Annotated in this window: 91 protein-coding genes, 6 tRNA genes, 3 rRNA genes and 1 other RNA gene (1 of these 101 running past the window's edge); 88 read left to right on the top strand and 13 right to left on the bottom strand. The window is 51.3% G+C overall.

Features of this window, described 5'->3' with window-relative positions:
• Together BN2373_RS01950 and galE are read left to right on the top strand one after the other, a co-directional pair.
• Nucleotides 1–350, top strand: the final stretch of a protein-coding gene (locus BN2373_RS01950; RefSeq protein WP_162200041.1) for a M15 family metallopeptidase. 703 nt of this gene lie to the left of the window's left edge; the window shows 350 of its 1053 coding nt (coding positions 704–1053); its start codon lies beyond the left edge, outside the window; its stop codon occupies nt 348–350.
• Between the two features lie 151 nt (nt 351–501).
• On the top strand, nt 502–1503 hold the full coding sequence (gene galE / locus BN2373_RS01945) for a UDP-glucose 4-epimerase GalE (RefSeq protein WP_053942513.1): 1002 nt from the start codon (nt 502–504) through the stop codon (nt 1501–1503).
• Between the two features lie 138 nt (nt 1504–1641).
• Here galE and murJ read toward each other — a convergent pair whose 3' ends face one another.
• The gene (murJ, locus tag BN2373_RS01940) at nt 1642–3177 is read right to left on the bottom strand and encodes a murein biosynthesis integral membrane protein MurJ (RefSeq protein WP_053942512.1); all 1536 of its coding nucleotides are present in this window, start codon (nt 3175–3177) and stop codon (nt 1642–1644) included.
• A 152-nt stretch (nt 3178–3329) separates the two neighbouring features.
• Here murJ and tsaE point away from each other — a divergent pair, with 152 nt between their 5' ends.
• The 19 genes from tsaE to BN2373_RS01845 all read left to right on the top strand — a co-directional run bounded on the left by tsaE (nt 3330) and on the right by BN2373_RS01845 (nt 21212).
• A complete protein-coding gene (tsaE, locus tag BN2373_RS01935; protein ID WP_053942511.1) occupies nt 3330–3737 on the top strand; it encodes a tRNA (adenosine(37)-N6)-threonylcarbamoyltransferase complex ATPase subunit type 1 TsaE in 408 nt (135 codons plus the stop codon).
• The gene (gene tsaB / locus BN2373_RS01930; protein ID WP_053942510.1) at nt 3734–4513 is read left to right on the top strand and encodes a tRNA (adenosine(37)-N6)-threonylcarbamoyltransferase complex dimerization subunit type 1 TsaB; all 780 of its coding nucleotides are present in this window, start codon (nt 3734–3736) and stop codon (nt 4511–4513) included. The genes tsaE and tsaB overlap by 4 nt, the downstream gene beginning before the upstream one ends.
• Complete coding sequence (gene rimI, locus BN2373_RS01925; protein ID WP_053942509.1) at nt 4500–4991, top strand: ribosomal protein S18-alanine N-acetyltransferase; 492 nt, start codon at nt 4500–4502, stop codon at nt 4989–4991. The genes tsaB and rimI overlap by 14 nt, the downstream gene beginning before the upstream one ends.
• The gene (gene tsaD / locus BN2373_RS01920; RefSeq protein ID WP_053942508.1) at nt 4988–5992 is read left to right on the top strand and encodes a tRNA (adenosine(37)-N6)-threonylcarbamoyltransferase complex transferase subunit TsaD; all 1005 of its coding nucleotides are present in this window, start codon (nt 4988–4990) and stop codon (nt 5990–5992) included. The genes rimI and tsaD overlap by 4 nt, the downstream gene beginning before the upstream one ends.
• Nucleotides 5993–6003: 11 nt before the next feature.
• Nucleotides 6004–6732 (top strand): phosphatase, encoded by a 729-nt coding sequence (locus BN2373_RS01915; RefSeq protein ID WP_053942507.1) that lies wholly within the window; start codon nt 6004–6006, stop codon nt 6730–6732.
• 6 nt (nt 6733–6738) lie between these two features.
• Nucleotides 6739–8991, top strand: coding sequence for an ATP-dependent helicase (locus tag BN2373_RS01910; RefSeq protein ID WP_053942506.1), 2253 nt, complete (start codon nt 6739–6741; stop codon nt 8989–8991).
• Nucleotides 8992–9021: 30 nt separating this feature from the next.
• Nucleotides 9022–11040 (top strand): NAD-dependent DNA ligase LigA, encoded by a 2019-nt coding sequence (gene ligA / locus BN2373_RS01905; RefSeq protein ID WP_053942505.1) that lies wholly within the window; start codon nt 9022–9024, stop codon nt 11038–11040.
• An 18-nt stretch (nt 11041–11058) separates the two neighbouring features.
• On the top strand, nt 11059–11670 hold the full coding sequence (gene rdgB / locus BN2373_RS01900) for an RdgB/HAM1 family non-canonical purine NTP pyrophosphatase (protein ID WP_053942504.1): 612 nt from the start codon (nt 11059–11061) through the stop codon (nt 11668–11670).
• Complete coding sequence (locus tag BN2373_RS01895; protein ID WP_053942503.1) at nt 11663–12154, top strand: metallophosphoesterase family protein; 492 nt, start codon at nt 11663–11665, stop codon at nt 12152–12154. The genes rdgB and BN2373_RS01895 overlap by 8 nt, the downstream gene beginning before the upstream one ends.
• A 446-nt stretch (nt 12155–12600) precedes the next feature.
• A tRNA-Arg gene (locus tag BN2373_RS01890) sits at nt 12601–12672 on the top strand.
• A 73-nt stretch (nt 12673–12745) separates the two neighbouring features.
• Nucleotides 12746–12820 (top strand) — tRNA-His (locus tag BN2373_RS01885).
• A 10-nt stretch (nt 12821–12830) separates the two neighbouring features.
• A tRNA-Leu gene (locus BN2373_RS01880) sits at nt 12831–12912 on the top strand.
• A gap of 171 nt (nt 12913–13083) precedes the next feature.
• Nucleotides 13084–14973, top strand: coding sequence for an LPXTG cell wall anchor domain-containing protein (locus BN2373_RS01875; RefSeq protein ID WP_053942502.1), 1890 nt, complete (start codon nt 13084–13086; stop codon nt 14971–14973).
• Nucleotides 14974–15090: 117 nt separating this feature from the next.
• Nucleotides 15091–15939, top strand: a complete 849-nt coding sequence (locus BN2373_RS01870; RefSeq protein ID WP_053942501.1) for an aminoglycoside 6-adenylyltransferase — start codon at nt 15091–15093, stop codon at nt 15937–15939.
• Nucleotides 15936–17240 carry a D-alanyl-D-alanine carboxypeptidase family protein gene (locus BN2373_RS01865; protein ID WP_053942500.1) on the top strand — a complete coding sequence of 435 codons (1305 nt, stop codon included), beginning with the start codon at nt 15936–15938 and terminating at the stop codon, nt 17238–17240. The genes BN2373_RS01870 and BN2373_RS01865 overlap by 4 nt, the downstream gene beginning before the upstream one ends.
• A gap of 17 nt (nt 17241–17257) precedes the next feature.
• A complete protein-coding gene (locus tag BN2373_RS01860; protein ID WP_053942499.1) occupies nt 17258–18145 on the top strand; it encodes an N-acetylmuramoyl-L-alanine amidase family protein in 888 nt (295 codons plus the stop codon).
• A gap of 16 nt (nt 18146–18161) precedes the next feature.
• Nucleotides 18162–18809, top strand: coding sequence for a YARHG domain-containing protein (locus BN2373_RS01855; RefSeq protein ID WP_053942498.1), 648 nt, complete (start codon nt 18162–18164; stop codon nt 18807–18809).
• A 13-nt stretch (nt 18810–18822) separates the two neighbouring features.
• Nucleotides 18823–20088, top strand: a complete 1266-nt coding sequence (locus tag BN2373_RS01850) for a zinc-ribbon domain-containing protein (protein ID WP_053942497.1) — start codon at nt 18823–18825, stop codon at nt 20086–20088.
• Nucleotides 20089–20174: 86 nt separating this feature from the next.
• Nucleotides 20175–21212, top strand: coding sequence for a zinc-ribbon domain-containing protein (locus BN2373_RS01845; RefSeq protein ID WP_053942496.1), 1038 nt, complete (start codon nt 20175–20177; stop codon nt 21210–21212).
• Nucleotides 21213–21326: 114 nt separating this feature from the next.
• Here the strand turns inward: BN2373_RS01845 and BN2373_RS01840 are convergent, their stop codons facing one another.
• From BN2373_RS01840 to BN2373_RS01825, 4 genes are all read right to left on the bottom strand, one after another.
• The gene (locus BN2373_RS01840; protein ID WP_053942495.1) at nt 21327–22283 is read right to left on the bottom strand and encodes an acyltransferase family protein; all 957 of its coding nucleotides are present in this window, start codon (nt 22281–22283) and stop codon (nt 21327–21329) included.
• Nucleotides 22284–22308: 25 nt separating this feature from the next.
• Entirely contained in the window at nt 22309–22872 is a 564-nt protein-coding gene (locus BN2373_RS01835; RefSeq protein ID WP_053942494.1) for a hypothetical protein, read from the bottom strand.
• Between the two features lie 133 nt (nt 22873–23005).
• A tRNA-Arg gene (locus BN2373_RS01830) sits at nt 23006–23079 on the bottom strand.
• A gap of 210 nt (nt 23080–23289) precedes the next feature.
• Nucleotides 23290–24534, bottom strand: coding sequence for an aminopeptidase (locus tag BN2373_RS01825; protein ID WP_053942493.1), 1245 nt, complete (start codon nt 24532–24534; stop codon nt 23290–23292).
• 144 nt (nt 24535–24678) lie between these two features.
• Here BN2373_RS01825 and pepF point away from each other — a divergent pair, with 144 nt between their 5' ends.
• A complete protein-coding gene (gene pepF, locus BN2373_RS01820; RefSeq protein WP_053942492.1) occupies nt 24679–26469 on the top strand; it encodes an oligoendopeptidase F in 1791 nt (596 codons plus the stop codon).
• Between the two features lie 69 nt (nt 26470–26538).
• On the opposite strand, the gene BN2373_RS01815 is transcribed toward pepF, so the two are convergent.
• Nucleotides 26539–27705 carry an AI-2E family transporter gene (locus BN2373_RS01815; RefSeq protein WP_053942491.1) on the bottom strand — a complete coding sequence of 389 codons (1167 nt, stop codon included), beginning with the start codon at nt 27703–27705 and terminating at the stop codon, nt 26539–26541.
• A gap of 93 nt (nt 27706–27798) precedes the next feature.
• On the opposite strand from BN2373_RS01815, the gene BN2373_RS01810 reads away from it, so the two are divergent.
• Nucleotides 27799–28722: a nucleotidyltransferase family protein gene (locus BN2373_RS01810; protein ID WP_053942490.1), complete on the top strand. Its 924-nt coding sequence runs from the start codon at nt 27799–27801 to the stop codon at nt 28720–28722.
• Between the two features lie 83 nt (nt 28723–28805).
• Nucleotides 28806–30008 (top strand): acetate kinase, encoded by a 1203-nt coding sequence (locus BN2373_RS01805; protein WP_053942489.1) that lies wholly within the window; start codon nt 28806–28808, stop codon nt 30006–30008.
• Nucleotides 30009–30514: 506 nt separating this feature from the next.
• Here BN2373_RS01805 and BN2373_RS01795 read toward each other — a convergent pair.
• A complete protein-coding gene (locus BN2373_RS01795) occupies nt 30515–31273 on the bottom strand; it encodes an MBL fold metallo-hydrolase (RefSeq protein ID WP_053942487.1) in 759 nt (252 codons plus the stop codon).
• A gap of 143 nt (nt 31274–31416) precedes the next feature.
• Here BN2373_RS01795 and BN2373_RS01790 point away from each other — a divergent pair, with 143 nt between their 5' ends.
• Genes BN2373_RS01790 through BN2373_RS01780 form a run of 3 tightly spaced genes read left to right on the top strand, consistent with a single transcriptional unit; the run spans nt 31417 to nt 35259 of the window.
• Nucleotides 31417–32742 carry a glutamate-cysteine ligase family protein gene (locus BN2373_RS01790; RefSeq protein ID WP_053942486.1) on the top strand — a complete coding sequence of 442 codons (1326 nt, stop codon included), beginning with the start codon at nt 31417–31419 and terminating at the stop codon, nt 32740–32742.
• A gap of 42 nt (nt 32743–32784) precedes the next feature.
• Complete coding sequence (locus BN2373_RS01785; protein WP_053942485.1) at nt 32785–34149, top strand: glutathionylspermidine synthase family protein; 1365 nt, start codon at nt 32785–32787, stop codon at nt 34147–34149.
• An 18-nt stretch (nt 34150–34167) separates the two neighbouring features.
• Nucleotides 34168–35259, top strand: a complete 1092-nt coding sequence (locus BN2373_RS01780; protein WP_053942484.1) for a DUF3825 domain-containing protein — start codon at nt 34168–34170, stop codon at nt 35257–35259.
• Between the two features lie 188 nt (nt 35260–35447).
• Here BN2373_RS01780 and BN2373_RS01775 read toward each other — a convergent pair whose 3' ends face one another.
• Nucleotides 35448–37604 carry an alpha-amylase family glycosyl hydrolase gene (locus BN2373_RS01775; RefSeq protein WP_074017941.1) on the bottom strand — a complete coding sequence of 719 codons (2157 nt, stop codon included), beginning with the start codon at nt 37602–37604 and terminating at the stop codon, nt 35448–35450.
• A gap of 189 nt (nt 37605–37793) precedes the next feature.
• On the opposite strand from BN2373_RS01775, the gene BN2373_RS01770 reads away from it, so the two are divergent.
• The 28 genes from BN2373_RS01770 (at nt 37794) to BN2373_RS01645 (ending at nt 66936) form a co-directional block, all read left to right on the top strand.
• Nucleotides 37794–38399 carry an SH3 domain-containing protein gene (locus tag BN2373_RS01770; protein ID WP_154826106.1) on the top strand — a complete coding sequence of 202 codons (606 nt, stop codon included), beginning with the start codon at nt 37794–37796 and terminating at the stop codon, nt 38397–38399.
• A gap of 46 nt (nt 38400–38445) precedes the next feature.
• On the top strand, nt 38446–40272 hold the full coding sequence (nadE, locus tag BN2373_RS01765) for an NAD(+) synthase (protein ID WP_053942482.1): 1827 nt from the start codon (nt 38446–38448) through the stop codon (nt 40270–40272).
• Between the two features lie 84 nt (nt 40273–40356).
• Nucleotides 40357–40983 (top strand): dTMP kinase, encoded by a 627-nt coding sequence (gene tmk / locus BN2373_RS01760; protein ID WP_082337959.1) that lies wholly within the window; start codon nt 40357–40359, stop codon nt 40981–40983.
• Entirely contained in the window at nt 40980–41306 is a 327-nt protein-coding gene (locus tag BN2373_RS01755; RefSeq protein ID WP_053942480.1) for a cyclic-di-AMP receptor, read from the top strand. The genes tmk and BN2373_RS01755 overlap by 4 nt, the downstream gene beginning before the upstream one ends.
• Nucleotides 41307–41317: 11 nt before the next feature.
• On the top strand, nt 41318–42199 hold the full coding sequence (locus BN2373_RS01750; RefSeq protein ID WP_053942479.1) for a hypothetical protein: 882 nt from the start codon (nt 41318–41320) through the stop codon (nt 42197–42199).
• Between the two features lie 11 nt (nt 42200–42210).
• On the top strand, nt 42211–43419 hold the full coding sequence (locus BN2373_RS01745) for a PSP1 domain-containing protein (protein WP_053942478.1): 1209 nt from the start codon (nt 42211–42213) through the stop codon (nt 43417–43419).
• Between the two features lie 136 nt (nt 43420–43555).
• Nucleotides 43556–43729, top strand: coding sequence for a DUF362 domain-containing protein (locus tag BN2373_RS07620; protein ID WP_019133306.1), 174 nt, complete (start codon nt 43556–43558; stop codon nt 43727–43729).
• A 61-nt stretch (nt 43730–43790) separates the two neighbouring features.
• Nucleotides 43791–44630: a 16S rRNA (cytidine(1402)-2'-O)-methyltransferase gene (gene rsmI, locus BN2373_RS01740; protein ID WP_053942477.1), complete on the top strand. Its 840-nt coding sequence runs from the start codon at nt 43791–43793 to the stop codon at nt 44628–44630.
• Between the two features lie 119 nt (nt 44631–44749).
• On the top strand, nt 44750–45721 hold the full coding sequence (locus BN2373_RS01735; RefSeq protein WP_053942476.1) for a G5 domain-containing protein: 972 nt from the start codon (nt 44750–44752) through the stop codon (nt 45719–45721).
• A gap of 156 nt (nt 45722–45877) precedes the next feature.
• Nucleotides 45878–47239, top strand: coding sequence for a phosphoglucosamine mutase (gene glmM, locus BN2373_RS01730; protein WP_053942475.1), 1362 nt, complete (start codon nt 45878–45880; stop codon nt 47237–47239).
• Nucleotides 47236–48633 (top strand): CCA tRNA nucleotidyltransferase, encoded by a 1398-nt coding sequence (locus BN2373_RS01725; protein ID WP_053942474.1) that lies wholly within the window; start codon nt 47236–47238, stop codon nt 48631–48633. Before glmM ends, BN2373_RS01725 begins: the two co-directional genes overlap by 4 nt.
• A 26-nt stretch (nt 48634–48659) precedes the next feature.
• A complete protein-coding gene (locus BN2373_RS01720) occupies nt 48660–49484 on the top strand; it encodes a DegV family protein (protein WP_053942473.1) in 825 nt (274 codons plus the stop codon).
• A gap of 303 nt (nt 49485–49787) precedes the next feature.
• Nucleotides 49788–49958 carry a hypothetical protein gene (locus BN2373_RS07800; protein WP_156296231.1) on the top strand — a complete coding sequence of 57 codons (171 nt, stop codon included), beginning with the start codon at nt 49788–49790 and terminating at the stop codon, nt 49956–49958.
• Nucleotides 49959–50126: 168 nt separating this feature from the next.
• Entirely contained in the window at nt 50127–50402 is a 276-nt protein-coding gene (locus BN2373_RS01715) for a FeoA family protein (protein WP_053942472.1), read from the top strand.
• On the top strand, nt 50386–50613 hold the full coding sequence (locus BN2373_RS01710) for a FeoA family protein (protein ID WP_053942471.1): 228 nt from the start codon (nt 50386–50388) through the stop codon (nt 50611–50613). Before BN2373_RS01715 ends, BN2373_RS01710 begins: the two co-directional genes overlap by 17 nt.
• Before the next feature lie 101 nt (nt 50614–50714).
• Nucleotides 50715–52901, top strand: a complete 2187-nt coding sequence (gene feoB, locus BN2373_RS01705) for a ferrous iron transport protein B (RefSeq protein WP_053942470.1) — start codon at nt 50715–50717, stop codon at nt 52899–52901.
• Nucleotides 52902–52970: 69 nt separating this feature from the next.
• Nucleotides 52971–53162, top strand: coding sequence for a FeoB-associated Cys-rich membrane protein (locus BN2373_RS01700; protein ID WP_053942469.1), 192 nt, complete (start codon nt 52971–52973; stop codon nt 53160–53162).
• Between the two features lie 226 nt (nt 53163–53388).
• A complete protein-coding gene (locus BN2373_RS01695) occupies nt 53389–53748 on the top strand; it encodes a hypothetical protein (RefSeq protein WP_053942468.1) in 360 nt (119 codons plus the stop codon).
• Nucleotides 53749–54214: 466 nt separating this feature from the next.
• Complete coding sequence (locus tag BN2373_RS01690; RefSeq protein ID WP_053942467.1) at nt 54215–55489, top strand: O-acetylhomoserine aminocarboxypropyltransferase/cysteine synthase family protein; 1275 nt, start codon at nt 54215–54217, stop codon at nt 55487–55489.
• Between the two features lie 26 nt (nt 55490–55515).
• Nucleotides 55516–57312 carry a homoserine O-acetyltransferase/O-succinyltransferase family protein gene (locus BN2373_RS01685; protein ID WP_053942466.1) on the top strand — a complete coding sequence of 599 codons (1797 nt, stop codon included), beginning with the start codon at nt 55516–55518 and terminating at the stop codon, nt 57310–57312.
• A gap of 12 nt (nt 57313–57324) precedes the next feature.
• Entirely contained in the window at nt 57325–58311 is a 987-nt protein-coding gene (locus BN2373_RS01680) for an aspartate-semialdehyde dehydrogenase (protein ID WP_053942465.1), read from the top strand.
• Nucleotides 58312–58391: 80 nt separating this feature from the next.
• Nucleotides 58392–59777 carry a trigger factor gene (gene tig, locus BN2373_RS01675; protein ID WP_053942464.1) on the top strand — a complete coding sequence of 462 codons (1386 nt, stop codon included), beginning with the start codon at nt 58392–58394 and terminating at the stop codon, nt 59775–59777.
• A gap of 31 nt (nt 59778–59808) precedes the next feature.
• Nucleotides 59809–60390 carry an ATP-dependent Clp endopeptidase proteolytic subunit ClpP gene (clpP, locus tag BN2373_RS01670; RefSeq protein WP_053942463.1) on the top strand — a complete coding sequence of 194 codons (582 nt, stop codon included), beginning with the start codon at nt 59809–59811 and terminating at the stop codon, nt 60388–60390.
• Between the two features lie 19 nt (nt 60391–60409).
• Nucleotides 60410–61681, top strand: a complete 1272-nt coding sequence (gene clpX / locus BN2373_RS01665) for an ATP-dependent Clp protease ATP-binding subunit ClpX (RefSeq protein WP_053942462.1) — start codon at nt 60410–60412, stop codon at nt 61679–61681.
• A 104-nt stretch (nt 61682–61785) separates the two neighbouring features.
• On the top strand, nt 61786–64233 hold the full coding sequence (gene lon / locus BN2373_RS01660) for an endopeptidase La (RefSeq protein WP_053942461.1): 2448 nt from the start codon (nt 61786–61788) through the stop codon (nt 64231–64233).
• Nucleotides 64234–64272: 39 nt separating this feature from the next.
• Nucleotides 64273–64881 (top strand): ribosome biogenesis GTP-binding protein YihA/YsxC, encoded by a 609-nt coding sequence (gene yihA, locus BN2373_RS01655; RefSeq protein WP_053942460.1) that lies wholly within the window; start codon nt 64273–64275, stop codon nt 64879–64881.
• 16 nt (nt 64882–64897) lie between these two features.
• Nucleotides 64898–66217, top strand: coding sequence for a glycosyltransferase (locus BN2373_RS01650; RefSeq protein ID WP_053942459.1), 1320 nt, complete (start codon nt 64898–64900; stop codon nt 66215–66217).
• Nucleotides 66214–66936, top strand: a complete 723-nt coding sequence (locus tag BN2373_RS01645; protein ID WP_053942458.1) for a TVP38/TMEM64 family protein — start codon at nt 66214–66216, stop codon at nt 66934–66936. The genes BN2373_RS01650 and BN2373_RS01645 overlap by 4 nt, the downstream gene beginning before the upstream one ends.
• A gap of 75 nt (nt 66937–67011) precedes the next feature.
• On the opposite strand, the gene rd is transcribed toward BN2373_RS01645, so the two are convergent.
• Nucleotides 67012–67173, bottom strand: coding sequence for a rubredoxin (gene rd, locus BN2373_RS07615; RefSeq protein WP_074017939.1), 162 nt, complete (start codon nt 67171–67173; stop codon nt 67012–67014).
• Nucleotides 67174–67469: 296 nt separating this feature from the next.
• Between rd and BN2373_RS01640 the strand changes: the two genes are divergently transcribed.
• The 18 genes from BN2373_RS01640 (at nt 67470) to BN2373_RS01555 (ending at nt 89574) form a co-directional block, all read left to right on the top strand.
• The gene (locus tag BN2373_RS01640) at nt 67470–67865 is read left to right on the top strand and encodes an ATP-binding protein (protein ID WP_053942457.1); all 396 of its coding nucleotides are present in this window, start codon (nt 67470–67472) and stop codon (nt 67863–67865) included.
• A gap of 143 nt (nt 67866–68008) precedes the next feature.
• A complete protein-coding gene (gene typA / locus BN2373_RS01635; protein WP_053942456.1) occupies nt 68009–69832 on the top strand; it encodes a translational GTPase TypA in 1824 nt (607 codons plus the stop codon).
• Between the two features lie 20 nt (nt 69833–69852).
• The gene (gene cls, locus BN2373_RS01630) at nt 69853–71334 is read left to right on the top strand and encodes a cardiolipin synthase (protein ID WP_053942455.1); all 1482 of its coding nucleotides are present in this window, start codon (nt 69853–69855) and stop codon (nt 71332–71334) included.
• A gap of 25 nt (nt 71335–71359) precedes the next feature.
• On the top strand, nt 71360–71827 hold the full coding sequence (locus tag BN2373_RS01625; protein WP_053942454.1) for a hypothetical protein: 468 nt from the start codon (nt 71360–71362) through the stop codon (nt 71825–71827).
• Complete coding sequence (locus tag BN2373_RS01620; RefSeq protein WP_053942453.1) at nt 71824–72462, top strand: redox-sensing transcriptional repressor Rex; 639 nt, start codon at nt 71824–71826, stop codon at nt 72460–72462. The genes BN2373_RS01625 and BN2373_RS01620 overlap by 4 nt, the downstream gene beginning before the upstream one ends.
• A gap of 21 nt (nt 72463–72483) precedes the next feature.
• Nucleotides 72484–74415, top strand: coding sequence for a ribosomal protection-like ABC-F family protein (abc-f, locus tag BN2373_RS01615; RefSeq protein WP_053942452.1), 1932 nt, complete (start codon nt 72484–72486; stop codon nt 74413–74415).
• Nucleotides 74412–75347 (top strand): glycerophosphodiester phosphodiesterase, encoded by a 936-nt coding sequence (locus BN2373_RS01610; RefSeq protein WP_053942451.1) that lies wholly within the window; start codon nt 74412–74414, stop codon nt 75345–75347. The genes abc-f and BN2373_RS01610 overlap by 4 nt, the downstream gene beginning before the upstream one ends.
• Nucleotides 75348–75428: 81 nt before the next feature.
• Nucleotides 75429–79736, top strand: coding sequence for a Cna B-type domain-containing protein (locus BN2373_RS01605; protein WP_053942450.1), 4308 nt, complete (start codon nt 75429–75431; stop codon nt 79734–79736).
• 193 nt (nt 79737–79929) lie between these two features.
• On the top strand, nt 79930–80907 hold the full coding sequence (locus tag BN2373_RS01600) for a DnaJ C-terminal domain-containing protein (protein WP_053942449.1): 978 nt from the start codon (nt 79930–79932) through the stop codon (nt 80905–80907).
• Nucleotides 80908–80916: 9 nt separating this feature from the next.
• A complete protein-coding gene (gene clpB / locus BN2373_RS01595) occupies nt 80917–83499 on the top strand; it encodes an ATP-dependent chaperone ClpB (protein WP_053942448.1) in 2583 nt (860 codons plus the stop codon).
• A 195-nt stretch (nt 83500–83694) separates the two neighbouring features.
• The gene (locus BN2373_RS01590) at nt 83695–84963 is read left to right on the top strand and encodes an MFS transporter (protein WP_053942447.1); all 1269 of its coding nucleotides are present in this window, start codon (nt 83695–83697) and stop codon (nt 84961–84963) included.
• A 45-nt stretch (nt 84964–85008) separates the two neighbouring features.
• Complete coding sequence (gene asnA / locus BN2373_RS01585; RefSeq protein WP_053942446.1) at nt 85009–86016, top strand: aspartate--ammonia ligase; 1008 nt, start codon at nt 85009–85011, stop codon at nt 86014–86016.
• A 12-nt stretch (nt 86017–86028) separates the two neighbouring features.
• Entirely contained in the window at nt 86029–86514 is a 486-nt protein-coding gene (locus BN2373_RS01580) for an LURP-one-related/scramblase family protein (RefSeq protein ID WP_053942445.1), read from the top strand.
• A 4-nt stretch (nt 86515–86518) separates the two neighbouring features.
• Nucleotides 86519–86728, top strand: a complete 210-nt coding sequence (locus BN2373_RS01575; protein WP_154826103.1) for a cell wall-binding repeat-containing protein — start codon at nt 86519–86521, stop codon at nt 86726–86728.
• 184 nt (nt 86729–86912) lie between these two features.
• Nucleotides 86913–86999 (top strand) — tRNA-Ser (locus tag BN2373_RS01570).
• An RNA gene (ffs, locus tag BN2373_RS07610) (signal recognition particle sRNA large type) lies at nt 86997–87264 on the top strand. The genes BN2373_RS01570 and ffs overlap by 3 nt, the downstream gene beginning before the upstream one ends.
• A gap of 169 nt (nt 87265–87433) precedes the next feature.
• A complete protein-coding gene (locus tag BN2373_RS01560; RefSeq protein WP_053942442.1) occupies nt 87434–88885 on the top strand; it encodes an alpha-amylase in 1452 nt (483 codons plus the stop codon).
• A 59-nt stretch (nt 88886–88944) separates the two neighbouring features.
• Complete coding sequence (locus BN2373_RS01555) at nt 88945–89574, top strand: ribonuclease H1 domain-containing protein (protein WP_053942441.1); 630 nt, start codon at nt 88945–88947, stop codon at nt 89572–89574.
• A gap of 37 nt (nt 89575–89611) precedes the next feature.
• On the opposite strand, the gene mscL is transcribed toward BN2373_RS01555, so the two are convergent.
• Nucleotides 89612–90019, bottom strand: a complete 408-nt coding sequence (gene mscL, locus BN2373_RS01550; protein ID WP_053942440.1) for a large conductance mechanosensitive channel protein MscL — start codon at nt 90017–90019, stop codon at nt 89612–89614.
• A gap of 284 nt (nt 90020–90303) precedes the next feature.
• Between mscL and BN2373_RS01545 the strand changes: the two genes are divergently transcribed.
• Nucleotides 90304–92289, top strand: coding sequence for a sodium-translocating pyrophosphatase (locus BN2373_RS01545; protein ID WP_420795653.1), 1986 nt, complete (start codon nt 90304–90306; stop codon nt 92287–92289).
• 88 nt (nt 92290–92377) lie between these two features.
• Here BN2373_RS01545 and ychF read toward each other — a convergent pair whose 3' ends face one another.
• Nucleotides 92378–93472 (bottom strand): redox-regulated ATPase YchF, encoded by a 1095-nt coding sequence (ychF, locus tag BN2373_RS01540; protein WP_053942438.1) that lies wholly within the window; start codon nt 93470–93472, stop codon nt 92378–92380.
• A 222-nt stretch (nt 93473–93694) separates the two neighbouring features.
• Between ychF and mgtE (BN2373_RS01535) the strand changes: the two genes are divergently transcribed.
• The 10 genes from mgtE (BN2373_RS01535) (at nt 93695) to whiA (ending at nt 108181) form a co-directional block, all read left to right on the top strand.
• A complete protein-coding gene (gene mgtE / locus BN2373_RS01535; RefSeq protein ID WP_053942437.1) occupies nt 93695–95023 on the top strand; it encodes a magnesium transporter in 1329 nt (442 codons plus the stop codon).
• An 85-nt stretch (nt 95024–95108) separates the two neighbouring features.
• Nucleotides 95109–96455 carry a magnesium transporter gene (gene mgtE, locus BN2373_RS01530; protein WP_053942436.1) on the top strand — a complete coding sequence of 449 codons (1347 nt, stop codon included), beginning with the start codon at nt 95109–95111 and terminating at the stop codon, nt 96453–96455.
• A 94-nt stretch (nt 96456–96549) separates the two neighbouring features.
• Nucleotides 96550–98340 carry a M24 family metallopeptidase gene (locus BN2373_RS01525; RefSeq protein WP_053943463.1) on the top strand — a complete coding sequence of 597 codons (1791 nt, stop codon included), beginning with the start codon at nt 96550–96552 and terminating at the stop codon, nt 98338–98340.
• Nucleotides 98341–98358: 18 nt separating this feature from the next.
• Nucleotides 98359–100227 carry an excinuclease ABC subunit UvrC gene (gene uvrC, locus BN2373_RS01520; protein ID WP_053942435.1) on the top strand — a complete coding sequence of 623 codons (1869 nt, stop codon included), beginning with the start codon at nt 98359–98361 and terminating at the stop codon, nt 100225–100227.
• Nucleotides 100224–101168: an HPr(Ser) kinase/phosphatase gene (gene hprK / locus BN2373_RS01515; RefSeq protein WP_053942434.1), complete on the top strand. Its 945-nt coding sequence runs from the start codon at nt 100224–100226 to the stop codon at nt 101166–101168. The genes uvrC and hprK overlap by 4 nt, the downstream gene beginning before the upstream one ends.
• Nucleotides 101169–101327: 159 nt before the next feature.
• The gene (gene nifJ, locus BN2373_RS01510; protein ID WP_053942433.1) at nt 101328–104861 is read left to right on the top strand and encodes a pyruvate:ferredoxin (flavodoxin) oxidoreductase; all 3534 of its coding nucleotides are present in this window, start codon (nt 101328–101330) and stop codon (nt 104859–104861) included.
• Between the two features lie 109 nt (nt 104862–104970).
• Nucleotides 104971–105894, top strand: coding sequence for a UDP-N-acetylmuramate dehydrogenase (murB, locus tag BN2373_RS01505; RefSeq protein WP_053942432.1), 924 nt, complete (start codon nt 104971–104973; stop codon nt 105892–105894).
• A gap of 13 nt (nt 105895–105907) precedes the next feature.
• The gene (rapZ, locus tag BN2373_RS01500; protein ID WP_053942431.1) at nt 105908–106777 is read left to right on the top strand and encodes an RNase adapter RapZ; all 870 of its coding nucleotides are present in this window, start codon (nt 105908–105910) and stop codon (nt 106775–106777) included.
• A gap of 60 nt (nt 106778–106837) precedes the next feature.
• A complete protein-coding gene (locus tag BN2373_RS01495; RefSeq protein ID WP_053942430.1) occupies nt 106838–107236 on the top strand; it encodes an NUDIX hydrolase in 399 nt (132 codons plus the stop codon).
• A gap of 6 nt (nt 107237–107242) precedes the next feature.
• Nucleotides 107243–108181 (top strand): DNA-binding protein WhiA, encoded by a 939-nt coding sequence (gene whiA / locus BN2373_RS01490; protein WP_082337957.1) that lies wholly within the window; start codon nt 107243–107245, stop codon nt 108179–108181.
• Between the two features lie 57 nt (nt 108182–108238).
• Here the strand turns inward: whiA and BN2373_RS01485 are convergent, their stop codons facing one another.
• Nucleotides 108239–109282, bottom strand: a complete 1044-nt coding sequence (locus tag BN2373_RS01485) for a hypothetical protein (RefSeq protein ID WP_053942428.1) — start codon at nt 109280–109282, stop codon at nt 108239–108241.
• A 13-nt stretch (nt 109283–109295) separates the two neighbouring features.
• The gene (locus BN2373_RS01480) at nt 109296–109814 is read right to left on the bottom strand and encodes a hypothetical protein (RefSeq protein ID WP_154826102.1); all 519 of its coding nucleotides are present in this window, start codon (nt 109812–109814) and stop codon (nt 109296–109298) included.
• Between the two features lie 380 nt (nt 109815–110194).
• Between BN2373_RS01480 and BN2373_RS01475 the strand changes: the two genes are divergently transcribed.
• The 4 genes from BN2373_RS01475 to rrf all read left to right on the top strand — a co-directional run bounded on the left by BN2373_RS01475 (nt 110195) and on the right by rrf (nt 115306).
• A 16S ribosomal RNA gene (locus BN2373_RS01475) occupies nt 110195–111723 on the top strand.
• Between the two features lie 189 nt (nt 111724–111912).
• Nucleotides 111913–111985, top strand: a tRNA-Ala gene (locus BN2373_RS01470).
• 85 nt (nt 111986–112070) lie between these two features.
• Nucleotides 112071–115132, top strand: a 23S ribosomal RNA gene (locus BN2373_RS01465).
• Nucleotides 115133–115189: 57 nt separating this feature from the next.
• Nucleotides 115190–115306, top strand: a 5S ribosomal RNA gene (gene rrf, locus BN2373_RS01460).
• Together the 16S, 23S and 5S rRNA genes with 1 tRNA gene alongside form the textbook arrangement of a ribosomal RNA operon.
• The last annotated feature ends 37 nt before the right edge of the window (nt 115307–115343 follow it).

Genomic DNA, 115343 nt, shown 5'->3' with positions numbered 1-115343 from the left:
CAACGACTTACCGGTCAGCCGCTGATGAGGCCAAGGAATTGGTCCTTGAAGGCAATCCGGCCCATGCCCCCCAACCCGGACACGCCGTATTTCAAACGGGCGTGGGCGTCAAGTTCTATGTTGAGGGGACGGATCCCCGCATGGACAATGAGTTTGAAAAAACCGAGGCTTTCAAATGGCTCAAGGACCATGCCCATGAATATGGCTATGTCCTCCGCTATCCGGAAGGCTCGGAGACCATCACCGGCTACCGTGCCGATCCGACCATCTTCGTTTACATCGGTATTGAAGATGCCTCGATCATTTCCAACGAAGGCCTCACCCTCGAGGTATTCTATGGTGTCCAATAGGATGCCGGAGTCATCAACTATCGTCGTTGTTATAGGTGTCGGGTAACCGGCACCTATTGGTTTGTTTGGACAAGATAAAATCCATTTTTTCTTTGGGCGGCTTTATTAAAGGATAAGGCGGTCAAGGCTTACAAAGCTAGAAAGGGCAAGGATGAAGGTATTGGTAACAGGGGGCTTGGGCTATATCGGCTCCCACACCTGTGTTGAGCTTCTCCACCATGACCATGATTTGGTGGTTGTCGACAACCTCTATAACGCCAAGGAAGAAGTTAAAGGAAAAATTGAAAAGTTGGGCCACAAGGCCATCGATTTTTACAAGGTGGACTGTCAGGATGAAGAAGCGATGGATCGGATTTTCCGGGACTATGACTTCGACTGCGTCATGCATTTTGCCGGCCTCAAAGCGGTCGGGGAGTCGGTCAGGAAACCCCTGACCTACTATGAGGTTAACCTCAATGCCAGTCTGGTCGTCCTCAAGATGATGGAAAAATACGGGGTCAAGACCATGATTTTCTCCTCCTCCGCCACGGTATATTCGCCGAAGAATGAAAGCCCCATGGTCGAGGGGATGCCGGAAGAGGCAACCAACCCCTATGGACAGACCAAGCGGATGATCGAGCAGATGATCCGGGATCTCTGCGTGGCTGATCCGGATTTCACGGGGATCCTCCTCCGCTATTTCAACCCCATCGGAGCCCACGAATCCGGCCTGATCGGGGAATCTCCGGTAGGGATTCCCAACAACCTCATGCCCTATATTTGCCAGGTGGCAGACGGTCGACTGGACTACCTCCACGTCTTCGGAGACGATTACGATACCGTGGATGGGACCGGGGTCCGGGACTACATCCACGTGGTGGATCTGGCTCAGGGTCATGTCGCCGCTCTGGAAAACACGGTGGGAGAGAAGGGGGTTCTGACCTACAACCTGGGAACTGGGAAGGGGACTTCCGTCCTTGAACTGGTCCATGCCTTTGAGAAGGCCAATGACCTGAAGATTTCCTATGAAATCGAGGGCCGCCGGGCGGGCGATGTCGCCACGACCTATGCGGATTCCTCCAAGGCCCAGAAGGAACTGGACTGGAAGCCGGTTCATTCCATCGAAGAAGCCTGCAAATCCTCCTGGGAATTTCAGCAGCAGTCCCGGGACTAAGAAAAAATAATCCCCTCCCGGGGGAGGGGACGGATGAGGTCGGCTGGATTTTTCCGGCTGACCTCTTTATTTTTTTTGCCGGAAGGTAGGCCGAAGTGGCCTTTTTGGGGCCAAATACCCAACTCTGTTTGATCGAAATTACCGGTCGGGGAAGTGGGCTTCCAGGCGCTCGATAGCCCGGAGGGCCAGGTGTTGGGCTTCCGGGATCCGGAGGGCGATAACGACGACCAGGTAGGTCAGGATGGCGACCAGGAGGGCGAGGACGAAGCGGAGGTTATCCGAAGTCAAGGGGAGGAAGCGATAGACAGCCCAGGAAGCCAGACCCATAGCCAGGGTGGCCATGAAGATCTTGGCCAGGGACTTCCCCATCCGGCTTAGACCCAGGGGGCCGATCTTGATTCGGAGGAAGGTCATAAGAAGGAGGGATCCGGCGATGGCTCCGATGGTGGTGGAGGCGGCCAGACCGCTCAAGCCGAAGAAGTAAGACAGGATGAAGTTCAGAATGATGTCGATAGCCACTTGAATGGCTCCGGCAATCAGGGGGGTTCGGGTATCTTTGAGGGAGTAGAAGGCTCGGGTGTAGACTTGAGAGAAGAGGATGAAGAGGAGGGAGGGGGCATACCAGAAGAGGATGGTGGAGACCATGGCGGTGGACTCGGCGGTGAAGGCCCCGCGTTCGAAGAAGAGACGGGTGATGGGGGTGGCAAAGAGCATGAGGCCGGCCACCGAGGGGACGACCAGGAGGGCGCCGGAGGAGACGGCCTGCTGGGTCAGACGCTTGAAACGGGATCGCATGGTCCGGTCCTGACCCAGGCGGGACATCCGGGGGTAGGAGGCGGTGACAATAGAGACGACCACGATGCCCTGGACAAAGTCGATGAGTTTGGCGGCATAGTCCATGGCGGAGACCCCGCCTTCGGAGACGATGGCGGAGGCGATGGACTTGTCGATGATAACCGAGAGGTCATTGACCAGGATGGAGAAAATGGCCGGGAGGGCAATCAGAAGGGCTTCTCGAATAAAGGGGTCTTTGGGGTCAAGGACTCGGGAGTGGCGGTAGCCGGTTTTCCGCATGGCCCGGGGGAAGAAGGCATATTGGAGGCCCTTAGCGGCCACGGCTCCCACAGCCAGGAGGACCATGGAATCCTGTTTGGCTGCGACGTAGGCAAAGGCCACCAGGATGATGTTCATGAGGATCCCGGTGGTGGCCGGGGTGGCGAAGTTGTCATAGATGTTCAGGTAGGAGATGGGGGCGGCATTGATGGCGGAGAAGAGGATGCCGACCACGACAATCCGGAGGAATTCGGCGGTCCTGGCGATGTTTTCCGGGGAGAAACCGGGGGCAATGATCCGGGCGAGAGGGCCAGCAAAAATCCAGGTTAAGAGGATGACCAGGCCGGCCAGGAGGACCAGGGTGTTGGTCAGGTTGGAAGTGAAGTGGTCGGCGGCCTTCCGGTCCTTCTTGGACAGGACATTGTTATACATGGGGATGAAGGTGGTCTGGGTGGAAACAAAAAGATAGGAAAAGAGGATAGCTGTCAGAGAGTTGGTGATGACGTAGATATCCTTAATGATGGAGGTCCCGAAGACCGCCCCAAAAAACACCTCACGGAAGAGGCCGGTAAACTTGGAAACGATGGTGATGACCATCAATTGAAATGCAATGGAACCCATAGACCCTCCTTTTCTGATTCATTGAGTGTATCACAAGTGGAAGGCTTTAGGAACAAGTCTTGCCCGGTCGGTTATAATAGATAGTGGGTCCTCTTTTTTCAGAATGAAGGGGGAGGAGATCCTGTATTTCTTTAATGAGGAAGCGAGTCATTATGCATATTGAAAATAAAGAAGAGATGAAGGCATGGACCCTGGATTTTTTGAAGGGATTGGAAGCGGGAACGGTGGTTGCCTTGGACGGCGATTTGGGTGCCGGGAAGACCCAGATGGTCCGGTGGATTGCCCGGGCTTTGGGGGTGGAAGGCCAGATTACTTCCCCTACCTTCGACCTTATCCATGCCTATAAGACCGACCGGGGTCCCCTCTACCACATGGATCTTTACCGGTTGGAGGAGCCTGAGGAGATCGAGGACCTCAACTACGAGGAGGCCTTCTATTCGGACCATGGGCTGGCTTTTGTAGAATGGCCCGACCGGGCCGGGGACTATCTTCCCCCCCATACCATTTGGGTTTCCATTACTAAGGGGGAAGGTGAAGAAAGGGAGGTGGACATCCGATGAGACTGCTTGCCATTGATACGACAACTTCATCAACCGGGGCCGCCATTTACACCTGGAAGCCGGACTCTCCCCGGGGATCCCGGGAAGGGACCTTTGAGGCGGTGACCCTTCTTGAGGAGGACCAACGTCAGGCCGAGGCTCTCATCCCGATTTTAGACGACATGGTCAAGGGGGCGGGGCTTTCTCCTGATGACATCGATGCCTTTGCCTGTGCCAAGGGACCGGGCTCCTTTACCGGCCTCCGGATTGGGGTGACCATGGCCAAGACTATGGGCCAGTTTTCCGGCAAGCCCGTAGTGGGGATCTCTTCCCTGGCCGCCCTGGCCATGGAGGCGGATGGGGACAAGGGCTTCCTCCGGGTTCCCGTCATCGACGCCAGGGCCAACCGAATCTTTGCTGCCGCTTATCCGCCTCCAGCGGAGGGATTTGGCAGTCCTAAGGAGACAGACCTCATGTCCGCTCCCCTCATCCCGGAAGCCCTCTACTACCAGGAAGACTTCCTGGAAAAACTGACCCGGCTGGTGGAAGAGGGGGTCCATTCCGGTGTGGTCTTCTCCGGCAAGGGGATGGCCACCCATCCCTATCTGGTGGACCGGGCGGATTTTCCTTCGGTCATCTATCAGGGTCAGGGTCGCCTGTCTCCCATTCGGTCCATCGCCCGGCTGGCCGCCGCCCGTTTGGACCGGGGTCATTCGGATTCTCCCCTGGACCTGACCCCCAACTACCTCCGCAAGTCCCAGGCCGAATTGGATCGGAGTCGGCATGAGAACCGGTGAAACAGCGATCCCCAACCTCGTCTTGAGTCAGAACCGGATCCGCCCCATGGTCAGGGAGGACCTGGACCGGGTGCTTTTCATCGAAAGACAGTCCTTTCCCTTTCCCTGGACCCGGGAGTTTTTTGAAGAGGAACTGGTGGAAAACGGCCGGACGACCTGCCTGGTTTCCGTCTATCAGGGTAAGGTGGTCGGCTACTATACCGCCTGGCACGTGGCGGGCGAATCCTCCCTCAATAAAATCGGGGTGGATCTGGAATTTCGGGGGAAGGGGATCGGGTCCCGCTTGCTGGAGGATTTCCTCGCCTCCTCCTTTGGCAGGGGGTCGGAGGACTGCTTTCTGGAAGTAGCGGTCAACAACCTTCCGGCAATTGCTATGTATGAAAAATTCGGTTTTGAAAAAGTGGCCATCCGCCGAAACTACTATGCCAAGATCGGCGTGGATGCCTATGTGATGAGAAAAAAGAAGGAGAAGGCATGATTTCACTGGCCATAGAATCGTCTTGTGATGAGACTTCCGTAGCCATCCTGGAGGATGGACGGAAGGTTCTCTGCAATTTGGTATCGACACAAATCGCCACCCATGCCCTCTATGGTGGTGTGGTGCCGGAAATTGCCTCCCGGAAGCATTTGGAGGCGGTTAATCGGATCCTGGCCATGGCCTTTGAGGAGACCGGGCTCAAGCCCGGAGACATCGACCTGGTCTCCGTCACCCGGGGACCCGGCCTGATCGGAGCCCTCCTCGTGGGCATTTCCGCTGCCAAGGCCATGTCCTTTGTTTTGGACATTCCCATTGTGGGCGTCAACCACATGGAGGGTCACATCTGTGCCAATTACCTGGTACACCCTGACCTGGAGCCCCCCTTCATTGCCCTGGTGGTTTCCGGCGGCCACACCTACCTTTGTCGGGTGGATGGGTATACAGACTATGTCGTCGTAGGATCCACCCGGGATGATGCCGCCGGGGAAAGCTTTGACAAGGTCTCCCGGGTCCTGGGCATGGGCTATCCCGGCGGTCCTAAGGTTCAACAGCTGGCCATGGAGGGTCGGCCGGGTGCCGTGGACTTTCCCCGGGCCATGATGAAGAAGGAAGACGGCTACGATTTCTCCTTCTCCGGCCTCAAGACGGCAGTCATCAACTACTGTCACCACCAGGATCAAAAGGGTCTCCCCATCAACAAGGCCGATGTGGCCAGGGGATTTCAGGATGCGGTCATCGATGTCCTCACCCAAAAATCCATCCATCTTTTGGAGGATACCGGCTTTAAGACCCTTTGCCTGTCCGGCGGAGTGGCTGCCAACGGTCCTCTTCGGGAGAACCTGGTCAAGGCCTGCCAAAGCAGGGGGGTGGACTTCTATGTGCCTCCCTTGGACCTTTGTACGGACAACGCGGCCATGATCGGTTCGGCCGGTTATTATCACTATATCAACCGAGGCCCCTCGGATCCGGCTTTTACCGCCGATCCCAACCTGGGCCTTTAGAAGGAGATACTATGGCTAGAAATTTCATCATGGACCTCCACACCCATTCCCTGGCTTCCGTCCATGCCTATTCCACCGTCACGGAAAATGCTCGAGCTGCTAAGGCAGCGGGCCTTGAGATCATGGGGATCAGCGACCACGCTTACGGGATGCCCAACACGACCAACCGTGACTATTGGCTCAATATCGATGTCCTCCCCGATTACTTAGAGGGAGTTCGTTTGTTGAAGGGGGTGGAACTCAACATCAAAAACCACCAGGGAGACCTGATCGAACCCGACCTGTTTGACCGGGTGGACTATGCCATCGCCAGCCTCCATGGCCATATTTTCGATAGGGAATCCGGCAGCCGGACGGATTTTACGGATGCCTACATCCACTGTCTGGAAAAATATCCCGAAGTGAAGATCCTGGGTCACGTGGATGACGGTCAATATCCTTCTGACTATGAGGCCTTGGTCGATGCGGTCAAGGACCTGGGCCGGGCCTTGGAAATCAACAACTCCTCCCTGGGCCCTGACAACTACCGGGTGAATTCTCAGGAAAATATCCGGTCCATTTTGAAGATTTGTATGGACAAAGAAGTCCCGGTCATCCTCAACACCGATTCTCACATTGCTCCTGCTGTGGGTGATTTCACCGACACCCGGGCCGTCTTGGAAGAATTGGATTTTCCTGGAGAACTCATCATCAATACTTCCTGGAAAAAGCTGGAAAAACTTTTGGGACGGAGCCTGTAATTGTCTATGGACCTACAAGGATTAAACGACCAACAAAAACAAGCGGTTCTCTCGGAGGATCCCTCCCTCCTGGTTTTGGCGGGGGCAGGATCGGGCAAGACCCGGGTTCTCACCCAGCGGATTGCCTATCTCATTCAGGAAAAAGGGGTGGCCCCCTGGCAGGTTCTGGCCTTTACCTTCACCAACAAGGCCGCCGGGGAAATGAAGGACCGGGTGGCCATGGCCCTGGACAGGCCGGTGGATTCCCTATGGATCGGGACCTTCCACTCCATCTGTTCCCGCCTCCTCCGCCGGGAGATCGTTCACCTGGGCTATGCCTCCAACTTCACCATCTACGACGCCGGAGACCAGGTCACCCTGGTCAAACAGATTCTTAAGGAAGGGCATTATGCGGACCAGGGGATGAGCCCCCGGGCCATCCTTTCGGCCATCTCTCTACTGAAAAACCGGGGGATTCCCGTGGAGGAGGCCCTGGACCGGGCGGATAACCAGGTGGACCTCCTGGTGGCCCGGGTCTACCGGGCCTATGAGGGGGCCAAGAGAAAGAATAATGCCTTGGACTTCGACGACCTGATTTTATTCATGCTGACCCTCATGACCAAGTATCCGGAAGTCCGAGACCGCTACCGGGACCAATTCCGCTATGTCTTCGTGGATGAATACCAGGATACCAACCATGCCCAGTACGACCTCATTCGGTCCTTTGTTGGACAGGACAGCCATGTTTTTCTGGTGGGGGATGCCGACCAGTCCATCTATGGCTGGCGGGGGGCGGACATTTCCAACATCCTCCACTTTGACCGGGACTTCCGGTCCCCCAAGACCCTTCTTTTGGAGCAGAACTACCGGTCAACCAAGCGGATCCTGGAGGCCGCCAATGCCCTGATCCGCCACAATGAGGAAAGAAAAGAGAAGAACCTCTGGACGGAAAACGAAGAGGGAGTTCCCATCCAATACCGGCTCTTCCAGTCGGAATCGGAGGAGGCTGTTGGCCTGGTGGAAAAGATTCAGGAAGAGGCCAAAATCACCCCCTATAAGGGCCAGGCCATCCTCTACCGGACCAACGCTCAGTCCCGGCCCCTGGAAGAGGCCCTGATCCGGGAGGGAATCCCCTACCGGGTGGTGGGTGGACTCAAGTTCTACGACCGGGCGGAAATCAAGGACCTGGTCGCCTACATGACCCTCATCATCAACCCTACGGATGATGTGGCCTTCCTCCGGATCATCAACCAGCCCAAGCGAGGGATCGGTAATCGGAGCCTGGAAGACCTCCGGGATCTGGCGAGGGAAAACGGCCTCTCCCTTATGGACACCCTTTTGGATGGGGACCTTTTCGCCGGCCTGACTCCGTCTCTCCAGAAAAAATTCCGTCCCTTCCTGGACCTTTTTTGCTCCCTGGCCGGTCAGGTTCAAGGCCCCATGACGGACTTCTTCCAGGCTGTTTACCGGGAATCGGGCTATGAGGCTATGTTGGAGAAGTCACAAGCGGTGGAGGACCGGTCCCGGATGGAAAACATCGCCGCCTTCTACGATGCCATCGCCCAATACCAGGATGAGGAAGCCGAAGGGACCATCGTGGATTACCTCCAAAACCTGGCCCTCATGTCCGACCTGGACAAGACCGAGGAAGGGAAGTCGGGGGTCACCCTCATGACCATGCACTCGGCCAAGGGCCTGGAATTTCCCATCGTCTATGTGGCGGGCCTGGAGGACGGCCTGGCTCCCTCCGAGCGGGCCATGGAGGAGGGTCATTTAGAGGAGGAGCGCCGGCTCATGTACGTGGCCATCACCCGAGCGGAGAAGAAGCTCTACCTGTCCGGGGCCCAGGTCCGGCGGGTCTTCGGATCCCCCATGCCCAAACGCCCCTCCCGATTCATCGACGAGCTGGAGGGCCACCTGGAGAAGGTCGGAGAGGATCTTGATGATCTCGCTTCCTATGGTGGAGGCTTTGCTTCCTCACCGGGAAGGCGGACTCCCCATAGCAGCAAGGAGAGCTTCGGGGATGCCCGGATCCGGGGAGCCTACGACCGCCAGAGGGAGCGGATCCGGGAATTGGTCCGCCAGAAGCAGAAGAGGTTGGATGAGACCCTCCACACGCCCTACCGGGTGGGGGATAAGGTCCGCCACCGGAAGTTCGGCCTGGGGACGGTGGTTTCCGTCGTGGCCAAGGAGGACGGGGACGAGCTGACCGTGACCTTCGATAAAAAAGGAATCAAGCGGCTCAATGCCGCCCTGGCCCCCCTGACCAAGGAATCCTAGGGTGGGGCTGAAACAGGATGGGAGGATGACATGGACCCCGTAAAGCGGATGAAGGACTTGGTGGAAAGCCTGAATCGTTGGAATAGGGAATACTATACCCTGGACAATCCTTCGGTGTCCGACGAGGAGTGGGACCGGGCCTACCGGGAGCTCCTGGACCTGGAGAAAGAAACGGGCCAGGTCCTGCCCGATTCGCCCAGCCAACGGGTGGGCGGAGAGGTCCTGGAGGAGTTTGAAAAGCATACCCACCTGGGTCCTCTCTATTCCTTAAACAAGGTCCGGTCTCGTGAAGAGGTGGAGGCCTGGGTGGACCGCTGCCAAAGGCAGATTTCGTCCTATAACATGGCCCACCCGGAAGATCCTCTCCCGGACCTGGCCTTTGTCTGCGAGTTTAAGTTTGACGGATTGACCATCAACCTGACCTATGACGGGGGCAAGCTGGTCATGGCGGCCACACGGGGGAATGGCCGGGTGGGGGAGGAGGTCCTGGCCCAGATCCGGACCATCCAGACGGTTCCCCTGACGATTCCTTACCAAGGGAAGATCGAAGTCCAGGGGGAGGGGGTCATGCCTCTTTCGGCCCTGGAAAAGTACAACGCCAGGGCTGAGGTTCCCTTGAAGAACGCACGAAACGGGGCGGCCGGGGCCATCCGGAACCTGGATCCGGCGGTAACCCGGTCCCGAATGCTGGCCGCCTATGCCTACAATGTGGGCTACTATGAGGAGGATATTTTCGACAGTCAGGAGGCTATCTTTGACTTCCTCCGGAAAAACGGCTTCCAGGTCCACCCCTTTTCCCGCTTCTGCCGGACGATTGATGAGGTGGAGGGGGCCATTGATGAGGTGGAAGGCCTCCGCCACAGCCTGGACGTCCTGACCGATGGGGTGGTCATCAAGATCAACGACCTCCGGACCCGGGAGGTCCTGGGCTTCACGGCCAAGTTTCCCCGCTGGGCCATGGCCTATAAGTTTGAGGCCGAGGAGGTCACCACCATCCTCCGGTCGGTGGAGTGGAATGTGGGCCGGACGGGGAAGATCACCCCGACCGCCCTCCTGGACCCCGTGGAGATCGGCGGGGCCACCGTCTCACGGGCCACCCTCAACAACTACGACGACATCATCCGCAAGGGGGTGGCCCTGGGGGCCCGGGTCCTCATTCGCCGGTCTAACGAGGTGATTCCGGAAATCCTGGGGACCATGCCGGATGAGGGCCTGGTTACCCGGCCCATCGACAAGCCCACCCACTGCCCGGCCTGCGGGACCGACCTGGTTTACGACAAGGTCCATATCTACTGCCCCAACTCCCTTTCCTGCAAGCCCCAGCTGGTCCGCCAGCTCAACCACTTCTGCTCCCGGGAGGCCATGGATATCGAGGGCCTGTCTGTCAAGACTTTAGATAAGTTGGTGGACCGGGAGGTGGACCAGATGGCCGACCTCTACCGGTTAACTAAGGAGGACCTTCTGGAATTGGAGGGTTTCGGGGAGAAGAAGGCCCAAAATCTCCTGGATGCCATTCAGGGCTCCAAGCATCCCGCCCTCTCCGCCTTTATTAACGCTCTGGGGATTCCGGGGGTCGGTGTGACAGCTTCCCGGGACCTGGCCGATTACTTCGGCTCCCTGGACAAGCTCCGCCGGGCCGACCCGGAAGATTTGGCTCAGGTGGAAGACATCGGGCCAATCACCGCCCAAAACATGGTGGATTTCTTCCAAGATTCCCACATCAAGCAGGCTCTGGATGACCTCCTGGCCCAGGGGATTGAAGTCCAGGCTTCCGCGGCCCAAGCACGGGCAGGGGATGAGGGGGGCTCCCTTCCTTTTGAGGGGATGACTTTGGTGGTCACCGGGACCATGGAAGGCCTGACCCGAAAAGACATGGAGGAAAGGATCCGGGTCCTGGGGGGAAAGGCCACGGGGTCGGTATCCGGGAAGACTGACCTGGTCCTGGCCGGGGAGTCGGCCGGATCCAAGCGGCAAAAGGCCCTGGACAATGGAGTTAAGGTCCTGGAAGGTTCTGAATTGGACAAGATCCTGGACCGGTATTTTCGCTAAGTAGAAAGAAGGCAGACTATGCAGAAAATTGCCCTATCCACAGGAAATAAAGATAAGATCAGGGAGCTGACCCGCCTGGTCGACCCGACCCGGTTTGAACTTTTCTCCAAGGACGACCTGGGACTGGCCGACTTTGAAGTCGAAGAAACAGGGGAGACCCTTCGGGAAAACGCCGACCTTAAGGTGGAGGGTCTGGTTCGTGCCCTGAAAGAAACCGGAAAGAATCCCGATGATTACTGGATTCTGGCTGACGATACCGGCCTTTTTGTCGACGCTCTGGATGGCGCCCCCGGGGTCTACTCGGCCCGCTACGCCGGGGAAGACGTCACCTATGATGACAATGTGGATAAGCTTCTTCATGCTATGGAGGGGGTGGAGGAAGCCCGCCGCGGGGCTCATTTCTCCACCGTCATCGCCTTCTGGGCCCACGGGACTATCCATGAATATGAGGGCCGGCTGGAGGGCCATATCCTGACTGCCCGCCAAGGCAAGGGGGGCTTCGGCTATGACCCCATCTTTTTTGTCGATGAAGTGGGTAAGTCCCTGGCCCAGCTCAGCCCCGAGGAGAAAAACAAGATTTCCCACCGAGGCAGGGCCTACCGGGCCTTCCTGGAGGACCTCCATGCCTGATAAGATCCTTATCTGCTCCGACACCCATGGGCATATCGACACTATCGCTTTGGAAATCATGACAACCCCGGGCCTGACCCGGATCATCCACCTGGGCGACCATGCCCGGGATGCTGAGGAGTTGGAGGGGATTGTCGGCCGGACCATTCTCAAGGTCAAGGGGAACAATGATTTTCTTTCCTATACCATCCCTTATGATAGTGTCATCGCCCTCTCCGGGGGCCATAAAGCCTATCTTTCTCATGGCCATCTTTTTGGTGTCTACTACGGTTTGGAAAAACTTGCCGCTTATGCAAAATCACTGGACTGCGACCTGGCTTTTTTCGGTCATACCCATGCCTTTGACGACCGGGTTGTGGACGGCATTCGTCTGATTAATCCCGGGTCCTGTTCATGGCCCCGGGGTGGAGATGGGAAGAAATCCTATGTCATCCTGACCCTGGATGACGATGGAGGGATGGGTGTGGAGAGGGTAATTTTGTAAGGGGGAAGCGTGGTGGCAAGAGATATTCCGTCCAATAGTGTTGGTTTTGACAAAAACGGGAAACTACCACTTGTAATTTCATCTTAGAATAGTGTTGATTTGAAGAAATTTAGAAATCAACACTATTTTTTGTGGTCAATAATAGTGTTGGTTTGAAGAAAATCTCAAAACTACCACTATTGGGGACGGAAAAAAATAGTGGTGATTCCCCGAAAACAGCAAAACCACCACGATTGAGGCAGAAAAAACATAGTGGTGGTTCGCTAATAATAGCAAAACCACCACTACGGAAGCAGGAGTCTTCTTTATATTAAATTGTTTTTTCTTCTTGGTCTCACATCAATTGTATCTCTACATAGGCTGACGTATAAAAATGATAGAGGACTTGATATTCTGTTTTTTTTATCCTATAATACAAAGACGAGCTTGTTCTCGTGAAAATTTAAGTGCCATTAGCGCAGTGGAAGCGCGCCACTCTCCGGAAGTGGAGGTCCGGGGTTCGAATCCCTGATGGCACGTTATAATCGGAAGGGTGCCTTCTTTCGAAAGGCCTTTGTCTTTTCGCAAAGATGGCATCACTTCTTTTATGTGGTGGATGTGGCCTAGTTGGTCTAGGGCGCCAGATTGTGGCTCTGGAGGTCGCGGGTTCGACTCCCGTCATCCACCTTTTTTTTATGCGGGAATGGCGGAATTGGCAGACGCGCTAGACTTAGGATCTAGTGCCTTCGGGCGTGGGGGTTCAAATCCCTTTTCCCGCATTCTTAGCTCTTCTATCCCCGGTGAACCTTGGGTTCGCCGGGGATTTTTTTGTTTTGGGACGTTTGTGGGCCGGATACCCTGGAAAGGCGGACACAGGCGGGATTTGAAATATTTATAGTAGAAGTGGATGGTTGCTACCGGAAGAATGACACTGAATAAAGGAGAGAATTATGGAGAAAAAACCTACACTTATGCTGGTCCCGCGGACCATGGCCCTGGTCATTGCTTTGGCCATGATGATTGGCTTACTTGTCCTCCCTTCAGGTACGGCTTGGGCGAGGGGACTGGATGAGCCGGCACCGAAGAAGCCGCCAAAAACGATTTATGCAGTATTTACCGACAATTCTTATTTCGATATCATGGCTTATTCTCTTAAGGGACTAAATTATACCAGAAGACCGAAAAGTAAAGCTTCCAATGATTTCTATGCCATGGATGCCTTTTATATTAAGTGGTATCCGACCGAGACGATCGGCATTTTTGCCCCCCAAGGAGACAAGGAGTGGGTAGATCCCTTGCGAGAAAATGCCTATCTTGATCGCATTATCTTTTGCCTGGAACCCAATGAAGAGATTGATGAGATAAGACCCTTTCACAATTACAGGGACCGGACACCGGAGGGACTGGACATATTGAAAAAGGAATACTATGCGGATGAGGAGGTCTTAAATTTTGCCGGTCGGACGGATGCTTATCTGGATCGGTATCTGCCGGATGATGGTTCATCAGGTTATGTCCGCCAGTATGCCATGTGGGTCAATCTGGGTCAGGTGGCGGAGAGGGAAAAGCTTCAGTTGGCAAAAGGGCCTGACGATCATCTGGATAATCTGCTCAAGCCTTATGACCTTCCCGAAACGATCTATGATGACGGCACCATAAGTTATATTCCCGATGGCAACAAAACGATTTATTCTATGACAACCGAAGCCCACCTGATGGGTCTGCGGTCGAAGAATCATCCTGACCTTTCTTTCGTTTCCTTAGGCGATGGATCTTATGAGTTGAAGAATGCCAAGGGGTTTGCCGTTCCCGGCATGTATACGGAGATTCCGGATGGGTCAGGAGCTAAGATTGATGATAAGTTTACCAAGCCTTTGGAGAGGGACAATCCCATGGTCAACACCGGCCAATACCCCCTCCGCATTCGCTTAGAAAAAGGGAAAAAAATTGAGGATATCCCTGTCAAAATTATCCGTCCAAACTATGCTATGGACCAGGAATGGGTGATTTATGGAAGCCCCGAGGTGACCTTAAAGGAAAGCGAACAGCTTATCGGCAAACCCGTTACTTCGATTATTGACCAGGAGGATGTCGTGACCTTGTCTCCGGTCGAAGATGCCGGTGGTTCTTCCGAAGAGGATCCCAAGACCTCTGAAGAAGATCCAAAGACCTCTGAAGAGGATCCCAAGACCTCTGAAGAAGACCCTAAAACCTCTGAGGGTGATCCAACTACCTCTGAGGAAGATCCAAAGACCTCTGAGGAGGATCCCAAGACTTCTGAGGAAGACCCTAAGACCTCTGAGGAAGATCCTAAGATCTCTGAGGAAGATCCCAAAACCTCTGAAGAGGATCCTCCCAAAGAGGACCCACCCGGAGGTGGAAACACCGGCAGCGATGATGAGAAACCGAATGATCCCGACAAAGACAGCAATGCCGGAAAGGACAAAGAGCCCGAACAACCTCCTGAGACCCAGGATCCGGATAAATCCGGAAGAGACAAGACCCCATCGTCAGAAAAGAAGGATCCGGATAAAGCCACTCCATCGGAAGGAGATTCTCCCAGAGAGTGGATGGGTCAGCCGGGAGGAACCTTTTCTCCCCTGGGACCGGATGGGAAGCTCAAGGATGATTGGTGGGCTTATGCCAAATACTATGATCCCGACTCTGAGGACAACCTATGGAAGGAGAAGAGTGGAGGAGGTCGCAAGACAGGAAGCTCCCGGAAATCATCAAAGAGCCCGAACACCGGCGAAGAAATGGCACTTCTGCCCTTCGCTTTCGGGGGCGGACTGTCAGGCTTAGGACTTTTTTGTCTCGTCCGACAGAAGAAGCGTAAATAATGATTGGTGAAGAATAGGCAAGAGGCCTGCTTGGATGAACCGAGCAGGCCTTTTTGTAGTCAGAAAGGGCTAAGTTTTATATAATAAGGATAATAGATACCAGCAAGGGAGGAGCTTATGGACGAACAGGAAAGATCGGACACAAGAAAACCGAAAGAGATTGTTGAATGGGTCGAGAATAAATTGGGTCAGATGGACCAAGTCCGCCTCCTTCTTCGTACAGGGCGGTGGATCAATCCGGCGGCGACGGCGGATAAGGATTCACCCTACCGGTGGTGGCTGGGAAGTGAGGATTTGGACGATTGGCAGGTATTTTCTTTTGAAAACTTTTTGGGTCAGCCCATTATCCAATCTTCCCTTCTGTCCTTGACCCCTCTCCGTTACCGGGTTCTCCTTCCCAACCGGATGAGGTTGGATTTCATGGTGGACCGGCCGGAGGCTTTAATCAAACGGATGGAGTCGGATAGTCTGATCGAAGTCCGGCTGGACAAGGATGACCGAATCAGGGAGGAGCGGGTAACCTCAGATATTAGCCACAGGACCAAGTCACCGGATATGGAGGAGCTCAAGCTCCTTCCGGGCAACTTCTTCCGTGAAATGTCCGATATGGCTTTTTATTTACAGGGGAGAGAACTCTTTCCGGCCCAGCAGGCCCTTGACCGGGGAAGGAAAATCCTCCTTCGCTTGACGGAGACGGCAGTCGCTCGGTCCAACGGCTATTCCATCAACCTGGGTGAAGATATGAGAAATATGGGTGCCTACATGGACCCCAACCAATATGAAAGTCTTCAGAGGACCTATGCCAACACGGACATGGATAACCTCTGGGATGCCCTCTTCCAATCCTGCATCCTTTTCCGCAAGGTGGGCCTGGCTATCGACCAGGGAACCTCCTTTGACTATCCCCGGAAATTAGATGTGGAGATGATGAAGATGTTTCGACAAATATGGAAGGAAATGATATGACGAAGCCTGAAAATGCCGGGAAAAAAGCCTTGTATTCCAAAGAAGGAAAAGAGCCAAAGATAAAGACATGGTCCCGGATTTTACCTCTTTTCCTGGCTCTGACCCTAGTCCTCACCGGCTTATTTAGCCCTTATGTCCTGGCCGGACCGGAGGAAGAAACGGCCGAATCCCTGAAAAATCTCATCACCTACTATGATGATGTCCCGGTTCTCATGATCGGCTTAGCCGAAGACAACCAGATCATTATGGGAAAGGGGGTGGACCAACCTCGGGCCATTGCCTCCATCTCCAAGCTCATGACCTATTATGTGGCCATGGAGGCTGTCCGGGCGGGAGAAATATCTCTTAAGGATACGGTTACGGTATCCGCAAAAGCAGCGAAACTGAATGCTCCCGGTTCATCCAACTATGGACTGAAAGAAAAGATGACCATGTCTCTGGAAAAGCTCCTCTTCGGCATGATGACAGTTTCAGGGAACGATGCCGCCTGTGCGATCGCTGAAGGCGTGGCGGGAAGCGAGTCGGCTTTTGTCGAAAGAATGAACAAGGCTGCTGCCGATCTGGGCTATGGAAGCATGCATTATGTCAATGCTTCCGGCCTGACTGAAGAGAATAAAAGTTACAACCAGTCTTCTGCCCGTGACCTCTATTCCTTTATCCTGACCCTGATGAAAAAGTATCCTGAACTTTTGGACTATGCCCAGCCCACCTTGGTGGATGAGCCGGAGCGAGATTTTAAGAAGGAGACCACCCTCAAAGAATTTATGTCGGGCATTCCCGGATTGAAGGGAATTAAAACAGGGACTTCGGTGGAAGCCGGGTCATGCTTTGCCGGTCTTTTTCAGGTAAAATCAGCCAAGATGGACCAGACCTACGACATCGTCACCATTGTTTTGGGTGCTCCCATCAACGATGCCCGATGGAGGACGACGAAGGAGCTGGTGGACATCGCTCAAGGATCCTTCGCCCCCCACACGGTGGTGGACGGATCCCAACCGATCGAAAGACTGGATATGCCGGATTCCCGGGAAGGTTCCGTGATCCTCTATCCGGCAAAGTCTTATCACGTTTTCACCTACGCCAATGCCAACTTTGATGTTTCCTACACCATTGACCGGACCAAGAAGGCTCCGACCGCTGAAGAAGAAGTATTCGGAACCATCCATATTTCTCGGGATGGAAAGCCCTTAGATGAGATACCCATCGTTTCCCATACGCCCACCCAGTCAGCCGGCCTATGGACCAAGTTTTCACGGGGAGTGGAGACCTTCTTCACCTTCCTTTTCGGCCTGGTGTCTTAGCGATTTAGGATGATTCTATGATCCATCAGTTATCCCGAAAACTCGCCACCTTCCTCCTGGTTGGGCTTGCTCTTTTTACCGCTTGCCGCCCGGGCAATGATGAGGTTTCCGGAGGGACTTCTTCCTATGAGAAAGAAAGGCGACCTTCCGAAGAGGTTGATCTTCAACCGCCTTCACCTCTTTTTCCCGGACCGGACGGCGATGCGACTTCCACTTCTCGGAACTCTGGGTCGTGGACAGTCGAAGAGAAGAACTTTCGCCGGAACATTTTGGTCTGCCTGGATCCCGGCCACTCAGCCTATGCCTCTGAAAAGGGCGAGCCTATTGGACCGGGGGCGAGGGAAATGAAGAGGATGGCTACCTTGGGTTCTGCCGGTGTTCATTCCGGAGTGGGGGAGTATGAGGTCAACTTGGATGTGGCCATCCTCCTCCGGAAGGAGTTGAAAAAGCGGGGCTACCGGGTACTCATGACCCGAGAAAGCCAGGACGTTTTGATCGGGAATGTAGAAAGGGCTCGGATGGCGAATGAGGCCGGAGCGGATGTCTTCCTCCGTCTCCACTGCGACGGATCCGATGATCCCGGAGCAAGGGGAGCCATGGCGGTGACCATTTCGCCGAAAAACCCCTTCCATCCGGAGAATTTCGATGCTTCTTATCAGTTGGGCCAAGCCCTGGTCGAGGGATATACCCGAGCGACTGGACTTGAGGCCCGCGAGCCTTGGGCTACGGACACGATGACCGGGCTCAACTGGGCAGAGGGAACGGCTGTTCTCTTTGAGATGGGTTTTTTATCCAATCCTCAGGAAGAGTTGATCTTGCTGGATCCTGAATTTCAAGAAAAGATGGCACAGGGCTTAGCTGACGGTCTGGATGCTTATTTCAAAGATAAGTCGGATTTTCAATAGAAAAAGGGGGAAGATCATGAATCAGCCTGATCAAAAGAAGAACAAGGCGAAAAAAAATCCCTTGGTTATTTTCAATATCCTATTCCTTATGTTGATTTGCCTGGCCATATTCAGCCTCTACAAGATTTTTTACCAGGCTTCGGTCCCTAAACTGAATCCGGTGGAGAAGACCGAAATGGGCACTGATCTTGAAAGCTCCTTTGTTTACGCCAATGGGAGGGATCTCGTGACTCAACCGGCGGAAGAGTCGGAATCTGGGGAGGGAACCCGGCTTCAGGGTTTTACCGTGGTAAACGAGGTCCGGACCAAGGAATATATGGAAAAAGCCATCAGTCAATTCGGTCCCGGAGATTCGGAAGAGTCAGAGGATGAAATCATCCCGGATTCCGATGTTCGCCTGATTACTGCAGATGATGTGGAGGAAGCCAAAGTCCAATTCCGGGCTCTCGTTCCTTCCTCATCCAATGTTCCCCAAATGATCATCAATGAGATTTTAGCCCGCCATGGCTACCGGTTCAAAAATAAGGATATTCTGGACTATTTTCTGGCTAAGGACTGGTACCGGGACCGAGATGATTATGAAAAGGATATGGACAAGGTTATGACCCGGCTCAGCGAGACGGAAAAGAAAAACATTGACTTTATCGTCAAGAATTATCGCTAGAAGGAGGTCCACCATGTATTGTCCCAAATGTGGCAAAAAGAATCTTGATCATGCTTTGTTTTGTGAGCATTGCGGCGAGGACCTCCGCGACATGACCGACCCAACCGAGAAGGTGGTCTGGGAGGACACTTATGCCGGTCAATTCGATGAAGATGTTGACCGGACTTTGGATTTTTCTCCGCCACCCCCATCTGAAGCGGAGAAAAAGAGGTCCATCCTTGGGATTTCCTTGATTTTGGAGGGGGTTGTTCTGGCTATTCTCCTGGTCATTCTTTTCCTCAATCTGGGGGAAACCTCTTCTCCCCGTCTGGCAGCGGAGAAGACCTTTGTCGCTTTGACCAATGGGAATATGGAAGAAGCTCTTCGACACATGAGTGTGGAGGATAGTCCTTTTACCCGGCCGGACAATCTCAGAAGGGCATGGCATAGCTGGGCATTCGACCAGGTAACTTCCTATCGAATGGCGAATCCTAAGGATCAGGGGTCAGGTCAGGAGGAAGACAAGGTGGACATTCCCATTGCCTATACTTCGAATGCCCTTGGTGGGGACCACGACATCATCTTTACTATGGTCAAAGATCCCTCGGCCTTTATCCTGGATAATCCCTGGAAGCTGTCTTCCGACCTTTTTACTGTGGAGAACCTTGAAGTGATTGTGCCCCAAGGTCTTTCTGTTCGCTTGGATGGAGAGGAACCGCCTTTTGAAGGGTCAAGGAAAGAGGGGGACCATATTTGCTATGTCATCCCCCAGGCCTTTACCGGCATCCACAAGCTGGAAGTCACAACAGAGGATGAGGCGACCACTGTCACCAATTACTATGTTGACCGGGAGAATAAGACGATCCGCATGGACTTGGATCCTGTTGACGATACTCCCGACTCGGAAGCGATCCTGGAGACGATTCGGCAAAACACGGAAAAAATTGCCAAGACCTTTATCGAACAGGGTTCCTTCTCTTCGATAAGCTCGCTTTTTGCTGAAGACCGGGTTGACGAGATAAAAAAGGATTATGAGGATGCATTTGTCAATTATGAGATGTCGCCCTTTATCCAGTCCTTTGAAGTCCGGTCCATGGACACTCGTCTGGACATGGAAGAGAAACAGGTCTATATTTCCATAGATTATCGCGTGCACTATTATAAGATTTCCGGAAATAATGACTTGGTCATCAGAGAAACCCGGGGGCAAAGGGATCTGGTTATTCATTTTCAGGAAGAAAACGGATCCATCAAGCAGACTGACCTGGGGCTCCTTGTTCCTTTGGAGTATGTCCAATGAGGACTCTTCAGTAGGGACGATAAGACGGGAGATAAAAGAATTCAATCGATGTTTCCTGAAGGCATAAGGCCAGAAAGAAGGTAGATATGCAGTGTAAAAATTGTGGGGCAGAGCTTCGTGAAAATGCTAAGTTTTGCATTCGTTGCGGACGGCCTGTGGACCTAGCCCCGTCCCCGGAACCATCAAAAACCGAAGACGTTCATGATGAGGGTCCCGAAAGATTGAAGGCCGAGTTTGAAGAAGCTCCTTCGGCCTTTGCACCCAAGGAGACTCCCGATCCCTTTGAAGAGGGTACCCCTGGTGAGGGAGACCATCAGGATGGTCCGCACCGGGAAGACCCCCGTCAACCTGGCCCTCGTCAGGAAGTTGTTTTTTGTTCCAAGTGTGGGGCACGTAACCCTGCCGGTGCAGCCAACTGCAGCCGGTGTGGACAGCCCTTGTCCACAGCCGGTGCTTTCAAGCAATTCAGTCAATCCATATTGGGTCAGCAAATCAGAATGATGGTCACCCGGACCATGACCCACCCCTTTGAACTCTGTAAGGAGTTCAGAAAAGAGGAATACCGCCGGTCAAACCTCCTTATCCTGCTTATTAAGGATGTTATCCTGGCTTTCTTTACTGCCATCACCATGGCCAGGGTTAATTACGGATCGGACGCGGTCCTGGGTAATGCCATGAAGTTTCTGGGCGTAGACCCTGTTGGGATTTTCTTCAAATTCCTCGTTTTCATGATCCTCTTTGATGCCGCAAGCATCTTCGCTTATTTCTTCGCAGCCAAGATTTTCGGCTCGCCCATCTCTCTCTATGAATGGACCGGGGTGATTGCGTCCGTCGCCTTTTGGGGCGTTTTGGGATCCGGAGTCTCCCTGGTTCTCGGTATTGTCCGATTGGGCTTCCTGGGATCCCTCTTTTCCGGTTTTGCCATGTTGGTCAGTGCCTTCACCATTCTCAAAGCCTATATGAATATGACTGACCTGGAGGAATCCCGCCAGATTTATTCTCTGGTGGTCGCCACCCTATTTATTGGCATTTTTATCTTCATTCTGATCTTGATCTTTACCTTCATGGTTGCCTCCTCGGCCATGGGAGGAATACGCAATATGTACGATCCCTGGAGCTACTAAGATTTCCGGGCTCAGGGTAATAAAAAAGTGGGAGCGGTTTTGAACTGACCCCCTAAAGTTGGAATTTTTGGTCCAACTTTAGGGGGTCACTCTCGTATGCCGCTTCCATTTTTTTTATAAACGAGACAGGATTTTTTCTTGCCCTCTTTGGGTGAGGAAGGAGAGGGCAAAAATAAGGGCTGAGGAGAGAAGGAAGGCAAAATACCCGTTTCCCATCAATGAGGTGAAGTAAGCCACCAGGTCGGGTCCAACCACCATCTGCCAGGCATATAGTTCAAGGGTCAGTCCTCCGATCCAGGCCAAGGCGGCCGGAACTTTTGCCCGGAAGGCCAGGTCAAGCAGGAGGACCAGTCCCAGAGTGTGGGGAATGGCCAGGATGTAGAAGACATCTTTGATGAGAAAATCGGGTTTCGTAAAGGAGCCCCAGGTCCAGGTTAGCCATAATCCGGGTAGGAGAAGGGCTAAGCCCAAAAGAGTCTGTTTCTTTTTCTCCCAACTCCCTTCATATGTGGCCAGGAAGCCCCCAATAAAAACCAGGGGCAGACGGCAGAGAAGGATGTTGATCCGAAGGTCTCCGAAGAGCCGAACCAGGAGAAACATGGCTATGGACCAGGTGACCATGGCAATAAGTAGCCCCGGAACTTTTCCCCGCTTTTTGATCAGGCCGACATAGAGAGGCAGAATCAGGTAAACCAGGAGAAGGGCCGGGAGGAACCAGAGGAAGGATCCGCCCCCTCGATTCAGTAAGTCCAGGCCAACCAGGGCTTGGAGAAACCGCCCGGAATCCAGCTTATCCGCCAAGAGGGCCAGGAGGCAAAAAAAGAGGAAGGGGGGGTAAATCCGGGCACATTTTCGCCTGATGTAAGCGAGATAGGGATGAGTTTTTGAAAAGTAGGCCATATAGCCCGCCATGAAAAAGAAAATATCGACACCGATATAGGCGGTCAGAAGCAAATAGCGGACAAACTCTTCGGGAAATCCTCCTCCCCTGGGCCAGGGGAGGAGGTGGTAGGCAAGGACAGCTAAACCGGCCAGGGCCATAATGGCGGGTTTTGTTTTTTTTAGGGTCATGGGTTATACCTTAGCTGAAAAGCCCCTATTTGGATAAGGATTTGATGTCTAATTCCTGGACCGTTTCCCCGTCCACCATTTTCTGGAAGTTCTCCTTGACCGTGTTATAGGTTTTTTCAAAGGTCATGGCCATCAGTACATAGTTTTTAGTATAAAGAACTTTAGCTACCTCAGGTTGAACACAAATCCATTTTTGGGCATCCACCTTATCCGCCATTTCTTTGGCCAGGTCTTCTGCCTTGCCTTCTTTGGACCGGACCAGGACCAGGGAGTGGGCAGCGGATGAGGTGGATCCTTCGGAGCCCACCGCCTCAATCCCATCCCGCCAGGGAATGAAGGAGTAATCCTCAAAGTTCTTGGCATCAAAATCGATGGTATCCGCCGGAGGGAGTTCCGCCCCCTCGACGATCTTGCCGATCAGGTCGGTCAGCTTTTCACCATTCTGGGGCTTGGTGGAAGGGGCTTCTGATGAGGAAGCTTCTGAGGACGTTCCCGGCTTTTCCGGAGTGGGTCCATTCACCTGGGGCTGACAAGCCACGAGGGAGAAGGAAAGCATAAGACAAGCAGCAGGTAAGAGCAGTTTTTTCATAGGAACCTCCAATGATTTTTTATTCTATGCAAGAATACCCGAAACTTTTGTAGCTTTTGTGCTCATTTTTTGGAGGAATTGCGTATTTTTTTCCTTCTCATAAAAAAAGAGCCGCAAGACGCGACTCTTCAAACGCAGCATTGAGGATTTGAACCCCAGGCCTTCCCCTTAGGAGGGGGACGCTCTATCCATCTGAGCTAATGCTGCCCAAACTCTTTCCCCAGAACAGGGTCTTTAGTTACCCTGAAATCTTTCGTCAACAGACAAGAACAAGGGGATTTGTGCTTTTTCATTATAGCATAAGAAGAAGTTGAGGAAAAGAAGGGGTCTGGAGTATTGTGGGAAGGAGAAGGCCCCCGAGACCTGGACGAAAATGTCCCGGTTTCGGGGGCGGTTTTTAAGCGATGTCCTAACTTCTTAGAAGCAGAAGTTGCCTTCCTTAAAGATAGGGACTTCCTGGCCATCTTTGGTGGTGCCGATGATAGAGAGGTCTTTGGTACCGACCATGAAGTCGACGTGGACGGCAGAGTCGTTGCCGCCGTGGGCCCGGACTTGATCAGAGGTCATGTCGGCCCCGCCTTCGAGGCAGGTGGGATAGCAGGCACCGAGGGCGAAGTGGCAGGAGGCATTCTCATCGAAGAGGGTGTTGTAGAAGAGGATGCCGGATTCGGAGATGGGGGAGGCGTAGGGGACCAGGGCGATCTCGCCAAGCCGGCAGGAGCCTTCATCCTCATCGAGGAGGTTCTTGAGGACTTCCTGTCCTTGTTCGGCCCGGAAGTCGGTCACCGCTCCGTCTTTGAAAGTGAAGGAGAAATTGTTGATGACCTGGCCATGGTAGACCAGGGGTTTGGAAGCCACGAGGGTTCCGTCCACCTTATCCGCATGGGGGAGGGAGAAGATTTCCTCGGTGGGGATGTTGGGGACGAACTCATTGCCCTTGTCATCCAGGGAGGAGGCAGCCATCCAGATATGGCCATGAGGGAGGTGGACCGTGAGGTCGGTTCCGTTTTCGGACCGGTAATGGACCTTATCAAACTGGTAGTCGTTAAGGATTTTCGCCCGGGCGGAAAGACGGGCGATATGGTCCTTCCAGGCCTGAACGGGATCGGTATTTTCCATCCGGGACATCTTGAGGATGGCCTCCATGAGGAGGGCATAGGCCTCATCATCGGATTGGGCCTTAGGGAAGACCTTCCGGGCCCATTTAACATTGGGGTAGGCGGCCACGCACCAGGCCACTTCATCATTCATGGTGTAGTGGTCCAGGGGCTTCATTTTCTTATTGAAGGCCCGGGAGGCGGCAGCCAGTCTTTCCGGATCCGTTTGGGCAAAGGCGTCGGGATCGCTGGAGGCAACGGAGATCATGTTGGCTCCCCGCTTGTAATAGTATTCATCCTTGTCATAAATAAAGTCAGGGACGGTCTCCAGGACCTCCATGGGGGCATGGTCATAGGTCATCTTGGAGATCTCCTGGTCCCGCCAATCGACAACAACTTCGCTGGCCTCTCTTTCGTAGGCAAAGCGGGTAAGGAGGCGGACAAAGTCCAAAGCTTCTACGGGAGCATTGATAACAACGGGTTCCCCTTTTTGTACATTGACACCGACCTCCACCACAAGGCGGGCGTAGTCGATCAAACGTTGGTCAACAGGATGTTGGTCCATAACAACCTCTTTTCTATTTCGAGCAATGGTATAATGGAAAAATCAGATAGGCCGGTCACAAGGGTTGGACCCTTGGATAAAAACCGGTGACAAGCACTTCCCAGGGAAGTGACACAGTCTATTGTATCAAAGAAAGGATGAGCCATGGCGAAAGTATTGAAGCGGGACCAGGTCCCCCTTGAAGAGACTTGGAATTTGACGGACATTTACCCCAATGAGGAGTCCTACGAGGAAGTGTTGAAAAAGACTCTGGACGGAGCAAAGGCCTTCCGGGAAGACTACCGGGGGAAAATCAAGGCTGCCGCAGATGTGGTAGAAGCCCTCAAGGCCTATGAGGCCCTCCTCATGGACCTGGATGATTTGAGTAACTACGTTTCCCTCCATGAAGAGGCGGATACCCGGAATCCGGTCCATATGGCCCGGTCCCAACGCTTCACCGATCTTATGGCGGGGTTTGAGCAGGATCTGTCTTTCCTGGAGCCGGAGTTGGCAGCCCTGTCCAAGGAAGTCCTCAAGGAGGCAGGGATCCAGGATCCATCCTATACCAACTATCTGGACAAGATGATTCGGAAGAAGGACCACCTCCTGTCTGACAAGGAAGAAGGCATTTTAGCCGCTATGGGTCCCGTTTTGGATGCCCCCTACCAGATGTATGCGGACATCAAACAGGGAGACATCCGCTTCCCGGCCTTTGAAGTGGACGGGGAAGAGGTCCACATGACCTACAACGCCTTTGAGAATTCTTTTGAGACCTCGGCCGATACGACCCTTCGCCGGAAGGCCTCCCGGGTTTTCTATGACCAGCTGGATAAATACAAGTCGGGGACGGCATCGGCCTACCTGACCCAGGTCCGGCGGGATAAAATTGAGGCCTCCCTCCGGGGCTATGATTCGGTTTTTGACTTCCTTTTGGATCTCCAGGATGTGGACCGGGACCTCTATAATCGCCAGATCGATGTCATTATGCGGGATCTCGCCCCGGTCATGCAGAAGTATGCCCGCTATCTCAAGGACCTATACGGCCTGGAGGAGATGACCTCCTTCGACCTCAAGGCTCCACCAACCTCCGGGGAATCGGAAGAGATTTCCTTCCAGGAGGCCGGTGAATATATCAAGGACGGTCTCTCCCTCTTAGGGCCCGACTATGTGGCCATGTTGGACCAGGCCTTTCATGAACGCTGGATTGACTATGCGGAAAATGAAGGGAAGTCCACGGGGGCCTTCTGCGCCTCCTCCTACAATGTCCACCCCTATATTTTGACCTCCTTCAACCGCCAGATCAACGAGGTCATCACGCTCTCCCATGAGCTGGGCCATGCGGGCCAGGACATTCTCACCAACAAGAACCAGAACATCCTCAACACCTACCTGTCCATGTATTTTGTGGAAGCCCCTTCGACCGCTAATGAGATCATCATGGGTAACTACCTCCTGAAGAAGGCTGGGGAGGACAAGGAAGTGAAGAAGGAAATTATGGGCCAGATCATTTCCCAGACCTACTACCATAACTTTGTCACCCACCTCCTGGAGGCCGCCTACCAGCGGGAGGTCTACCGGATTATCGATGAAGGCGGGGCTTTCGATGCTGACCGCTTGTCCGAGATCTATTGGAAGGTTCTGACCGACTTCTGGGGACCGGAGGTCAAGATCATGGAGGGATCCTGCCTGACCTGGATGCGTCAGCCCCACTACTACATGGGCCTCTATTCCTACACCTATTCCGCCGGACTCACCATCGGGACAGAGGTGGCCCGGCGAATCATGGAGGAAGGGGATCCGGCTGTTCAGGATTGGCTGGAGGTCCTCCGCCAGGGAGGATCCAAGAAACCGGTCGAACTGGCCCAGATGGCCGGAGTGGATATTCGGACGGAAGAGCCTCTTCAAGACACAATCCGTTATATTGGAGAATTGGTCGATGGCTTGGTGGAGGAATAAGCCCCACAAGAGAGGAAAAAAGGCTGTGCCGGTAGTGAACCGGCACAGCCTTTTTGTGTGTGGAAGAAATTATTTTTCGGCGACATTGATGTTTTTCTTGGCCAGCCGACGGGTCTTGAAGTCGGAGAGAAGGTCATAGATGGTGGAGAAGATGGGGAGGAAGAGGAGCATGCCGAAGATCCCCATGGTGGACCCGCCGATGATGACGGCCAGGAGGACCCAGATGGCGGGAAGACCAACGGATTGCCCAACAATCCGGGGGTAGATGATGTTGCCGTCAAACTGCTGTAGGACGAAGATATAAACCATAAAGCCCAGACCCTGGGTCAGGGAGATAGAAGAGATGGTTAGCGTCCCGATAAGACCGGCGAGGACAGCACCCACCATAGGAATGAGGGCACCGAAGGCGATGAGAACCGAGACGGCCAGGGCCAGGGGAAGGCCCAGGATCTTCATGCCGACGAAGCACATGAAGCCCAGGGTCAGGGCTTCTCGGAACTGGCCGGTGAAAAAGTTATAGAAGTTGTCATAAGCCGTATAGAAGACGTACATAAACTTGTCGACGATACTCTCCGGCAGGCTGGCATAGAGGAGTTGCTTGGCCTGGGTGCCCAGGGTTTCCTTGGCGGCCAGCATGTAGATGGTAAAGACCAGGACCAGGAAGGCATTGAGAAGGCCGGAAAAAACGGCATTGATGGTGGGGAGGACCGATTGGATGAAGGAGCTAAAGGATAAATTCCCCCGGGGGCTGATATACCGCCAGAGATAGTTGGGGAGGGAGATGGATTGGAGATTATCCAAACCTTCGATGAGGGGCTTTTGAACCGGACCCATCCACTTGGCGTCTTTGAGGAAGGCGGAGAGCTTATCCAGGAAATCCGGAATCGCCAGGATGATGGTCCGGAGGGAATTAAAAAGTTGAGGGAGGATCAGGGAGAAGATCAGGACCAGGATGGCGATGATGAGGATAAAAGAAAGGAGGATGGCCAGGGCCCTCTTGCCGCCACGGCCAATGGGGAGCTTATCCAGGATCTTGTTTTCGATGACGGACATAAACATGTTGACCAGGAAGGAGACCATGATGGCCATCATAAAGGGGGAGATCATACCCAGGAGGTAGGTGAAGCCATTCCAAATGGCATTAAAATGGGAAAGAAGCATAAAAATGAGGATGGAACAGGTAATAATGAACAGGATCAGTTTAATCTGCTGCTTTTCTTCTTTTGTAAACCGCATGGGCCACCTCCGCTCTAGTCGTTCTTCCCTGGTATTTTATCATAGGCGGACCATCTTTGGTATAATTGAAAGAGTGCATACAAGGAGGTTGCTATGGATCCAATTCTTGTCATTATGGCGGCGGGCATGGGGTCCCGCTACGGGGGCCTCAAACAGGTCGATCCGGTGGGACCGGGAGGGGAGGTCATCATGGACTACTCCCTCTATGATGCTTACCGGGCAGGCTTCCGTCGGACCATCTTCATCATTCGAAGGGAGCATGAGGAGGTTTTCCGTGAGGCCGTGGTCGGCCACTTGCCCCGGGACATGAAGGCGGATTTTGCCTTCCAGGATCTCCGGGATATGCCGGGGGGAGAGGTTCCCGATGGAAGGACCAAACCCTGGGGAACCGCCCAGGCCGTCTATGCGGCTCGAGGTCTAATCGATGGCCCCTTTGCCGTCATCAATGCGGATGATTACTACGGTGACCGGGCTTTTTCCTTAATTTATGATTTTTTGGCTCAGGATCCGGGAGCCGACATCCCCACTCACGCCATGGTGGCCTACAAGCTCAACAAGACCCTGACGGCCAACGGGTCGGTTTCCCGAGGGGTCTGCCAGGTGGAGGGGGGTTACCTTGCCCGCGTAGTGGAGCACACTCGAATTTTCCAGGAAGGGGAAGATGGGAGGTCCCTGGTCGCCGGTGAAGACGGAAAAGATCGGGAAATCCTCCTCGCCGGAGACAGCCCTGTGTCCATGAATTTCTGGGGCTTTCGGCCTTCTTTCATGGGGGCCATTGAAGATGAGCTTCTGTCTTTTATCAATAAGGAAGTCCCCGAGAATCCATTGAAAGCGGAGTGTTACCTGCCTTCGGTTATCACCCGACAACTGAAAGAGGGGGATGCCCGGGTTCGGGTCCTGACCACGGATCAGGCATGGATGGGGGTAACCTATCAGGAAGATAAGGCCAGAGTCCGAGAAGGCTTTACCCGGAAGGTGGAAGAGGGAACTTATCCGTCGCCGCTTTGGAGGGAGTAAAGAGGGTAATATATTCATTGGAATGTGCGTATTGGAAACGAAAAAGAATAAGCTTGAACGGAAAGAATAATGAGGAGGATAGGATGAAAGTTTTAGTGATTAACTGCGGATCATCTTCGTTGAAATACCAACTTTTCGACATGGATGGGGAAAAGGTTCTGGCCAAGGGCCTCGTTGAAAGAATTGCCATTGAAGGTTCCCGCATCGAGCAGGAAAGTGATAAGGGAGAATTTGAGCTGGAGACGGCTATTCCCGACCATAAGACGGCGGTTGAGCTGGTCTTCGATGCTCTGACTTCTCCGGACCATGGGGTCATCAAGGACCTTAAGGAAATTGATGCTGTCGGTCACCGGGTGGTCCATGGCGGAGAAAAAGTCACCAAATCCACCATCATCGACCAGGAAGTGTTGGATGCCATCAAAGAAGTGGTTCCCTTTTCTCCCCTCCACAACCCCGCTAATCTTCAGGGAATCCAGGCCTGCTCCTCTCTCCTTGAAGGCAAGCCCCAGGTCGCTGTCTTTGACACTGCTTTCCACCAGACCATGCCTAAGGAAAACTTTGTTTATCCCATTCCTCTTTCCTACTATAAGGATCAGGGCATCCGTCGCTACGGCTTCCACGGAACTTCCCACAATTTCATCACCAACCGGGCGGCTGAACTCCTGGGCAAGCCGGTAGAGGAAGTGAACCTCATCTCCTGCCACCTGGGCAACGGGTCTTCCATCACCGCCGTCAAAAACGGCAAATCCATTATGACCTCCATGGGCCTGACTCCCTTAGCCGGCCTCCCCATGGGGACCCGGTCCGGTGACCTCGATCCCTCCATTATCATCTATATGATTAAGCAGCTGGGTATGAGTCCTGAAGAAGTGGACAAGGTTCTCAATAAAGAATCCGGCGTTCTGGGCATTTCCGGCCTTTCCTCCGACTTCAGAGACCTGGAGAAGGGGGCGGAATCGGGGGATGAAGCCTGCCAGCTGGCTCTCAAGATCTTCCACTCCCGCTGCCGGGAAACCATCGGTGCCTACGCCACCATGATGGGCGGCCGGATTGATGCCATCACCTTCACCGGCGGCATTGGCGAGAACGGATCCAAGGACCGGGAAGCTATCTGTGACGGCCTGGAGATTATCGGGGTAAAGTTGGATAAGGAAATCAACAACCAGCGTAAGCCCAAGGAGAAGACCATCTCTGCCGAAGATTCCGCGATCAAGGTTATGGTGATTCCTACTGACGAAGAGCTCATGATTGCCCGGGACACCAAGCGTCTGGTTGAAGGAAAATAAGCGGAAGGAAATTAAAAAGGCTGTGCCGGAACAGTTTGTTTGTTCCGGCACAGCCTTTTTTTGCATTGTAGCATTCAGGAGTTTAAGTTTTGCTGTACGCTGGGGATCTTTGACCCTGATTGTCTGGGAATAGGCAGATTGTCAGGGATCCTGGCCCCTGATATTCTCAGGATTAAACAAAATGTCAGGGTTGAGAGGCCCTGACATTTTTGCTATCTGCCAAAATAACAGGGCCATTTTTTGCCCTGATATTCTTGAAATTTTCCAATTTGAGAGGGTTTCATCCCCTGATAATCTTTCAATCTGCTCATTTATCAGGGATTTTTTGACCCTGATTTTTTTGAGGTTCTACGAATTGTCAGGGATCCTGGCCCTGATATTCTCATGAATTTCTTAATTGGTAGGGTTTTTAGTTCTGCGGGGGCCCGGGAGATGGCGGATCATGAGGTTTCCTAAGGAAGCTTTGTTCTGACAAGGCCCCGGATTCCGCTATGAGCCCCCCTGGTCTAGCTCCGGATCCGGATCTGCTGGCCTTTTCCTGTGATCTCTGTGAGGAAGGTTTTTGTTTGAGCCTGGTAGTGGTCCCTGAAAAATTGGGTGATGTCCATTTTCTCCCGGAAATGCATGGGGATGAACATCTGGGGCTTGAGCCGTTGGATCATGGCCATGGGGCCGAGGAAGGCGTTTCCTTCCAAGCGGGGGTCTAAAGGAGCAAAGAGAATGTCGACAGGGAATTTTTCCAGGTCATCCAGGATTTCCATAAAGTCACTGACTTCCCGGTCCTGATCTTCCTCCGGCCAATCCGGCCATTTCCAGGCGTTGAGATCACCGGCGTGGAAGAAGGAAATCCCGCCTAGTTCAAAGAGGATGGAAATGCCTTGATCGGTGGATCCGAAGGCCGTCCAATGGATGTCTTGAAAGCTTTGGCTATCACCGGGTTCCAGGCGAAGAGTTCGGCTTGGATCATAGATGATTTTTTTGCGACGGGTTTCTTCCACGGTCGAGGAGAGCTGGATGAACTTGCCGTCAGATGAAGACTCTTCCACATCCGTGGACAGGACAAAGGTCGCATTCTCCGCCCCTTTCATAGTGAAAATTCGAGGGTTATAGTGGTCGCTGTGGGCATGAGTAACAATGAAAGTGATGGGTTTATCCTTGGGAAGGGGTAAGGGACCCTGGATATAATCCACAACCAGGAAGCGGTCGGGGAAGTCCAGGGAAAATCCGGAATTATAAAGATAGGTGAGGGTAATAACCGTTGGCATATGACCTCCTTTGATTTTTTCATCATTTATTCTCTTTATATACCCCTCCATTCCTCTATTAGATCAAGTCGGTAGAGAGTGCAATCTTTTCTCAATCCTGGGTATAACATAAAGAAAGTATCCATATTGTGAAGGAAGGGACGATGAGGATGAAAAGGACAAGACAGGAAAAGATTGACCGGATTGTTGACCGGATCAAGTCCGACAAAAAGCCGGGACAAGGTCAACTGGGTATCGAGATGGAGCATATGATTGTCGATCGGGAGACCGGACGGCGAATTTTCTATGAAGGTCAGCCCGGTGTCCTGGAAATCCTGGAGGAGTTAGCTCGAATGCCGGGCTTGGAACCGGTTCGTATCAATGGCCATATTGCCGGAGTTCGCAATGAGGATATGGCCGTATCCATTGAGCCCGGGGCTCAGTTTGAACTCTCCATCCCTCAGGCAAGGGACATCAAAACCCTGGAAGAACGTGCACAAAAGGGCTACAACCTCCTTCTTCCTGTCCTTGAAAAATACGGCTACGGTATGATGGCTTTGGGGGCTGATCCTGATAATCAAGCCCTGGATGTTCCGATTATCGCCAAGGAACGCTACCGGATTATGAACAATTGGCTAGGAGCCCACGGTTCCCATTCCCGGAAGATGATGCGGCTTTCCTGTGCCCTGCAAGTCTCCATCGACTACTTTGGACCCGAAGATTTTCAGAAAAAATACCGCATCCTAACCGCCATGGTTCCTATCCTCTATACCCTGACGGATACTGTCTCCCGGCTTAGTGGAAACAAGTTGGATAAGTTCAATGCCCGACAGGAAATTTGGCGGGGGACAGATCCGGACCGGACCGGCTTGATTCCTACCAGCTTTGAGGAGGATTTTTCTTTTGCTTCTTATGCAGATTGGCTGCTTGACCGGGTCATCCTCTTCCGCCTGGAAGGGGAAAAGGAAGTTGAAACCGGGGATATAACTTTGTCCCAGGCCATGGATCAGGCGGAATCTGAAGAAGAGTGGAGTGGGCTCATTGACCAGGCTTTAGGCATTGTCTTTCCGGATATTCGGGTTAAAGGATTTTTGGAAATCCGACCCATGGATGCCCTTCCGCTTGACCTTTCTTTGGCGGTCACAGCGATGATCAAGGGGCTTTTCTATGATATGAATAATCTGGATCGACTGGACCGTAAGTTTAAGACGGTCTCTATCGACCTGGTTGAGCGAGGGATGGATTCCGGACGAGATAACGGGATTCACGGCTATTATCTTTCCGACTACTTTGCCAACTGGGGAATCAAGCTCTTGGATCTGGCTCAAGAAGGGCTTTCTGAAGAGGAAAAGGCCTATTTAGCCCCCCTCCGTAATCTCTGGTCCCACTTGGAAACGCCTCGGATTTCTTATGAAAAAATAGAGGAAGAAGAGGGATGGGAAGGCCTACGCCGAATTCTTCTTGCACGGAGGAAAGAAGGAGTGAGATAATTCCATTCAATGACCGGGCTCAGAGAAATAGATAGGAGTTCCATGTTTACGAATCAATTTACTGAAGACTATATCCGAATGGTCATGGACCAAGCTCGGATTTTTGAAGAAGACTACCGGGGAATCATGGAGAGGTCGGAGAATAAGCGAAGACTGATCCACGGTAATCCTGTTCCCATGACCTACCAGGGCTTTTATTTTGAGGAAAAGGATGAGGCTTTTTTTGCCTCTATTCTCCGCACCATGGCCTCCATCGGACAAAAGGTGACCGATAAATTTTTGGAGGACCCATCCTACCGGAAGGCTTTCCGCTTTTCTGCCCCTTTGGAAGACCTGATCCTGATCGATCCGGGCTATACAACCCCGGTTCCTGTCGGTCGTTATGATATTTTTTATAATGGAGAGGGAGATTTCAAATTTTGCGAGCTCAATACTGACGGATCCTCAGCGATGAATGAGGACCGGGTTTTAGGTAAGCTCCTCCTCCGGTCAAAAGCCATGGAAGCCATGTCCCGGAATTGGGAGATCTCCCGTTACCCTCTTTTCCGTCCCCTGGTCCATGCCTTGACCCAGGAATATAAGAGATTAAAAGGTAAACTTCCCCAAACGGTGGCCATCGTCGATTTCGATGATAAAATGACGGAAAAGGAGTTTCGTCACTTCCACGAAGTCTTTGAAAAAGAAGGCTTCGATTGTACCCTGACTGACCCCCGGACCATGGAATACCGGGATGGGGTTCTTTATGGAACGGATCCCTACACGGGCAGGGAGGCAGCCATTGACCTGGTTTACCGCCGGATGGTGACTTCGGATTTCCTGGACCGGATGGAGGAGTGTGGAGATTTTCTCCAGGCTTATCAGGACCAGGCTTTTATCATGATGGGATCTTTCCGTTCCCAGATTATGCATTCCAAGATGATCTTTAAGGTTCTCCATGATCCGGCAACCCTGGAGATTCTTAGTCCCATGGAAAGAGATTTCGTCAGGGCACATGTTCCTTTGACCAGGGAAATCTTAACCCGGGAGGATAAAAACCGGGTGAAATCAGAAAAAGATGATTGGATTCTTAAACCCTATAACTCTTACGCTTCCCAGGGGATCCTTTTGGGACGGGAACATAGCCAGGAAGATTGGGATGAGATTGTGGATGCATTGGCCCTGGACGAGTATGTTTATCAGGAGTTTGTTGAGGTTGATCCTACCCCCTTCCTTCATATGGAAGATTATGAATTTAAGGTGAGAAAGTTCAGTCATGTTATCGGCCTCTTTATGTACATGGAGAAATTTGCCGGCATCTATGCCCGGATCGGTCAGTCGGGAATCATTTCCGGAGCCAGGGACTATTTTGCCGCCCCCGCCTATCGGGTTAAACTAAAAGCCGCTGATCGTTTTGAGGAAGAAGGTTGAAGAAAGGAAGGAATGTTTATGGTATATGAACAATATGAAAGGGGACAAGAAGGCCCCTTGGCCGACCAGCCGACTGGATCCTCCCCCTTGCCAGAAAAGGACCTGGTGGAGATCGAGGGGAAATACCCCAAGCCCCAGGATGCCCTGGAGGACTGGGCCTTCATTAACTTCCATAAGTATGATAAATTGGCTGAACTGGCCCTGCCGGAAAAATGGTATTATGGGGACACGCCCCCAAAGAATAATAAAGTTCCCCTTCTTAAAAACTACCTGAACTACACCTTTAAGCGCCTCGTTCGCGAGGAGAAGAAGATTCGCATCACCAAGGATACCCCGCCCCAGGAGACCTATGCGGCCTTTAACACCGGGCTAGTTGACCGAAAATATGATGATATCTACGCCCTCTTTAAGCAAAATACGAAGTTTGAGTCTTCCTTCTGGTATCTCTTGGACTTTGTCGTGGCCGGGGAAAATGTGGGTAAGACCCTGGTTCGGGTTTTCAATCCCTTACCTGGCCGGGCGGACTATTTTGAAAATAAGGTCGAGAACATGCTCTATGACTCCTCTACGGGCGAACTCTCCTGTGACTACCCCCATATTATCGTCGAGCGGACCCGTCGATTGCCCATGGAATTTCTGGAAGATAATCTTGCCCGGGACATGATGGAGATTGACGGCATGACTCTCCAAGAGGCCTACCAATCCTCCGACCGCTACCGGTCCAAGATTTTCTTCCAGAAGTTGGGCGAGAAAATCGAGGACAATCAGAGGGTCTTCAACCGGCTCAAGAATCGCTTACAAGATGCCGTGGATCTGGCGATCAAGCGGGTTGAGTGGAACTACAAGACCGCCATCCCCATGTATAACCCCCGGTCCAACAAGGGCTCCCTCCTTCTCCCCCTTTGCCTGATGGATGACAACCGGGTCGACCTGGCCCTGGTGGTCGTCCGTCATCCTTCCGGTTCCTATCAGGGAGAAACTATCCTTCCCCTCTTCCTGGCCTACAGCAACTCCCGCCTGGTCTCCCGCCCCGACAGTGACTGGCTCAATACGGATTCCATCAACATCCTTTCTTATGAAGACGATGAGAATGAGGATGATGAGTATTAATCCCGGGGAAGCCCGTCCCTAGGTAAGGCCATGATTCCGCCGCCTCCAAGGGAAGCCCTTCCCTGCTATTTTAGAGAATTGAGCTGCCCCCCTAAAGTTGGACCAAAAAATCCAACTTTAGGGGGGCATTCTAGAGAGCGGTGCTTTTTTATTGGGACGACTTGATTACCTCCGGCGGGATGACGTGATTACTTCCGGTCCATGGATTTTTTCATCTGTTGGATGACCAGGGCCTGTTGGGCCTTGGCTTCAGCAGCCACCATTTGGTCGATGGCATCCCTGGCTTCAGCATCAACCTCATCACCTTCGCTGTTCGCCACTTTTTTTAGAACCAGGACCGTCCGGGCCGGTGAGTAGATCTGGATTCCCTGGTCAAAATCGGCCATCTCCATGGTCTTGGTTTGGTAAATATAATCTTCGTCGATCCGGCCGAATCCTCCGAATTCTTTCCGGTCGGAAGAGAAGACTACGCGGTAGCCTCCTTCCTGGTAGATGGGGAGGACGAAGTTTTCTACGGAATCGGTGGGGTGGAAGTTAAAAAGGAAGATGTAGGCATTATTCCGGTAGGCCACAATTTTACGGTGCTCGTCCATCCAGAGGAGTTGGACATTCTTGGGACCCATAATCCCGGTCTTCTTAGCGAACCGGATCATGGCCCGGTCAAATTCCAGAAGATAGGAGTATTTCAGGAGGTCATCGTCCGCCAGGTGCCACTGGCGGCGGGCATAGTGGTAGGACCAGCCGTTTTCCAAACGGGGGAAGTCGATCCATTCAGGATGGCCGAATTCATTGCCGATAAAATTCAAATAACCATCGGCCCCGGTGGTCAGGGTAATAAAGCGGATCATCTTGTGGAGGGCGATGGCCCTGTCGATGATGTAGTTGTCGTCATCCTTGCTCATGTGCCAGTAGGCTTCCTGGTCCGTCAGCCAGAAGAAGAGGGTTTTATCCCCTACAAGAGCCTGGTCATGACTCTCTGCATAATTGATCCGCTTTTCCATGGGCCGGTGGGTGGTCACTTCGTAATAGATGTCATTGACCGACCAGTCATGGTCATCCTTTTTCATGTTTTTAATCCAGAGGTCAGGGACCCCCATGGAGAGGCGGTAGTCAAAGCCGATCCCGCAGCGGTCGATTGGCAGGCAGAGTCCGGGCATGCCGGACATATCTTCCGCTACCAGCAGGGCATTGGGGGAGAGGGTGTGGATCAAGTCGGAAGCCAGGGTCAGGTAGGTAACCGCATCGGTATTGGTATTGAGCGAAAAGTACTTGCTGTAATCCGTGAAAGCTGTTCCCATGCCGTGGTCCCAGTAGAGCATGGAGGTAATGCCATCGAAACGGAAACCGTCAAAATGATATTCTTCCATCCAGAACTTGAGGTTGGAGAGGAGGAAGTGGATAACGTCCATCTTTCCGTAATTGAAACACATGGAATCCCAGGTTTCGTGGAAGCCGCGAGGGCCGGGAACAAAGAATTGCTCTTGACTTCCGTCAAAGAAGGCCAGACCCTCGGCCTGGTTCTTGACGGCATGGGAGTGAACCAGGTCCATGAGGACCCCCATGCCCATGGAGTGAGCCTTGTCGATCAGGTACTTGAGGTCTTCCGGGGTCCCGAACCAGGAGGAGACAGCGAAAAAGTTGGAAACATGGTAGCCGAAGGACCCGTAATAGGGGTGTTGCATGATGGCCATGAGCTGGATGACGTTATAGCCGGATTTTTTGATCCTGGGCAAAGTGAGGTCAGCAAATTCACGGAAGGAAGAGACCTTACCTTCTTCCTGGGCGATGCCGATATGAGCTTCATAGATAAAGGGGGGAACGTGGCGGGAAAGCTTGAAGTGAGGAGTCTTCCACTCATAGTCCTCCTCCGGGTCCCAGATTTGACCGAGCCAGTCGATGGATCCGTCCTCACGGACTTCCTGAATGACTCTTTTTATATAGAGGGGGATTTTATAATGGTCCTGGTTTTGGTATTGGAGAAGAACCTTGATCCTTTGACCGTGCTTGAGGGCATCTTTTCCCTTTAGGCAGATTTCCCAGTCCCCGTTTCCCATGGCCCGGAGGGGATGGGTATAGGGCTGCCAGTCATTGAAATCGCCAACCAGGAAAAGGTGAGCGGCAGCCGGGGCCCATTCCCGGTAAACCCAGCCGTCTTCCACCCGGTGGAAACCATAGTAGTGGTGTCCATTGGCAAATTCCGACAGGGAAGAGACTGTGTTTTGGATTTCTTTCTTTTTTGTCAGGTAGTTATTTTGCCGAAGGATCAGGTCGTCCTCATAGTCAGCCAACCAGGGGTCCAGGTCAATGGCACGGGCGACAGCCTCTTGAATGGGGTCTTTATTCATGTGAGCCTCCTACTATCCGGGGGATGCCGGTTTTTTGATATGGATCACGGATCTTGATCGGGTTAAGGTGAAATCGTTCTCACCTAAGTATATCATTATTATTACGACTTGGGGGAACATTATGATAAGATTTAAGAAGAAGTGCGGAAGGAAAGTCCTTCCATTTTCAAGATAGAGGAGAATGTCATTATGGAGTACGAAGATCGCTACCGGCAGGAAACGCCGAAGAAATATAAAAAGAAAAAAGCGAATAAGCCGGACCCGGACAAGTCGACCATTTTTACCGTGGTCATTGTGGTTGCCCTGCTTTTGCTGATTATCTGGTTTGTAACCAAGCAGTTCATCCGGGTTATGGGCGGGTCATCCTATGAAGACCAGCCAGCCATCGAATCTTCTGAAGACCTGACGGCTCTCGAGTCGGCCTCCGAGGAGGAATCGGATGAGGATGAAAATGAGGACAACTCCGGTTATGATATGCAGGCGGAAGGAAGCAGGAGAGATTCCATGGAAGAAGCCCCTGAGCCTTTGACGGAAGGACCCGGCGACTATGCCGAACCCAAAACTTGGGTGGGAAAGACCTTTCAAGTCAACGCCAGGTCCAATGTCCGATCAGGGCCGGGCACGGGGTCAACCATCATCAATGCGGCCAATCCGGGCAATACCATCACCGTAAGGGAAGCAAAGATGGAGGCAGATTCCGTTTGGTGCCATGGCCAGATCAAACGGGAGAATGGGGAGACCTTTGAAGGCTGGATTTACGGTTGGTCTTTGGATGCCGACCCGGTTGAAGAATAAGGGGAGACCGCCGGCCGTCCGGCGGTTTTTTCGATAAGGAGGGGATATGGAATTGTTTCGACTCGCTTGCGGCATGCCAAAGATCCGCCTGGGGAGGATGGATCTCAACCGGCAAGCGATGGAGGAGATGGCTCGGGTCATGGCCCGGGAAGAAGTGGATTTAGCCCTGTTTCCGGAGGGAACCCTGACCGGTCATACGGTCGGAGATCTTTCCGGTCAGGAGTTTTTCTGTCAGCGGGCCTGGGAGGAGGCGGAGTCTTTAGCCGACCGAACGCAGGACTTGGACCTGGCCCTGGTCTTTGGTCTTCCTCTTATTTCCGGTGGGGGAGCCTATTGGGCCATGGTCCTGGCTTACCGGGGGGACCTCATTGTCCTGGGAAAGAGGGGTCCGGAGCCCCCGGAAGAATCCCCCTTCTTTTTGGAGGAGGCCGGCCATACCTTCAAATCCCTCTCCCTGGCCTCTATCTCGGATGACCAGGCCGCCCGCCTCTCTCCGGACAGAATCTCGGAAGCGACCGACCTTTTTCTCCTGGCTCAAGCCCGGCCCTTCCTTCCGGGGAAGGCTAAGGCTCGGAGGAAGGCCCTGGAGGTCCTGACGGCAGACGGCCTGGCCCTGGCCATGGTCTCGGCCTGTCCGGGTGAGTCCACTACAGACCGGGTTTATTCCACCCAGGCCCTCATCGCGGAAAATGGCCATATCCTGGCCGAGAAGAAGGAAGGAGAGGGAGAAGGCTTCATCTATGCCGACCTGGACCCCTTCCTCCTGAAGAAAGCCCGAGAGAGATACCGGTCCCGCCTTCTCTTGCCTCGGGTTCAGACGGACACGGAGGAGGAGATGGACCCGCCCTTCCATCAGACGACAAGCCGGACCTATCCCAAACACCCTTTTTTGCCGGAAGATGAGGAGGGTTTGGAAGAGACCCTGTCCATCCAGGCCCTTGGTTTGGCCCAGAGAATGTCAGCCATAGGGACCAGGGATGTCTGGATCGGAATTTCAGGGGGGCTGGATTCTACCCTGGCTCTTCTGGTCGCCCTCCGGACCTTCAACCGCCTGGGCTTGGAGGGTAAAGGGATCCATGCGGTTTCCATGCCGGCCTTCGGATCCTCGGAGAAAACCAAGGGAAATGCCCGAAAGTTGGCACGGTCCCTGGACTTGGACTTCCGGGAGATTGACCTGGAGGAGGTTCTCCGGATCCACTTCCGAGACATTGGCCTGGAGGAAGGAGATCGGTCCCTGGCTTTTGAGAATGCCCAGGCCCGGGAGCGGACCCAAATTCTTTTCGACCTGGCCAACCTTCATGGGGGTCTGGTCCTGGGGACAGGGGACCTTTCCGAAATTGCCCTGGGCTGGGCCACCTACAACGGGGACCAGATGTCCTCCTATGGGGTCAATGCCTCCATTCCCAAGACCCTGGCCAGGGCACTGGTTCGCTATGAGGCGGATAGTTTCCGGGAAAAAGGGGAAGAGGAATTGGCCCGGGTTCTCCTGGATGTGGTGGAGACCCCGGTTTCTCCGGAGCTCCTTCCTCCAAAGGATGGGGAAATTGCCCAGAAGACTGAAGAAATTATCGGACCTTATGACCTTCATGACTTTTTCCTCTATTACTTCGCTCTCTATGGGGCCGGTCCCCGGCGGATTTTGGACTATGCCGACCGGGCTTTTGAGGAATACAGCCGGAAGGAAATCCTGGCCTGCCTCCGGATTTTCTATGACCGTTTTTTCAAGAATCAGTTTAAGCGGTCAGCCATGCCCGATGGCCCACAGGCCAGCCCGGTTTCTTTGTCTCCCAGAGGGAATTGGACCATGGCCTCGGATTTGGACGGGCGAGTTTTCCTCGAAGAGGTGGATGCCCTCCTGGAAGGTGAAAAATAGACGAGGATCGGGTATCAATAGAGAAATCGATTTTTCATCTTCAATGATAGTAATGTGATAAAATAAATTAGAAATGAGTCAATCATGCGAGGAATCTTTATTTCTTTAGAGGGATCCGACGGGTCAGGAAAATCGACCCTGGTCCATGGCCTGAGGGAAAGAGTTCGTCAGGCCGGACTGGATATGGACTTCACCCGGGAGCCGGGCGGGACCCCCATCGGTGAAGAAATCCGGGACATCCTCCTGGATAACCGAAACACGGAGATGGACCCTCATTGCGAAGCCCTCTTGTATGCCGCAGCCAGGGCCCAGCACACGTCCCAACGCATCCGTCCCAACCTGGACCGGGGCCGGCACGTTTTTACGGAACGCTTCGTCCTATCCTCTTTGGCCTACCAGGGCTATGCCCGGGATTTGGGGATTCCGGAGGTGGAGGCTATCAACGATTTTGCCACCGGAGGTCTCCGGCCGGATTTAATTTTATACATGGATGCCGACCCTCTTGACCTTTTGAAAAGGAAGGAAAATCAGGGGGAAACAGACCGGCTGGAAAAGTCGGGCATGGACTTTTTCCGGAGGATCCGGGAGGGGTATGAAAAGGCGATCGAAGCCAGCAACCAGGTCTACCGGGTGGATGCTCTGGCTCCTCCGGAGGAAATTCTGGAGGCTTGTTGGCAAACAATATTAGAAAGAATCGAGGCATTATCATGAAGCTATTGATTTGTATCGTCCAAGATGGAGATGCCGCCAGCTTGATGGAAGAGTTAGTGGAGAATTCTTTTCGGGTGACTAAGCTTTCTTCCACCGGTGGCTTTCTAAAGAGCGGAAATACCACCCTCTTTTTAGGGGTGGAAGATAACGAAGTGGATTCGGCCCTGGCCGTCATCAATAAAAATTGCTCCAGACGAACCGCCGTTACCCCTATCATGAACCCCCAATTGGATCCCGGCATGTATCCTTCCATCCCTGTGGAGGTTGAAGTGGGCGGAGCAACCATCTTCCAGCTCGATATTGATACCATGTACCGACTCTAGGAAGGGCGGGCATGGCAAAGCGACAAGACAAGCTTTTTACCGGCCTTTTTGATTCCTACGAGGGAAGCAGGGAAGAGGAAAGAGAGATTCTCCGTCAATCCGGTTTATTTTTTGACCGGGACCACCTTGCCCATGCCTTTCTTTTGGAAGGGGGCCGCAAAAGGGTCCGAAAAGTAGCCCGGGCTCTGATTCTCCGCATCATGGTAGATTTTGGCGGGGTCGATAGGGACCGTATCCTTTCGGGATCGGCAGCGGATCTTTTCTTCGAGGGAGAGGACAAAATATCCATCGACCGGGTTCGCCAACTCACCGCTCTCATGTATCAAAAGCCCATCCAGGGGGACTATAAAGTCATCTTTTTGGAAAAGGCGGATACCATGCAGGGACCGGCCCAGAACGCCCTCTTAAAGTCTCTGGAAGAGCCTCCCGGCCATGTTGTCTGGATTTTGGGAGCAGGGCAGCGGTCAAAGCTTCTTTTAACCGTACAGTCACGGCTTCGGATCCTTTCTCTGGGCAGGGAAGACACTGCGGTCGATGACCCCTTAGCCTTAGATCTTCTGGGAGACCTTCTGACGGGGAAGGTAGAGGGGATATTCCTCTCTAAAGCACTTTTAGAAAATTGGCAGGAGGATTATTCTGCCCTTTTAGATGCCTGGATGTATTATTTACATGAAATTATGGCCTATCAATCGGGAAGCGGAGAATTGCCGGGGCCTATCTCCTGCCGGTCAAACCTGATCGATTTGGCACAAGCAACCAACATCGACAGGATCAGTCGCGCCCTACTTTCCATTGAGAAAACCCGTCAGGGCCTGGAAAAAAACTGGAACCCAAAACTTGCCCTTGAGGATCTCTGCCTTCATTTAGCAGGGAAACAGGGCGTTTCTATATAGAGGAGGAAAGTATGCAAGAAGTCATCGGTGTCCGATTTAAGGCCACCGGGAGGTTGGAATATTACCGCCCCGGAAAGGAAGTTTTCCGTTTGGATGAGGGGGCCATCTGTCCTTCTGACCATGGATTGGAGTTCGGTCATGTGGCTCTTTCGAATATTAGCCTGCCGGATGACCTCCTGCCCGATGAGATTCCCGAATTGGTTCGGAAGGCTACGGAAGAAGACCTGAGAATCCATGAAGATAATGTCGATCGTGCAAAAGAAGCCATCGAATTTTGTAAGGTAAAAATTGCAGAAGAAAAATTGGAAATGAACCTGGTCGGGGCGGAATTCACCTTTGACCGGTCCAAACTCATTTTTTACTTTACCGCTGACCACCGGGTGGACTTTCGTAAACTGGTTCGAGAATTGGCACAGAATTTCCACACTCGGATCGAACTCCGCCAGATCGGGGTCCGGGACCAGGCTAAACTTTTGGGCGGGATCGGCCCTTGTGGCCAGGAGTTTTGCTGCCACCGTTTCATGCGGGATTTCGACCCTGTTTCCATCAAGATGGCCAAGACCCAGGGTCTATCTCTCAATCCCACCAAGATCTCCGGTATCTGCGGCCGGCTCATGTGCTGCCTGAATTATGAGCAGGAAGTCTACCAGGCCAATACAAAAAAAGTCCCTCCCAAGGGAACTTTGGTCCTAACGGAAGACGGTCAGGGCCACGTTGTGGACCGGGATGTTCTTCAGACCCGAGTCCGAGTCCATGTCTATAAAGATGACGGGACGGAGGATGAAAAATACTATAGTGTAGATGCTATTGAAATCCTTCAAAAGCGGAAAAAAGGTCACTCCAAACCTGACCTTTGGGAAGGCATGGAGGATCATGACTTTGTGACGGAAGGGGAGAAAAAGGCCCTCCGTGAGGAAGAACTGGCAGCGAACAGGGCGGATGACGAGGAGGAATCGGATGAAGAAATTACCCGAACCTGCCCCTGTCCTTGTCGCCGGGAAGAGGAAGATTCGGGGGCTATTTCTGAACAAGATCCGGAGATTGGGGGAAAAGAGGATTTTATAGAGGAAAAGTTGCCGGAAGACGGTGACGATGAAGAAGAAAAACATTCTCCGGAAAAGAAAACAGAAGAAACTCGTCCTTTCCAGGAACCTTACGCGGCGAAAGGGAGAGTGAAGCCAAAAAGAAGAAAGATGGGCCGGAGACGGAGGAGGAAGTAAGGACGAACAGGAAGAGGCTGATGAGGATGGAAGTCCATGTCTTTTTCTTGACATTCAGCCACTTTCTGGTATGATGAATTTGTAACAAGGCATGAAGGTTTGGCTAGAAAACCTTACATAAAAGAGGAGGAAATTTATGGCTTATAAAATCTTGGACACCTGCATTGCTTGCGGGACCTGCATGGACGAATGCCCCACCGGTGCAATTTCTGAAGGCGACATCTATGAAATCAATCCGGATGTCTGCATCGATTGCGGTGCTTGCGCGGGTGTTTGCCCCACAGACTCCATCATTCCTGACGAAGACTAGTCAGTAGGTCATCGGGCTCCCCTTCCGGGGGAGCCTTTTTTTATTGAAAAAGGAGGAGACTATGCCTGAGAATATGGGCGTCCTTATTGTTGTCCCTACCCCAATAGGGAATAGGGAGGATATTACTCTGCGTAGCCTTAAGGTTCTACGGGAGGCAGACCTTATTGCCTGTGAGGACACCCGACATTCCGGTCCCCTTATGGACTACTATGAGGTCCATGCCCCTTTGATTTCTTATGAAAAATTTAATGAAGAAACCCGGTCTCAGGAAATATTGGACCGGGTGGCGGAGGGAAAGAAGGTCTGCCTGATCTCCGATGCGGGAATGCCGGGGATTTCAGACCCCGGTTCAATTCTTATCCGTCACGCCATCGACCGCGGCCTTCCTTTTACCGTTTTGCCCGGGCCTTCTGCAGCAGATGCCTGCTTTGTGGCATCAGGATTGGGTCGGGGGACCTATGCCTTTTTGGGTTTTCTTCCACGAAAAGGGAGAGAGCGTCAGGAAGCCCTGGAAAATCTTGACCGGATGGAAATGGCTGCAGTCATCTATGAGGCTCCCCACAGGATTCGGAAGACTGTAGATGAATTCGGTAAACGCTGGCCGGAGCGGAGGATGGCCCTCCTTCGTGAATGGACCAAGGCCCATGAAGAACGCTTATCTTTCCTGGGCAAGGAAGTTGAAGAGATTGACCTTGTCGAAAAGGGAGAGTTTGTTTTGGTCCTGGAAGGCCGGGATCCGGAGGAAGAAGCCCCTGACATGGACAGGGTGGTCGACCGCCTGCAGACCCTGATCGACCAGGGTTGGTCGACCAAGGATGCGGTCAAGGAAGTAGCCGAATGGTCAGGCCTGGCTAAAAATGACCTCTATCAGGAAGCTCTAAATATTACAAAAATGAAATAAATACGGGCAAATCCCTCCAAAAGCTTGAAAAAGACTTGAAAGCCTCAAGCGGCCTATGTATCATTAACAAGTCAACTATCGGTAACAAAATAGTTACAAAAGCAAATTTTGGAGGACTAATGAGAGACTACTCTTTAAGAAAACAAATTCTACTCTTTGTGGCAATATTCGCCCTTTCCGTCATTTTTGGAACATGGGCCTACGCCAACCGGCCTAAGGATATCTCTGTCAACTTGGACGGTGAAGAGATGGAAATCCGGACGGAGCAAGCAACACTCAGGGAAGCCCTTATCGAAGCCGGATATACGAATTTAGAAGACGCTCATTCTTCGCTTGACCTGGATGCCTCTGTGGAAGATGGGATGGAAGTTGAAGTGGAGACAAAAAAAATTGTCCATTTCCGCGATGGCAAAGAGACCAAGACCTGCACGAGTTACGCAGCGACAGTGGGGGAATTCCTTGATGAAGAAAATGCCCAATTTGACCGGGATGATGAAATTGAACCGGCTCGGTTGGCCAAGCTGGAAGATGGGATAAAAGTTTCTCTTGACCACATCGATCGGAAGGTGGATGAGGAAGTCGAGGAGATTGCCTTTGACGTGGAAACCCGGAAATCCGACAAGCTCTATAGGGGAAAAAGTAAGGTGGAGCAGGAAGGAAAGAAGGGGCAGCGGACCATCACCACAGAACGGATCTATAAAAATGGAGACCTGGTCAAGGAAACCGAGCTGAGCAATGAGATCACCAGCGAGCCGGTCAAAAAAATTGTCATTCAAGGTACGAAGAAGGCTCCGGCAGCCGCAGGGAGTTCTTCTGCAGCCTACACTCTGGGCCAGTTCATGCATAAGGGCGTGATCAATTGGGGCGGTTACCGCTTTACTTACTATTCTCAATCCGTCCTTCCCGGCTACGGACTCCGAATTCCCGGAAGGCACGTCAACGGGGCCGGCTATGTCTGCGACGGGAACGGCTACATTGTTTTGGCCGGTTCTGCACCCAAAGGAACGGTTTATCCCACACCATTCGGTGGGCCCGGAAAGATCTATGATCGGGGAACCGTGGGCAACCACCTGGATGTCTACATTCGATAAGAAAAAGCCCAACACGATGAAGATCCTGTCAGATTGGTTCGCCGATCTGACAGGATTTTTTGATTTGAGGTAAAATAGGTTGACTCCCATTCGGGATTCCTTTTGCAGAAAGGGAAATCCTGACATGGAATTTTGTACCGGCGAATGGAGGAAAGGATGAAATACTTTGGAACAGATGGTTTCCGTGGGGAAGCCAATAAGGAGCTGACAGCAGCCCATGCCTATCGAATCGGGCGTTTCCTGGGCGATTATTATAAAAAGAATTTTGAAGGGGATGAAGCCAATCCCCGTCCCCGGATCGTGATCGGGAAAGATACCCGGCGTTCCTCTTATATGCTGGAGATGGCCCTGTCCGCAGGGATCACTTCTTCCGGCTCGGATGCCTATCTTCTCCATGTGACAACAACCCCCAGCGTATCCTACTGCGTCCAGGCGGACGACTTTGCCTGCGGGATTATGATCTCGGCCAGTCACAACCCCTTTTATGACAATGGGATCAAGCTTATTGGGGAAGAAGGGGCCAAGATGGAGGAGGATATTCTCCAAGAGATCGAGGATTACATTGATCGGGACGAGGACGACCTTCCCCTGGCCGAACAGGGGGAGATCGGGGAAGTTCGAGATTATGTCGTTGGTAGAAACCGCTATACGGGCTACCTGATTTCCACTGCCCTCCGGTCCTTTAAGCGGGTAAAGGTCGGTCTGGACTGTGCTAATGGTGCCTCCTTCATGATCGCCAAGAACGTTTTTGATGCTCTGGGGGCAGAAACCTATGTGATTAACAATAAGCCCAACGGGGTCAATATCAACCGGGATGCCGGATCCACCCATATCCACCAGCTGGTTGAATTTGTCAAAAGTGAGGGATTGGATGTGGGCTTTGCCTTCGATGGGGACGCCGACCGTTGTATTGCCGTTGATAACAATGGGGAAGTGGTCGATGGGGATGCCATCCTTTACATCGCCGGAAACTACCTCAAAGACCGGGGGCAACTGCATAAGAACATGGTGGTCACCACCGTCATGTCCAACTTCGGCCTTTACAAGGCCTTGGAGGCATCCGGCATTGATTATATTCAGACTAAGGTAGGGGATAAGTTTGTGGCAAAGGAACTCATGGATCATGGCTACTCCATTGGCGGTGAGCAGTCGGGACATATCATCTTCTCCAAGTATGCGACAACAGGCGACGGGATCCTGACCGCTATTCGTCTGGCGGAAATTATGGTGGAGGAGAAGACCGACTTAGCCAGCCTCCATGCCCCTCTTAAAGCCTATCCCCAGGTTCTGGAAAATGTCCGGGTCAAAGACAAGAAGACTGTTCTTCATAACGATGCGGTTCTCGCAGCCATTGATCGGGTTAAGACGGGCCTGGGTGAAGAAGGGAGAACCCTTGTCCGGCCCTCCGGAACCGAACCCGTCCTTCGGGTCATGGCGGAGCATCTGAATCCGGATGTCTGCCAGCAGGCTGTCGATGATATTGTTGAGGCCATCAGTCAAGCGGGGCTCCTGGCATGACCTTTCCTCAACCGGCCAGAGACATCATTGCCCGCTTGGAAAGTGCCGGTTATGAAGCCTGGGTGGTAGGAGGTGCGGCCCGGGATGCTTACCTGGCTGCCAATCCCATCAAAACCGGACAAATAACGGGCCCCTTGGGCCGGATGAAGTCTCTTTTCCATAATAAAGAAGAGGAGCCGGTTTGGGGCGAGGGAGTTGACCTCCACGACATTGACTTTGCCACAAATGCCCGTCCTCAGGAGGTCGAGATGGTTTTCTCTGACTGCAAGACCGTCGATGTGGGCAAGTCCTTCGGCACGATCAAGGTGGTCTGGAAGGACCTCCCCTATGAAATTACGACCTACCGGTCAGAGGAGGGCTACCGGGATGGCCGTCACCCCGACCGGGTGACCTATGCGGACAAGATTGAGGAGGACCTCCTTCGCCGGGACTTTACCATGAACGCTATGGCCTACCACCCCGAGAGGGGGCTCCTGGATCCTTTTGACGGAAGGGAAGATCTCAAAAAGAGCCTCCTCCGGGCGGTAGGAAATCCCGAGGACCGAATCGAAGAAGATGGCCTTCGGATGCTCCGGGCCGTCCGCTTTGCTGCCCGGCTAAGTCTGATCCTGGAACCCCACCTCCGGAAAGCGATCGAAAATCACAAGGAAGACCTGAACAAGATTTCTATGGAGCGGTGTCTGGAGGAGATGACCCGGATGTTGATGGATAAGTCCGCCGGCCGGGCCATGGAGGCCATGGAAAACCTGGGCCTTCTTCAAGTTCTCATCCCTGAAATCGACTCGCCCCTGGCAAAGCAGCGTTACGACTTCCTTCCACACGAAGATTTTTATCGTTGGGCCTGTCTTCTCTCTTCGGTTTCCCCCAAGCAAGGGGATAGCCGGTCCCGATGGGCAAAGAAGATTTTAAGGAGATTCAAATCCTCTAATGAACTTCATAATCGGGTCGCCCTTCTTCTCCGCGAGGATCTTGAACTTCCGAAAGACCTTCCCCATGCCCAAGCCTTTGTCGGAGACCTGGGAGATATGGCTACGCCCTACCTTCTTTTCCGCAAGTCGGGGCCGGATGCCTTCCGGGAAAGAAAAAAATCTGAAATTGGTCGGAGAAGGGGTCCGGGTTCCCGATTGGAGAACTATCGCGAAGAAATTATCCGGGCCATGGACTTGGTGCGGACGGTAAAGCGGAACAGTCTTCCCACGCAGATTTCCGATTTATCAATTGGAGGTCGGGATCTGATGGATTTAGGTTATAATCAGGGGAGACAAATCGGGGAGACTCTGGAGGAGCTCCTGAACCTGGTCATCGAAGGAGAGCTTGAAAATACCCGGGAAGCCCTCATGGCCCATGCAAAAAAGGCTCGAGGGTCTTCCGATGGAGAAGGCTCTATTTCGTAAGCAAGCCGGTTAGGCAAGGAGATAGAATGAAAACAATAATCATTGCCGACTCATCAGCCGATATGAATAAAGACATTAAGGAGTCAAGCTCGATCGTCAGCGTTCCCCTGTCGATCGATGTCAATGGCAATCATTACGTGGACGACGATTCCATTGATCTGGCCCAGCTTCGTGCGGATATTCGAGCTTCAGAGGAAGCCGCGAAGACCGCCGGGGTCCCTCCTCGCTTTTTTATCGACCAAGGTCAGGGGAGAGACCGGGTTTATATGGTCACCATTTCCAGTAAGCTTTCGGGGACCTATTCCAATGCCCTTATTGCCGCTGAAGAGCTCGAAGAATCGGGGAAGGAAGTCTACGTCTTTGATTCCCTGTCCGCGTCCTCGGGAGTGACGGCTGTGGCTTGTAAGATCCGGGAATGCTTAGGCTTGGAAATGTCCGGTGAAGAAATCCGGAAGACCGTCCAGGCCTATGTGGATGGCCTGAGGACCTGGTTTGTTCTGGATGATCTTTCCACCTTATCCAAGTCGGGACGGATGCCCAGAGTGGCAGGACGATTGGCTAAGGGACTATCCATCAAGCTCATCAGTCGAGGGGAAAGAGGGAAGATAGCGGTAGATTCGATCAAACGGGGGATGAAATCCGCCCTGGAAGCCTTATGTCAGAAGATCGAAGATGACCCGGTTGATTGGTCTGAACGAACCCTTTACATCTCTCATGTCCAGGCAGAAGAAAGGGCCAACTTTATTAAAGACCGGCTCAAGAACCTTCCGTTTAAGGATGTACAGATTCTTTCCGCCAAGGGATTGGTAACGGTTTACGCTAATGAAGGTGGCGTGGTCGTAGCCTATTAGTCGTTAGATCCTGGTTGTTCGAAAAACTGTCTGCTTTTTTGTCGAAGTCCCGGCCTTGGCCCGGGACTTTTTTAATCAGCATTGTTAGGGAAGTAATGGTTTTGCGAATTTTTTATTAGGAATAAAAAAAACGAGAAAAATTTCTAAAAACCCCTTGTATTCTTGAATAATTATGGTATAGTAGTAATGGTGTAAGTTGTTAGTTATAGATAACAATCTCCCGTAGACTTGTGTATCACTTGATTAACGGGAAAAATGTTAACTTTGGTGGACAAGAATCAGTCTTGTAGAAAGGAAATCAAAATGTTGAAATTTTTCTTGGGTCATGACAGTGATAAGCGGAATAACAAAAAGGCAAGCCAGCACTCATCCATGGGTTTCATCTCCAACCACGATTTTAAGGAACCTGTTCGCATGATGAGCGATTTTGGCGGTGTCATCGTTATTTCCCCCATGCACGCCATTAACCAATAAGAAAAAGCCCTTGACAAAGGGCAAAAATCAATGCTGACATTGGCATGGATATCCATGCCAATTTTTTTTGTCATTTTTTCAGTTAGCAGCTATTAACAAAAGGATAATCATATGTTAATATAGGCTTACGATAGTACATAGGATTTCAGATATAGAGAGGAGGAAAGAATGAACTTATCTATGGCGGATGTGGGCAGAGCCTACATCGTTGACAGCATACGGGGAAGGGACAAGGTTCAACGCCAGTTGGCCAACATGGGTCTGGTACCTGGTGCGAATGTCCAGCTTCTCTCTTCTCTTCACCAAAACTATATTATTTTACTGAACCAGACCCGTTTGGGAGTTTCCCGAGAGCTCTTGGACAAGGTTCAAGTCCATCTTCAGGAATCTGCGGGAGCGGAGACAGAAATTCAAGGAGGAATATTTCGTGAAAACTTTACTTGACCTGAAACCGGGGGACCGGGCTGAGGTGGTCCGGATCCACGGACGTGGTCCTTTGAAGAGGCGTTTTCAGGACATGGGCCTGATTAAAGGCAGTGTTTTTGAGGTAGTTAAGGTTGCTCCTTTGGGTGACCCTGTCGAAATTGTAATTAAAGGCTATAACCTGACTATCCGTAAGGAAGATGGAAAGGATATTGAGGTAAAGAGCATCTAAGTCGGGCTGGAGCCCTTTCTTTTTCCCTTGGAGTTAGCATATACTAACGAAACCGCTCAAGAAGAGGGGACGAGATCGGATACATAGAAAGAGTGTAGAAAATGAAGAAGACCATTGCCTTGGTGGGCAATCCGAATTCCGGAAAAACCACCCTATTCAACCTCCTCACCGGGGCCTCTGCCCATGTGGGAAACTGGCCCGGTGTCACCGTAGAAAAGAAAGTGGGCCAGATCCGAAAGAATAAGGACTTGAGCCTGGTTGACCTTCCGGGAATTTATTCCCTCTCCCCCTATACCATGGAAGAGGTCATTGCCCGGAAGTATCTCCTGGATGAGAAACCGGACTGCATTATCAATATCGTTGACGCATCCAACCTGGAGAGAAACCTCTACCTTACCAGCCAGGTCATGGACATGGGGATTCCGGTTGTCCTGGCCTGCAACATGATGGATATGGTCGAGAAATCGGGCGACCAGCTGGATACCCAGGCCCTCTCCGCCCGTCTGGGCCTTCCCGTGGTGGAGATTTCTGCCTTAAAAGAGGAGGGAATCCCTGAACTGGTCAACGCAGTAAACGCCAGCCTTCTGACCGGGAAAGCACCCAGCCCCATGACCTTCCGTCCGGAAATCGAAGAGGCCATCGAACAAGTCCATAAGGAACTTTCTACCGTCACCATCGAGCCGGAAGCCAAGAAGAAGTTCGATGCCATCAGTGACCGCTGGCTGACCATCAAGGCCCTGGAGATGGATGAAGAGACCCTGAAGGAGGTCACCATCCCCAAGGCGATGGAAGACCGAATCCTGGCCTTTGAAGATGAGGAGGATGATGACAGCCAGTCCATCATTTCTGCTGCCCGCTATAGCGAGATTGCTAAGATTCTGGACGGGGTCTATAAAGAAAAGAATCCCGGAAAGAAGTCCCTAACAGACCGGATTGATCAGATTGTGACCAACCGGATTTTGGCCCTGCCTATCTTTGCCCTGGTCATCTTCCTGGTCTACTATCTCTCCATCTCCACTGTTGGCACCTTCGGAACCGACTGGGTCAACGACGTCTTCGTCGCTGAATGGCTCCAGGGAGGGACCCAAACATTCCTGGAAAATATAGGCGTTTCCGCCTGGCTGATCGGAATGATCGTTGACGGCGTGATCGCCGGCGTGGGTGCTGTTTTGGGCTTTATCCCCCAGATGGCGGTCCTCTTCCTCTGCCTGGCCTTCTTGGAACAAACTGGCTATATGGCCCGGATTGCCTTTATCCTGGACCGGATATTCCGGAGATTCGGCTTGTCCGGCAAGTCCTTCATCCCCATGCTGATCGGAACCGGGTGCTCCGTTCCTGCCATCATGGGCTCCCGGACCATCGAAAATGATAAAGACCGCTACATGACAGCCATCACGACCTCCTTTATGCCTTGCGGAGCCAAGCTCCCTATCATCGCCTTCTTCGGCGGCGCCCTCTTCGGCGGTGCTTGGTGGTTTGGCCCGATCTTCTACTTCATCGGGATTGGCTCTGTTATTGTTTCCGGAATTATCTTAAAGAAAACTAAGCGCTTTGCCGGCGACCCCTCTCCCTTTGTTATGGAGTTGCCGGAATACCGTCTGCCCAGCCTGTCCGGCATCCTCCGGTCGGTTTGGGAACGCTGCGCCGCTTTCGTGAAAAAGGCGGGGACCATCATCCTCCTCTCCTCCATTGTCATCACCACCCTCCTCCATGTGGGCTTTACCCCCGAGGGCTTAGGATGGGTGGATGAAGCCGTTGATGAATCCATCTTGGCCGCCATCGGCCGGTCCTTCGCTTGGATTTTCAAGCCCCTGGGCTTCGACAACTGGGAGTCCGCAGTAGGTACGGTCTCCGGCCTGGTGGCTAAGGAGAACCTCATGTCCATCGTGGGCATCATCTTCGGTGTCTCGGGCGATGCCCTCGACCTCATCGAAGCGGGAGATTGGCAGGCCCTGGCCCCCATCACCTCCCACTATACCGCCCTCTCCGGCTTCTCCTTCCTCCTCTTTAACCTCTATTGCGCCCCCTGCTTTGCGGCCATCGGAGCCATGAACCGGGAGCTGCCCAGTCGGAAGTGGACCCTCATGGGCCTGGGCTACCAAACCCTCTTCGCCTATTCCCTGTCCCTGATCTTCTACCAGGGAGCCCTCTTCTTTACAGGAGCTGGGGTCACTATTTGGACCATTGTCGCCCTGGCCGTCCTCCTCTTTGGCCTCTATCTCCTTTTCCGGCCCGACCCCACCAAGAAACTTTTAGAGGGCGAGCCCGCCTATGGAGAGAGCCGGTAACTGAACACCCGTAACCCTGTTTGATGAATCACGGTCGGCAAGCAAGCCGACCTTTAGAAAGGAGGAAGGATGCCGGATATTCTTATTCTTGCCGGAGTAGCCCTCCTGGTGGTTTTTCTGGTTCGTAAACTCGTGAAGGACCACAAACAAGGGGGATGTGCCTCCTGCCCCCATTGCTCGACTTGTATGAAGTCCAGGCAGGAGAACCTACATGGAAGAAAGGAACCAGCTGAATCTCCTTGTCAATCTTCCTGCCGGTAAGCCCTGATAAAAAGATGAAATAAGGTGGTAACACGTGAGTGCAAGCTCTCGTCCTTAGAGACGGGAGCTTTTTTTTATTTTTACTATTTTTTAATTAAAGATTGTCTTATACAAGCAAAAAAATGCAGATGGAATTTTTACTGTTTTATATGATATTATTATTTCAGATGAGGAGATGATTTGTGAATAGCTTATTATTTACCTATAGAAAACCTGAAAGGCATAAATGATGAAACGTTTTTTATCTTTTTTAGGTCAGGCAACCATCCTCCTTTTTGGACTTTTTCTGCTGAGTTGGATATTCCCGGACTCATATGGAGAGATTATCGAAAGCTATACTGGGTTTTTACTTCCAGAATTCGCTGGTATTATGTATTTTGCAGATAATAAAACGAGTCTTCATGAGATCTTGCCCATATTAGGCATAGCTCTTTTCTTAAATGCCGTTCTCCTCCTTGTCCTTTTTGCCAGTGTTCCTTCTTCTTATGAACCGACTGTTGGAAATGTCGTTGTGTTTGTTTCTCTTTTTCTTTTTCCTACTCTTATGTATACTATTTACTTTGTATGGAAATCAAAGAGGGCATAGAAGTGTATCAGAGGGGAAAAATGATTGAGTCATCTTGAATCAGTTTATTTCTAAAAGAAGAATAGGACTTGCAGAAGCGCCCATGACGTGGTAGGATTTCTAGCAATAGGAAAACCGGACAAAAAGGAGAGTATCTTTCGGGCTGATCCTACAGAGAGCTTCGATTTGCTGAGAGAAGTGGTGAAGACGGAAGAGAAGATGGCCTTTTTTGGGATACGGTGAGACACTTTGATGTCTAGCCGGATACGGGTTCGCCCGTTATAGCGACAGGGTATGTTTGTACCTGCGAGGTCTTTTTCGTGAGGAAAAGATGAAATAAGGTGGTAACACGTGAGTGCAAGCTCTCGTCCTTAGGGACGGGAGCTTTTTTTATTCTCCTGACCATCCGGGAATCCTGGGAAAAAGGGTTGGCGATGATAGCCGACCGGGGAAGACGGTCAAATCAATGACGAAAAGGAGGACAATTATGTCAGAAAAAAACTATAGTTTGGAAACAGCTTGTGTACAGGGTGGCTATCAACCCAAGGCCGGTCAGCCGAGAATCCTGCCCATCTATCAGTCCACAACCTTTAAGTACGATACGGCCGACCAGGTCGCTGATCTCTTCGACCTTGCCGCAGAAGGTCATATGTATTCCAGGATCTCCAATCCCACCGTGGAAGCATTGGAGAAAAAAGTTGCAAGCTTAGAAGGTGGGATCGGGGCCCTTGCCGTTTCTTCCGGTCAGGCGGCCACCCTCCTGTCCATCCTGACCCTGGCATCTTGTGGCGACCACATCATTGCCATGAACAACCTCTACGGGGGCACCCACACCTTATTCGACTCCACCCTTCGGAAGTTCGGCATCGAGACCAGCTTTGTCCCCTTGAATGATCCGGAAGCTCTGGAAGGGGCCATTCGAGATAAGACGAAACTTATTTTTGCAGAGACCCTGGCCAATCCCAGCGTAGAAGTTCTGGATATTGAAGCGGTGGCCGGCTTGGCTCATGCCCATGACCTCCCGCTCATTGTGGATAATACCTTTCCGACCCCCTTTCTCTGTCAGCCTTTCCGTTTCGGAGCGGATATTGTCGTTCACTCTTCCACCAAGTATTTGGATGGCCATGCGACTTCCATTGGAGGCATTATCGTCGATTCGGGACAGTTTGATTGGAACCGGGGGAAGTTTGACTGCCTGACGGACCCGGATCCGGCCTATCACGGCCTATCCTATACCGAGACTTTTGGTCAGTCAGCCTATCTGACGAAGGCCCGGGCAGTCTACCTGAGGGATCTGGGCACGACCATGAGCCCTTTCAATGCCTGGTTAACCAACCTGGGAACGGAGACCCTGGCCCTACGGATGGAAAGACATAGTAAGAGTGCTTTGACGATTGCCCGGGCCCTGGAAAAAGATCCGCATATCGAGTCTGTCTCTTACCCTCTTCTGGATTCTTCACCCTATAAGAGTCTGGCCGATAAGTACCTGCCTAAGGGCGGATCAGGAGTCATCGCCCTGAGGATCAAGGGTGGAATTGAGGAGACCAAGGCCTGGATCAACCGTCTTCGCCTGGCTAGCCTGGTCGTTCATGTCGGCGACCTCAGAACCCATGTCCTCCATCCCGCTTCTATGACCCACCGCCAGCTTTCCGAAGAAGCCTTGAGAGCTGCAGGCATTGCACCCAACCAGGTCCGTCTGTCTGTCGGTCTGGAAGGAGTGGATGATCTATTGGAAGACCTGACGCAGGCCTTTCTTGATTAAATAGGCCAAAAGAGAAAGGAACGCTTATGCCCATTATCTTGCCGGACAAGCTGATTGATCCCTCAATACTTGAAGAAAACAACATTTTTACCATGTCTCCGGACCGGGCGTCCAGCCAGGACATTCGACCCTTGAAGGTCGCTATTGTCAACCTCATGCCGGCTAAGGAAGAAACCGAGGTTCAACTGGTCAAAATGCTGGCCAATACAGCCCTTCAGATTAAGATTGACTTTTTAACAACGGCCTCCTACCGGTCTCGTCATGTGGAACACCAGCGTTTGGATAGGCTCTACAAGACCTTTGAAGAGATCAAGGGGGAGAAGTATGATGCCATGATTATTACCGGGGCTCCGGTGGAAAGGCTGGACTATAAAGATATTTTATATTGGGATGAACTGAGAGATATTCTGGATTATGCACGAGAAAATGTCTACTCCACCTTATTTATTTGTTGGGCCGCCCAAGCAGCCCTCTACCACTATTATGGCGTGGAGGCACGGACAGCGGAAAAAAAGATTTTTGGAGTCTTTGAATTTGAGAAAAAGGGTCATGCCAAGGTGCTCAAAGGCTTTGACGATATTTTCGCACAACCCCACTCCCGTCACACCTACGTGGCGGAAGAGGATCTGGCCGGATTGGAGGACCTGGTTGTCCTGGCCGGTCGGCCCGATACCGGGGTGGCCCTAGCGGCATCCAAGGATAACCGACTTCTCTTTAATTTCGGCCACTGGGAATATGACAAGGGGACTTTGGATAAGGAGTACCGGAGGGACAGGGAGAAGGGGATTGCCACCGACCCTCCCCTCCACTACTACCGCAATGAGGACCCCGACCAGGGCATTCGTGTATCCTGGCGGTCGGCAGGCAACCTCTTCTTTTCCAATTGGCTCAATTATTGTGTCTACCAGGAAACGCCCTTTTCCGTTGACCAGATTAAAGCCAAGTCGGTGTCCAAGTTTGGCGGATCATCCTTAGCCGATGCTGTCCACTTTGAACAGGTCAAACAGATCATCCAGGCTGACCATGACCGGAGGGTGGTCATTGTCTCAGCACCGGGGAAACGGAGGCAGGAGGACGTCAAGCTGACCGATCGCCTGATTCATGATTATGAGCTTAAGCGTGACCGGGAGGACATCCGCCGGGTCATAGACCGCCTTGAGGAAGTCCTGAACCAAAATGAGAAAGAGGCAAAGGAGAATGCGGAGGAGATTGCCGGTCGCTTCCGGGACATTGTAGATCAGTTGGGCTTAGGCCCAGGAGTCAGAGAAGGGCTGGATAAGGATTTGAACGACCTGGCCTCTGCCCGGGACAGAGATTATATTGTTTCTCGTGGAGAATATATCAACGCCAAAATTATGTCCGCCTACCTGGGTTACGACCTGGTGGATGCCAAGGATTTGATCCGGGTGGGACCGGATGGGCGGGTCGACTTGGAAGAGACCAGACGGTTGATCCGAGAAAAGATTAAGGAGAAGGACCGGGTGGTCGTTCCGGGTTTCTACGGGGCGGATAACTATGGGAAGATTGTGACCTTTCCTCGGGGAGGCTCTGACTTTACCGGTTCCCTTTTAGCTTCCTCTTTGGATTCGGCCGTTTATGAGAATTGGACAGATGTGGATGGGGTGATGACAGCAGATCCTCAGAAGGACCGGACAGCCCGAAAGATCCCCCGTCTTTCCTACGAGGAATTATCGGAAATTGTAGACCGGGGAGCTGCCATTTACCAGAGGGAAGCCATTGATCCGGTCCGGGAAAAGAATATTGTTCTTCGCTTCTTAAATACAAATAATGCAGCGGGCACCGGAACGGAAGTCCGCGATTAAGGGAGGGTAATCATGGTAAAAGTCATTGTAGTGGGGGCGACCGGCCTCGTTGGGGGGACCATCCTATCCCTATTGGAAGAAAGAAATTTTCCGGCGGATGAGGTAAAATGTCTGGCGTCCGAAAGATCAGCAGGGAATACCCTGCCCTTCCGAGGAAAAGACCTGGAAGTTCGTACCCTGCGGTCAGAGGAGTTCCAGGGATATGACCTTGCCCTTTTTGCGGCCGGTGGGGAAGTTTCCCGGGAGTTTATCCCCCTGGCCCTGGAAGTGGGATTGGAGGTTGTCGATAATTCCTCTTATTTCAGGATGGATCCCCAGGTTCCTTTGGTAGTTCCGGAAGTCAACCCGGAAGCTATAGGGGAAGCCCGACTCATTGCCAACCCCAACTGTTCAACAATCCAGTGCATGGCCCCCTTGTTTGCTCTTGACCGGGCCTTGGGCTTGAAAAGAGTGGTGTATTCCACCTACCAGTCGGTTTCAGGTTCAGGCGTGAAAGGGCTTAAAGACTTAGAAGAGGGAACAAACTTTGCCTATCCCCATCCTATTCGAGATAACCTCCTTCCCCAAATCGATGATTTCCTGGAGTCCGGGTATACTAAGGAAGAGATGAAGATGGTCAATGAGAGCCGGAAAATTTTATCCAGACCTCATCTTCCGGTTACCGCTACGGCCGTCAGGGTTCCGGTTCCTTGCTGTCACGGCGTTTCGATCAACGTGGAACTTGACAGGGATTTTAACCTGGAAGAAGTCCGCAATTGCCTACGTTCACAGGATGGGGTGGTTGTTTTGGACCAGCCGGAAAAGGGAGTATACCCCATGCCCAGGGATTTGGCCGGAACGGATGAGGTTTACGTCGGAAGGATCCGTCGGGATCCTTCTATTCCCTATGGGCTTAATCTCTGGACGGTGGCGGATAATGTAAGAAAAGGTGCTGCCTTGAATACAGTGGAGATTGCCGAGCTTCTCCTTCAGCGAAAATTGGACGAAATGAGCGATTAAGCCTGCTGGACTGTGGTATAATGTCTAAATAGTGTGCCTGTGATTATTATTTGAATTAGCAAAGCGAGGATGAAGAAAATATGACTGCAAAATTGCTATCGAAGGAAAACGGCAAGGCCGTTTATACGCTTGAAATTGCTCATGAGGATCTTGAACCCTTTATGAATGAGGCCTATAAAAAACTTAGAGGCCGTTTCCAGATCCCCGGATTCCGGAAGGGGAAGGCTCCTCGGAAAATCATTGAAGCTAACTACGGTAAAGGCATCTTTTTTGAAGAGGGCCTGAATGATATGCTTCCTCAGGAGATTGACAAAGCGACCAAGGAATTGGGTCTGGAACCTGTTGGCCAGCCTGATATTGACCTCAAGGAGATGGATGAGGAAAAGCCCATCGTCCTTGAAGTAACGACTGACCTCCTCCCTCACCCCGAGTTAGGGGACCTCTCCACCATCCAGGTGGTCAAACGCCCGGTTGAAGTCAAGGATGACCAGGTTGAGGATGTGTTGAAGAGGGAGCAGGAAAAAAATGCCGTTCTTGAACCCATTGAAGATCGTCCCGTCCAGGATGGAGATACGGTAAACATTGACTATGAGGGCTCGATCGATGGAGTTCCCTTTGAAGGGGGAAAAGACCAGGGACACGACCTGGAAATCGGATCCGGTTCCTTTATTCCCGGCTTTGAGGACCAAATTATCGGCCATGAAAAGGGAGAGGAGTTCGATGTCAATGTAACTTTCCCTGAGGAATACCATGCCAAGGATTTGGCAGGGAAAGAGGCCGTTTTCCACGTAGTTTTGAATGACATCCATGAAAAACAGGTTCCTGAATTGGATGATGATTTTGCCCAGGACGTGTCGGAATATGACACACTGGAAGACTATAAAGCCTCCGTCCGCAAGGACTTGGAGAAACGGGCTGAGGATGCCGCCAAAGCGGACCACGAGAACCAGGCGATTCAGGGACTGGTCGACATCTCTACATTTGACCTGCCCGACTCCATGGTGGATGAACAGGTAGAGATTGAAGTGCGGAATATGGCGAACCAGGTCGGTCAGATGGGAATCACCCTTGACCAATACCTCCAGTACACCGGAATGGATTTGGACGGTTTCCGTGCCCAGCAACGCCCCATGGCCACCCTCCGTCTGTCCGGCGACCTTTGTCTTCAGGCCCTGGTTGATAAGATTCAACCGGAAGTCAGCGAGGAAGAGCTGAATGAGGAACTCAAGAAGATCGGCGAAGCTTACGGTGCAAAAGATACCGATGATTTCATCAAAAAGGTTAAGGAACTGGGCAACGAAAAGCTGGTCGAAGAAGATGTGAAGAAGAGAAAAGCCATCGACCACCTCATGGACCAGGTCCAGTATGTGGATGAGAAGGACCAAAAGAAAGAGGAAGAGAAGAAGGCCGACCCGGAAGAGAATGAAACAAAAGAAGAGAAAAGTGAGACAGAATCCCAGGAATAAGGGATACTGATGAGACATATGAGGAGGTATAATGCCATTAATTCCAACAGTGATTGAGCAAACCAATCGTGGAGAGCGGGCTTATGATATTTATTCCCGCCTTTTGGAAGAACGGATTATTTTCGTCACAGGCCCCATTGAAACCAATATGGCCAATTTGATCGTTGCCCAGCTCCTTTATCTGGAGTCCAAGGACCCGTCCAAGGACATCCAGCTCTACATCAACTCTCCGGGTGGGGAGGTGACAGCGGGCCTGGCAATCTACGATACGATGAACTATATCAAGTCGGATGTGTCAACGATCTGTGTGGGTATGGCCGCTTCCATGGGAGCGGTTCTCCTGGCTGCCGGTGAAAAGGGGAAGCGGTTCGCCCTCCCCAATTCGGACGTCATGATTCACCAACCTTCGGGCGGAGCCCAGGGGATGGCCTCTGATGTCGAAATCACCGTAAAGAAGATTTTAGAAACGAAGAAGATCTTGAACAAGATCCTCTCGGAGCGGACAGGTCAACCGCTGAAAAAGGTGGAGCGGGATACCGACCGTGACCGCTGGTTATCCGCCAAGGAAGCGATGGACTACGGCTTGATCGACGACGTGATTGAGTCCATGTAAGTAAGGGATCGGAGGAAATATGGCCGATTACCATGATGAAACGATCCACTGCTCTTTTTGTGGAAAAAAATCCGATGAAGTCGACAAAATGATCGCCGGACCTGACGGAGTCTTTATCTGTAATGAGTGCATCGAATTGTGTGGTGACATCATTGAAGAAGAAAAGGCAGGTCAGGAAGCCTTCCAAGATTCGGAAATAGAGCTTCCGTCACCCATGGAAATCAAGGCAGCTCTTGATGACTACGTGATTGACCAGGAGGAAGCAAAAAAGACCCTCTCCGTTGCCGTCTATAACCATTACAAACGGATTTATCGAGGTCACGAGACGGACGTGGATATTCAAAAATCCAATATCTGTCTGATTGGCCCTACGGGGTCAGGAAAAACGCTCCTGGCCCAAACTCTGGCAAAGACCCTTCGAGTACCCTTTGCCATTGCCGATGCAACAACCCTGACCGAGGCCGGTTATGTCGGTGAAGATGTAGAGAACATCATCCTCCGCCTTCTTCAAGCTGCGGATTTTGATGTGGAACTGGCGGAACACGGCATTATTTATATCGACGAAATTGATAAGATTGCCCGTAAGTCGGAAAACCCCTCCATCACCCGGGATGTCTCCGGAGAGGGGGTTCAACAGGCCCTTCTCAAGCTGATTGAGGGAACGGTGGCCGGAGTACCGCCTCAGGGCGGTCGAAAGCATCCCCGCCAGGAAATGATCCAGGTGGACACGTCCAACATTCTCTTTATTGTGGGCGGGGCTTTTGATGGAATTGAAAAGGTTGTGGAGAAGCGAAGGGGCGAAAATCCCATCGGCTTCAACCAGGAGAAGGTGGACCACTCTCAGGAGTCCTTATCGGATGCCCTGAAAAACGTCATCCCTGAGGACCTGATGAAGTTCGGTTTGATTCCTGAGTTGATTGGTCGTTTGCCGGTCTTAGTTGCCTTGCAGGAACTTTCAGTGGATGCTCTTCAACGAATCCTCTTAGAACCCAAGAATGCCCTGGTAAAACAGTACAAGGAGCTCTTCCGTCTGGATGGCGTTGACCTCCAATTTGATCAGGAAGCCCTGGAGGCAATTGCCCGCGAGTCATTTGAGCGGAAGATGGGTGCCCGTGGTCTTCGGTCGATTATGGAGAAACTCCTTCGTGAGCCCATGTTCAATATTCCCGACTTGGATGATATTCGGCAGTGCGTTATCACTAAGGATGTGGTCGAAGGGGAGGCTGAGCCCCGTCTCCTCAGGCAGACGGAAATGGTTGGCCAGCAATCCATGCCCTTGAATGTTCGTTGAATGGTAATTCGACAGCCGGCCTAGGCCGGCTGTCCTTCATTTATTTACCACTCTGTGGATGATCGTCCTTTGCTTGTAGTAAGGCCCGGGACAGAGGAGGAAATATGACAAAAAAGTATTATCATATCGAAAAAACGGTCTGTCCCGTTCTCTTGGCCCGCACGGAGATTGTCTTTCCCGGCGGAGCCTTAACCTTTGACCTGGAAAGTGAGCGGGAAGAGGCTGTTCTTGAGCAAGCGGTGAAAAATAATCAGGAGGTTCTTCTTTTAGCCTTAAAGGATCCCTCGGTGGAGAATCCCGGTCTTGAAGATTATATGGCCATGGGGACTATGGTGGCTGTTCGTCAGAACTTCCAGCTTTTGGGCGGAAACTCCAAGATTATCGTGGAAGGGCTTTGCCGGGCTGAGCTCCAACGCTTCATCCGTACCTCACCTTATGTGGAAGCGGAAGTGGTGAAATACCATTACAATAAGGATGAACTTGATGAAAATGACAACCGGGCCCTCCTTGCCCGCTTGGTTTCTTCGTCAGCGATTTCCTTTTTCCGGACTTCTATGGGGATTCCTGATTTTCTCCTCTTGCCCCGCCTCCAATCGGATGACCCCGGTAGCCTGGCGGATGAGGTAGCCTCCCATCTTGACCTCAACTACGAGGAAGCCAAGTCTATTCTCGTCGAACTTAACGTTGATGAGCGTCTGGTCATGGTCCAGTCGGCTCTTGACCTTCAGGCTAAGCTGACCGTTCTTGAACAACAGATTTCAGAAGAAGCTCAGGATCGGGTGAAGAAGAATCAAAAGGACTATTTGATTCAGGAGCAAATTCAGATTCTTCGAGAACAAATTGAAGACGACGGATCCGACCCTCTTTCCGTCGCCGAAAGTTACGAGGCCAGGGTCAAAGCCTTAAAAATGCCCGAGGAATCACGAGAAGTGGTTCTTAAGGAGGTAGAGAAGCTATCCTATCTATCGCCCATGTCGCCGGATGTCAACGTCTCTCGGACCTACCTGGATACGATTTTAGCCTTGCCCTGGGGAAAGTTCACTAAGGACCGGAAAGACCTGGTCAAGAGCCAGGAAATCCTGGATCGGGACCATTATGGTCTAAAGGATGTGAAAGACCGCATCCTGGAATTCATGGCGGTCCGCCAACTCCGTGCCGATTCCAAAGGATCCATCCTCTGTCTGGTCGGCCCTCCGGGCGTAGGGAAGACCTCGATCGTCCGTTCTATTGCCCGGGCGGTGAAGAGAGAATTTACTTCCATGCGTTTGGGCGGAGTTACGGATGAGTCGGAAATTCGCGGCCATCGAAAGACCTATATCGGGTCTATGCCCGGCCGGGTCATTGCTCAAATGATGCGGTCCAAGTCCATGAACCCCGTCTTCCTCTTTGATGAGGTGGACAAGATCGGTTCCGATTTCCGAGGAGATCCGGCATCTGCTCTTCTTGAGGTTCTGGATCCCGAACAGAACTTTGAATTCCATGACCGCTATCTGGAGATCCCTTTTGACCTCTCCCAGGTCATGTTTATTACCACGGCCAATACCACCACCACCATTCCCCGTCCTCTTTTGGACCGGATGGAAGTCATCCGGATCCTCGGCTATACCGAGGATGAAAAACTGGAGATTGCCGCACGCTATCTGGTAAAAAAGCAAAGGGAAGAAGCGGGGCTTAAGGCAGCCAATTTGGCCATTCCCCGCCCCATCCTGACGACCATTATCCGGAGCTACACTCGGGAATCCGGAGTCCGGGAGCTGGAGCGACAGATCGGAAAGATTTGCCGGCGGTCAGCCCGAAAGATCGTGGAAGGGGCCGACAAGGTCCGGGTCAACCAAACCAACCTCTCGGACTTCCTGGGTCAGCCCAAGTACCTGGATGATGAGCGGACTAAGAGCCCCCAAATTGGGGTGGTTAACGGTCTGGCCTGGACCGAGGTGGGGGGAGAGCTTCTCCTCATCGAAGCCAATAAGATGGCCGGCCGCGGCGGACTTCTTTTAACCGGCTCTATGGGGGAGGTCATGAAGGAATCGGCTGAACTTGCCATCTCTTATATCCGGTCCAATGCGGGTCGTTACGGCATTTCATCCTCTTTCTACACATTTGAGGACATCCATATCCATATGCCTGAAGGAGCGGTACCCAAAGACGGTCCGTCAGCGGGCGTCTCCATCCTGACGGCCATTGTTTCCATCCTGACCCAGCGACCTGTTCGCTCCGATGTGGCCATGACCGGAGAAATCACCCTTAACGGCCATGTTCTTCCTGTGGGCGGAATCCGGGAAAAAGTTCTTGCTGCAAAACGCTATGGAATTACCCATGTCTTTTTGCCCAAGGAGAATATGAGAGACCTGGAAGAAGTGGAAAAGGGGTCCATCGATGGGATGACCTTTGAGCCCATCGACCGGGTGGATGATCTTATCCGAAAGGCTCTTCTCAGCCCGGTGGAGAGGGAAGAGCAGGTTGTTTTTGAATCGGATAAAAAATCGGGAACGATCGGATTTTCCCGGGTTCTCGATAGACAAGAAGGGGATGAGTCCAGACCCCGGGCATAAGGGATTTGAATATATTCCCGTCTTTAGAAAGGAGGGCCTATGAAGGTAAAAGATGCTTGCCTGGAGGCTATGGCCCAGACACCGGAGGGATGGCCCACTGACCCCCTGCCGGAAATCGCCATGGTGGGCCGGTCCAATGTGGGTAAGTCCAGCTTCATTAACGCCCTCTGTAAGCGAAAAAAATTAGCCTATACTTCGTCTTCTCCGGGGAAAACGCGGACGATCAACTTCTACAATATCAACGGGGTTTTCCGCTTGGTGGACCTGCCCGGTTATGGCTATGCCCGAGTGTCAAAAAAAGACCGGGCATCCTGGGCAAAGTTTATTAATGACTACCTGGCGGACCGGGATAACCTGGTGGATGTCTTCCTCCTGGTAGACATCCGTCATGAACCCAACCTCATGGATCGGGAAATGTATGATTGGATTCTGGATGGCCAATTTTCCGGAACCGTCATCGGAACGAAAGCGGATAAGCTTTCGAAAAACAAAAGAGACCAGGCCCGGTCGCTTCTCATTCGAACCCTTGAAATTCCGGATCAGTCTCTCTTTATCCCTTTCTCTTCTATTGAAGGATCGGGAGTTCGGGAGGCCTGGTCACGGATTGACCGGATTTTAGACCGGTCCACATTACCCGATTCCCAATAAGTAAAAGGAGAAGGTTATGAAAATCCTCCTGACTTCCGATTTGAATCCCTCTCAAGTAAATGGGGTCATTGTTTCTGTGCTCAATTTGATGAAGGAACTGGAAAAGAAGGGGCATGATGTCCGCCTTCTCTGTCTTTCATCCTCCCATCGCTCTTATTCGTCAGGGAACATTTATTATGTTGGTTCTCTGCCCTTAAACATTTATCCGGATGTTCGGGCTTCCTTGATGATTAACAGCGACCTCCTGGAGGAGGTCTGCGATTGGTGTCCGGATATTATCCATTCCCAATGCGAGTTCTTCACTTATTCTTTTGTTGAACGCATTGCCCGTCGTTGCAAGGCCCCCATCGTCCACACCTACCACACCCTCTATGAGCACTATGTCCAATATGTCCTACCTGGGCAGGTAATGCGGGATCTCATTGCTCCGGTCATGAAAGTCCGGCTACGTACAGCTGATGTTATCATCGCCCCCACCCGAAAAACCAAACGCATCCTCTTTCAAAAGGGGGTAGCCGACCACGTGGTGGTTATCCCCACGGGAATTGATCTTTCCAAATATGATGTCAGCCTGCCCGATGAAGAAAGGCGGGCCATGGCCCGTAGTCTGGATATACCTGAGGATGCCTTTATTTATGGTTCCCTGGGTCGCCTGGCGGAGGAAAAGAATTTGGACGAAGTTCTCCGGGCTCATCATAAACTCTTGGAAGAGAGACCTGATGTTTACCTGGTTTTAGTGGGGGACGGCAAGTACCGCAAGCATTTGGAAAACCAAGTTGACTCTCTTGGAATCAGGGATAGAGTTCGATTCACAGGCATGGTCTCTCCTGATGTTGTCGGTAAATATTACCGGCTTTTCCGTTTCTTTATTTCTGCCTCCGTTTCTGAGACCCAGGGTCTGACTTATATTGAAGCCTTGGCCAATGGCCGTCCGGTCATTGCCAGAAGGGATGATGCTCCGGTTGAAGTCATCCGGGAGGGGGTTGATGGCTTTATCTTTGATACCACAGAACAGGCGGTGGACCGGATGAAGAGCCTGGTGGATGATCCTGACCGTTTAGCGGTAATGAGCCGGGCAGCCTGGGACAGCCGAAAGGCCTTTGGAACGGAATGTTTTGGTGACCGGGTCAGTGCCCTTTATGAACGGGTTTTGGAGACACCCGGAGATAACCAACTCGAAAGAGAACGGATGGTCAAGAAACTGACTGACCAATTTACCCTCTTCACCGATCGGTCTGATTACGGAAAATTCTATGATATTATCCGGGCAAAGTGGTCCCGGGCAAGCTACAGGAAGAAGGCGAAAAAAGGGGCGAAGAAGAGGTCAATAAAATGAGCGGTTCTTCTGACGACCAAACAAGAAAACAGGATCACGAGGGTGGAGAGAAGAGGGGAAGGCTGACCCGGATCGAAAATCGACTGAACACTATGGAAGATGCCTTGTCGGAGAAAACCATTCAAGGCAACCGGCGAGTTATTCAGGCGATTACCATTTTCGGCCTGGTTTTGACGACCTTGGTGGGTTTTTTGGCCTATCGAGCCGGACTTTTTACGAACAAAAAAGTCATGGTCGACTTCATCCGTGGCTTTGGAATTTGGGGACCTATCGTCTTTATCCTTATCCAGATCCTTCAGTGCATTGTTCCCATCATTCCCGGAGGACTTACCTTGGTTATCGGGGTCTATCTTTTCGGCCCTCTCCGGGGTTTTCTCTATAATTACGTGGGGATTATCCTGGGGTCCATCGGTGATTTTTGGCTTGCTCGACTATTTGGAACGGTCTTTGTCCGTTCCATGGTCAAGGAGGAAAGCTATCTGAAATACACCCGGTGGATGGAAAATCATGAAAAAAAGGTCAATTTGGCCTTTGTCGTCATCATACTCCTTCCTTTTGCCCCGGATGATTTTATTTGTATGTTGGCCGGCCTATCTCAGATGCGATTTTCTTATTTTTTCGTCCATCTCCTTTGGGCAAAAATCCCCTCCATTCTGACCTACTCTTTCTTTTTGGATTGGGGAATTCAAAAAGGGATGCATTTTCTGGAAGATCTCTAGCCTTGTAAAAAAAGAACCCGGTTGAAGCAGATATTCTGCTCCAACCGGGTTCTTTATGGTTAAAGTGAAGATGGATTATTCAACGACCTCAAACTGATCTTTGTCAGCACCGCAGACGGGGCAAACCCAATCTTCAGGAAGCTTTTCGAAGGGAGTTCCGGCAGCAATGTCGTTGCTGGGGTCACCTTTTTCAGGATCATAGATATAGCCACAAGCGTTGCATTCATACTTTTTCATGTTATTCCTCCTTGAGTTTTTCCCGGACGCTCCCGGGAAATCGATGACGTACAGTAATTATATACCATAGTCTGACTAATCCAAACCATAAAATGGGAGGTTTTTCCTCATGATTCCTTTTTTTTGATGGCAAAACCGCTTTACAGTCGCATTCTGACCAGCCTATTGATTATTTCCGGATTCCCTAGGGTATAAAAACTTTGGAACAAAACTGAACAAGTAATGAGTAGATCGTGAATATATCGGTAAACTTACCTTTGGCACAGGCAATAGAGGTGAAGAGAAAGGAGGTTTTCGTGCTCTATCGGTATTCCGGTACTATTCCCAGCGAAATTTCCTCCATCTGTTCCTACACCCTTCGGATTGTTCAGGAGATTGACCGCCACCTAAGCATGGATCGGTCAAGCCTTCAGGATATTCGTCTGGTGATCTCTGAGCTGATGATCAATGCCTGCGAGCATGGTAATCGGAACAATCCCGACAAGATTGTATCGATTGATGTGGCGGCGGATGACGAGGCGATTTCCATCTCCGTGAAAGATGAAGGCAGCGGAGTGAATTGGGATGGTCCTTGTTTTGCAAAGAATATGAAAGCTTCCGGAAGGGGGCTGATGATTGTGGATGCTCTCGTCGAGGAGTTGACCTTAAATAAGAGTGAAGTCCACTGTATTTATAAATTTCATCATTCATAGGCCCTGAATGTCTGGAGAGATGCCCTGCCAATGTTGTCAGGATAGGGATTTCTCGGGAACAGGGCCATATTTATGTTAAAATTAATAGGATAAGAAGGATCCGGTCAAGTCGATCCTTCATGGAATAAAGCTAGGGAGTAAGAATGAAAAGACAAGATATACGAAATGTAGCAATCATCGCTCATGTTGATCATGGGAAGACCACCTTGGTGGACGGACTTCTCCGGGTATCCGGAACGATACGTCAGAATCAGGAGATCCAGGACCGGGTCATGGACTCCGGAGATTTGGAACGGGAGCGGGGAATCACCATCCTTTCCAAAAATACGGCGGTCAACTATAAAGGAACGAAGATTAATATTATAGATACTCCGGGACATGCCGACTTTGGCGGCGAAGTAGAGCGGGTCTTAAAAATGTGTGACGGGGTAATTTTGTTGGTGGATGCTTTTGAAGGCCCCATGCCTCAGACTAAGTTTGTCCTCCGAAAGGCGGTGGACTTAGGTTTGCCCGCCATCCTCTGCATTAATAAGGTTGATCGGGCGGATGCCCGTGTGGATGAGGTCAAGGATGAGCTTTTGGACCTCTTTATTGCCGTAGACGCTCCCGAATCTTACTTGGATTCACCCATCATCTATGCGTCTGCCCGGGAAGGCTGGGCAAGTCGGGACCAGGACAAGAAAGGGACCAACATGGCCCCTATGATGGACATGATCCTGGAATCCATCCCTGCCCCTGAAGGGGACGAGGAAGGTCCTTTCAAGCTCCTCATTTCCACCTGTGACTACAATGACTACGTGGGGCGGATTGGGATCGGCAAGATCGGCCAGGGTCAGGTTAAGGTCGGGGATCACGTCACCATAAAGAATTACAATAACCCTGAGGTGGACCGGGAAGTGAAAATTACCAAGATTTTTGAATTTGACGGGCTCAAGCGGGTTCCTGTCGAAACTTCCGGTGTCGGATCCATCATCGCCGTTTCCGGTGTGGAAGGAATTGAAGTAGGGGATACCCTATGTGACCCGGAAGATCCAAGCCCTCTGCCTTTTGTTAAAATCTCTGAGCCCACCCTCCAGATGACTTTCTCGGTCAACGATTCTCCTTTTGCCGGTCAGTCCGGGAAGTACGTTACTTCTCGTCACCTCCGAGCCCGCCTATTCAAAGAGTTGGAGACGGATGTCTCCCTTCGGGTAGCGGAAGGAGAGGGGACGGACTCTTTCAAAGTCAGTGGACGGGGTGAACTCCACCTGTCCGTTCTGATTGAAAAAATGCGTCGGGAATCCTATGAGTTTCAAGTCTCCAAACCGGAAGTTCTTTTTCGCACCGATGAAAAGGGCCATAAATTAGAGCCGATTGAAGAGGTAGTCGTGGACATTGACCAGGAATTCTCCGGTGCGGTTATTCAAGCACTCGGCCGACGCAAGGGGGAACTCCAGGAGATTAGAACAACGCCATCCGGTTATACCCGGCTCATCTTCAACATTCCTGCCCGGGGCTTAATCGGTTACCGTCAGCAACTCCTGACGGACACCCGGGGAACCGGGGTTCTCAACAATGAGTTTTTGGAGTATGCACCATACAAAGGAGAAATTCCTCGGCGGCCAACCGGATCCCTGATTGCTTTTGAAACCGGGGAAGCCACCGGTTATGGCCTCTTTGCTGCTCAGGACCGAGGTCAACTCTTTATCGAACCCGGCACCGAGGTATATGAGGGTCAGGTCGTGGGATCCAACCCCAAGGGTTTGGATATCGAGGTCAATGTTTGCAAGAAAAAAGCCCTGACCAACATCCGGTCAGCGGCCTCGGATGAAGCCCTCAAACTTTCTCCACCCGTCAAACTCAGCCTGGAGCAGATGATGGAATTTGTTGAAGAAGATGAGCTCATTGAGGTGACTCCGGATGCTCTCCGCCTTCGCAAGTCCATCCTGGACACCAATAAACGCTATAAATCCAAGAAATATTCATAAGATTCCCGGAGGGACTGGGCATGGGCCTTTTCATTCGCATTTTCCAATCAATCTATCAATCCATTTCTCAAAATTACTGGTGGATTAATTTAATCCTGGTTCTGATCGTGATTTATTGGGGAAGGGAAAGGCCGGCACGTTCCACCCTCATGTGGATTTTAGTCTTAACCCTTCTCCCGATTGTGGGTTTTTTCCCTTACCTTCTCCTCGGCCAGGACACCCGTCGAACCAATATGTTCCGGATCAAGGGCGAGCAGGACCGGGCAATTCGAGAGGAGACCAAGGTTCAGGAGCGGATGCTGGTTGACCTGCCGGATATTTTTGAGGATTACGAGGAGCGGGCGACCATGGGAGAGGTAGGCGAGCTTGCTACCTTAAATCTCAAACTCAACCGGTCCGTTATTTCTGCAGATAATGATGTCCGCGTCTTTACCGATGGCAAAGAAAAATTTGATGCTCTCATTGAAGACATTGACGCTGCCCAACATACGATTGAAGTCCAGTACTATATTTTCAAGTCGGATGGCTTGGGTTCCCGCCTGATTAACCACCTGGTTCAGGCAGCGGGACGGGGAGTTCGCGTTCGTCTGCTCTCTGACGGGATCGGTTGTCGCTTCCTTTCCAAGCGGGATGTTCGCCGGATGGAGGATGCCGGCATAGAGGTGGGGATTTTCTTCCCCTCCTTTCTCCGGATCATCAACCTGCGAATGAACTATCGGAACCACCGGAAGATTGCCATTATTGACGATGAAGTGGCCTACATCGGCGGCTTTAATGTCGGCGATGAATATTTGGGGTTGGAAGACCGGTTTGGTTATTGGAGGGATACCCATTTACGAATTCATGGATCAGCTGCCCATCCCATCAAAATCCGCTTTATCCAGGATTGGTACTATGCGACCGGAAGGGATCCGGGTGAAGAGCCTGATTTTCGTCCGATTCAGGGCAAGGGGTCTACCCTTTGTCAAATGGTGGCATCCGGTCCGGATACCCAGATGAAGAACATCAAACTCTCCATGATCAAAATGATCAACCAGGCCGATAAACGGATTGACATCCATACCCCCTATTACATACCGGACTCCTCCTTCCAGGAAGCCCTGACCATCGCTCTCCAGCAGGGGGTGGAAGTCAACATCATGATCCCCAACAAACCTGACCATCCCGTTGTCTATCCGGCTACCCTGTCTTTTACGAAAGCCATTGCCAAAGACGGGGCAAACATCTACCGGTACGATAACGGCTTTCTCCATTCCAAGGTTCTCATCGTTGATGATGTTTTCTCCATGGTGGGATCCGCCAATATTGATGAGCGTTCCTTCTCTTTGAACTTTGAAGCTTCTGAAATTGTCTATTCTGCTGAGGTCAACCAGACCCTCCGCCGGGCTTTTGACGAGGACATCAAAAAATCCACCCTCCTGACCAGGGAATGGTGGAAAACCATGCCTCTCAAATATAAGATCCTAAGCCCAATTTGCCGGCTTTTTGCCCCTATCCTTTAAGGATGGGAAAAGAAAGGGGTTATCTATGAATCGGATGAAAAAATCCACGAAAGGAATCGGCAGTCTTACTTTTGTCTTTGTCGCTGTCCATATCCTTTTCTCTCTTGCACTTGACTACACTCTTTCCTCGGGAGTCATGAAAGATCCCAGGCTTTTTATCACTATGGAGCGGATTTCCTATGTTCTCCAGGTCCTTGCTTTAGCCCTTTCCGCAATCCATGGACTGGCGATCTTCCTGGATCCCAACAGTGATGGTTTTCAGGTGATTCTGGGGATCATTGAGGCGGCCTATTTTTGCGGAGGAATTCTTCCGGTCATCTTCATCTTCCAAGGACTTTTCATCGATCCGGCCATCTACCAGAAGATCCTGTCCAACTCCACCATGACCTTCTTAACTTCTCTTTCTCTGTTGTTGGGCATTCTTGTTTTCTTTCTCCACCTGGTCCACTTCTTCTTTTTCCGGGAGGACGAGCCTGGGAAGGAGTCCCTATGAAAAAAATATCCAAGGCGGTTGTCCGTCGCTTGCCGAAATATTACCGCTATCTCACGATCCTTGCGAACAAGGGGGAGGAGCGGGTCTCTTCCGCCGCTTTGAGCGAAATTACCGGCTTTACCGCCTCCCAGATCCGTCAGGATCTTAACCACTTCGGTGGCTTCGGTCAGCAGGGCTTTGGCTACCGGGTTGAAAGCCTCCGGGAACAGGTGGGAAAGATCATCGGAGTGGAATCCGGACAAAAAGTCGGCATCGTGGGCATCGGACACTTGGGCGAGGCTATTGCCAACTCCACACTTTTTTCAGACACCAACTATAAGCTCAAGGCCCTTTTTGATGCGGATCCGGAAAAAGTGGGGACCAAGTTCGGTGGACGGGTCATCCACTCCGTCGACCTGCTAGAGTTCATTATCCAAAAAGAAGGCCTGGACATTATCACCATCACCACTCCCTCCCGCGTTGCTCAGGAAATTGCCGACCGGGCAAGCGAAGCGGGCATCAAAGGAATTTGGAACTTCGCCCTCTACGATATTCGTTTGAAGGAAGGCGTGGTTTTAGAAAATGTCTATCTGGAGGAATCCCTCCATACTCTCACCTATTATATCCACCACCCGGACGACTACCAGGGGGCGTAAAAATAAAGGACTTCACCGGTTATGGCAGTACTAAGTGTACAAGAGCTGAATAAATCCTATGGGATCAAGCCCGTTTTGAAGGGGCTTTCCTTTCAGGTTAACCAGGGGGATAAGATTGGGATCATCGGCGGAAACGGGGTGGGGAAGACCACGCTTTTTCGTCTCCTGACCGGACAAGAAGAGCCTGATTTCGGAAAGATCTCCATGAAAGGGGACCTCCGATTGGGTTACCTTGCCCAGAATGTCCATATTGAATCGGACAATTCCCTCTTTGAGGAATGCAAAAAGGCTTATTGGCGGGCCTTTCAGGTAGAAGAAAAACTCCGCGACCTGGAAAAGGAGATGGGAAAGGATCTGACCAAGGAGGATCTTTCCCGGGTCATGTCCTCTTATCAGGTTCTGACTGAACGCTTTGAAGAAGAAGGGGGTCTGTCCTACGTCTCCGAAATTCGGGGGATCCTCAAAGGTATGGGCTTTGAAGAGGATCGGTTTGACGATCCGGTCAATGTTCTGTCGGGTGGGGAGAAGTCCCGTCTGGAGCTTGCCCGGATGCTGTCCGGCCGTCCGGATATGCTTCTTTTAGACGAACCCACCAACCACCTGGACATCCAGGCCATCCGTTTTTTGGAATCTTTTCTGGTGGATTTCAAGGGAGCCGTCCTTCTCATTTCCCACGACCGATATTTTTTGGACCGGATCTCCCAACGGATCTTTCTCCTTGAAAAGGGCAAGCTCTATGCCTATAACTGCGGCTACCGGGATTACACTCGGCGGCGGGCGAAAGACCTTGAGGTTCTCCGCCATGCCTATGAAAACCAACAGGCGGAGATTGCCCGCCAGAAAGAAATCATTGACCGCTTGTCCAAACAGGGCGGATCTCTCCGCAAGCGAGGGATTGCCCAATCCCGTTCCCGGCAAAAGCTATTGGATAAGATGGTTCTCGTGGAGGCTCCCCCGGACCAGGATCCCCATATGCGCTTCAAGCTCACCCCCCGTTATGAATCAGGAAAGGATGTCCTTGAGGTGGAGGGTCTGACCAAGTCTTTTGATGGTCGTCCTCTTTTTGAAGGGGTTAGCTTTTACCTGGGTAAGGGGTGGAAGGTGGGCCTGGTTGGGGAAAATGGAGTGGGAAAGACCACGCTTTTCCGGATCCTTCTCGGTAAAATGGATGAAGATGAGGGAGTGGTCAGCTTCGGATCAGCGGTAAAGTTGGCTTATTTTGACCAGGAACAGGCTAACCTGGATGATGAGAAAACGGTCATCGATGAGTTTTGGGATGCTTATCCCCAGATGGACCATTACCGGGTTCGTTCCAATTTGGCAAAATTTCAGTTTGTTGGCGATGACATCTTCCAGGTAGTCGGGGATTTGTCAGGGGGAGAAAAATCCCGCCTTGCCCTTCTCAAACTCATGCTTTCCAATGCCAATCTCCTTCTTTTGGATGAGCCCACGAACCACCTGGATATCGAAAGTCGGGAGATTCTAGAGGAGGCCCTGATTGATTATGAGGGGACGGTCCTGGTCATCTCCCATGACCGCTATTTCCTCAACCACGTTTGCGACCACATCTTCCATCTGACACCGGAAGGCATGGCGACCGGTCTGGGCAACTATGATGACTTTATCGCCGGCCAGGAGGTTGACGGGGATGACCAGGCCGAGGAGGGATTGACCCGGACTCAGGTCAAAAAGATCAAAAAAAAGAAACGAATGAAAAAAGAAGAGTTTCGAAAGGCTCGTGCCCGTGTTCAGGATTTAGATCGGAAGATCCGTGAATTGGAGAGCCAGGAACAGGAATTTCAGGCTAAAGCCCTTGATCCCGCCATTTACGAAGACTATGAAGAAGCCATGGTCATCCACGACCAGCTGGAGACAATTCAGAAAAAGATCGAAGAGGCAAGCGATATGTGGCTGGCCCTATCCATGGAACTGGAAGGAGAGGAAGAGGAATGAGAATAATTGCCTACCGCGGTGTGGATAAGAATGCACCGGAAAATACCATGCCGGCCTTCCGGGAGGCCATCCTGGAAGGGGCTTCCGCTATCCAACTGGATGTTCACTTTTCCAGGGATAAGGAATTGGTTGTTTTCCATGACGACTCGGAATCCCGGATGATTGAAGGGGTGGGTTTCGTCCGCCACCATACTTTAGAAGAGCTCCAGTCCTATTCATTTAAGCATTATCGAGATCGGATTGACCTTCATATTCCGTCTTTGAAGGAATATCTGGAATGGGCAAAAGATCTTCCCCACACTACTATCATCCATATGAAGAATAACCACTTTCTCTATCCCGGCATGGAGGAAGCGGTTTTAGACTTGGTCGAAAAGCTCGACTTACTAGACCGGGTTATCCTGGCCTCTACCCGGGTATCCTCGATGCAGATCCTCCGCGATCTTCACCAGGATGTTCGCCTGGCCATGATAGTCGATAATTTGGAGGAGAGCTTTTTTGAAGAGATCGCCCCACTGAAGTTGGAAGCCATCCTTCCTAACCGAATTTTAGTCACGGAGGGGCTGATCAATCAGGCAAGAGGAATAGGCTTGGAGGTTTGGCCTTTTTCCGTCAACCGCCTTTCTTCTCTTCGCCGTTTGGAGACCTTTGACATTCAGGGAATTTTAACCCGAGATGTTGAAGGGATGCGAGAAGCTTTGAATGAAAAGAATCCTTACGATAAGGAAACCCTGAAACGGGCTTCCCTCCTCCCCGACCACCAGGACCATGAAGAGATCGGGAAGGAAAAGACGCGTTTTCCTCTGGGGCGGAAAAAGAAGGAAAAGGCCAAAGGGGGCTTCGTTGGTATCCTCATTTCCATGGCAGTATCCGTGGGATTGTCCGCCCTGGCCGCCTTTTTGGTGATGAAGCTTTTGGAGAGTATTTTGTAGTAGACGTGTCAATATACAATCCTGTATATGTAGTGATATAAGCGTAAATTGTCGTTTTTTTTGATAAAAGGAGGTTTTATTATGAAAGAAGTGCAAAAAACCAAGCGATTCTTGTCTCTTTTCTTAGTTCTTTCCTTGGTTATCGGACTCATTGTTCCGGGTTTCACCCCTGACGTCCTGGCAGAAACATCGCCTATGTCCGGTAAGGGAAAAAATGTATTAGCTAAATCAGGAAATGATGGAGATGTTGCTTCGGTCAATGGAAAGTCTTACCCTTCATTGCAGGAAGCTATTAATGAAGCAGGGGAAGGGGATACAGTTCAGCTGCTTGTGGACCGGACAGAGTCTGTCACCATTGAAAAGGCCCTCACGATTGATTTAGGAGACCATAAACTGACTTCAGCTTCTTCCGGTACAGAAATCAAGCCGGCTATTACCATAAAAAAGGTCACAGTGACCGTGAAAAACGGAGAGATTGTCGGTGGAAAGACAAGATTTACGAGCCAAGCCGGGGCCATCAAAGCTGACAGAGGAGGCTTTAACCTGGAGGATTTGACCATCTCCGGAACCACCGGACCGGGTTATGCCATTTCCATAGCTAATTATTCAGGGATTAGTCAGGATTTGGAGATAAATAATCTGACCATCAGTGGGAACCAAGCGCACGCCATTAATGGCGGGACAAAGGATAATCTGACCTTCACCAACTGTCACTTCGATAACAATACCCCGGAAGGTGATAATCGCTTAGTGGCCATTGGTGGTCGAGGGAAAAAAGTATTTAAAGATTGTACTTTCCTGAAAAATAAGGCCCAGGGAATTCTTTATGCAGATGGGGAGTATATTCATTGTCGGATTGAGGAGAATGAATCATACAACTTATCCATCGTTGGAGGAGATAACTATACCCTTACCAATACTGTGGTAAAGAATAATATCAACACTTTTCAATATGCTGTGGCCGGAGTTAATGTTTCTGAGCTCATCTTGAATAATAGTGCCATTTATAATAATAAGAACACGGCTGGGGGAATGAACGATTTAGGAGAAAATTGCAGGGGGGTTGATGTCACAAAAATGAAGGACCCCACCGACCCCAGCAAGGATTTTTCTGATTATGTCGTGGATGAAAAGGGAACGGTTGTTTATAAGAAGCCTACATTTGAAGCTGAAATTAATGGAAAGAAGTATAAAACACTTTCTGATGCCATTGAAGCTGCCCAGCCCGGAGAAACCATTAAACTGATCAATACCAATGAAGCAGGGGAACCTATACCGGTTCATGTGCCGGATACCATGTATATCGATGATAAGGTCACCATCGATTTCAATGGTCGGGATATTACTTCCGGCAATTGGTGGCCCTTCGGCATTCGGGGCGATAAGGCTGATTTTTCTTTGATTAATACTGATCCGAAGATTGTGGAGCTTGGAGGTTCTCCCTTTGTTTATGATATGAACCAAATCCTTCACATAGGGGACAGGGTTCGTGTCACTGATGATATTTGGCATAATCAGAAAACGATCATTGATGGCAGCCATGACCGCCTTTCTTTGGTGAGTGATGATGAACTTAATGATGGAAAAACCATGCCCATCAATTTTGGGCCGAATTTTAAGTATACGGGCAAAGATGGGACTTTGAAGTTTTCGCTAGCGAAAGAAAAAGAGGCTCTTAATGATGAGAAAACGGAAGTTACTGACTTTGTGATCGCCCATGGCGCCAGTCCGGATTTGGTGAAGAAGCTCTCTCTTAAAGGGGTGACCAACCCCATGGTCAGGGTAGTGTTCAAACCGGATCCCAATAATGAAAATATTGGGGACCTGGTCGTCCATAAAGAGATCGCTTCTGCCATCTATTGGGATGGACAAAATGGATCGGATGAGAATCAAGGAGAAAGCAAGGACAAGGCGGTAAAAACTTTTGCACGAGCCAAGGAAGTTGCGGAGGAATTAGCAAAAGATAATCCGCATGTTATCGTCTATATGATGAATACCGTCAAGGTTGAAGGTAAAGAAAAATGGGAGCTTACCAATCCTGATAAGATCACCTTCTACAGGGAACCGAGCTTTTCCGGCTACTTGGTTGAGGTTACCTCTACGGGAGACTTGACCCTGGAAAACATGACCATTGACGGAAATAATAAAGTCGATCCTGTCCATGGTTCACTGGTCTTCGTTAATGGTGGAAAATTAACGATAGGGAATGGTGGTGCCTTACAGAACAACCGCTTGGTTGACGAAGGCAAGGGGTACCCTTATCCATCTGCAACCGGTGGAGCGGTTTTTGCCAAGGACGAAGCAGTCATTACCCTCGATGGGGGTAGGATTTCCGGCAATGAAGCCGTCTGGGGAGGGGGAATCTTTTCTCAAGGAAAGAATCTTTCTTCTGAAGATACTTCTTCTGCGGGAACACAAATTATCATTCGGGACGGAATAATTACGGACAACCATGCGGTCAATAGCGACGGTTATACTGCGGCAGGTGGTGGTATCGCCACCTGGTACCAAACCAAGTTGGTCCTCAGTGGTGGCGAAATCTCCAAGAACACATCCGAGAAGCAGGGGGGTGGTATCTCGCTGGGGACCCCCAATGTAGTCAACAACGGAGGATACTCCGAATTAGAGATGACCGGTGGATCGCTCCTGGAAAACACGGCAAGAAGTTCGGGTGGGGGTCTGTTTATTCAGGGCTCCAACTATAAAGAAGGCTACGCCAGAGCAAATATTAAAGCCGGGCTTTTTAAGGGGAATAAGGCATTAGGCGGCATTTTCAGTGGGGGTGGCATCTATGTTAATGGAGGTCATAACAGAAAGGGTTATGCTTCAGGAAAATTATTTATAACAAACGCCCTTATCACTGACAATAGCGCAGGAGATAGCGGCGGTGGTTATGCGGCTTGTCCCTCTTCCAATACCGAGATTTATGTGAATGAAGGTGCAGCTATCTTTGGCAATGATGCCGATGAATCAGGTAAGGACCTTCATATTGATGCCACCATACTCTGGGGTGGAATTAACTGGAGCCCCAAATATGAGATTTCGGAATCGATGTTAGGGGGAGTTCCCTACCACTGGACCTTCGACGATGGAAAAGAAGCACCTCTCAGCTATCTGCATGGGGTTCTTCGTAATGCCATGTTGAATTTGAATAGCCAAGGGCCAGGAGAAGATGAAAAAACCGTTAGAGATCTTGCTAAGGTGATTATCACCGGTAATTACGCCGGTGCAAATGGTGGCGGAATCGGATCCAATGGTGATGTTATTATTGGGAAAAAGGACACCATCGATGTCACTGTTAATAAAACCTGGAAGGATAATGAAGACAAGGCCAAAAAACGTCCTGAATCGGTGATGATCGGGCTATATAGACAGGTCGAAGGTAGCAAGGAAGAGCCTATTTATATTGGCTTTAACCTGGTTAAGGCAGATAAAAAGGGAAATTGGTCAACCATCTTTGAGAACCTGCCAAAGGCCAATGATAAAGGTGAGCTCTATGTTTACACCGCCCGGGAAATCTTTGATGAAGATAACACCATTCCCTATAAGAGCGAATCAAAGGACAGTGTTTCCGGCCAGTCAGGAACCATAAAGATGGTCAACACCTATGAAACGATCGAAATTTCCGGGTCCAAGACTTGGGATGATCAGAGTAATCGCTACGGGAAACGCCCGACTTCCATTACCATCCGCTTACTGAAGAATGGCCAGGAGCTCCTCTCGAAAAAGGTCTCTGCCAATGAAGAATGGAAGTGGACTTTTACCGACCTGCCCAAGTATGAAAATGGTAAAGAAGTTCAATACACGGTTAGCGAAAATGCTGTCCCGAGTTACAGTGCAAGCTATTCGAAATACGATGTGACGAACACCTATACACCGGATAAGACCAGCGTCCAGGTAACCAAGGTCTGGGATGATGGAGATAATCATGACGGCAACCGGCCCAAGACGGTTACGATCCGGCTCTTTGCGGACGGTCAAGATACCGGTAAAACATTGACCTTGACCGCTGAGGATAACTGGACCGGGACCTTCACCGGTTTGGAGAAAGAGAAGTCCGGCCGACAGATTGTTTATACCGTCAAGGAAGTGGATTTAGGCAAAAGGTATGAGGTGACGATCACCGGAGATGCTTCTACCGGATTTATTGTGAAGAATGCCTATAAGCCCCCTATCCCGGAGAAACCGGAAGAACCGGAGAAGCCAGAAGAACCGGAGAAGCCGGAAAAACCCAAGAAGCCGGAAGAACCCAAGAAGCCGACCAAGCCCCATAAGTCGCCCCCAACCGGCGACAATACTAGCCTCTACGTCTGGTCGGGTCTATCTGTACTGGCCCTGGCCATGTTGGCTTCAATAAGAAAGTGGTATAAAAAGGGCAAAAGAAGCTAATTTCTTTTTCCTTAGAGTGTAAGTCATAGAAAAGAACCGGGTTTCCCTGACCGAGTCAAGGGGACCCGGTCCTTTTTTTTAGAGAATTATCAGTCAAAGGGAAAGAGTGCTAAAATTTCACGCAAAGTCTTGAAATCTCCGGCCGAAAATCGTATACTAGTAATAGTCAAAGATGGTCAAAAAGGAGGAGCAAGTGAAATATAAAGACTACTACGAGACGCTCGGGGTCGATCGGTCGGCCAGTCAGGAGGCCATCAAAAAGGCCTATCGAAAACTGGCCAAGAAATACCATCCCGACTTGCACCCCGACGACCGCTCGAACGATGAAAAGTTCAAAGAAGTGAATGAAGCCTATGAAGTATTGGGCGACAAAGAAAAGAGAAAGAAGTACGATACTTTCGGATCCAACTACAATTTCCAGGCAGGTCAGAATTTTGATCCCAGAGACTACGGTTTCTCCGGCTTCCGGAATGGTGGGGGGACCTATACTTATTCGACCTCCGGAGGATCAGGAGATTTTTCTGACTTCTTCGACCTCATTTTTGGAGGAGGTTCAGGATTCGGCACCGGCAGACAGGCCGGACCCTCCGGTTTTGGTGGGTCCGCAGGTCGGAAGAAATCTCCTTTCGCTGACTTGGGAGACCTCTTTCATCGGGGGAGTGGAGGTAAAGCACCTGGGCAGTCGCCCGCCTATCAAAGCGATTTATTCTTATCCCTTGAAGAAGCTTTTCAAGGAGGAAGCCGCTCTTTAACCTTCAACCTACAAGGGCAGACTAAGGATATTCTGGTCAAGTGGCCCGCCGGGATCAAGGAAGGGCAGAAGATCAAAATCAGAGGAGACAAGCAAGGTTTGGATGGCGACCTTTTGTTGAAGGTTCACATCCAAACGCCCTACGAATTAGAAGGATTAGACATCACCATGGACCTGGAGGTCCTTCCCTGGGAGGCCTACTTCGGAGGGAAAAAGACCATCGATACCCTCCATGGCAAGCTCAAGGTCAAGCTGCCGGCCAAGTCCCGGTCGGGACAGAAGATCCGCATTCCACGCAAGGGCTACCAGGACCGAAAGAAGAACACGGGTGACCTCTACCTCCGCATCATGATCAAAAACCCGGAACACTTATCCCCGGAGATGGAAAAACAATACAAAGACGCCATGAAGGGCGTCTAGGAGGATATTATGCAGGAAAAATTCACACAAAAATCCTTGGAAGCCATCCAAGATGCCCAAAAAGCGGCGGTAAAAAATGGCAACCCGGAGGTCACCGACCTCCATTTGCATTTAGCCTTGACTATGGACAGCGATGGGCTGGTAGCCCGGGTCCTCAAGGCCATGAACATCGACATCAGGCTCTACCAAACCGACCTTAGCCGGGCAGTGGACAACCTCCCGGTCCAGGAAGGCCAGAGCCAGGTCTACCCCAATGCCATCTTCCAGCGGGTCCTCCTTAAAGCGGAGGACGAAGCCAAGGAGATGGGGGATGACTACATCTCCGTGGACCACCTCTTTTTGGCCCTTTTCGATGAGAAAAATATCCCCTCCCGCCAGATTTTCGACCAATATGGGGTGGACAAGAAGATCTTTAAGGAAAAGCTCCTCTCCATCCGGGGATCCCGGAAGGTGACCTCGGATAATCCTGAGGAGACGGAGGATGTTCTGGAAAAATATGGCCGGGATCTCACCGCTCAAGCTCGGGAAGGCAAGGGTGACCCCATCATCGGTCGGGATGAGGAGATCCGCAATGTCATCCGGATCCTGACCCGGCGGACCAAGAACAATCCCGTCCTCATCGGTGAGCCCGGAGTCGGTAAGACGGCCGTGGTCGAAGGCCTGGCTCAGCGGATCGTCAACGGCGATGTTCCCTCTTCTCTTAAGGAAACCATGATCTACGAGCTTGATCTGGGCCTCCTTTTGGCCGGAGCCAAGTACCGGGGCCAATTCGAGGAGAGGCTCAAGGCCGTCCTCAAGGAAGTGGAGGAGAGCCGGGGGCGGATCATCATGTTCGTCGATGAGCTCCATCTCATTGTCGGAGCCGGTCGGACGGACGGGGCCATGGATGCTTCCAACCTCATGAAGCCCGCCCTTTCCCGGGGGAAGATCCACGTGATCGGGGCGACTACCCTTAATGAATACCGGGAGTATATTGAAAAAGACGGGGCCTTGGAGCGTCGCTTCCAGAAAGTTATGGTGGATGAGCCCTCCCTGGAGGACACCGTGTCCATCCTTCGGGGGATCAAGCCCAAGTACGAGCTCCACCACGGCCTTCGGATTTCCGATGGGGCGGTCATCGCAGCGGCCACTCTGTCCGACCGCTACATCACCGACCGCTTCCTTCCGGATAAGGCCATCGACCTCATGGATGAAGCAGCGGCCATGGTTCGGACCGACCTGGATTCCATGCCCCAGGAGTTAGACGACCAAAGGCGACGGATTCTCCAGCTGGAGATTGAAAAGGTGGCTCTGACCAAGGAAAGCGATGAGGCTTCCAAGCGTCGGTTGGTGGAGCTGGAAGAAGAGATGTCCCGGATCAAAGAAGAATACAATGCCGGCTATATTGCCTGGGAAAACTCCAAGAAGGCCCTGGAAGAGACTACCGACCTTAAGGAAGAAATCGACCGGGTCAACCACGAGATCGAAGAGGCGGAGAGGAACTACGACTACGAGAAGGCTTCCGCCCTCCGCTACGGCAAGCTCAATGACCTCAAGGACCAATTGGACCGGGCAAACAAGAAATTGGATGAGGACGAATCCGCCGTCAAGGAAGAGGTGGGCGAAGAGGAAGTCGCCGAAGTGGTCTCCAAGTGGACCGGGATTCCGGTCGCCAAGCTGACCCAAAGCGAAAAGGACAAGATTCTGGATTTGCCCACCCGGCTCAAGGAAAGGGTGGTCGGCCAGGATGCCGCTGTTCTGGCGGTGTCGGATGCCATCATCCGGTCCTCTTCCGGCCTGAAAGATGCCAGCCGACCCATCGGGTCCTTCATTTTCCTGGGCCCCACGGGGGTGGGGAAGACGGAGCTGGCCAAGGCCCTCACTCAAGCTATGTTCGATGATGAGAGAAATATGGTTCGGATTGATATGTCCGAGTACATGGAAAAGTATTCGGTCTCCCGCCTGATCGGGTCGGCCCCGGGCTATGTGGGCTATGAGGAAGGGGGTCAGCTGACGGAGGCGGTCCGCCGTCATCCTTATAGCGTGGTTCTCTTTGATGAAATCGAAAAGGCCCACCCCGATGTCTTCAACATCCTCCTCCAGGTCCTGGACGATGGCCGTTTGACCGACAACCAGGGGCGGACGGTGGACTTCAAAAACACCGTCATCATCATGACCTCCAATATCGGTTCAGACTATATCCTGGAGGGCATGGGGGAGGACGGAGAGATCAGCCCGGAGGCCAAGGGAAGAGTGAATGAAGACCTCCGCCGGGTCTTCCGGCCCGAGCTCCTCAACCGGATCGATGACATCATCCTCTTCCGGGCCCTGGGCAAGAAAGAGGTGGAAGCCATCATCGACCTGGAGATCGAAAAGATCGATGACCGTCTGGTCGACCTGGGGATCAGCCTCCATGCCGACGATAAGGCTAAAAATCTCATCCTGGAAGAAGCTTATTCACCCCAGTTCGGAGCTCGTCCGGTTAAGCGTTATCTCCAGAAGCATGTGGAAACATCGCTTGGACGGAAGCTCCTGGAGGGGACCATCTTCCCCGATCAGGAAGTGACCATGACTGTGGAAGATGGGGAATTGACCTTCCGGGCCCAAGAATAAAGATATTGAGACTAAAGTCGCCTGACTTCAAGGAGCCGGGCGACTTTTTTTGTCCCATGAAGAAGTCGAATTGACCCCGGGGGAGGTAAAGTCGCCCGCTTTGGGTTATAATTTTTTTAGACCATTTACAAGGGCAGGGGAAAGAGGATGCCTGCCGACAGATGAAAGAAATCTAAATCGCAAGGGGGACCATACATGACAGAAATAACAAGGAAATCCAAGTACCCACTGACCAGGATGGAGAAGGCCTGGATCGGCTACGACATCGGAAACTCCGCCTTTACCCTCCTGGTCTCCACCATCTTCCCCATCTACTTCAATTCCCTGGCCGAGGGCGGGGGACTGCCCCCCCACATGGCCCTTGCTTATTGGGGCTATGCCACCGCCATCACCACCCTCATTGTCGCCATCCTGGGTCCGATCTTCGGGGCCATGGCCGACGTCCGGGGAAAGAAAAAGAAGCTTTTCGCCATGACTGTGGCGGTGGGGGTACTGACCATGATGGCTCTTATGCTCCCCCTTTCCTGGTTCCAGTTCCTGGTCTTTTTCATCATTGCCCGGGTGGGCTACCAAGCCAGCCTGGTCCTCTATGATGCCATGCTGACGGACATCACCGAGCCCGAGCGGATGAGCCGGGTCTCCTCCTACGGCTATGCCCTGGGCTACATCGGGTCCACTGTCCCCTTCATCCTCTCCCTGGTTCTTATCCTCATGGGAGAAAAGATCGGCTTGTCCATGCAGGTTCGCATGGGCGGAGCCATCATCATCAACGCCATTTGGTGGCTGGCCTTCACCATCCCCCTCTATAAGAAATTTGAGCAAAAGTACTACATTTCCGAGACCATGGGATCTTTGGGCCAGGTCTTCCGGGGCCTGGGGAAAACCATCCTGGACCTCCGCCACTTCAAAAAAGCATTTCTCTTTCTGATCGCTTTCTTCTTCTATATTGACGGCGTCTATACCATTATCGACATGGCTGTGGCTTACGGCGGCTCCCTGGGTCTGGATTCCACCCAGCTTCTCTTGGCCCTCCTATTAACCCAGTTTGTAGCCTTCCCCTTTGCTCTCCTTTTCGGCAGACTCTCCAACAAGGTTGATAATGGCCTCTTAATTAAAGTCTGCATCGTGGCCTATGCCCTTATCACCCTCTTCGCTGTTCAGCTGGACAAGGTCTGGGAATTCTGGTTCCTGGCTGTTTGCGTAGGTATGTTCCAGGGAGGGATCCAGGCCCTCTCCCGGTCCTACTTCGCCCAATCCATCCCCAAAGAAAAGTCCGGCGAATACTTCGGTATTTACGATATTTTTGGGAAGGGAGCCTCCATCACCGGGGCTATGTTGGTCTCGGCCATTTCCCAGGCCACAGGTCGGCAGAACCTGGGTATCCTGGCCCTGGTCATCCTCTTTGCTTTTGGGCTTTATTTCTTCATCAAGGCGGATAAGGTTGACCGAGAGGTCATTATTTAACCCATCCAGCCCCAAATCATTTTTCTTCGTAGAAAGCAGGCACTCATGTCTCCCATTGTCATCCCAAAAAACTACCAGCCCAAATTGGATGCCTACGACATTCAGCGGGCCATCGACTATATCAAGCAGACCTTTCAGTCTGAATTCTCCACCACCATGAACCTCCAGCGGGTTTCAGCCCCCCTTTTCGTCGCCCAGGACAGCGGTCTCAACGACAACCTTTCAGGCAAGGAACGCCCCGTCGCCTTTGACATCCCTGCCCTGGACAAGGAAGGGGAGGTGGTTCACTCCCTGGCTAAGTGGAAGCGGGAGGCTCTGGGTCGTTACGGTTTCTCCCCCTATGAGGGGCTCCTGACCGACATGAACGCCATTCGGCGGGATGAGGACCTGGACAATATCCATTCCATTTATGTTGACCAGTGGGATTGGGAGGAAATCATCCGGGAGGAAGATCGGAATACCGACTTCCTCCGGGAGACGGTCCAAAGGATTGTCGATTCCATCTGCAATGTCAACCACCTCCTCAAGTCCCGCTTTCCCTCCCTGGATACGGAGATTGTTCGTCAGGTCACCTTCATCACCGGCCAGGAATTGGAGGATCTCTATCCCGGCCTGACAGCCAAGGAAAGGGAGCGGGCCATCTGCCGGGAGAAAAAGACGGTCTTTATCCAGGGGATTGGCAGCCCCCTTCGTTCAGGCAAGCCCCATGATGGCCGGGCCCCCGACTATGATGACTGGGACCTCAACGGCGACATCCTTTTTTACAATGAGATCCTGGACGATGCCTTTGAAGTTTCTTCCATGGGAATCCGGGTCAACCCCCAAAGTCTGGACCGCCAGCTCCACCTGGCCGGGGCGGGGGAGAGAAGAAGTCTTCCCTACCATCAAAACCTTTTAGCGGGCAACTACCCCCAGACCATTGGTGGTGGTATCGGCCAATCCCGCCTTTGCATGTATATGATCGGTACCGCCCACATCGGAGAGGTTCAGGCCAGCCTCTGGGATGAGGAAACCAAGGCAGCCTGTAAGGCAGCGGGAATCCGCCTCTTATAAAGGAGAAGGACCATGTACAAACTTTATGCCAAGCAAAAAGTCTTCAAGATCGTTGATGACTATCAGATTTTTGACGAGGAAAAAAATCCGGTCTACCAGGTGGACCAGGATTTTACCTTCTTCGGGCACCGGGTTGAGGTGAAAAAACTCAACTCGGACCTTACCTTCCTCATCGAGAAGGTGATTCCAACGCTCCTGGCCAGCTATACCGTGGATTTTTCCGACGGGACAGGTTTCCGGGTGGAACAGGAATTCAGCCTCTTTCGTCAACGAATCACCGTGATCTCGGACTACTACCAGCTTCAACTGGAGGGGGAGGTTTTCAGCTTTGATTTTGATATTTTTAATGGAGAGGACCTGGTGGGCCATATCGAGCGGGAATGGCTGGCCTGGGGTGACACCTATACCATTACGGTTATCGATCCTGTTTTCGAAGAGGAATTGGTGGCCCTCATGATTGTGGTGGACCACCTGCTTGACATGGCTGATAATCGCTAAAATAATGGCTTTCTTTCAACAGCTTGGAGGTTTTGCCGATGCCTTGGCAGCCGGACCTATTGCAGCAAAGGCGGACTGTCCGGTCCTACTGACGAAGATGGCCGGACTGCCTACGTCGATGGCCAAGCATATCCAAAAGGCAGCCTTTGAGAAAATCATTATTGTTGGCGGTGTGAAAGCCGTAAGCCAGGCAGTTTCAGACGCAATAAAGTAGAAAATGACTAAGCGTTAAAAAATGGGCCGGACCCGGAGGAGGACTCCTTGGGATCCGGTCCTTCACTTTTTTGCCACAAGTTCCATAATTCGGTTGACAAGAATGGGTGTCCTCGGTTAGAATAGCAAAGTACTACCTAAAGGAAAGGGACTTTAGGAAAATTCATCTACATTTTTGTAGGTCTGGAGAGTTGTCCGAGTGGCCGAAGGAGCATGATTGGAAATCATGTATACGCAACAGCGTATCGAGGGTTCGAATCCCTCACTCTCCGTGCACTATACGGGGAGTTAGCGGTGCCCTGAACCTGCAATCCGCTATAGCAGGGTAGAATTCCCGGCCTCGGGGTTTTGCGAGCAGACGTAAGTCTTGGCAAGTGGTGTTGACTACACGGTCTCAGGCAATGGAGAGCCATGAACCATGTCAGATCCGGAAGGAAGCAGCATTAAGTGGTCCACCTTCATGTGTACTGAGGCAGCCGTGTACGAGCAAACTACCCGGAAAGAAACCTGCTCCTGGCTTCAAAGCCGGGTGTGCGGTCTTATGGAGAAGCCCAATGGGCTTCTTTTTTTTATTCTCTCCCTTTTGTGGGAAGAAGGCTTGACCCTTGGTGGGGTATAGGTAAACTATCTGTTTGCCTTATAATCTGTTCTGTAGGGAAGAGAGATTTTAAGAAAATAGCGATTTTATACATAGGAAGGAAAGAAAATGAAGAAAAATGGGGTGATGTACCAGGCTTTTTATTGGGATTATCCGGAGAACTGTTTATATAAAGAACTGGCGGAAAAGGCAGGGGAACTGGCTAAGTTGGGAATATCTGGCGTTTGGATGCCGCCGGCAGCCAAAGGAACCAGCCCCCAGGATGTGGGCTACGGGTCTTACGACTATTGGGATCTGGGCGAGTTTGATCAGAAGGGGAGCGTCCGGACCCGGTATGGAACCCGTAAGGAGTTGGAAGGGGCAATCCTGGCCCTCCATGACCAAGGTTTACAGGTCTATGCAGATATGGTATTTAACCATAAAAACGGGGCGGATGAAAGCGAGGTCTTTCAGGCGGTTATGGTGGACCAAAATGACCGGTCAAAAGACGTTGCGGAAGCCCAGGACATTGAGGGTTGGACCAAGTTTACTTTTCCGGGAAGAAAGGGAAAGTATTCTGACTTCATTTGGCACTATTATCATTTTAATGGAATTGACTTTGACCAAAAGACGGGGACAAATGCCATCTACCGAATAATGGGCGAGGGAAAATATTGGAACCGGGGAACGGATCTGGAAAAGGGGAATTTTGACTACCTGATGGCGGCCGACATCGACCATGACCACCCGGATGTAGTGGAGGAGCTTACCCGTGTGGCTGACTTCATGGTCAATGAGATGGGTTACGATGGATTCCGCTATGATGCCCTCAAACACATCTCGTCCAACTTCATTGATAAGCTCTCCGCCCATATTCTGGAAGAAAAGCCCGATTTCTATTTTGTTGGGGAATATTGGAGGAATAACCAGGAGGTTATGGACCACTATTTGGAGAATACAGGGTACAATGTGGACCTCTTTGATGTCCCCCTACATTTTAACTTTGCTCAGGCCGCCTCGGATCCTAACTACGATATACGAAAGATTTTCGATGGATCCCTGGTTCAGGATAAGCCTCTGACGGCAGTGACCTTTGTGGATAACCATGATTCCCAGCCCGGCCAGTCCCTCCAATCCTGGGTGGACAATTGGTTTAAGGAAATTGCTTATGCCCTCATTTTATTCCGTAAAGATGGATACCCCTGCGTTTTTTCCGGCGATCTTCTGGGCATCCCTGATGCCGATTATCCGGGCATGGGCGAGCAACTGAAGAAGATGCTCAAACTTCGACAACAGGTTGCTTACGGAGACCAGGACGATTACATGGTTACCCCGACCAAGATGGGCTGGGTCCGCCGGGGAACAGAGGACCACCCCTACCCCCTTGCCGTCCTGATTTCGACAGGAGATATGGACCAGGAGCGGCTTTTTGTGGGTAACCGGGAAGCCGGTCAGGTATATAAGGATTGGTCAGGGAAAAATGAGGAGGTCACTATTGATGATGAGGGTTTCGGAAACTTTACCGTCGCTCCGGGATCGGTGACCTACTGGACACGGAAAGACCTGGACCTTGAAGACTGAGTCCTCAGGGAAAAAGGAATGTTAGAGCTTATGTTCAGGGAGAGGGTGAGGAGGTTAGGGTGAAGTATTATGCGGTAAAAGAAGGACGAACACCCGGAATCTATCATTCCTGGGAAGACTGTAAAACCCAGGTGATGGGCTATAAGGGAGCAATCTACAAAAAGTTTTCCAACCGGGAGGAAGCCCTGGCCTTCATTGGAGGTGATCAGGGGGGAAACGGAAAATCCATGGAGAACAAAGGGGAAGATCTTAACCGGTTAGGAGAGGGCGAAATGGTTGCCTATGTGGACGGATCCTACCTGGCCGGAAAAAAGCGGGCCGGCTACGGTGTCGTTCTTTTTTCCAATCAGGGTAAAGAGACTTTTTGCGGTCCGGTTTCCGGCTCCGACACTAAGTCGCGTAATGTGGTAGGAGAGGTTATGGCCGCCAAGGTTGCCATGAAAGAGGCCCTGCAAAGAGGGGCAATATCCCTAACGATCCATTATGATTATGCCGGGATCCGCCACTGGGCCATGGGGGAATGGAAGGCCAATCTCCCCTTAACTCAGGAGTATCGAGCCTATGCTCAAAAGATGGGGGAGGACTTGGTCCTTTCTTTTGTTAAGGAAGAGGCTCATACCGGGGTGGAATATAACGAAGAAGCGGATCTCCTGGCAAAAAAAGGAGCAAACATGGAGATCAATAGCTAAAAAAAAACCTCCGTCTACATGACGGAGGCCTCTTCTTTTACGATTCCAGAGAGCTGGTGCAGTGAGGGCAACGGGTGGCGTGAATATCAATTTCCGACTTGCAGTAGGGACAGATTTTCGTTGTCGCCTCTTCGGCAACTTCTTCTTTTGTTCCCTTGAGATTCTTCGCCTTATTCATGGCTTTAATAATGAAGAAGAGAACCAAAGCAATGACCAGGAAGGAGATCACCTGGTTGATGAAGTTGCCGACACCGAATTCAATGGGGCCGGCCTTGACCACCCAATCCTGGAAGTTAACATCTTTCAGAAAGACATTCAGAAGGGGAGTGATAATATCAGCTACCAGAGAGTCGATAATTGCCTTAAAAGCAGTGGCGAGAATGACACCGACAGCCATATCCATGACATTACCACGGGAGATAAATTCCTTAAATTCTTTGATCATTAAAAAATCCTTTCTTTTGGGCCCGGAAAGTAAAATGGGAAATAGTGGGCCTCTATCGATCAATCAATAAATTCTTTCCTCTTCACTTATACCATTAAAGAAGAAAAATCAACAAAAAAGAGCTTGAAAAATTTGGAAAAACGATCTCGTATTCAATTGTGAAATCCTTTCTCCCGTGTTAATATGTGTTAAAGGAAGGGACACCGCATTTCCCTTTTGGGATTTTTCTGCGGATCGTCCAAGCCAGGTTTTTATAACTTTTTATGGAGGCTCTTATGTTTACAATGGTATTTTTTGGCGTCCTCTCCATCATTGTCGGAGCGGCTGCCATCTTCCTGTCCATCCAAAAGATGCGGAAGATCCAGCTCCTCCCCACAGGCAATGAGAGGATGACCTACTTAGCCGGGCTCATTCGGAATGGCGCTTTCGCCTTCCTCCGCCGCGAGTATATTTCCATCGCTGCCTTTGCCGGCGTTTTATTTTTGCTGATTGGTCTGCTTTTGGGCCAATGGATGACCGCCCTCTGCTTCTTATTCGGGGCCTTGTCCTCCATGGTAGCCGGATTTGTCGGAATGAATTCAGCGACAGCAGCGAATGTTCGCACAACCAACGCCGCTGCACGGGGAGGAATGAGCCATGCCCTCAAGGTAGCTTTTAGCTCAGGATCCGTCATGGGCTTGATCGTTGTGGGCCTTGGTGCTTGTGGCATGGGCCTTTTTTATTTGATTTTCCGAGATGTTCAGATTGTCACCGGATTCTCCCTGGGGGCTTCTTCTGTCGCCCTCTTTGCTCGTGTTGGCGGCGGAATTTATACGAAAGCCGCTGATGTTGGTGCTGACCTGGTCGGCAAGGTTGAAGCTGGGATTCCTGAGGATGACCCCAGAAACCCCGCTGTTATTGCTGATAACGTTGGCGATAATGTCGGTGATGTGGCCGGCATGGGGGCTGACCTCTTTGAATCTTATGTCGGGGCCATCCTCTCCGCCTTGACCCTGGGTTTTTTGGCCTTCAAGGATACCGGAATTTCCTTTGCTTTTGCTATTGTCGCTTCCGGAATTGTCGCTTCTGCCGTGGGCATAGAATCGGTTCGCGGTGAGTCCGAGGATCCCCAAAAATCCCTCAACATGGGGACTTTGATCTCCTCGGGGGTTATGCTCTTAGCTTCTCTGGTTTTCTCCTTTATCTTTTTCCAGGACTATAAGCCTTTCCTTCCCGTCATTGTCGGCGTAGTAGTTGGGCTCCTGATTTCCAAGCTAACGGAAATCTATACCTCTGACTCCTTCCCCTTCGTAAAGAAAATTGCGGAGGAGTCACAGACCGGTGCGGCCACCAACATCATTGCCGGTTTAGCTTCCGGCATGCAATCCACCGCCGCCCCCCTGATCTTTATTGCCTTAGGTATCATCTTCTCTTATGCTTCCATGGCCTCCATGGGTGAAGCAGCCGGTCTCTTCGGCCTCTCCCTGGCTGCCCTGGGCATGCTTTCCACCTGTGCCATGACCATTGCTGTGGACGCTTATGGACCGGTGGCGGATAATGCCGGCGGCATTGCTGAAATGGCCGGTCTTCCCGAATCCGTTCGTGATATCACCGACCACCTGGATTCCGTGGGTAATACCACCGCAGCCATTGGAAAGGGCTTCGCTATCGGGTCTGCTGCTCTGACTGCTCTTTCTCTCTTTGCCTCTTTTACCCAGGCCGCCCACCTGGAAGGGCTGGACATCACCAACCCCCAGGTCATCGCCGGTGCCTTTATCGGTGGCATGCTCCCCTTCCTTTTCTCCGCTCTTACGATGACAGCCGTGGGCGATGCAGCCAACCACATGGTAGAAGAAGTTCGTCATCAATTCCAATCGGATCCCGGGATCATGCAGGGAACATCCCAGCCGGAATACGGCCGTTGCATTGACATCTCCACCCAAGCTTCTCTTCGGAAGATGATCCTTCCGGGGGCCGTTGCCATCGTTGCTCCGGTTGTGGTCGGCTTCCTCCTTGGCGTTTCCGCTTTGGGCGGACTCCTGGTCGGGGCACTGATCACCGGCGTTCTCATGGCCATCTTCATGTCCAATGCCGGCGGTGCCTGGGACAATGCAAAGAAGTATATCGAAGGCGGACAGTACGGCGGAAAGGGCTCTGAAGCTCATAAAGCCGGGGTCATCGGCGACACCGTAGGCGATCCTCTCAAGGACACTTCCGGCCCATCCATCAATATCCTGATCAAGCTCATGACCACGGTCTCCTTGATCTTTGTCCCCCTCTTCTTACGGTAATTCTTCCGAATGGCAGGAATAAAAGAACAGAAAAGAAAAAGCTTCGGCACAGGCCGAAGCTTTTTTTATGGACAAAATAGGGGATGGATCAGACGTTAAAGCGGAAGTGGACGATGTCCCCATCCTGCATGATGTATTCTTTTCCTTCCAGTCTTACCTTACCGGCCTCCCGGACGGCGTTCATGGACCCGTAGTCAACCAGGTCATCGTAGGAGACGATCTCGGCCCGGATGAAGCCTCTTTGGATGTCGGTGTGGATCTTGCCGGCCGCCTCCAGGGCGGGGGTTCCTTTTTTGATGGTCCAGGCCCGGGTTTCATCCTCGCCTGTGGTTAGGAAGGACATGAGGCCCAGGAGGTCATAGGAAGCCACGATCAGGCGGTCCAGACCCGAGCTTTCCACCCCCAGCATGTCCAGGAATTCTTTCTTTTCCTCATCGGGGAGGAGGGCAATTTCCTGCTCGGCCTTGGCGGAGATGGCAAGTACCCGGGCATCTTCCCCCTGAGCAAAGTTCTTGATGGCTTGAACATGGGGATTGGAAGATCCCTCTTGGCTGATCTCCTCTTCACCGATGTTAGCGACATAGATAATGGGCTTGAGGGAGAGGAGTTGGTAGTTGCGGAGGAATTTCTCTTCCTCGTCGTTGAGGTCCAGGACCCTGGCCGACTTGCCTTCAGATAGGACCTCATCCAAGCGGCGGAGAAGGTCCAATTCCGGTCGGGCAGCCTTGTCCGCCTTGGCCACCTTTTCCTGCTTGGCCAAGAGGCGATCAATTTGTTCAAGGTCAGCCAGGATGAGTTCCAGATTGATGGTCTCAATATCCCGCAAGGGGTCAACTTCTCCATCCACATGGGTGACGTTAGGGTCTTCAAAGCAGCGGAGAACTTCGACGATGGCATCGGTGGAACGGATATTTTCCAGGAACTTGTTGCCTAAACCCTCTCCTTTGGAGGCTCCCCGGACCAGGCCGGCAATATCTACAAATTCTACAGCAGCCGGTATGGTCTTTTTGGAATGGAACATCTCTGTCAGAGTGGAGAGGCGGTCGTCCGGCACCTCAACCAGGCCTACATTGGGGTCGATGGTGCAGAAGGGGTAGTTTTCAGCCGGGGCGGCGGATTTGGTGATGGCATTGAATAAAGTGGACTTGCCTACGTTGGGCAGGCCGACAATTCCGAGTTTCATAGAGGCTCCTTCTTTCCTTCAGGATCGTTAATGGGAAATAATCTGTTTCATTGTATCACTAAGTCATTTTTTTAAGAAAGGCTGATGGGAAAGGAGACGAGGGTTTAATCCGGCGATTTCCAAAAAGTAAGGCAGGGGAGACCCGGGGACGTGGTATAATAAAAATGGCATGTTATGATTTTCTGACCTTTTTCAGTCGTTTCAAAAGATAAGGAGGTACCCATGAGTCTCGAGACCTTAAAAAAACCAAATCTCAAAGAGACGGATTACGGTGTCCTCATGGATAAGCCGGCGGAAGATATTGCCCAAGCCATCCGTGACTGGGAGCCGGAAGAACGGGTTCTCTTTCTCAACCGATTAGACAAAGAACGCTTTGCCGACGTTTTCTTTCTCTGTGACCGCGATATCAAATCATCGATTCTCGGTACCTTGACCAATCCTGAAATGGTTGAACTCTTAGATGAGTTGGCTTCCGATGAGCTGGTAGATACCTTACAGGAGATGCCGGCCAACGTTGTTACGGCTCTTCTCAAAAAGATTGAACCCGAACGGCGGACAATCACCAACCGACTCCTCCGCTATCCGGAAGAATCCGTAGGGTCCCTGATGTCCGTGGATTTTGTCAAGGTTCCGCCGGGCTCAACGCGGAGTCAAATCCGAAAGAGACTCTTGAATGTCAATTTTGACGCTGAACACCTGGTAGACATCTATATCGTGGATAATGACCAAAAAATCCGGGGAATTATTTCCCTGGGCGATTGGGTCCAGGATAATCATGAAAATGTGGAAGAACTGGTCAAAACGGACTTTGTTACCGTGGGTGCCAAGGAAGACCAGGAAGTGGCGGCAGACCTCTTCACTAAGTACCACCGCCTTGTTTTGCCGGTTGTTGATTCGGAAGACCGGATGGTAGGGATTGTGACCGCTGACGATATTTTTGAAGTCATGGAAGATGAGTTTTACGAAGACTTTACCCGGGTGCAAGGTATAACCGACCAGGAAGAAGAGGACTACCTGGATACCCCCGTGAAATCTTTTTTTAAGAACCGGATAATATGGCTCCTCATTCTCATGGTTTCCGCCTCCTTCACCGGCATGGTCATCTCCCGCTTCGAAAGTGTACTTGCCGCTAATGTTCTTTTGGCGACCTTTATCCCCATGCTCATGGGATCATCAGGAAATGCCGGCAACCAGGCGTCATCCACAGTTATCCGTGCAGTTTCCCTCCAGGAGATTGAACCCCGAGATAGCTTGAATGTTCTTTGGAAAGAACTTCGAATCGGATTGTTTTGCGGTCTCGTTTTGGGCTTAGTCAATTTCCTCCGCCTTTTCCTTTTTATGAAGATAGATTTTGCCACTTCTTTAGCGGTTTCCCTGACCCTGGTGGGATGTGTCACTATTGCAAAAATCATTGGAGGAGGCCTTCCCCTCATTGCCACCAAGTTGGGCCAGGACCCCGCAGTTATGGCCGGCCCCCTGCTCACCACGGTCGCCGATACCCTGACCCTTCTTCTCTTTTTCACCATTTCCTCTTCCCTGATTGGTTTCTAAACCATCCCGGTTCAGTGTCATCTGTTACAGTTTTTGGCCAAGGTCCGTGTTCATCAGAGATTAGATGATTAGAAATGAGCTAGGTATGCCGTTAAAAACACAAAACGCAAGGCCTACGCCCGATTCCAAACGCCTGCTCAGCGAAGAAGATCGGGAATTCCTTAATAAACCGGCGGAAGACATCGCGGAAGCACTGGAGGACTGGGATGCTCAGGATCGGGTCTTCTTCCTTAACCAGCTGGATAAGGAAAAATTTGCGGATGTTTTCTATCTCTGCTCGAAGGAAATAAAAACGTCCATTCTGGCCACCATGAGCCAGCCCGAGATGGTTGGTCTTTTGGATGAGCTGGCTTCGGATGAGCTGGTCGATACCCTTCAGGAGATGCCGGCCAACGTGGTTACCGGTTTGCTCAAGTATATTCCGGGTGACCGGCGGCAGATCACCAACCGCCTTCTTAAGTTTCCTGAAGAATCCGTTGGCTCCCTCATGTCTGTGGACTTTGTTAAAGTTCGCCCGGGTGCCCGTCGGTCCGATGTCCGTAAGAAACTTCTCACGATAAACATTGATCCCGAGCACCTGGTGGAGATCTATGTTGTGGATGATGAGCGGAAACTTCTGGGAACCATCCCCTTAGGTGATTTGGTTCAAGACGATGATGAGAATATCGATAAACATATTAAAAAGGACTTTGTAACGGTTCGAGCGACAGAAGACCAGGAAGTTGCGGGTGACCTTTTCGGGAGGTACCATCGTCTGGTTCTCCCGGTAGTGGATTCCGAAGACCGGATGGTGGGCATTATCACTGCAGATGACATCTTTGACGTCTTGTCGGATGAATTCTTTGAAGATTTCACCCGGGTACAGGGTATTACTGACCAGGAAGAAGAGGATTATCTGGATACGACGGTTTTCTCTTTTTTCAAAAACCGGATCATCTGGCTCCTGGTTCTCATGGTTTCCGCCTCCATCACCGGCATGGTCATTTCTCATTTTGAAGAAGTTTTAGCTGCCAATGTTCTTCTGACAGCCTTTATCCCCATGCTCATGGATTCATCCGGTAATGCCGGAAGCCAGTCTTCCTCCACGGTTATCCGTGCCCTCTCACTGGAAGAGGTGGATCCGTCCCATACCCTGGGCGTTCTTTGGAAGGAGTTTCGAATCGGCATCGTCTGCGGCCTTGTCATGGCCATTGTCAACTTCCTCCGCCTGATCATCTTCACCTCGACGGCGGCACCGATAGCCCTGGCCGTCTCTCTGACCCTGATCGCCTGCATCACCATTGCCAAGGTCATCGGAGGCATTCTCCCTCTTCTGGCCGTCAGGATCAGTCAGGATCCCGCCGTCATGGCCGGCCCTCTTCTCACGACAATTGCCGATACCCTAACCTTGATTCTATTCTTCACCATTTGTAAGGCCTTCCTGGGCATCTAGCCGGGGGCCATGAATAATACCCAAGCATTCGGGGGAGGCCCCGGATTAGTTATCGGGGAACCTGTTCCCTGATCGTAGAAATTGCGAGGTAATGATGAATATTCAAGAACGTGTAGAAAAACTCAGACAAAAGATGGCGGAAAGGGATTTGGATGCCTATATCGTCCTGACGTCCGATCCCCACTCTTCAGAATATGTTCCCGAATACTACAAGGAACGGGAATTTATTACCGGCTTTACCGGATCAGCCGGTACGGCGGTGATCACGAAGAACAAGGCCGGTCTTTGGACGGATTCCCGCTATTTCCTTCAGGCTGAAGAGGAACTGAAGGGAAGCCCCTTCAAGCTTTACCGCCAGTATACCAATGATGGGGATCCCACTTGGCAGGAATTCCTTTTGGCGGAAACCTCCGAATTTGCCAAGATCGGCTTTGATGGCTTCACTATGCCGACCTCAATTTATCGCCGGCTCTCCCAGTCCATGGGAAACCGCCTTTTGGTGACGGATGTCGATTTTATCAGCGAAATATGGGAAGATCGTCCATCTCTTCCTAAGCGTCCGGCCTTCTACTATCCCGTAGAACACTCCGGAGCCTCCATGGAAGAGAAGATCAAGATTCTTCGCTTCATGATGAGGGAGAGAGAGGTCGATTATACCTTCTTAGGTTCCCTTGATGACGTTTGCTATCTCTTTAACATTCGGGGCTGGGACGTAGAAGATACCCCGGTGGTTCTTTCCTTTGCCCTGGTCTCCCAGGATAAGGTCATGCTCTTTATCCAACCGGAGAAGCTCTCCGATGAGATCCGCCGTCCCCTGGATAAGGCCGGCGTTGAAATTTACGCCTATGACGACATCGCCAACAAGCTCTCCGCCATTCCGCCCCAGAAGACCGTATACCTGGATCCCGACTACACCAACATTACCCTCTATCAAGCCATCCCGGACAACGTCCGGATTGAAAAGGGGGTCAACCTGACCTCCCTCATGAAGGCGATAAAAAACAAAACGGAAGTCGACAACCTCCACCAGGCCTATATCAAAGACGGCATTGCTCTTATGAAGTTCTTCAATTGGGTGGAAACCGGAGCCAAGACCGGATCCGTCACTGAGCGAGCCGCCGCCAAGCGTCTGAACGAATTCAGGGCAGAAGGAAAGGACTTCCTCATGGACTCCTTCCCCGCCATCATCGGCTATGATGCGAACGGAGCCATTGTCCACTATAACCCCATGCACTCCGACCACCCGGCAACTATCCAAAACAAGGGTCTCCTCCTGGTGGACTCCGGTGGCCAATACCTCCAGGGGACGACGGACATCACCCGAACCTATGCCATGGGGGAGACCACGGACGAAGAAAAAACCGACTACACCCTGGTCCTGAAAGCCCACATTGCCGGCATGGCCGCCAAATTCCCCGAAGGAACAACGGGCTCCTATATTCATAACGTCGTTCGCTATCCCCTAAACCAAGCCGGCATGGACTTCAACCACGGAACCGGCCACGGGGTCGGCATGCTCCTCTCCTGCCATGAAGGGCCTCAGACCTTCTCTCGAATTGATGGAGGTGTCAAGATTGTCCCGGGCATGGTTACTTCCGTTGAACCCGGGCTTTACGTGACCGGAAAGCACGGGATCCGGACAGAATCCATCACTCTCTGCGTAGAGGGAGAGACGACAGACTTCGGTACCTTCTATGAATTTGAGCCCCTGACCTGGGTGCCCATTGATACCCGGCCCATCAAGATGGACCTCCTCACCGACTTCGAACTGGATTGGGTCAACCGGTATAACCGGACCTGCTATGATAAGCTGGCTGACCACCTGGACGGGGAAGTCCTGGCCTACCTCAAGGCGAGAACCCGGGCCATCGAAAGACCTCAATAAAGAAGAAACGGTTCAGGAATGAAGGATTTCACCAACCAACTCAAGGAACTTCCTCATAAGCCCGGCGTCTACCTTATGTTCAATGTTGATAATGAGGTGATCTATGTCGGCAAGGCCATCGACCTTTTCCGCCGGGTCCATTCCTACTTCACCCCCTCTCAACGAGGAAAGTCGCCCAAGGTGGTAGCCATGGTGGAAAAGGTGGACCGGTTCGAATACATCGTGGTGGAAAATGAGGTGGAGGCCCTGGTCCTGGAATCCAACTTCATCAAAGAACACGACCCCTACTACAACATCCTCCTCCGGGATGACAAACAGTATCCCTACATTCATATTCCCAAAGAGACCTTTCCCCGGATCCTCAAGGTTCGCCGGGTGGCGGAGGATGGAGGGGATTACTTCGGCCCCTTTCCCAATGCCTATGCGGTCAACGACATCATTCGCCTCCTCCAGAGGGTCTTCAAGATTCGGACCTGCCGCCTGGATTTTGATGCCGGTCAGCGTCTTAAACGACCCTGCCTCAACTACTTTATTGACCAGTGTCCGGCCCCCTGTGTGGACAAGGCGGATGAAGGAAAGTACATGGCGGCTATGGATGAAGTCCGAAACTTTCTTAAAGGGAAGGATGGAGAAATTCGGGCTTATCTCCAGTCGGAGATGCAAAGTGCGGCGGAAGAATTGAATTTTGAACGAGCCGCCCGCTTCCGAGATGATCTTTTTCACCTTGATGACCTCCAGGAGCGACAAAAGGTCACCTTTACCCGGCGAAAAGATGCCGATGTTGTTGCCTTCGCCCGAGGGGTCCACCACATCACTATCCAGGTATTTTTTGTCCGGGACGGGAAGCTGGTTGACCGGGAGCACTTTGAAATGAAAGAGGCCTTTCAGGAAGAAGGGGGAGAGATCATCTCCTCATTTCTGAAACAGTTTTACCTCCAGGCCACCTATATTCCATCCCAGGTTCTGGTGGGGACCCTTCCGGTCGACCAAAGGGCCATTGAGGAATTTCTCAGCGACCGCCGTGGGGCCAGAGTTTCCATCCTGGTTCCCCAGAGGGGGGACAAGCGGGCTCTTGTCGAGATGGCTCAAAAGAATGCGGAGGAAGAACTGGTCAAGCTTGAGCGGAGGACCCAGAGGAAGAATCGGTCCAAAGATCGAGGCATTAAACAGCTGGAGGACCTTCTGGGCCTGGAGGGCCTGGACCGGGTGGAAGCCTACGATATTTCCAACATCTCCGGGGTTCAAAATGTGGGGTCCATGGTGGTTTTTAGGCGAGAGAAAAAGGACCCCAAAGAATACCGAAAATTTAAGATTAAAACGGTGGAAGGACCTGATGAATATGCCTCCCAGCGGGAGATGGTCTCCCGCCGCTTCGACCACGGTTTGAAAGACCGGGCGGAGGGAAGGTCGCAACAGACCGGCTTCGGGGCCTTCCCCGACCTCATTCTCATGGATGGGGGCTTGGGTCAGGTTCATCTGGTGGAAGAGATTCTTAAAGGCCGGGACTTGTCTATTCCTGTGGTGGGCATGGTCAAGGACGATAAGCATGTCACTCGGGCTTTGATTTATCAGGAGAAAGAGTATAGTTTAGATCTTTCCTCTTCTTTATATAAGTATCTTTATGCTGTCCAGGAAGAGGTCCATCGCTTTGCCATCAACTACCATCGCAAACTACGGTCAAAGGATATGGTCAAATCCGTTTTGGACGAGATACCGGGCATCGGTCCTGTCCGGCGTCAGGCCCTCCTCCGGGAGTTCGGATCGGTGGAGAAGATCAAGAAAGCCTCCCTGGAAAGTCTGACCAAAATAAAGGGCATGGACCGGCAGTCAGGGCAAAACGTCTATGCGTATTTTCACCCTGTAAAAGGGGAAAAGGAGGAAGGATGAAGGAAGTGCAGAAATCAGTTCCCCTATCGGAACTTGTGGAATCGGTGGGCTTGGAAGTCGTCCACCGGTCTTCCGACTACGATCAAATCACCATTACGGAAGTCGATGTGAATCGGCCGGGCCTCCAGCTCTCCGGCTTTATGCACAATTTTGCCTGGAAACGGCTCCAGATTATCGGTCGGGTGGAATATGTCTACTATATGCAAATGGAGCCGGGCCTCCGCTATGAACGGTTCCGGGGGATTTTTTCCTACCCCCTTCCGGCCTTGATTTATGCCTATAACCAGTCCATCACCCGGGACATCCTGGACCTGGCGGACTACTATGATAAAACGGTTCTACGAACCCCCTGGCCAACCACCCGCCTCATCGCCAAGCTTAACACGGCCCTGGAAAGCTTCATGGCCCCGGAGACCACGATTCATGCCGGCTTGATGGATGTTTTCGGCATGGGTGTTCTGGTTCGGGGGAAATCTTCCGTCGGAAAATCGGAGACCTGTCTTGACTTGGTGATTCGTGGCCACCGATTGGTGGCGGACGATGTTGTTCACATCAAGAAGTTGGACCAGAGCCTCCTTGGGGAGGCCCCTGAAAACATCCGTCACTTTATGGAAATCCGCGGACTCGGGATCTTGGACATCCGGAGACTTTACGGCATCGGCTCGGTCAAAGAAGCCGCAGAAGTGGAGATGGTGATTGAATTGGAGGATTGGGACGATAATGTGGAGTATGATCGTTTAGGCATCACCGACCACTACACTGAAATTCTTGGTGTCCGGATTCCTTCCATTACCGTTCCGGTCAAACCCGGTCGAAACATCGCCATGATTATTGAGGTGGCGGTCCGTAATACCCGTCAAAAAGAGATGGGCTATAATGCCGCAATCGAGCTGAATGAGAAGCTGATTCGTGAGGCAAACGAACAAAACAAAAAATCTTAAGAGGGAAAAGGTTGTCGGTTTGACGACCTTTTGACGAAAGCTTATACTTTAATATGGAATGAACTGAATTCCTTTTATTATTGGCAAGACCGTGCAAGAAGGTATTTTCCTTTATCTGTACGATTCATTGTTTCTATCTTATAAAAATTAGGAGGCAATATGGCTAAAACGTTCAAAACGATGGACGGAAATGAAGCGGCCGCATACGTCTCGTATGCCTTTACCGAAGTCGCTACCATTTACCCCATCACCCCATCATCCCCTATGCCGGAGCATGTGGACACCTGGTCCGCTAACGGCAAGAAAAACCTCTTCGGCGAATCCGTCCATGTGGTCGAGATGCAATCGGAAGCCGGTGCAGCCGGTGCTATGCACGGTGCCTTGGCATCCGGTGCTCTGGCAAGTACATACACGGCATCCCAGGGACTCCTGCTCATGATCCCCGATATGTACAAGATTGCCGGTGAGCAGCTTCCCGGTGTTTTCCATGTCGCTGCTCGTGCAGTAGCTTCTCATGCTCTTTCCATCTATGGTGACCACTCCGATGTCAACTCCGCTCGTATGACCGGCTTGGCCTTCCTGGCTTCCGGATCCGTTCAGGAAGCCATGGACCTGGGTGCTGTTGCTCACCTTTCCGCTATCGAAGCAAGTCTGCCCTTCTGCCACTTCTTTGATGGTTTCCGGACTTCCCATGAAATCAACAAGATCGATGTTTGGGATTTCGATGACCTGGCTGAAATGGTCAACCAAAAGGCCATCAACGAATTCAAGGCCCGGTCCTTGAATCCCCACCGTCCCCACACCATGGGCACTGCGCAGGATCCCTCCATCTTCTTCCAGAACCTGGAAGCTTCCAACCAGTCCTACATTGATGTCGTCCCTGTCGTCGAGAAGTATATGGAGAAAGTCTCTGAAAAGACCGGCCGTTCCTACCACCTCTTCGACTATTACGGCGATCCGGATGCGGAAGATGTCGTTGTTCTCATGGGCTCCGTTGGTGAGGCCATGGAAGAAGTCATTGACTGGATGAAGGTTAACCGTCCTGAACAAAAGGTCGGCATGATCAAGGTCCGCCTCTACCGTCCTTTCGCCACCGAGAAGTTCCTGGAAGTCGTTCCTAAGACGGCCAAGAGAATTGCCGTCCTTGACCGTACAAAGGAAAAAGGTGCCATCGGTGAGCCTCTTTATATGGATGTTCAGTCCGCTTTCTACAATTCCGATCGTCATCCTCTGGTTGTCGGCGGACGTTACGGCATGGGTTCCTCGGACGTTACTCCAACGGCTCTCCTCTCCGTGTGGAACAACCTCAAGCAGGAAGAACCTAAGGACCACTTCACCATCGGTATCGTCGATGATGTGACTCATACTTCCCTGGATATGTCCGAAGACCTCTTCATCCGTGAAGAAGGAACCACCCGCTGCAAGTTCTGGGGCTTCGGATCTGACGGAACTGTCGGCGCGAATAAGCAGGCCATCAAGATCATCGGCGATAACACGGATATGTACGCTCAGGGTTACTTCGACTACGACTCCAAGAAGTCCGGCGGTTTGACGGTCTCCCACCTTCGTTTCGGGAAGAACCCCATCCGGTCAACCTACCTCTTGGATGAATCTGACTTTATCTCCTGCTCCAAGCAGGCTTATGTCCACCAATACGACCTTTTGGAAGGGCTGAAAAAGGGTGGCCGTTTCCTCCTCAACTGCATCTGGGACGAGGATGAATTGGCTGACCACCTGCCGGCTTCTATGAAGCGTTACATGGCTCAGAATGACATCGAGTTCTACACCATCAACGCTTCCAAGATTGCCCAGGAAATCGGCTTGGGTAACCGGACCAACATGATCATCCAGTCCGCCTTCTTCAAACTCTCCGGCGTTCTCCCCATTGAAGAAGCAACGGCCCACCTCAAAGATTCCATCGTCAAGGCCTATGGCCACAAGGGCGATGATGTGGTCAACATGAATAACGAGGCTGTTGATGCCGGCATCAATGCTCTGGTGAAGATTGATATTCCTGCGGAATGGGCAAATGCGGAAGATGAGCCTGTGGACAAGAAAGACGTTCCCGAGTTCATTGAGAACGTGGTATTCCCCATGCTCCGTCACCAGGGAGACAAGCTTCCCGTTTCCGCTTTTGCTGACCGTGTTGATGGACACTGGGATCAGGGAACTTCGGAATACGAGAAGAGAGGGATCGCTCTTTACGTTCCTGAGTGGCAGCCCAATAACTGCATCCAGTGTAACCAGTGCGCCTATGTTTGTCCCCATGCCGTTATCCGTCCCTTCCTCTTTGATGAAGAAGAAGCCGCCAATGCTCCTGAGGGGATGACCCTCCTCGATGCCAAAGGCAAGGCACTTTCCGGCCTCAAGTTCAAGATCCAGGTTTCTCAGCTCGACTGCACCGGTTGCGGCAACTGTGCCGATGTTTGCCCGGCTCCGGAGAAAGCCCTGGTCATGAAGCCCTTCGAAGAAGAATACGAGAAGGAAAAGGGATATTGGGATTATGCCTTCAAGGAAGTCACCAACAAACCCGACCTCATGGACCGGACTACGGTCAAGGGATCCCAGTTTGTTCAGCCCTTGCTTGAATTCTCCGGTGCTTGTGCCGGTTGTGGTGAAACGCCCTATGCCCGCCTGGTCACCCAGCTCTTCGGCGACCACATGCAGATTGCTAACGCCACCGGTTGCTCCTCCATTTGGGGTGCCTCCGCTCCGGCAACGCCTTATACCTGCAACAGCGAAGGCTGCGGTCCGTCCTGGGGTAACTCCCTCTTTGAAGATAACGCCGAATACGGCTATGGTATGCTCCTGGCCAACGAGGCTAACCGTGACCTCATCTCCGCTAAGATGAAAGCCTTCCGTGACCTGGGTCTCGATTCCGAATATAACGCCCTCTTTGAAGCTTGGGAAGAAGCTAAGAATGATTATAAGGAATCCAAGGCAGCTACCGCGGACATCATCAACGCCAAGGCTTCTGTTTCTGACAAGGAAGGACGGAAGCTCCTGGATGAAATCCTGGAACTTAAGGACTACATGATTAAAAAGTCCAACTGGATCTTCGGCGGCGATGGATGGGCCTACGACATCGGATACGGCGGTCTGGACCACGTCCTGGCTTCCGGCAAGGACATTAACGTCCTGGTCATGAATACCGAAGTCTACTCCAACACCGGTGGTCAGTCCTCCAAGGCAACCCCGCTTGCTGCTGTTGCTCAGTTTGCCGCTGCCGGTAAACGGATCCAGTCTAAGGACTTGGGCCTCATGCAGGCCACCTATGGCTATGTTTATGTTGCACAGATCGCCATGGGTGCAAACCAGAACCAGACCATCAAGGCCATTAAAGAAGCCGAAGCCTACAATGGTCCTTCCCTGATTATCGCTTACGCGCCCTGCATCAACCACGGTATCCGCATCGGTATGGGCCGGTCCCAGTACCGTGAAAAGCAAGCCGTGGATGCCGGTTATTGGCACCTCTGGAGATATGATCCCCGCCTGTCTGAAGAAGGGAAGAATCCCTTCCAGTTGGATTCCAAGGAACCCACAGCGGACTTCCGCGAGTTCCTGGCCGGTGAGGTTCGCTACTCCTCCTTGCAGAGAAACTTCCCTGAAGAAGCCGAAGAACTCTATGCGGCAGCAGAGAAGATCGCTCAAGATCGGTTCAAGACCTATAAGAGATTGGCCGACCAAGACTAATCTGTTTAGCTTGAAAGTCCCTCCGAAAGGAGGGGCTTTTTTTGTGGAAAAATAATGGTCAAAAAGAGTGGACTAGGGTATAAAAAAGGCGAAGCGAGAGGAGATTTTTATGCTAAAAACCTATCAGATCGATGAGTTAACAAACGGGGCTTATGGATTGACCAAAGAAAATGCCCCTTTATCCCGCTATACCACCTTTCATATCGGAGGTCCCTGTGATCTCCTTATTGAACCCACAGGGGAGAAAGAGCTTCTCCGCACCTATCGTTACCTTCGTTCAGAGGCTATTCCCTACTATATTATTGGTAGAGGGTCCAACCTCCTGATCAGGGATGGAGGGATACCGGGCGTCGTCATCCTTCTTAACCGACTATATTCGGACATCACCATTGAAGGGAACATAATCACCGCACAGACGGGGGCCAGTCTTCGCGATGTCGCCTTCCTTTCCTTTGAGGCAGGGTTGACCGGAATGGAAGAAATATCAGGCATCCCGGGATCCGTTGGTGGGGGAGTCTATATGAATGCCGGAGCCTACGGGGGAGAAATGAAGGATGTGGTGGAATCCATTCGAGCGGTAACACAGGATGGACAGTTGGTTACTCTTACTGTTGACGATATGGATATGGGACACCGAACTTCTCGGATGATGACCGAAGGGATGCTGGTGACGGAAGTAGTCTTTCGGCTTAAGGAGGGCGATCCTCGACAGATTCAAGCCGCTTATGAAGACTACACAAATCGACGGACAACCAAGCAGCCCCTGGACCATTATTCCGCCGGTTCCGTATTCAAGCGACCTAAGGGAGGATATGCTTCGGCCTTGATTGACCAGGCAGGACTTCGGGGCCTTTCTGTGGGGGATGCCCAGGTGTCGGAAAAACACTGTGGATTTATGATCAACCGGGGTCATGCTAAGGCATCAGATGTCCTTGCCCTGATCGAAAAAGTTCAAACAGAAGTCAAAGCTCAGTTTGGCATTGACCTGGAGCCGGAAGTTCGGATCATCGGCGTAGATAAGCGAGAAGACTAGGAAGGGGGAAGCCTTGAAGATTGTCATCATTACCGGTATGTCCGGGGCAGGGAAGTCTTCTGCCCTCCGTATCTTTGAGGACATGGGGTATTATTGTATGGATAATCTTCCGCCCCAGCTCATGGACCCCTTTATCACCTTAGCCCAAAAATCTTCTGACCCCATCTCCAAGGTGGCGGTAGGAGTGGATATTCGGGGACGAGAGTTTTTTGACCAGCTGAAAAATATGCTGGATAAGCTCACCGATCGCGGAGCAGAGCTTTCAGTCCTATATCTGGAGGCCAGGGATGAAATTATCATCCGTCGCTACAAGGAGAAACGTCGACCCCATCCCCTGGACAAGATGGGGAACATTTACGACGGGATCCAGCGGGAGAAGTCGGTTTTAGTTCCCCTTCGCCGGCGAGCTGACCTTATCATTGACTCCTCAGACCTCACCTTGGGTGAACTCAAGCGAAAAATTGATGTCCATTACCTGGAAAATCGGGAAGACGCCTCTCTCCTCATCTCAATTACCTCATTCGGCTACAAACATGGGATCCTTCTGGACGCGGACTTGGTTATGGACGTTCGCTTTCTTCCTAATCCTTATTATGTTCCGGAATTAAAAGGGAAAACAGGTCAGGATCCGGAGGTGGCATCCTTTGTTATGGCTTCAGAAGAAGCTAAGATTTTTATTGAAAAATTTTCCGATCTCCTGGAATTTTTAATTCCTTTTTACATAAAAGAGGGAAAGAGAGCCCTGGTTATCGGCATAGGCTGTACAGGCGGCCAACATCGCTCTGTTGCCCTTGCGGATGTTATGGGAAAAATCCTGAAAGACAGGGGAAATAAAGTTAAGGTCTACCACCGGGATAGGATGTTATGGAAGACAGATCAATAACCGGCCGGGTTATTGAGATGTAAGAGGGAATGGATTGTCATTGGAGGAAAGGAGGCCAAAATGAAGGAGATCTCTGCAGGGGGAGTGATTATGTATAAGGGATCGACCCTTCTCCTTCGGAGCTTCCGAGGGGATTGGGTTCTTCCTAAGGGGAGGGTTGAAGAAGGGGAGACTCTGCAGGAAACTGCCATTCGTGAGGTTAAGGAAGAGTCCGGATTGGATTGTGAAATCATCAAGTATATCGGCTTTGTCCGCTATAATTTCCGCCTCCATAACAAGGAGATTGTCCACAAGAAGGTCCATTATTATTCCATGCGTTGGACAGGAGGCAAGCCCCTTCCTCAGCAGGAAGAAGGCTTTTGTATTTCCACCTTTGTGCCCTGGGAAAAAGCGGAAAGTCTTCTCCGACATGATAGTGAGCGGTCTATGGTTCGGTCTGCTTTTAAGAAGGAGAGGTGACGGTCATTGACGTATTCTTATGATGTGAAAGAGGAATTATGCAAGCTGAAAGTTCCCTCAAAAATCCAAGCTCTTTTGGAACTTTCCGCCTTAGCCGGATTTAATGCAGCCGTGGCCCTGACAGCAGATGGCCCCCAGCTGCGTTTTTTTTCCGAGCATCCGGATGTGATTACCCGGGTCACCCTCCTGGTCCGCATCCTCTACCGACAGGACCTCCCGGTCGTTGTCCAACAAAACCAGGGCCTCCAACTGAAGCCCATCTACCTGACCCAGTTCGGCGACCCCATCCTCCAACCCTTCCTGGAAGAGTCCGGCTTTGACCTCATGGGCGGGGAAATGGAGACAACCGAGGATATCCTCTCCCGCCTATCCAATCCACAAAATGCCAAGGCTTATCTCCGAGGGGCCTTCCTGGCCGCCGGATCCATTGTCGACCCGGAGAAGTCCTACCACCTGGAAGTCCTTATCAGCCGGAATAAACAAATTGAGATCTTCCGTCACGTTGCCCGGGTTCAGGGGCTGGACTTCAAGTGGACGGACCGGAAGGATGACACCGTCTTCTATATGAAGAACTCGGACGATATCTCCGATTTCCTGGTCGACATCGGAGCAAACAAGGCCATGCTCCGCCTGGAAAACGCCAAAGCCTTTAAAGAAGTCAACAATGCCATCAACCGCCAGGCCAATGCCGAAACCGCCAACTATGACAAGTTGGTGGAAGCTTCCGCCAAGCAGATCCATGCCATCGACCTCATCTCCAAAACGATCGGCCTGGATGCTCTGGATTTTCCCCTCCAGCAAGTGGCCATGGCTCGACTGAGAAATCCCAGCGCCTCCCTAAAAGAACTCGGGGAAGGTCTCCAGCCCAAGCTGGGGAAGTCGGGCGTCAACCACAGGATGAAGAAAATTTTGAAAATGGCAGAGGAATTGGATGCCGACAAGTAAAAAGGCCTGACCGAAAACCGGTCAGGCCTGATTCATGAAAACCTGTAGTCATTTGTATTATTTGTTAAGTAATGTCGAATCCTCAATAAAATTATTTATGCTTTCATCCGGAATTAAGCTTGCTGTGATGTCCAAGGGATCTTCACCGGTCTTTGCCTTATCTTCCAGGAAGAGGAGGTTTACAGCAAAGGACTCCATTTGATCCAAGAGTTCTTTATGATCTGTTGTGAAATAGAGTTCTAAGGGTTCATTTTTATCTAAATCAATGGTTACTTTTTCCTCAGTTGACTTCAGTGGATAAGACGAATGATCATCTTTCAGGTTGATCATTGCTGCCACCTTTGCCTTGATGTCTTTTGGGACAGAACCATCTTTAATAAGATCTTTCAAAGCTTCCGGAATCTCAATAAGCATTTTAGCCACGAAGGTATCCTTGTCGGGACTATACCGGACCTCCTCTAAGGAAATTCGTGACACCAGACTTCGTACCGGAAGGGCACTGGGTTCATCGGACGAGCTAGTTTGGCCTGATGGATTTTTTTCACTCCCTGATTCTTCAGACAACTTGGGGGCTCCCTCAGTGTTATGGACCAAGTCAGCGATATAGTAGTAAGCATCCTTTAGAGGTTTCTCCAGGTTTTCCTCAAAATCAAACTTAATTTCAAAGAATCCCAGTTCATTAAGGGGGAAATTAGCTTCATCATTTTTAAAGGAAAGGTCGAAGATTTTTTCTTCAGAAAAATCTAAGACCATGTTCTCTTCAGTGGGCTTGAGGACATAATCTTTATCCTTGTTTTTTTCCCTCATTATACCGCTCACTTTAACCTTAAAACTTCCGTTGACCTTCCCGTCCTGGATCAACTTTTCCATAGCCTTGACCGGGGTGGTTTCAACCCGTGCTTTGTAAGTTTTTCCCTCTTTATCTGTATTAACCTCCAAAATACGAATCTGTGAAACGATAGATTTTGCGGGGAGAGGAGCACCAGGATTTTTTGAGGGGTCAGCATTCACCTGACCGGAAGGGCCAGATGTACATTTTACGAGAAAGGGCCCTCCCAATATCAGGAGAAGAGCTATGAGGAGTAGAGACTTTTTTTTCATGGTTTTCTCCTCTTTATTTATACCATTCGGCAAACTGGCCTGTAGTAAGACTAATATTCACGTTCCGATAGGTTTTATTACATTGATGATCAACCTTAACGATACTTCCTGTGGTTTTTGCAAGGTAAGATCCCGTGTCACAATAATAGGTGGTATATGGTGGGACATTGGTTGTGGCTTGAAAAGTTTTAGAAGAAGTATTGCCATATCCTACTTCAGCACTAACTCCAATGGATCCGGCAATAAAATTAGCTTCTGCCGAGCTTCTCGCACTACCTGTAAATGAAATAGTTCTTGTTGCGGATACACTTATGCTCTGAGTAGTACCGGTATTGTTCTTTGCCATATGAGTAGTTACAGAATATGGAATTTTTTTCTGGGTAGAACGAGCTTGGTAATAACTATATTCCTGACACACAGGACCAAGCAATTCACAACCGGGTTTACCTTCGTTTTTGGCATAAACTGGATTCGCACTGAAAATAGTTACAATTAAACATGTGGAGAGTAGAAAAGCAAAGAATTTTTTCATGGGATTATCCCCTTTCTCCTTGAATGTCATCAAGGATTCTTAGCGGGATCCGCACCTCTAATTTAATTGTACTCTTATTCAAGGATATGTAAAGGTTTTTATATACAATTTACAGTAAAAAAGTTTGACAGGACTGAGATGGGGTGGTAGTATATACAAGTCGCGCTTAGAGATCCCTCAAGCAAGGCATTTAAAGGACTGATGAAAATCGAGTAAATTAAATGTTAAAAAAGCTTGACAGAGATTAAGAAGCACGATACAATAGACAACGATCACTTCAAAAAAAGTGGTCACGAACCTTTTACAAAAGAATACGTGAATGACTTTGAGTATCACATTTATATTAATCAACTTTTCGAGTCAGAATATGACTCTCGAAATTATTTGAGAGTTTGATCCTGGCTCAGGATTAACGCTGGCGGCGTGCATAACACATGCATGTTGAACGAGAATCTCTTTGCCGGATCCTTAGGGAGAAGATAGAGAGAGGACAGTAGCGGATGGGTGAGTAACACGTAAGGAACCTGCCACGCACAGGGGGATAGCAGCCGGAAACGACTATTAATACCCCATGACACCTCATTTTCGCATGAAGGAGAGGTCAAAGATTTATCGGTGTGTGATGGCCTTGCGTCTGATTAGCTGGTTGGTAGGGTAACGGCCTACCAAGGCGATGATCAGTAGCCGGCTTGAGAGAGTGTACGGCCACATTGGGACTGAGACACGGCCCAGACTCCTACGGGAGGCAGCAGTGGGGAATTTTGCACAATGGAGGAAACTCTGATGCAGCGACGCCGCGTGAACGAAGAAGGTCTTCGGATTGTAAAGTTCTGTCCTGGACGAAGATAATGACGGTAATCCAGGAGGAAGCCCCGGCTAACTACGTGCCAGCAGCCGCGGTAATACGTAGGGGGCGAGCGTTGTCCGGAATGATTGGGTGTAAAGGGTACGCAGGCGGCCTATTAAGTTTGACGTGAAAGCCCGGGGCTCAACCTCGGCAAGCGTTGAAAACTGGTAGGCTTGAATAGTGGAAGGGACAGTGGAATTCCTAGTGTAGCGGTGAAATGCGTAGAGATTAGGAAGAATACCGATGGCGAAAGCAACTGTCTGGACACATATTGACGCTGAGGTACGAAAGCGTGGGGAGCAAACAGGATTAGATACCCTGGTAGTCCACGCCGTAAACGCTGAGTGCTAGGTGTCGGGGGTCAAACCTCGGTGCCGCCGTTAACACATTAAGCACTCCACCTGGGGAGTACGCACGCAAGTGTGAAACTCAAAGGAATTGACGGGGACCCGCACAAGTAGCGGAGCATGTGGTTTAATTCGACGCAACGCGAAGAACCTTACCAAGGCTTGACATAAAACGGATGGGTGTAGAGATACACCGTCTCTTCGGAGCTGTTCTACAGGTGGTGCATGGTTGTCGTCAGCTCGTGTTGTGAAATGTTGGGTTAAGTCCCGCAACGAGCGCAACCCCTGTCGTTAGTTACCAGCAAGTAAAGTTGGGGACTCTAACGAGACTGCCGGTGATAAACCGGAGGAAGGTGGGGACGACGTCAAATCATCATGCCCTTTATGTCTTGGGCTACACACGTGCTACAATGGTTGGGAACAAAGCGCAGCGAGACCGCGAGGTCAAGCGAATCGCAGAAAACCAATCTCAGTTCGGATTGGAGGCTGCAACCCGCCTCCATGAAGTCGGAGTTACTAGTAATCGTGGATCAGCATGCCACGGTGAATGCGTTCCCGGGTCTTGTACACACCGCCCGTCACACCATGGAAGTTGGTAATACCCGAAGTCGCTGAGCGAACCGCAAGGAAGCAGGCGCCGAAGGTAGGATCAATGACTGGGGTGAAGTCGTAACAAGGTAGCCGTAGGAGAACCTGCGGCTGGATCACCTCCTTTCTAAGGAAAGCTTGAGAAGGTGAGTAAGAAATACGAGAAGGAAGGCAAGGGAAAAGGCGTCAGGTAACTGATGAAGAAGTACCGAAACCGAATTCGCGAAAGCTTACGAACAATTCTTGGAGCAGACAAAATGGTCGAGAGACCGAAAATCATAAGTTTATTGATTGCTAATCGCGTCCGAGGCGACGTGGGGGTGTAGCTCAGCTGGGAGAGCACCTGCCTTGCAAGCAGGGGGTCAAGAGTTCGATTCTCTTCATCTCCATAACCCTTCATCATGAAGGGTTTTTTCATCAGAGGTTAAGACCTTCGATGTGGTCCTTGACAATCGAATAGTAAAAGATATTTCTGGTCAAATCGAGAAGAGCACGAGGCGAATGCCTTGGCACATGGCGCCGACGAAGGACGGTCAAGCACCGATAGCCGCGGGGAGTCCAAAAGACAGTGATCCGTGGGTTTCCGAATGGAGCAATCCGGCAGGTGAAGAACCTGTCATCCTACCGCCAATCCATAACGGTAGGAGGGGACACCCGGCCAACTGAAACATCTCAGTAACCGGAGGAAAAGAAAGCAAACGCGATTTCCTTAGTAGCGGCGAGCGAAGGGGAAAGAGGCCGATAGTGAAGAAGACGAAAGAGACCCAGGCGAATCTTCTGGAAAGAAGAACCAAAGAAGGTAAAAGTCCTGTAACTGAAAGGTTTTGCCGTTGTCACGACAGAGTACCATCGAACACGAGAAATTTGGTGGGAACATGGGAGGACCACCTCCTAAGCCTAAATACGACCATGTGACCGATAGTGAACAAGTACCGTGAGGGAAAGGTGAAAAGAACCCCGGAAGGGGAGTGAAAGAGAATCTGAAACCTTGTGCTTACAAGCAGATAGAGGGGTCATGCACCCTGATATCGTACTTTTTGTAGAACGGGCCAGCGAGTTATATTCGTAAGCGAGGTTAAGCCCTACAGGGGCGGAGCCGGAGGGAAACCGAGTGTGAATAGCGCGAGAGTTTGCGGATATAGACCCGAAACCGGGTGATCTAGTCATGAGCAGGATGAAGTAGAAGTAAAATTCTATGGAAGACCGAACCAGGTGCGGTTTAAAACGCATTGGATGACTTGTGATTAGGGGTGAAAAGCCAATCGAACCCGGAGATAGCTGGTTCTCCTCGAAACCACTTTAGGGTGGGCCTCATGAGGAAGATAAAGGGAGGTAGAGCACTGAATGGTCGCGGGGGATATATCCTACCAACACCTATCAAACTTCGAATTCCGTTTATTATCCATGGGAGTTAGACTATGTGGGATAAGCTTCATAGTCGAAAGGGAAACAGCCCAGACCGTCAGCTAAGGTCCCTAAATCATGTTCAGTGGAAAAGGAGGTCATTCTACTTAGACAACCAGGACGTTGGCTTAGAAGCAGCCATGCATTGAAAGAGTGCGTAATAGCTCACTGGTCGAGTGGAGCGGCGCCGAAGATACACGGGGCTAAACATGATACCGAAGCTACGGGATTGATCGAGACAAAAAGTATTTTGTTCAACACGCTTACGGATTGTGAAGACTAGAAATATCGAAGTCAAATTTCTACAACGAAAACGCGTTAAAGAGATTGAGGTAAGAAGCAAGTTATCTTTATTGAATTAATGCAATTTCACGCAAGAGAGATTCACAAGAAACGTGCAAGTGAACAGAATACTTTTTGTCTTGACAATCGGTAGAGGAGCATTGTATGTGCATTGAAGCAGAAGGGATAACCCACTGTGGAGGGCATACAAGAGAGAATGCTGGCATGAGTAGCGAGAAGGCGAGTGAGAATCTCGCCCGTCGAAAGCCGAAGGATTCCTGAGCAAGGCTCGTCCTCTCAGGGTTAGTCGGGACCTAAGCTGAGGCCGAAGGGCGTAGGCAATGGATATCCGGTGGAGATTCCGGAACTGTTTTTACTCGTTTGAGAGAAGTGTTGACGCAGAAGGCTAAGGGAAGCAGGCGAAAGGTAGAGCCTGTCCAAGGAGGTAGGCGAGTTCGGTAGGTAAATCCGCCGAATGGTGCTGAGATCTGATGGGGACCGAAAAATAAGTAGGGAAGTCTCTGATGCCCGGCTGCCGAGAAAAGACGCTATCGAGAGTAAGAGCACCCGTACCAAAACCGACACAGGTTGGCAAGATGAGAATTCTAAGACGCGCGGAAGAACCTTTGTTAAGGAACTCGGCAAAATGACTCCGTAACTTCGGGAGAAGGAGTGCCATATAAAAATAGAACTTCACGTTCGACGAATCGTATGGCTGCAGTGAATCGGCCCAAGCGACTGTTTACCAAAAACACAAGTATCTGCGAAGTCGTAAGACGAAGTATAGGTGCTGACACCTGCCCGGTGCTGGAAGGTCAAGGGGAAGCGTTAGCGCAAGCGAAGCGTTGAACTTAAGCCCCAGTAAACGGCGGCCGTAACTATAACGGTCCTAAGGTAGCGAAATTCCTTGTCGGGTAAGTTCCGACCCGCACGAAAGGTGTAACGATTTGGGCGCTGTCTCAACAAAGGATCCGGTGAAATTGTAGTACCCGTGAAGATGCGGGTTACCCACGCTAGGACGGAAAGACCCCATGGAGCTTTACTGTAGGCTGACATTGGACTTTGGTTTTTAATGTACAGAATAGGTGGGAGACTGTGAGCTAGTGGCGCCAGCTGCTAGGGAGTCGCCTTTTGGATACCACCCTTTAAGGACTAGAGTTCTAACCTAGGTCCGTGATCCGGACCGGGGACACTGTCAGTTGGTCAGTTTGACTGGGGCGGTCGCCTCCCAAAGAGTAACGGAGGCGTTCAAAGGTCTGCTCAGGATGGACGGAAACCATTCAATGAGTGTAAAGGCAGAAGCAGGCTTGACTGCGAGAGCAACAACTCGAGCAGGTGCGAAAGCAGGACTTAGTGATCCGGCGGTTGCGAGTGGAAGTGCCGTCGCTTAACGGATAAAAGCTACCCTGGGGATAACAGGCTTATACCCCCCAAGAGTTCACATCGACGGGGGTGTTTGGCACCTCGATGTCGGCTCGTCTCATCCTGGAGCTGGAGCAGGTTCCAAGGGTTGGGCTGTTCGCCCATTAAAGAGGTACGCGAGCTGGGTTCAGAACGTCGTGAGACAGTTCGGTCCCTATCCAGCGTGGGCGTAGGAAATTTGCGAGGAGCTGCCCCTAGTACGAGAGGACCGGGGTGGACAGACCGATAGTTTACCAGTTGTTCTGCCAAGGGCACCGCTGGGTAGCTACGTCTGGACAGGATAAGCGCTGAAGGCATCTAAGCGCGAAGCCCCCCTCAAGATGAGATTTCCGAAAGAGACCAGGTAGAAAATCTGGTTGATAGGTCAGAGGTGGAAGTGCAGTAATGCATGAAGCTGACTGATACTAATTACTCGTGAATTTGACCAGAAATATCTTTTACTATTTGAGGTTAAGGTGAAACAAGAATGAGGTGTTCATTCTTCATATGGTGATGATAGCAAGAGGGATCCACCTGTTCCCATTCCGAACACAGCAGTTAAGCCTCTTCACGCCGATGGTACTTGGTTGGAGACGACCTGGGAGAGTAGGAAATCGCCAAATAAGAAGCCCGAGAGCAATCGCTCTCGGGTTTTGCTTT

Source organism: Kallipyga gabonensis (genome assembly GCF_001286805.1).
GTDB lineage: Bacteria > Bacillota > Clostridia > Tissierellales > Peptoniphilaceae > Kallipyga > Kallipyga gabonensis.
The sequence above is the reverse complement of the archived record's forward strand: the minus strand, read 5'-3'. Positions and strand labels throughout refer to the sequence as shown.

Bases quoted from the DNA above. Each gene is read 5' to 3' on its own strand.
- galE (WP_053942513.1), top strand. From the start codon at position 502: ATGAAGGTATTGGTAACAGGGGGCTTGGGCTATATCGGCTCCCACACC.
- murJ (WP_053942512.1), bottom strand. From the start codon at position 3,177: ATGGGTTCCATTGCATTTCAATTGATGGTCATCACCATCGTTTCCAAG.
- tsaE (WP_053942511.1), top strand. From the start codon at position 3,330: ATGCATATTGAAAATAAAGAAGAGATGAAGGCATGGACCCTGGATTTT.
- tsaB (WP_053942510.1), top strand. From the start codon at position 3,734: ATGAGACTGCTTGCCATTGATACGACAACTTCATCAACCGGGGCCGCC.
- rimI (WP_053942509.1), top strand. From the start codon at position 4,500: ATGAGAACCGGTGAAACAGCGATCCCCAACCTCGTCTTGAGTCAGAAC.
- tsaD (WP_053942508.1), top strand. From the start codon at position 4,988: ATGATTTCACTGGCCATAGAATCGTCTTGTGATGAGACTTCCGTAGCC.
- BN2373_RS01915 (WP_053942507.1), top strand. From the start codon at position 6,004: ATGGCTAGAAATTTCATCATGGACCTCCACACCCATTCCCTGGCTTCC.
- BN2373_RS01910 (WP_053942506.1), top strand. From the start codon at position 6,739: ATGGACCTACAAGGATTAAACGACCAACAAAAACAAGCGGTTCTCTCG.
- ligA (WP_053942505.1), top strand. From the start codon at position 9,022: ATGGACCCCGTAAAGCGGATGAAGGACTTGGTGGAAAGCCTGAATCGT.
- rdgB (WP_053942504.1), top strand. From the start codon at position 11,059: ATGCAGAAAATTGCCCTATCCACAGGAAATAAAGATAAGATCAGGGAG.
- BN2373_RS01895 (WP_053942503.1), top strand. From the start codon at position 11,663: ATGCCTGATAAGATCCTTATCTGCTCCGACACCCATGGGCATATCGAC.
- BN2373_RS01875 (WP_053942502.1), top strand. From the start codon at position 13,084: ATGGAGAAAAAACCTACACTTATGCTGGTCCCGCGGACCATGGCCCTG.
- BN2373_RS01870 (WP_053942501.1), top strand. From the start codon at position 15,091: ATGGACGAACAGGAAAGATCGGACACAAGAAAACCGAAAGAGATTGTT.
- BN2373_RS01865 (WP_053942500.1), top strand. From the start codon at position 15,936: ATGACGAAGCCTGAAAATGCCGGGAAAAAAGCCTTGTATTCCAAAGAA.
- BN2373_RS01860 (WP_053942499.1), top strand. From the start codon at position 17,258: ATGATCCATCAGTTATCCCGAAAACTCGCCACCTTCCTCCTGGTTGGG.
- BN2373_RS01855 (WP_053942498.1), top strand. From the start codon at position 18,162: ATGAATCAGCCTGATCAAAAGAAGAACAAGGCGAAAAAAAATCCCTTG.
- BN2373_RS01850 (WP_053942497.1), top strand. From the start codon at position 18,823: ATGTATTGTCCCAAATGTGGCAAAAAGAATCTTGATCATGCTTTGTTT.
- BN2373_RS01845 (WP_053942496.1), top strand. From the start codon at position 20,175: ATGCAGTGTAAAAATTGTGGGGCAGAGCTTCGTGAAAATGCTAAGTTT.
- BN2373_RS01840 (WP_053942495.1), bottom strand. From the start codon at position 22,283: ATGACCCTAAAAAAAACAAAACCCGCCATTATGGCCCTGGCCGGTTTA.
- BN2373_RS01835 (WP_053942494.1), bottom strand. From the start codon at position 22,872: ATGAAAAAACTGCTCTTACCTGCTGCTTGTCTTATGCTTTCCTTCTCC.
- BN2373_RS01825 (WP_053942493.1), bottom strand. From the start codon at position 24,534: ATGGACCAACATCCTGTTGACCAACGTTTGATCGACTACGCCCGCCTT.
- pepF (WP_053942492.1), top strand. From the start codon at position 24,679: ATGGCGAAAGTATTGAAGCGGGACCAGGTCCCCCTTGAAGAGACTTGG.
- BN2373_RS01815 (WP_053942491.1), bottom strand. From the start codon at position 27,705: ATGCGGTTTACAAAAGAAGAAAAGCAGCAGATTAAACTGATCCTGTTC.
- BN2373_RS01810 (WP_053942490.1), top strand. From the start codon at position 27,799: ATGGATCCAATTCTTGTCATTATGGCGGCGGGCATGGGGTCCCGCTAC.
- BN2373_RS01805 (WP_053942489.1), top strand. From the start codon at position 28,806: ATGAAAGTTTTAGTGATTAACTGCGGATCATCTTCGTTGAAATACCAA.
- BN2373_RS01795 (WP_053942487.1), bottom strand. From the start codon at position 31,273: ATGCCAACGGTTATTACCCTCACCTATCTTTATAATTCCGGATTTTCC.
- BN2373_RS01790 (WP_053942486.1), top strand. From the start codon at position 31,417: ATGAGGATGAAAAGGACAAGACAGGAAAAGATTGACCGGATTGTTGAC.
- BN2373_RS01785 (WP_053942485.1), top strand. From the start codon at position 32,785: ATGTTTACGAATCAATTTACTGAAGACTATATCCGAATGGTCATGGAC.
- BN2373_RS01780 (WP_053942484.1), top strand. From the start codon at position 34,168: ATGGTATATGAACAATATGAAAGGGGACAAGAAGGCCCCTTGGCCGAC.
- BN2373_RS01775 (WP_074017941.1), bottom strand. From the start codon at position 37,604: ATGAATAAAGACCCCATTCAAGAGGCTGTCGCCCGTGCCATTGACCTG.
- BN2373_RS01770 (WP_154826106.1), top strand. From the start codon at position 37,794: ATGGAGTACGAAGATCGCTACCGGCAGGAAACGCCGAAGAAATATAAA.
- nadE (WP_053942482.1), top strand. From the start codon at position 38,446: ATGGAATTGTTTCGACTCGCTTGCGGCATGCCAAAGATCCGCCTGGGG.
- tmk (WP_082337959.1), top strand. From the start codon at position 40,357: ATGCGAGGAATCTTTATTTCTTTAGAGGGATCCGACGGGTCAGGAAAA.
- BN2373_RS01755 (WP_053942480.1), top strand. From the start codon at position 40,980: ATGAAGCTATTGATTTGTATCGTCCAAGATGGAGATGCCGCCAGCTTG.
- BN2373_RS01750 (WP_053942479.1), top strand. From the start codon at position 41,318: ATGGCAAAGCGACAAGACAAGCTTTTTACCGGCCTTTTTGATTCCTAC.
- BN2373_RS01745 (WP_053942478.1), top strand. From the start codon at position 42,211: ATGCAAGAAGTCATCGGTGTCCGATTTAAGGCCACCGGGAGGTTGGAA.
- BN2373_RS07620 (WP_019133306.1), top strand. From the start codon at position 43,556: ATGGCTTATAAAATCTTGGACACCTGCATTGCTTGCGGGACCTGCATG.
- rsmI (WP_053942477.1), top strand. From the start codon at position 43,791: ATGCCTGAGAATATGGGCGTCCTTATTGTTGTCCCTACCCCAATAGGG.
- BN2373_RS01735 (WP_053942476.1), top strand. From the start codon at position 44,750: ATGAGAGACTACTCTTTAAGAAAACAAATTCTACTCTTTGTGGCAATA.
- glmM (WP_053942475.1), top strand. From the start codon at position 45,878: ATGAAATACTTTGGAACAGATGGTTTCCGTGGGGAAGCCAATAAGGAG.
- BN2373_RS01725 (WP_053942474.1), top strand. From the start codon at position 47,236: ATGACCTTTCCTCAACCGGCCAGAGACATCATTGCCCGCTTGGAAAGT.
- BN2373_RS01720 (WP_053942473.1), top strand. From the start codon at position 48,660: ATGAAAACAATAATCATTGCCGACTCATCAGCCGATATGAATAAAGAC.
- BN2373_RS07800 (WP_156296231.1), top strand. From the start codon at position 49,788: ATGTTGAAATTTTTCTTGGGTCATGACAGTGATAAGCGGAATAACAAA.
- BN2373_RS01715 (WP_053942472.1), top strand. From the start codon at position 50,127: ATGAACTTATCTATGGCGGATGTGGGCAGAGCCTACATCGTTGACAGC.
- feoB (WP_053942470.1), top strand. From the start codon at position 50,715: ATGAAGAAGACCATTGCCTTGGTGGGCAATCCGAATTCCGGAAAAACC.
- BN2373_RS01700 (WP_053942469.1), top strand. From the start codon at position 52,971: ATGCCGGATATTCTTATTCTTGCCGGAGTAGCCCTCCTGGTGGTTTTT.
- BN2373_RS01695 (WP_053942468.1), top strand. From the start codon at position 53,389: ATGATGAAACGTTTTTTATCTTTTTTAGGTCAGGCAACCATCCTCCTT.
- BN2373_RS01690 (WP_053942467.1), top strand. From the start codon at position 54,215: ATGTCAGAAAAAAACTATAGTTTGGAAACAGCTTGTGTACAGGGTGGC.
- BN2373_RS01685 (WP_053942466.1), top strand. From the start codon at position 55,516: ATGCCCATTATCTTGCCGGACAAGCTGATTGATCCCTCAATACTTGAA.
- BN2373_RS01680 (WP_053942465.1), top strand. From the start codon at position 57,325: ATGGTAAAAGTCATTGTAGTGGGGGCGACCGGCCTCGTTGGGGGGACC.
- tig (WP_053942464.1), top strand. From the start codon at position 58,392: ATGACTGCAAAATTGCTATCGAAGGAAAACGGCAAGGCCGTTTATACG.
- clpP (WP_053942463.1), top strand. From the start codon at position 59,809: ATGCCATTAATTCCAACAGTGATTGAGCAAACCAATCGTGGAGAGCGG.
- clpX (WP_053942462.1), top strand. From the start codon at position 60,410: ATGGCCGATTACCATGATGAAACGATCCACTGCTCTTTTTGTGGAAAA.
- lon (WP_053942461.1), top strand. From the start codon at position 61,786: ATGACAAAAAAGTATTATCATATCGAAAAAACGGTCTGTCCCGTTCTC.
- yihA (WP_053942460.1), top strand. From the start codon at position 64,273: ATGAAGGTAAAAGATGCTTGCCTGGAGGCTATGGCCCAGACACCGGAG.
- BN2373_RS01650 (WP_053942459.1), top strand. From the start codon at position 64,898: ATGAAAATCCTCCTGACTTCCGATTTGAATCCCTCTCAAGTAAATGGG.
- BN2373_RS01645 (WP_053942458.1), top strand. From the start codon at position 66,214: ATGAGCGGTTCTTCTGACGACCAAACAAGAAAACAGGATCACGAGGGT.
- rd (WP_074017939.1), bottom strand. From the start codon at position 67,173: ATGAAAAAGTATGAATGCAACGCTTGTGGCTATATCTATGATCCTGAA.
- typA (WP_053942456.1), top strand. From the start codon at position 68,009: ATGAAAAGACAAGATATACGAAATGTAGCAATCATCGCTCATGTTGAT.
- cls (WP_053942455.1), top strand. From the start codon at position 69,853: ATGGGCCTTTTCATTCGCATTTTCCAATCAATCTATCAATCCATTTCT.
- BN2373_RS01625 (WP_053942454.1), top strand. From the start codon at position 71,360: ATGAATCGGATGAAAAAATCCACGAAAGGAATCGGCAGTCTTACTTTT.
- BN2373_RS01620 (WP_053942453.1), top strand. From the start codon at position 71,824: ATGAAAAAAATATCCAAGGCGGTTGTCCGTCGCTTGCCGAAATATTAC.
- abc-f (WP_053942452.1), top strand. From the start codon at position 72,484: ATGGCAGTACTAAGTGTACAAGAGCTGAATAAATCCTATGGGATCAAG.
- BN2373_RS01610 (WP_053942451.1), top strand. From the start codon at position 74,412: ATGAGAATAATTGCCTACCGCGGTGTGGATAAGAATGCACCGGAAAAT.
- BN2373_RS01605 (WP_053942450.1), top strand. From the start codon at position 75,429: ATGAAAGAAGTGCAAAAAACCAAGCGATTCTTGTCTCTTTTCTTAGTT.
- clpB (WP_053942448.1), top strand. From the start codon at position 80,917: ATGCAGGAAAAATTCACACAAAAATCCTTGGAAGCCATCCAAGATGCC.
- BN2373_RS01590 (WP_053942447.1), top strand. From the start codon at position 83,695: ATGACAGAAATAACAAGGAAATCCAAGTACCCACTGACCAGGATGGAG.
- asnA (WP_053942446.1), top strand. From the start codon at position 85,009: ATGTCTCCCATTGTCATCCCAAAAAACTACCAGCCCAAATTGGATGCC.
- BN2373_RS01580 (WP_053942445.1), top strand. From the start codon at position 86,029: ATGTACAAACTTTATGCCAAGCAAAAAGTCTTCAAGATCGTTGATGAC.
- BN2373_RS01575 (WP_154826103.1), top strand. From the start codon at position 86,519: ATGGCTTTCTTTCAACAGCTTGGAGGTTTTGCCGATGCCTTGGCAGCC.
- BN2373_RS01560 (WP_053942442.1), top strand. From the start codon at position 87,434: ATGAAGAAAAATGGGGTGATGTACCAGGCTTTTTATTGGGATTATCCG.
- mscL (WP_053942440.1), bottom strand. From the start codon at position 90,019: ATGATCAAAGAATTTAAGGAATTTATCTCCCGTGGTAATGTCATGGAT.
- BN2373_RS01545 (WP_420795653.1), top strand. From the start codon at position 90,304: ATGGTATTTTTTGGCGTCCTCTCCATCATTGTCGGAGCGGCTGCCATC.
- ychF (WP_053942438.1), bottom strand. From the start codon at position 93,472: ATGAAACTCGGAATTGTCGGCCTGCCCAACGTAGGCAAGTCCACTTTA.
- mgtE (WP_053942437.1), top strand. From the start codon at position 93,695: ATGAGTCTCGAGACCTTAAAAAAACCAAATCTCAAAGAGACGGATTAC.
- mgtE (WP_053942436.1), top strand. From the start codon at position 95,109: ATGCCGTTAAAAACACAAAACGCAAGGCCTACGCCCGATTCCAAACGC.
- BN2373_RS01525 (WP_053943463.1), top strand. From the start codon at position 96,550: ATGAATATTCAAGAACGTGTAGAAAAACTCAGACAAAAGATGGCGGAA.
- uvrC (WP_053942435.1), top strand. From the start codon at position 98,359: ATGAAGGATTTCACCAACCAACTCAAGGAACTTCCTCATAAGCCCGGC.
- hprK (WP_053942434.1), top strand. From the start codon at position 100,224: ATGAAGGAAGTGCAGAAATCAGTTCCCCTATCGGAACTTGTGGAATCG.
- nifJ (WP_053942433.1), top strand. From the start codon at position 101,328: ATGGCTAAAACGTTCAAAACGATGGACGGAAATGAAGCGGCCGCATAC.
- murB (WP_053942432.1), top strand. From the start codon at position 104,971: ATGCTAAAAACCTATCAGATCGATGAGTTAACAAACGGGGCTTATGGA.
- BN2373_RS01495 (WP_053942430.1), top strand. From the start codon at position 106,838: ATGAAGGAGATCTCTGCAGGGGGAGTGATTATGTATAAGGGATCGACC.
- BN2373_RS01485 (WP_053942428.1), bottom strand. From the start codon at position 109,282: ATGAAAAAAAAGTCTCTACTCCTCATAGCTCTTCTCCTGATATTGGGA.
- BN2373_RS01480 (WP_154826102.1), bottom strand. From the start codon at position 109,814: ATGAAAAAATTCTTTGCTTTTCTACTCTCCACATGTTTAATTGTAACT.